Origin of the sequence: Massilia hydrophila, from assembly GCF_020208145.1 — a bacterium.
Lineage (GTDB): Bacteria > Pseudomonadota > Gammaproteobacteria > Burkholderiales > Burkholderiaceae_D > Telluria > Telluria hydrophila.
In genome coordinates, this window is record NZ_JAHYBX010000003.1 from 1 (window position 1) to 112,433 (window position 112,433).

Below are 112,433 nucleotides of genomic sequence, written 5' to 3' on the forward strand. Positions count from 1 at the left end.
AACCGGCTGAAGGACTTCCGCGCCGTTGCAACGCGTTACGACAAGCGCGGCCATAACTACCTCGCCGCAGTCATCGTGGCGACAATAATGTTATGGCTTCCCTGAACTCAGTCAGACAGACCCTAGCCACACCGACCTGAAAAGGCGGCCCTTACCCGCCCGGCGCGGAGGCGATCCGCGCATACCACCCGGCGTACGGGGTGTTCTGCACCATCCGGCGGTTGTAGTCGGGGGCGCCGTCGCTCCACCACACGGGACCGCGCTCGCCCAGCGCCCGCTTGGCCAGGTCGACCGCGGCACGCGCGGCGCGCTCCGCTTCAGGCTCGCCCGCGCGCCTGGCCGCGCCGACCCGCCGGCGCGCCTCCATCAGCGCATCGACCAGCTGCCGGCGCCGTTCTTCCGGCAGCGCGGGATCGCTGCTGCGCCAGAGCCGGCCGCGTACGACGAAGTAGCGGCCGTCCGGCGTGCTCGGGTAGCGGTCGGGTTCTGCCATGGCGCCAGTCTAGCGCAGCACGGCGGCGGGCAGCGTCCGCCAGCCGTCGGGCGCGCCGGGCGGCAGCCGCGGTGTCGCCTGCCCTTGGTAGAATCACGCGTTTGCAACTTGTCCAGCTCCATGCCAAGCCCCGCCCCCGCCCCCGCCAGCGCGCCCCTGTACGCGCGCATTGCCTTCGCCGTCCTGTGCGCCGCCTTCGCACTGGCCTGCCTGGCCAAGGCGCGCCTGATCGGCGACGGCATGGAATACCTGGCCATGGCGCAGGGCTTCGTCGCGCACGGTTCGCCCGAACTGCGGCGCTCCGACGTGGAAGCGTTCAAGGCCATGCCGCCGCAGGCACTGGCCCGCGCGCGGCTGCAGCCAGGCATGCTCGAACCGGCCCTCGAACGCATCGAGCGCGACGGCGACATCGTGCACGGATTCGCGCGCGCCCTCGACGGCAGCGTGCGCGCCATCCACTTCTGGATGTACTCGCTGCTGGCCGCGCCCTTCTACGCGCTGGTGGTGGCGCTCGGCCAGAACCCCTTCATGGCCCTGGCCGCGCTGAACCTCGCCATCCTGGCGCTTGCCGCCTGGCGCCTGGCACGCTGGTTCCCCACGGCCGGGCTGCCGGAACTGTCCCTGCTGCTGCTCATGGGACCCATGTACTACACGGTGTGGAGCGGCCCGGAACTGATGGCCGGCTGCTGCGTGTTGTTCGCCGTGCTGGCGGCGCTGCGGCGCGACCTGGCGCTGACGGTGGCGCTGGCCGGCCTGGGCGCAAGCCAGAATCCATCGATCGCCGGCCTGATCCCGGCCGCCGCTGGCTATGCGCTGCTGTACCGCTGGCGGCCCGCGCTGGCGCTGGCGGCGCCGCCGGCAAGCGCGCGCCGGCCGCTGCGCGCCGTCCTGCTGATCGCGGCAGGCCTCGCCCTGGCCGTGCTGCCCTACTGCTACAACCAGCGCTGGTTCGGGATGCCGAGCATCATTGGACACTATTACACCGACCCCGGGCTGGTGCGCCCGGAGCGCCTGTTTTCCTTCCTGTTCGACCTGAACCAGGGCCTGGTGTTCGGCCTGCCGGCCCTGTTCTCCTGCGCGGCGGCCTTGCTGCTGGCCTGCGCGCCCGAGCGGCGCCGCGCCTGGTTGCTGCACCTGGCGATCGCGCTGCTGCTTTGCCTGGGCCTGGCGCTGCCGACGCTGGCGGCGAGCAACTGGAGCAGCGGCGCGATCGTCGTCGCGCGTTACGCCTACTGGACGGCGATGCCGCTGCTGGCGGTCGCCCTCGCGGGGCTGGCCGGATGCGCTGCGCGGCGGCGCTGGAGCGCGCTGGCCGTGGCCGTGCTGCTGCAGGCGCTGGCGGCCTGGCTGGTGCTGCCGCCACGGCATGCGCCGACCGCGCATGGACGGCTGGCGGGATGGGTGCTCGACCATGCACCGCAGCGCTACCATCCGGATCCGGAAATCTTCCTGGAACGCGAGCGCGGCCGCGAAGATTTCACGACCCACGACCAGGTGGTGCTGCACTGCGGCCCGGAAGGTCCGAACAAGCTGCTGCGCTTCTGGGCCAACAGCGAGGACACGGCGGGGCTGTGCGCACCGGGCAGTCACCTCGTCGCCGGCGGGATCGTCACCCTGGCCTCGGGCTGGCGCTATCACGACGCGCCGCTGCGCTGCGTCCCGGGAGCGGCGCCGGCGCTGCGCATCGCCGTCGGGCCGGCGCCGTCCGCGCGGCTGTCGCTCGGCGCGGGCTGGTCGCCGGTAACGGGCCAGTCGGTCTGGAACGTGGGGCAAGAGGCGCGCCTGCGCGTCACGCCACCGCCGGGACGCCAGGTGATCTCGCTCGGGCTGGTCGGCTACTACCATGCGCACGGGGTACGCGCCTCGCGCGTCGTGGTCAACGGCATCGACCTCGGCACCCACGCCCTGGGCCAGGCCCCGCACGCGCTGCCGGAAGCGCTCGGCGCCGCACCCGTCCTTGACATCGTGCTGACCCACACCCGTGTGCCACGGCCCACCGGCGGCAACGATCCGCGCCCGCTCGGCTTCTTCCTGCACGGCGTCCACCTGGAATTCGCACGGTAAACGACCCGCGTGGAGGGCGGCGGCACGGATGCCGGTATTACAAGCTACAATAGCGGGCTGTCATCCAATTCCATCCCCATGCGCCAATATCTCGACTTCATGCGCCATGTGAAAGAGCATGGCGCGGTCAAGACCGACCGCACCGGTACCGGCACCCTCTCGGTGTTCGGCCACCAGATGCGCTTCGACCTGCAACAGGGCTTTCCGCTCCTGACCACCAAGAAGGTCCATCTCAAGTCCATCATCCATGAACTGATCTGGTTCCTGCAGGGATCGACCAACATCGCCTACCTGAAACAGAACGGCGTAAGCATCTGGGACGAATGGGCCGACGAACACGGCGAGCTCGGTCCGATCTATGGCTACCAGTGGCGCAGCTGGCCTACGCCTTCGGGCGGGCATATCGACCAGGTGGCCCAGGTGCTGGACCAGATCCGCCACTCGCCGGACTCGCGCCGGATGATCGTCTCGGCCTGGAACGTGGCCGACGTGCCGGCCATGAAGCTGCCGCCCTGCCATGCCTTGTTCCAGTTCTACGTGGCCGATGGCAGGCTGTCCTGCCAGCTGTACCAGCGCAGCGCCGACATCTTCCTGGGCGTGCCCTTCAACATCGCCTCGTATGCGCTGCTGACCCACATGATGGCCCAGCAGGCCGGGCTCGAGGTGGGCGAGTTCATCTGGACCGGCGGCGACTGCCACCTGTACAGCAACCACCTGGAGCAGGTGGCGCTGCAGCTGTCGCGCACCCCGAAGGCCCTGCCGCGCCTGGCCATCCTGCGCAAGCCCGACTCGCTGTTCGACTACCGCTACGAGGATTTCGCGCTCGAAGGCTACGATCCGGATCCGGCGATCCGCGCGCCGGTGGCTGTCTGAGCCCCCAGTCCCGCACGCGCGTCGAGCCGTGCATATCGCTTGACACGTCCGTTTTAATGCAACAACAATTCAGGTCTTGAACACGATGGAGATGCGCACACGATGATGCCCGAGGCACAAGCAACGACCGGCCCGCGCCTGAGCCTGGTGGTGGCGATCGATGCCAGGGGCGGCATCGGGATCGACAACCGCCTGCCCTGGCACCTGCCGCAAGACCTGGCGCACTTCAAGCGCGTCACCCTGGGCAAGCCGGTCATCATGGGACGCAAGACCTTCGACTCGATCGGCCGCCCGCTGCCGGGGCGGCGCAACATCGTCATCACGCGCAACCCCCGCTGGTCGCACCCGGGCGCCGAGTGCGCCGGCTCGCTGGCGGAGGCGCTGGACCTGCTGGACGGCGCGCCGGCCAGCATCATCGGCGGCGCCCAGGTCTTCAAGGAGGCGATCGCGCTGGCCGACGCCATGGTCGTCACCGAGATCGACCGCGTCTACGACTGCGACACCTTCTTCCCGCCGATCGAGCGCGCCGTGTGGCAGGAGACGGCGCGCGAACCGCATCCGCCCGAGGCAGACGGCCCGGCCTATGCCTTCGTCACCTATACCCGCAGGGAGGCATGAGATGGCGGAACCGGGAACGCGCCCTCCGGGCTCGCGCGGCGGCGACGGTTTCGCCGGCAAGGTAGCGGTCCTGATCGCGATCCTGGCGACCCTGGGCACCATGTTCGGCTTCATCGGCAGCGCCGCCCACAGCAACGCGGCCCTGTACAAGAGCAATGCCGCGATCGCCAAAACCAGCGCCGCCAACGCCTGGGGCCATTACCAGGCCAAGGCCAGCCGCCAGAACCTGGCCGAGCTGGCCTCCGAGCTGCCGGGCGTGGACCAGGCCCACTACCGCGGCGAGATCCAGCGCTACGGGCAGGAGAAGGATGCCATTCGCCAGGAAGCCGAACGCTTCGAAGCGACTTCGGACACCTGGAATACGCGCTCGGAGAAGGAGCTGCACCGCCACCGCCAGTGGTCGGCAGCTTCGGTGGCCCAGCAGATCGCGATCTCGCTGGCCGCGATTACCCTGCTGTCGCGCCGCACCTGGCTGCTGACCCTGACCAGCGCGGTGGCCGCCTTCGGCATCACGCTGGCCATCTTCGCGGCGATCCAGGCCGATCCGCTGCCCTTCTCGTCCGGACCGCTGGCGGCCGCCGTGGGGGCGGCGCTGCTGACCGAGGCCATGCGCCGGCTCGGGCGCCGCCTGGGCGGCTAGTGTGCGCCAGTGATTGCGCGCACTGGGTAGGCTTCATGGCCAGAATCGCAAAATAATTGCACCGGTGCGCCTGATTTCTGCGAAAATCCGTTTCCTCTTTTCCCCGGTGCCGCTGCCGGCGTCCACTCCCTTCCGGGCCGGGCGCTTGCGCGGCGCTTCGCTTTGGAGCTGTCCATGAAATTTCGTTTCCCCATCGTCATCATCGACGAGGACTTCCGTTCCGAGAACACCTCCGGTCTCGGTATTCGCGCGCTCGCGGCCGCGATGGAGCAGGAAGGCATGGAGGTGCTCGGCCTGACCAGCTACGGCGACCTGTCCCAGTTCGCCCAACAGCAGTCGCGCGCTTCCGCCTTCGTCCTGTCCATCGACGACGAGGAATTCGGCGGCGGCTCGGCCGAGGAAACCGATTTCGCCCTGACCGGCCTGCGCGCCTTCGTCAAGGAAATCCGCCACAAGAACGCCAACATCCCGATCTACATCTACGGCGAGACCCGCACCAGCCGCCACATCCCGAACGACATCCTGAAGGAGCTGCACGGCTTCATCCACATGTTCGAGGATACCCCGGAGTTCGTGGCGCGCCACATCATCCGCGAAGCCAAGGCCTACCTCGATTCGCTGGCGCCGCCCTTCTTCCGCGCGCTCGTCAACTACGCCTATGACGGCTCCTATTCGTGGCACTGCCCGGGCCACTCGGGCGGCGTTGCGTTCTTGAAGTCGCCCATCGGCCAGATGTTCCACCAGTTCTTCGGCGAGAACATGCTGCGCGCCGACGTCTGCAACGCGGTCGAGGAACTCGGCCAGCTGCTCGATCACACCGGCCCGGTGGCCAAGTCCGAGCGCAACGCGGCGCGCATCTACAACGCCGACCACTGCTACTTCGTGACCAACGGTACCTCGACCTCGAACAAGATGGTCTGGCACTCTACAGTCGCCCCGGGCGACATCGTGGTGGTCGACCGTAACTGCCACAAGTCGATCCTGCACTCGATCATCATGTGCGGCGCGATCCCCGTGTTCCTGATGCCGACCCGGAACAACCTCGGCATCATCGGCCCGATCCCGCTGGAAGAGTTCACGCCCGAGTCGATCGCCCGCAAGATCGAGGCGAATCCGTTCGCGCGCGAGGCCGTCAACAAGAAGCCGCGCATCCTCACCATCACCCAGTCGACCTACGACGGCGTGGTGTACAACGTCGAGACCCTGCGCGAAATGCTGGATGGGAAGATCGACACCCTGCACTTCGACGAAGCCTGGCTGCCGCACGCGGCCTTCCACAGCTTCTACCAGAACATGCATGCGATCGGCGAGAACCGCCCGCGCGCCAAGCAGTCGATGATCTTCTCGACCCAGTCGACGCACAAATTGCTGGCCGGCCTGTCGCAGGCCTCGCAGGTCCTGGTGCGCGAATCGGAAACCGTGAAGCTCGACCAGGACGCCTTCAACGAGGCCTACCTGATGCACACCTCGACTTCGCCCCAGTACTCGATCATCGCCTCCTGCGACGTCGCCGCGGCGATGATGGAAGCGCCGGGCGGCACCGCCCTGGTGGAGGAATCGATCCTGGAAGCGCTGGACTTCCGCCGCGCCATGAAGAAGGTCGACGCCGAATTCGGCGACGACTGGTGGTTCAAGGTGTGGGGCCCGGACGTGCAGTCGGAGGAAGGCATCGGCACCCAGGAAGACTGGATGATCCACGCCGAGGACGACTGGCACGGCTTCGGCAAGCTGGCCCCGGGCTTCAACATGCTCGACCCGATCAAGTCGACCATCGTGACGCCGGGCCTGTCGCTGGACGGCCAGTTCGGCGAAACGGGCATCCCGGCCTCGATCGTGACCAAGTACCTGGCCGAGCACGGCGTGATCATCGAGAAGTGCGGCCTGTACTCCTTCTTCATCATGTTCACGATCGGCATCACCAAGGGCCGCTGGAACACCCTGGTGACGGCGCTGCAGCAGTTCAAGGACGACTACGACCGCAACAAGCCGATGTGGCAGGTGATGCCGCAGTTCGCCTCGGCCAACCCGCGCTACGAGGACCGCGGCCTGCGCGAACTGTGCACCGAGATCCACCGCTTCTACAAGCAGTACGACGTGGCGCGCCTGACCACCGAGATGTATCTGTCGGACATGGTGCCGGCCATGAAGCCCTCGGACGCCTTCGCCAAGATGGCGCACCGCCAGATCGAGCGCGTGGCAATCGACGAGCTGGAAGGCCGCATCACCGCGATCCTTCTGACGCCTTATCCGCCGGGCATTCCGCTGCTGATCCCGGGCGAGCGCTTCAACAAGACCATCGTGGATTACCTGCGCTTCGCACGCGACTTCAACGAGCGCTTCCCAGGCTTCGAGACCGACGTGCACGGACTGGTCAAGCGCGAGGTCGATGGCAAGCGCGGCTACTTCGTGGATTGCGTGAAGCAGGACGCGTAAGCCGCCGCAAGGGCGTAAAAAAAGGGGCGCAAGCCCCTTTTTTTTATACCAGTGCAGTCGTGTTAGCGGCGCTTGAGTTCGACCGGACCGGCGGATGCAGGCGCGGGTGCCGCGGCCTCGCGCATCTCGCGCCGTGCGTGCGTGACGACCGAGTACGCGGCGGACAGGCCAAGCAGGCCCATGATGGTGGCCACCAGCAGGTCCGGCAAGCCGCTGCCGGTGCCGAACACGCCCAGGGCAGCCAGCATCACGGCCACGTTGGAGATCGCATCGTTGCGGGTGCACAGCCACACCGAGCGCATGTTGGCGTCGCCGTTGCGGTAGGCCCACAGGAGCGCTCCCACCGCGCAGTTTGCGAGCAAGGCAAGGAAACCGACCACACCCATGGTTTCCGCCTTCGGCACCACACCCAGCTGGAGATGCCAGAGCGCGGTGCCGAGCACGAAGATGCCATAGCCGCCCATGGTCGCGCCCTTGAGCAGCGCGGTGCGCGAGCGCCAGAGCGGCGCCAGCCCGAGGACGAACAGCGAGATGCCATAGTTGGCGGCGTCGCCGAGGAAGTCGACCGCATCGGCCAGCAGCGCCACCGAGCCGGCCGCCCAGCCGGCGAGGATCTCCACGCCGAACATCAGCGCGTTGACCCACAGCGCGATCCAGAGGACGCGCCGGTAGCGCGGATCGACCGGCGCCTTGCCGGGAGAGCAGCCACCGCTGCAGCAATCAGCCATTCGGGCAGCCCATCAATATGATTCGATTCTGACAGGATAGCGCAAAATCTGAATCAGGTTTTCGGCAGCGTCACGCCGTGCTGGCCCTGGTACTTGCCACCGCGGTCCTTGTACGAGGTCTCGCAGACTTCGTCCGATTCGAAGAACAGCACCTGGGCGCAGCCCTCGCCGGCGTAGATCTTGGCCGGCAGCGGCGTGGTGTTCGAGAACTCCAGGGTCACGTAGCCCTCCCACTCGGGTTCGAACGGCGTGACGTTGACGATGATGCCGCAACGCGCATAGGTCGACTTGCCGAGGCAGACAGTCAGCACGTTGCGCGGGATGCGGAAGTATTCGATGGTGCGCGCCAGCGCGAAGGAATTCGGCGGGATGATGCAGACATCGCTCTTCACGTCCACGAAGGAATTCGAATCGAAGTTCTTCGGGTCCACGATGGTGCTGTTGATGTTGGTGAACACCTTGAACTCGTCGGCGCAGCGGATATCGTAGCCGTAGGACGAGGTACCCCAGGAGATGACACGGCGGCCGTCCGACTCGCGCACCTGGCGCGGTTCGAAGGGTTCGATCATGCCAGCCGATTCCGCCATGCGGCGGATCCATTTATCGCTCTTGATAGCCATAGTCGGGATTCCAGAAAATCAATCCCGCGATTCTACGCTAAACGCTAGCCGCTGGCACCTTGCCGATGTCCGCCGGCGCACTGCGCAACAGGCGTTCGATCATCGCGTGGGTCAGGCGCGCCGTTTCTTCCGGTTTTTCGAGCGGATACAGATGCCCGCCCTCGATCGTGACGAGGTGCTGGCCGACCAGGCGCCGGGTCGCGTCCAGCCCGGCCTGGCGCAGCTCTTCGGAATGGCTGCCGGCGATGAAGCCGATCGGCAGCGGATAGGGTTCGCGCAGGATCGCGCCCATGTGGTGCGGCAGCGTGTTGTAGATGCGGGTCTCGACGCTGCGGTCGAAACGCAACTGGACACCTTCCGGATGCGGCTTCAGTCCGTGCTCGAGGTAGTCGTCGAGCGCACCCGGGGCCCAGGCCTGGAACATCGGCTTGGCGATGAAGTGCTGGTAGGCGCTGGCGCGGTCCGGCCATACGTTGCGGCGGCGCTCGGAAAAGCGCGCCGGCGAGAAGCGCGAACCCATGCCGCGCCGCTTGATGAACTTCCAGGCCAGGGCGCGCCAGCCGGCCACCACCGGCGAGTCGAGCATGACCACGGCGCGCGCCAGGTCGGGCCGCTGCTTGGCCGCCATCATGCTCAGCATGCCGCCCAGCGAATGGCCGACCAGCACCGGCGCTCGCTCGTACCCTTCCAGCTGGTGGATGAGCTCATCCACCAGGCCCTGCCAGCCATCGCCCACCGGGAAGCGCGGGTCGTGGCCGACCATGTCGTGGGCACGCAGCTCGTAGTGCGGTGCCAGGGCCTGGAACAGCCGGCTGTAGGTACCAGCCGGGTAGCTGTTCCCGTGGGAGAAGTGCAGCAGGGGTTTGCTCATGGGCGGAATGCCGTTATCAACACCGAAGCATTGTAATGAAAGACGGCTGCGGGCGGACGCCGTTTAGAGGGGTTCGCCTATACCCGGGCCGTACCGCTCGCGCCGGACTTTCCTGCGCCCCAGCATGGCGATGGCCGCCAGGCCCGCGGGGAACATCGCGTAGGGAGCCGGCTCGGGCACCGGCCGCGCCGTTTCCGCACCGCCGGGGTTCAGGATGTAGCTGACGCCGACCAGGGTCTGGGCCAGGATCTGGTGGTGGTCGTTGATGTCCATGCCCCAGGCATCCAGGTCGCTGATCGCCGGCAGGTCGTAGACCTCGCCGCCGCTGTACAGGAAACCCATGTAGCCGCCGAACACCCCGACCACCTCGCCATGGCTGTTGATGCCGTAGGCGACGCTCGACGTGTCCGGTCCCATTTGCTCGCCATACTTGTCGATCAGCATGCCGCCCAGGTCGATCAGCTTGCCCTCCGGTGTCCACAATGCAGCGCGCCCGCCCGCTTCGCCGGCGGCGTAGCCGGCGTTGTTGACGACGCGCGCATGGCCACCGTTCCTGCCGCCGGTATCGAGCAGCACGACGGCGTTGCCGACGAAGCGCGCGGGACGTTGCTTGTTACTCCCATACATGGAGGCGGTGCTGCCGACAACCACGCCCGAATCGTTGACGTCCCAGCCGAAGCTCAGGTATTCATCCCAGCCGAGCAGCGACACCGAGCCGTCCGGCCGCAGCAGCGTGGCATAGTCCGTCGGACGGCGGGCGCCCGGCTTGCGTACATCCTCGATCCGGCTTGCGACGTCGCCATGGATATTGATGCCATGCGTGCCCAGGTGCGGGCCGAGTCTGGCCACCGAACCGTCCGGATAGTGCAAGGCGCCGTTGTAGACCATGACGCCGGCATCGTTGATGTCGATCATTCCCCTGGCTGGCGCGAGGTAGCTCAGCTTGCCGCCACTGGCGATGAAGAACTGGTCGTCGCGTCCCTGTGGATAGGTGAAACCGACGACCTGGCCATGGTTGTTCATGCGGAGGCCATAGATTCCTTCCCCGACCACGGTGGGGGTATATTGCGGTATCGCATGGACAGGCTTGGTGGTCACGCACAGGAGCGCAAGCAGCGCGGTGCAAAGAAAGCGAGCAGTACCCATTCTGTTCCTCGTTAAAAATTACATAAAGTGCAATGAATACTATTGCACTTAGACACGCATCTATTGGGGTAGAACAATTTTTTGCTGCCAAGTCCTTGCTGGCCATGGTTGATGGCTGCGCTACCTGCCGTGCCAGTAGCGCTTGCGCGTCTGCCGGTAGGTGCTCAACGCCAATGCCGGGCCAAACTGCAGGGTGACGGCGCCAGCTTCATCGGTCCGCAGGCGCCGGATACCCATGCCGGCATAGCGCGCATCGACCTCCGCCTTCGGATGGCGGAAGCGGTTGCGGTAGCCGACCTGAAAGATGCCGACGCTCGGCCCGACCGCCTCCAGGAAGGCCACCGTGGACGAGGTGCCGCTGCCATGGTGCGGCGCCAGCAGCACGTCGGCCCGTAGCCGGCCGGCGGCGCTGCGCAGCAGCCCTGCCTCCTGGGCCGCCTCGATATCGGCGGCCAGCAGCATGGCGCGCCCGCCGGCGCTGATGCGCAGCACGCAGCTGCGCGCATTGGCCTTCAGTCCGTGCAGTGCATAGCTGGCGGGGTCCGGTCCCAGCATCTCGAAGCGCACGCCGTCCCAGTGCCAGTCCTGGCCCACCTCGCAGCGCAGGTGGCTGCGCGCCGCGCGCCGCGCCGGGTGGCCAGGGCCGAGGGACGAGCGCAGCTGCGCCACCTCGATTCCGCCCAGCAGCGTGAGTGCGCCGCCCGCGTGGTCGGTATCGCTGTGTGAAACGACCAGCGCATCGAGCGTCCCGATGCCGCGCCCGCGCAGGTAGGGCAGCAGGATGCGCCCGGCCGCGTCCACGCCGGGCGCGTAGCGCGGTCCGGTGTCGTACAGCAGCCGGTGGTGACGGGTTTCGACCAGCAGGGCCATGCCCTGCCCCACATCGAAGGCGGTGACGGTGAAGCGGCCTGGCTCGGGCGCTGCCGGCAGCCCGATGAACATCGGCAGCCAGGCCGCGGCACCGGCCCAGCGCCGCGGCCAGCCACGCGGCGCCAGCATCCAGGCTGTGCCAAGCAGGGCCAGCACGAAGCACCATGCTGGCGGCGCCGGCGCCTGCAGCACGGCCAGCGGGCTGGCCGCCAGCAGCCGCAACCCGTCGGCCAGCAGCGCAAAGACGAGGTGGGCCAGGCCCAGCACCGGCTGCGCCAGCGGCGCCGGCAGCAAGGCCCCGAGCAGGGCGAGCGGGGTCACCACCAGGCTGACCACGGGAATGGCGGCCGCATTCGCGAGCGGTCCCGCCAGCGACACCTGGGCGAACAGCAGCATGCCAAGGGGGACCAGTCCGAGCGTGACCGCGTACTGGGTGCGCGCGGCCGCGACCAGGGTGCGGCGCCAGCCGCCGCCGCCCTCCGGCAGCCGGCCAAGGCCGGCGTACAGGATCACCGCCACCGCGCCGAACGACAGCCAGAACCCGGCGCCCAGCACCGCCCACGGATCGACCAGCACCACCACCGCCAGCGCCAGGCACAGCACATGCGACAGGCTCACCGTGCGTCCCCACCAGAGCGCGGCCGCCACCACCGCCAGCATGTAGAAGGTGCGTTGGGCCGGCACCCCGAAGCCGGCCAGCAGCACGTACAGCAGCGCGACCAGGGCCCCGGCCAGGGCCGCCGCCTTCTGCGCAGGCAGCCATAGGGGCCAGGCCGCGCCTTGGATGAAGCAGGAGCGGCGCCACAGCATCGACACCGCCCATGCGCCCAGGCCGGCCAGCATGGTCACGTGCAAACCGGAAATCGAGACCAGGTGGCTGATCCCGGTGCGGTTGAACACATCCCAGTCCGGTTGCGGGATGGACCGCTGGTCGCCGATCACCAGGGCCACGATCACGCCGGCGTAGCGCTTGCCCGCGAGCTGGGCGACGATGTGGCGGCGCAGCGCGGCGCGGGCACGCTCGACCAGGTGGCCAGGGCGCGCCACGAGGGCGGCCAGGCGCACATTCCCTGCCGGCCGCACGTAGCCGGTGGCACGAATGCCCTGCTCGAGCAGCCAGGCTTCGTAGTCGAAGGTGTGGGGATTCGCATTGCCGTGCGGGCGCTGCAGGCGTACCTGCAGCTGCCAGCGTTCGCCCGGCCGTACTGCCTCAGGATCCGCGGCCTCGCCCCGGCGGCTGTACCAGGACAGCGCGATTCGTCGCGGCACCACGGCGCCTGGCGTCAGGACCCGTTCGACGCGGAAGTTGAAGCGCGTGCCGCCGTCCATCGCCTGCGGCAGGCTGTCGACGGTGCCGACGATGGACATGTCCCTGCCCTCCTGCGACCGGGGCAGCGCGTCGGCCAGCGCGAGGTGGGCCGCCATGGCGGCCCAGGCGGCGCCGCAGAGCGCCGCTGCCAGCAGGGTCGCGGGCAGCCGGCGCAGTGCGCCGAGGAGCAGCGCCGCGGCCACGGCCCAGGCCAGGGTGGCCACGGCCGGCAGCTCGGCACGGGTCTGCAGCCAGCAGGCGCCGAGGACGAAGGCCAGGATCGCACAGCGCATGGTCGCGTTTCACGCAGCCGGAGTGGTATGGAATCGACGATTCTGCGCGACGACGGAGCGGGACGGTAGAGGCAACACAAGATTGATCGCTCCGTGCCCGCAGCCGATAACGGCCGGCCGGCGATTCACCGACGCGTTGCGAAAACGCAGTGATTGATTTGCCGAAATTCAATTCGTGGCAGCCGGACCCGGTTAGAGTGGTTCGCGTCCATGTCCTGCGCGCAGGCGATGCGCTTCGCTGGCGCCCCACCACGCACACGAGTCGTATGCCACACCGATCCCTGAGTGGCCTTTTCGCCCTTACCCTGTCCTGCTGGCTCTGGCCCCTGTTGCACTCGCTTGGCATTGAGCTCATCGAGGCCTCGGGCTACGCGCTCAAGCTCGGCGCTTACCTGCTGAACCTGCTGGCGATGGCGGCGTCCATCGTCCTTGCCGTCCCGCTCAGCTGCTCGCTCTACCTGGCATCGAGGCGCCAGCACGCTCCCTTGGAACCAGCGCGGATCGTCCGGCTGGCGTGCGGGTCCAGCATCGGCATCAGCGGCCTCATCATTGGCCTGTTCGTCTGGATGAACATGTTCTGCCTCGTCGGCGCCTGCCCGCGGCCGAACTGAAGCGCCGGGTCTGCCCATGCCAGGCCGCTGCGCCAAGCCGGCTTCGCGCAAGCGGCTGGTCCTGGTCCACGTCGGTGTCGCGCTGGCCGTGTGTTTCTGGATTTCCTTCGGCTTCGCCGGACTCGCGCCAGCCCAGGAGATCACGGCAGCCGCCTGCCCGGTCCTGCTCCCCTTCCTGGGTGCGGCGCTGCTGGCACTGGCGCGCCGCAAGCGTGCGGCGGCCAGCTTCGCCATCTCCGGGCTCGCCAGCCTCGCGACCCTGATCTGCTTTCCCGTGCTGTATTCGGCGATCCTGATCTGCCTGTGGCTGTTCTAGGATGCCAGGCGTGCCGCCAGCCGCGGCAGCGCCGCGAGGGTATTCGCGTGCATCGCCGCGCACACCTCGTGCACCCCGATTCCGCGCAGTTCCGCCAGCACCGCGCCGATGCGTGGCAGCTCCTCGGGCGCATTGCGCCCCGGATGGATCCAGCACGGCGCGATGTCCGGCGCGTCCGTCTCCAGCACGATGGAGGCCAGCGGCAGCTGGCTTGCCAGGCGCCGGATCTGCAGCGCCCGCGTAAACGTCATGTTGCCGCCGAAGCCGAGGTGGAAACCCAGGTCGATGAAGTTCTGCGCCTGCTGGAAGCTGCCGTTGAAGGCATGCGCGATGCCCGACGGCGGGCGGATCTGGCGCAGGTGCTTGAGCACCTGGTCCTGCGACTTGCGCACGTGTAGCATCACCGGCAGCCCGAGCTCGCGCGCGATGCGCAACTGCTCGCGCAGGAAGCGCTCCTGCTTGGCGCGCATGGCCGGTTCGCACAGCTGGGGGAGGAAGAAGTCGAGCCCGATCTCGCCGATGCCGGCAAAGGCCGGGTCCTCCAGCGCGGCCGCGGCCGCCGCGTGCAGGGCATCCAGGTCCTCGTCGCGCGCCTGCGGCACGCAGATCGGATGAATGCCGAGCGCGTAGCTGACGTTCGGCGCGCGCGCGGCCAGTCCGGCGACGGTTGCGAAATTGGCGCGCTCCACCGCCATCGCCACGATCGCGCAGACCCCGGCGCGCCCCGCGCGCGCCGCGATCTCCAGCGCGCCGGTGCCGAATTCCGCGGCATCGAGGTGGCAGTGGGTATCGATCCACATGGCTAGCCTTCGACCGCCTGCAGGCCGTGTTCGGTGAGGCGCAGCACACGGTCGCAGCGGCGCGCCAGTTCCATGTCGTGGGTGACGATGACGAAGGCGGTGCCGAGGGTGCGCGACAATTCCAGCATCAGGTCGAAGATCGACTGGGCGGTGCTGTGGTCCAGGTTCCCGGTCGGTTCGTCGGCCAGCACGCAGGACGGCTCGGTGACCAGGGCGCGGGCCAGGGCCACCCGCTGGCGTTCACCGCCCGACAGTTCGCCCGGACGGTGCACGGTGCGCTTGCCCAGGCCGACCCGGCCGAGGATGGCTTCGGCCCTGGCCAGGGCCGCCGCGCGCGGCGCGCGCCGGATCATCAGCGGCATCATGACGTTGTCCAGCGCCGAGAATTCCGGCAGCAGGTGGTGGAACTGGTAGACGAAGCCGAGCGAGGTGTTGCGCAGTTCGCCGCGCCGGGTCTCGGACAGGGTGGCGAAATCCTCGCCCAGCAGGCTCACCTTGCCGCGCGAAGGCGTGTCCAGGCCGCCCAGCAGGTGCAGCAGGGTCGACTTGCCGGAGCCGGAAGCGCCGACGATGGCGACCCGCTCTCCGCGCCCGATCGAGAAATCGATGCCGTCCAGGACCTGCACCGTGTAGTCGCCCTGCTTGAAGGTCTTGCCCAGGCCACGGCAGGACAGCACCGCAGCGGTGGAAGGATTGACTGGATTATTCATAGCGCAGCGCCTCCGCAGGTTTCACGCGCGACGCCGACCAGCTCGGGTACAGGGTCGCAGCAAACGCCAGCAGCACCGATACGCCGCCGATCTTGAACACGTCCGGCCAGCGCAGGTCGGACGGCACCGCGCTGATCAGGTAGATATCTTTCGACAAGAACTGCACTCCCAACAGGTTTTCGATAAAGGGCACGATGACGTCGACGTTGAGCGCCACCAGCACGCCCCCGCCCACGCCGAGCACGGTGCCGAGGATGCCGACCAGCGCCCCCTGCACCATGAAGATCTTCTGGATCGAGCGCGGCGAGGCGCCCAGGGTACGCAGGATGGCGATGTCGGCCTGCTTGTCGGTCACCGTCATCACCAGGGTGGACACCAGGTTGAAGGCGGCCACCGCGATGATCAGGGTGAGGATAATGAACATCATCTTCTTCTCGGTCTGCACGGCGGCGAACCAGCTCGCGTTGAGCTTGGACCAGTCGCGCATCTCGAGCTCGCCCGGCATGCTTTTCGCCAGCTGCTGCGCCACCAGCGGCGCGTCGCGCATCTCGGCGATGCGCAGGCGCAGGCCCATCGGCGCGTCCAGGCGCTCCATGCGCTGGGCGTCCTCGATGTGGATGAAGGACAGCGCGCTGTCCAGGCGCGGGTCGCCCGCTTCGAAGATGCCGGCCACCGTGAAGCTGCGGCTGCGCGGCAGCAGGCCGGCCGGCGTCACCTGGCCCTTGGCCAGCATCATGGTGATGCGCTCGCCAATGCCCACGTTCAGGGCGCGCGCCAGTCCGTAGCCGAGCACGATGTTGAAGCCGCCCGGCTGCAGGGCCGCCAGGCTGCCGGCGCGTACCTGGCCGGCCACCTGCGACACCTTTTCCTCTTCGCCCGGGAGGATGCCGCGGATCGCGGACGGACGCATGGCGGCGCCGTTTACCAGCAGGCCCTGGGTCTCCACGAAAGGCGCCGCGCCGCGCACTTGCGGGTTGCGCGCGGCCTGGGCGGCGGCGGCGCGCCAGTCGGGCATGCTGCCGCTGCGGTCGAACACCTCGATGTGGGCCAGCACCGAGAGCATGCGGTCGGTGACGTCCTTCTGGAAGCCGTTCATCACCGACAGCACGATGATCAGGGCCGCCACGCCGAGCGCGATGCCGGACACGGAGATCAGCGAAATGAAGGAAATGAAGCTGTTGCGGCCGCTGCGCTTGCCGGCGCGCGTGTAGCGCAGGCCGACCAGCCACTCGTAGGGCAGGTTCTGGGTCAGTCTCATGGTGCGATGGCGGTAAGCGTTGTCATTCGTAGCGTAGGGCTTCGGCCGGCTTCACGCGCGCGGCCGACCAGCTCGGGTAGAGGGTGGCGAGGAAGGCCAGCAGCACCGCCACGCCGCCGATCCAGCCGACGTCGGCCCAGCGCAGGTCGGACGGAATCTCGCTGATCAGGTACACCTCCTGCGACAGGAACTGCACGCCGAGGCTGCGCTCGATGAAGGGCACGATGATGTCGACGTTGAGCGCCACCACCACGCCCAGCAGCACGCCGAGCGCGGCGCCCAGCAGCCCGACCAGGCTGCCCTGCACCATGAAGATCCCCATCACCGAGCGCGGCGAAGCGCCCAGGGTGCGCAGGATCGCGATGTCGGCCTGCTTGTCGCGCACTGTCATGACCAGGGTCGAGACCAGGTTGAAGGCCGCCACCGCCACGATCATGGTCAGGATGATGAACATCATGCGCTTTTGCGACTGCACGGCGGCGAACCAGACCGCGTTCACCTTCGACCAGTCGCGCACGTACAGCTCGCCCGGCAGGCTGGCCTGCAGCTCGGCCGCCACCTGCGGCGCGCGCGCCATGTCGGCCAGGCGCAGGCGGATGCCGGCCGGCGCGGCAACCCCCGCCAGCGCCTCGGCATCCGCGATGTTGGCGAAGGCCAGGGTGGAGTCGAACTCGTAGTGCCCGGCCTCGAAGATGCCGGCCACCGTCAGCGGGCGGGTGCGCGGCGGCGCGGCCGCGCGGGCTGCGGACTGCGCCGTGGCCTGCAGGTCGGATGGATTGGAGGCCAGCAGCAGTGTCACCCGGTCGCCCACGCCGACGTCGAGCGCCCTGGCCAGCGCGCGCCCGATCACGATGTTGTAGCCGTCCGGCCGCAGCGCGTCGAGCCGCCCTGCGCGCATGTGGCGCGCCACGTCCGACACCTTCGCCTCGCTGGCCGGGTCGATCCCGCGCAGCAGCACCGGCTTCATCACCCCGTCGCTGAGCAGCATGGCCTCGACCTCGGCGAAGGGCGCGGCGGCGCGCACCTCGGGATGGCGCAGCGCCAGCGCGCTGCTGGCGCGCCAGTCCGGCATCTGGCCGCGGGCGTCGAACACCTCGATGTGGGCCAGCACCGAGAGCATGCGCGCCGTGACTTCCTTCTGGAATCCGTTCATCACCGACAGCACGACGATGAGCGCCGCCACGCCGAGCGCGATGCCGGCCACCGAAGCCATCGAGATGAAGGAAATGAAGCTGTTGCGCCCGCTGCGCTTGCCGGCGCGCGTGTAGCGCAGGCCGACTTGCCACTCATAGGGCAGCTTGTGGGTGATGCTCATGAAATCCGTAAATGTGTGTGATGGGTTTGCCAACCCGGCAGTTTGCCAGACATCGCGCTTTCATGGCGCAAAAGAAAGCATGGCGCGTGTGGCGGACCTGCCCGCCGCCGCCCCGGCGGCATTCGCCGAAGCCGTATTTGCCCTAAAATAGCGGCATGCCGCACATTACGCTCGTCCTGCCCCACCTGCTCCCGCTTCCCGAATTCGCGCCCGACCTGGCGCGCGCCCTGCAGACCCCCGCGCTCGCCGCACTGCTCAGCCGCACCAGCGCGTATGACCGCAGGGGCGCCGCGGCGCCGGCCGACGGCGCCCAGGCCCTGCCGCACGAAGCCTGGCTGGCGCGCGCGCTCGGCCTGTCGCCCGAGGGCCGGCCGGCCTTCGCGGCCAGCGCCATGCGCGGCTTCGGGCTCGACCCGCAGGACGGCACCTGGTACATCGTCAACCCGGCCCACATCGAGATCGCGCGCAGCCATTCGATGATGGCCGACCCGCGCCAGCTGCAGCTGGACCAGCCGGACAGCCGTGCCCTGTACGAAGCGGCGCGCCCGCTGTGCGAAGAGATCGGCCACCCGCTGCTGTACGGCGACGCACAGACCTGGTTCCTGCGCGCCGACGACTGGGACGGCATCGACAGCGCCACCCCCGACACCGTGGCCGGCATGGACCTGAGCGACTTCGTCCCGCGCGGGCGCCACGCCCTGCCGCTGCGCCGGCTGCAGAACGAGGTGCAGATGCTGTGGCACGCGCATCCGGTGAATGCGGCGCGCGAAGGGCGCCGCCTGCCGGCGGTGAATTCGTTCTGGCTGTGGGGCGCGGCCACGGCGGTCTCGGGCGGTCCGCCCCCGGCCCTGCCCGTGATTGCCGTGGACGCGCCGGGCTGGGTGCGCGGCCTGGCCACGCGCAGCTTGGAGCGCCTCGACGGCGTCGAGGACCTGCTGGCCGGAGACGGCATCGTGGTGGCCGGCAGCCTGGCCGAAGCCGCGCTGGCCGCCGACTGGGGCAGCTGGGTGCAGGGTGTGCAGCAGCTGGAACACGCCCTGTTCGCGCCGCTGCACGCGGCGCTGCTGGGGGGCCGCATCCAGACCCTGCGCCTGGTGCTGAGCAGCCGCGACGCCCTTGCCGAATGCACCACCACCGCCATGGCGCAGCGCAAATTCTGGCGCCGCCCGACACTGGAACGACTGACGTGAGCACCACCAAGCATACCAAGACCCGCATCGCCACCCGTCCCTGCCCCTTCCGCACGTCGGAGCTGCTGCGCCAGGGCGGGGTGCACCCGGTGCTGGCCCGCATCTACGCCGCGCGCGGCCTGCAGGACCCGCGCGAGCTGTCCAGCGAGCTGGCGGCGCTGGTGCCGCCAGCGGCGCTGCGCCATATCGACACGGCGGCCGTGTTCCTGGCCGACGCGATCGGCGCCGGCAAGCGCATGACCATCGTCGCCGATTACGACTGCGACGGCGCCACCGCCTGCGCCGTGGCCCTGCGCGGCCTGCGCATGATGGGGGCGAACGTCGACTACATCGTGCCGAACCGCTTCGAGTACGGCTACGGGCTGACGCCCGAGATCGTCGAACTCACGGCGCGCGAGACATCGCCGGACATCATCATCACGGTCGACAACGGCATCGCCAGCATCGACGGCGTCATCGAGGCGAACCGGCGCGGCATCGAGGTCGTGGTCACCGACCACCACCTGCCGGGCGACGCCCTGCCGCCGGCACGCGTGATCGTCAATCCGAACCAGCCGGAATGCGGCTTTCCCAGCAAGCACCTGGCCGGCGTGGGCGTGGTGTTCTACGTGCTGCTGGCACTGCGCGCGGAACTGCGCCGGCGCGGCGTGGTCGATGCCCAGACCCAGCCGCGCCTGGACAGCCTGCTCGACCTGGTGGCGCTGGGCACCGTGGCCGACGTGGTGCGCCTGGACGCCAACAACCGCATCCTGGTGGCCCAGGGCATCCGCCGCATGCGCGCCGGCCGCATGCACGCCGGCGTGGCCGCGCTGTTCCGCGTGGCCGGGCGCGAGGCGCGCTGCGCGTCGCCCTTCGACCTCGGCTTCGCGCTGGGGCCGCGCCTGAACGCCGCCGGCCGGCTGGAAGACATGTCGCTCGGGATCGAATGCCTGGTGACCGACGACCCCGGCCGCGCGTGGGCGATCGCCCAGCAGCTCAACGAGATCAACCTGAAGCGGCGCGAGATCGAGGCCGAGATGCAGGACACCGCGCTGCTGCACCTGGACAGCTTCGAGCCCTCGGGGGCAAGCACCATCAGCGTGTTCGACGACGGCTGGCACCAGGGCGTGATCGGCATCGTCGCCTCGCGCCTGAAGGAGAAGTTCTACCGGCCGACGATCACCTTCGCGCCGGCGGGCGACGGCTGGATCAAGGGCTCGGGCCGCTCGATCCCGGGCTTTCACCTGCGCGACGCGCTCGACCTGGTCTCCAAGCGGGTGCCCGGCCTGATCGACAAGTTCGGCGGCCACGCGATGGCGGCCGGCCTGTCGATCCGGGGCGAGCATTTCGACAGCTTCCAGCAGGCCTTCGAGGCGGTCGGCAAGGCCTGGCTGACCGAAGCGCAGCTCGAGCGCATCATCGAAACCGACGGGCCGCTGGAGGACGAGTTCTACTCGACTGCTTTCATCGAAGAGATGGACAGCCAGGTCTGGGGCCAGGGCTTCGCCCCGCCCGTATTCTGCGACGAGTTCCGCGTGGTGAGCCAGCGCATCCTGAAGGAGCGCCACCTGAAGCTGCTGCTGGAAAAGAACGGCCGGCGCTACGACGCCATCTGGTTCGGCCACACCGACAGCCTGCCCGAGCGCGCGCGGGTCGCGTTCCGGCTCGACGCCAACGAATACAACGGCGTCACCAAGGTCCAGCTGCTGGTCGAACACGCCGAGCCCGCGTAAGGAGGGCGGCTCGAGCGGCCTGGCTGCACGGCCGCACCGGCCACGCCGTCCGCGCGGTGACCGCCGGCGGCAGGATCATCCGGCACGCAAGCGCGGCCGCCAGCGCTTATTTCGCAGGCGCGACGAAATCCGACCCGCGGTCGAACACCACTTCCCACTGCCCGGGCGCCTTCAGGCGCCAGATCGAATTGAAGCGCCCGATGCGCTGGCCGGCGGCGTTGAACACCGGGCCGCCGCTATACGCCAGCGTGCCGGAATCCACGACTTCCACCTCTTCCGGCTGCCAGGAGAACGGCGCCTGCGGCTTGTCGTAGAACTGGCGCCAGCCCCTGGCGATGGCGGCCTTGCCGCGCAGCGGGCCCTCGTTCCCGAAGAAAATCGCCTCGTCCGCGACATAGCGCTTGAAGCCCTCGAAATCGCGGGCCTTCATGGTGGCCGCGAAACCGCGCTCGGCCTCCATCACCTGCCGCTTCAGTTCGTGGTTCGCATCGCGGGCCTGGGTGCCTGGACTGGTGGCGGCCGCGGACAGCATCACGCATGCCGCAAGAAGAGAAAGCGAACGCGGGCGCATCGGTGTTGGTCTCCTGTGTGTGGTAGGTACTTTGCTTAAGCTTTTCTATACAGCAAGACGCCCAATTCTGGCACGGGCATACCAGGCTGACAACCAATCCTTGCAAACATTCCGGAATCGGAGTATAAGAAATCCAATTACGGAGAATCACGATGAACCTGGCCTACTCCTACCCCTACTCCTACCCGCGCAGCCGCTATGAGCCGGCGGTGCTGATCGAGCTGAATTCGCGTGCCGAGCGCGAGCGCCTGTCGCGCTCGGCCCTGCTGGGATTCTTCAAGCTGGCCGCGGCCTGGAAGCTGCGCGACGACGACGCCCGCGAACTGCTCGGCGGCTTGTCCTCGTCCACCTGGTACGACTGGAAGAAGAACCCGGACCGGGTACTGGAAGTGGACCGCATCACCCGCATTTCCTACTTGCTCGGCATCTACAAGGCCCTGCACATCCTGTACGGCGACGCGCTGGCCGACGAATGGGTGCACCTGCCCAATACCAACGCCGTGTTTGCCGGCCGTACGCCGTTGGCGGCGATGCTGGGCGGCGGCCTGCTGGCGATGCAGACGGTGCGCAAGCTGCTCGACGCGCGCCGGGGAGGCCTGTGATCTTGGCGCCGCTACCCCGCCTGACCCCGCTACGCCAGTTCGACACCTGCCGCCTGATTCCCTCGCGCTTCGCCGATGCGGAGGACTCGGTACTGGCCCCGCTGGCGGACAACGACGCCGTGCTGCGCGACCTGTTCGAGCTCGACAACGCCACCAACGAACGCCTGCGTGGCGAATCCGGCCTGCTGCCCGGCATCGGCGTGGACGAGCTGGTGTTCGGCCTGCCCAACTTCCGCATCGTGAACGCCGCCTTCACCTATGCGCGTCCGGAAGGCAGCCGCTTCAACGACGGCGAGCGCGGCGCCTGGTACTGCGCCTTCGCGGCCGAAACGGCACTGGCCGAAGTGGTGTTCCACAAGACCGTCGAATACGCCGAGATCGGGCGCTTCGACGACAGCGTCAGCTACCAGATGCTGCTGGCCGACTTCAACGCCAGCTTCCACGACCTGCGCGGCCTGGCCGCCTTCGAAGCCTGCCTGGACCCAAGCAGCTACATCGCCTCGCAGGCGCTCGCGCTCGAACTGCTGGAATGCGGCTCGATGGGCATCATCTACCCGAGCGTGCGCCATCCGGGCGGCACCAACCTGGCCTGCTTCCGTCCCGCACTGGTGGGCAATGTGCGCAAGGCGCAGACCTATCGGTTAACATGGCAGGGTTCGCCGCAACCGGCGGTCGAGATCACCTGAACCAGCAACAAGCAACAAGCGTAGAAGCCGATGAAGACCAATCCTGACAAAGACACCGAACTGCACGACAAGATCAACCGCGAGACCGCGCGCGTGAAGTGGAGCGAACTGGAACGCCACTTCGCCAGCGGCGCGGTGATCTGGGTCAGCGAGGAACTCGACCTGATCGATGTCGCCCTGCGCATCGCGCACGACGACAAGGACAGCGTCGGCACATGGATGGCGGCGGGGTCGGTGGCCAAGGTGAGCGACGCGCAGGCCCAGGCCTGGACCGCGGCCGACGCGACGCTGTGGGCCTCGGTGGTGAGCCCCTTCGTGCTGGTGCAGCCGGAACGGCGCCAGCTGCACTGAAGGCGGCGGCGCGCCTAGCGCTTCATCCCGGCGCGGTGCGAGAGCGCGTGCGCCGCGCGCCGCATGTATTGGTTCGCCTTTTCCGGGTCCTGTTCGAGCATGCCCAGCTGCTGCCAGGCTTCCGGGTAATCCAGCTCGGCCGCCGCGTGCAGCCAGCGCCGCGCAGCCGCTTCGTCCTTCGCCACGCCTGCCCCTTCGAGCAGCATGCCGGCCAGCAGGAACATCGCTTCCGGCATGCCGCGCCCGGCCGCCACCTGCAGCCAGTGCGCGGCCAGCGCCGCGTCGCCGCCGGCGCGGTAGGCCAGCGCGCGCCGGAACGCAAGGTCGCCTTCGTCGCCATGCTGGGCCCAGGCCGTTCCCGCCAGCGGCGCCTGGACCAAGGTGGCCAATACCAGCGCCGCCAGCGCCCCTCCCAGCTTGCGCTTCAGCTTGCGCTTCATTGCGACAGGTCGATCGCGTACAGCGCGACGCCCTTGCCGCGGCCATCGTCGGCCGCCACCTGCCGCACGCCGCGCAGGCCCGCTTCCGCGGCCAGCGCCGCCATGCCGGGCGCCGACGGGAACACCACCGGCCCGGCCGTCTTCACCGGCGTGAAGCGCCAGCTGCGGCTGGAGGCGTTGGCCGCGCGGGTCAGCTGCCCGGCCTTGCGCACATAGGCGATCAAGACATCGCGGCTGTTGTCGGGCGAGGCGATCACGGTCTTGCTGCCATCCAGGCCCGGGAAGTGGCCACCGCCGCTGGCGCGGTAGTTGTTGGTCGCGACCAGGAATTCCTGGTCCGCCGCCACCGGCCGGCCGCGCCAGCTCAGCTGGCGGATGCGTTCGCCCGGCGCGCGGGTGACGTCGATCTCGTAGCGCAGCTCGCTCGCGGTGGGGGTGTCGAAGTTGTAGCTGGCCACATCCAGGTTCACCAGCTGCTGCGGCGCGGTCTCGGCCGGATCGATGGTGCGGAAGCGCTGCGCTGCCTTTTCCAGCCAGGCCTTGAGGCCGGCACCGTCGACCTTCACCGCATACAGGGCGTTCGGATACAGGTAGAGGTCGGCCGCATTGTTCAGCGCCAGCGGACCGGGCTGCACATCGGTGTAGTCGGCCGCGCCGGCCACGCCGCTCTTGAACGGCGCCGTCATCGACAGCACCGGCAAATCCTTGTACTGCGGCAGGTTGGCGGCCACGTAATCCTGCACGTACGCGGTCTGGGCCTGGTTGACCACCTGCAGCGCCGAGACGTCGCCGACGTCCGCGAAATAGCTCGACATGCGGAACTCGGTTGCGCCCACCGGGGTCTTCACGTAGCGGATGGTGGCCTCGTGCTCCGCCTGCACCAGCCGCATGACGGCCGGATCGGCGTCGACGAAGCTGTTCGCGCCGGTCTGGGCGGCGCGCGCCTGCACCACCGTGCGCTCGCGTTCGACCAGCCAGCGCTTGCCGTCGTGGCGCAGCTGAAGCTGGATCACGCCCAGGTGCTTGCCCCACAGGTTGGGCATCACGGTGGGCACGCCGTGCACCAGGCCCTTCACCTTGTCCACCCCCGGCAGGTTGAACTGGGGGACCGTGCTGTCAGCGTTCGGGAACAGCTGGTGCGAATGCCCCAGCAGCATGGCGTCGATGCCGTCCACCTTCGCCAGGTGCCAGTTGGCGTTTTCCATGGCCGGACTGTAGGGACTGGCGTCCAGGCCGCCGTGCGAAATGGCGACCACCAGGTCGGCGCCCTGGCGGCGCATCTCCGGCACGTAGCGCCGGGCCGCCTCGACCACGCCCTGGGTAGTCACCCGCCCTTCCAGCCAGCGCCTGTCCCATTCCATGATGGTGGGCGGCGCAAAGCCGATGATTCCCACCCGCAGCAGGGCGCGCACCGGCTTGCCGGCGGCGTCCAGCGCCTGCACCTGCTTGTCGATGATCGCGTAGGGTGGGAACAGCGGCTTGTTCGTCTTTGCGCTGACCACGTTGGCCAGCACCATCGGGAACGCCGGGCCGGCGCAGCGCCGCGGCTGCTCCACGCCGGCCACCTGGAAGCGCTTGCCGGTCACTTGGCCAAGGAAGCCCAGTCCGTAGTTGAACTCGTGGTTGCCGATCCCCGCGCCGTCGTATTTCAGGCCGTTCATCACTTTGTAGATGCCGAGCGTCTCGCCGCAGCCCACCGGCTTGACCTGGGCCTGGTAGTCGGCCAGCGCGGTGCCCTGGATGGTGTCGCCATTGTCGAGCAGCACGGTGTTCGGGAATTCCGCGCGCGCCTGCCGGATCAGGGTGGCGGTGCGGTCAAGGCCATGCGAGGGTTCGGGCGCCAGCTTGTAGTAGTCGTAGCCCACGACGTTGGCATGCAGGTCGGTCGTTTCCAGCAGCGCCAGGCTGGCGGTGGTGCCGGCCGCCGCCCCCGCTGGCTTGGCCGGCTTGGCCGGCTTGGCCGCGAGCGCGGGTACGCTGAGGAGCGCCGGAAGCAGCGCGATGCAAATTTGGTAACGCAAATGGGTGGCCATGGGGAAAGAACGGAACAGAACCGGGGGATGATATGCCAGCACGGCGCTTCCGGGCAAGGGAGGCCTGCGGCAGCGGCCCTGCATGCGCCATCCCCGGCGCCATCCCGGACGCCGTCCTCGGGTATAATCGACGGTTCGATTCAATGCACGTTTAAACCTCTTAGAAGACTGCCAAAGACCATGGAAGCTGAACGCATCAATGCCATTTCCTCCCTGCTGAACGACCTGACCAGCCGTGAAGCCGAACTTCGGAGGTATCTTTGACTTCGATCGCAAGTCGGAGAAACTAGAACAGGTCAACCAGGAACTGGAAGACCCCACCGTCTGGAACGACCAGAAGCGGGCCCAGGACCTCGGCAAGGAAAAAAAGGCCCTGGAAGCCGTCGTGCTGACGCTCGAGAAGGCCAAGGCCGACCTGGCGGATGCGACCGACCTGTTCGAGATGGCCAAGGAAGAAGGCGACCACGACACCCTTGAATCGATCGGCGGCGATGCCGAGGCGATCCAGAAGATCATCGAGTCGATGGAATTCCGCCGCATGTTCAGCAACCCGATGGACCATGCGAACTGCTTCATCGACATCCAGGCCGGCGCCGGCGGCACCGAAGCCCAGGACTGGGCGTCGATGCTGCTGCGCCAGTACCTGCGCTATTGCGAACGCAAGGGCTTCAAGGCCGAGATCCTGGAACAGTCCGAGGGTGAGGTCGCGGGCATCAAGACCGCCACCATCAAGGTCGACGGCGAGTACGCCTACGGCCACCTGCGCACCGAGACCGGCGTGCACCGCCTGGTGCGCAAGTCGCCATTCGATTCGGCCAACGGCCGGCACACCTCGTTTACCTCGCTGTTCGTGTATCCGGAAGTGGACGACTCGATCGAGATCGAGATCAACCCGGCCGACGTGCGCATCGATACCTACCGCGCATCCGGCGCGGGCGGCCAGCACATCAACAAGACCGACTCCGCGGTGCGCCTGACGCACGGCCCGTCGGGCATCGTGGTGCAGTGCCAGAACGACCGCTCGCAGCACCGCAACAAGGCCGAGGCCTGGGACATGCTGCGCGCCAAGCTGTACGAACTCGAACTGCGCAACCGCATGAGCGAGCAGCAGAAGCTGGAAGACTCCAAGACCGACGTCGGCTGGGGCCACCAGATCCGCTCCTACGTGCTGGACCAGTCGCGCATCAAGGACCTGCGCACCGGTTTCGAGACCGGCAACACCAAGAACGTGCTGGACGGCGACCTGGACGACTTCATCTCCGCTTCGCTCAAGCAGGGCGTCTGAGCGATGCACAGCGCTCCTGCGACGCCTGCGCGTGCCTTCCTGTTCGACATGGAAGGCACCATCGTCGACAACATGGGCTTCCACACGGACTCGTGGATCACCTTCTTCGCACGCCGTGGCCGCGCGATCGAGGCGGAGGAATTCTTCCGCGCGACGGCCGGCCGCCAGGGCGGCGAGATCATCCGCAGCTACCTTGGCGAGCACCTGCCCGATGACGAAGTCGCCCGGCTGAACCACGAGAAGGAATCGGTGTACCGCGAGCTGTACGCGCCGCACCTGGAGGCCGTCACCGGCTTCGACGCCCTGATCGCACGGGCGAAAGAGCAAGGCGTGAAGCTGGCGGTCGGCACCGCCGCGCCGCCGGCCAACGTCGCCTTCACCCTCGACGGCCTGGACCTGCGCCGTCACTTCGACGCCATCGTCGGCGCGCAGGATGTCGCGCGCGGCAAGCCGCATCCGGACGTGTTCCTGAAGGCGGCCGAACTGTGCGGCGTGGCGCCGGAACACTGCATCGTGTTCGAGGACGCGCCGCTGGGCGTGGAAGCGGCGCGCCGTGCCGGCATGTCCTGCGTCGTCCTGACAACCACCCTGCCACCTGAAGCGTTCACCGGTTTCGACAACGTCATCGCCATTGTGCGCGACTTCGGCGAACTGAAGGCCGAACTGCTGTTCGCCTAAACAACCTACAAAAACAGTCCATCCCATCATGACTACGGAAAACCAAGACCAGACGCCGCTGCCGGCGCTCGACGAGAACAAGATCATGGCCGAGCGCCGCGCCAAGCTGGCCGCGCTGCGCCAGCAGGGCAACCCCTTCCCGAACGACTTCGTCCCGCAGGACAAGGCCGCCGACCTGGTCGAGACCTACAACGGCAAGACCCGCGAAGAGCTGGAAGCCGAACCGGTTGCCGTCAAGCTGGCCGGCCGCATGATGCTGCGCCGCGAAGCCGGCAAGAAGGCTGCCTTCGCCACCCTGCAGGACAGCTCGGGCCCGATGGCCTCGGGCCGCATCCAGATCTACATCACGGTGGACTCCGCCGGCGAAGACGCGATGGAAGCGCTGCGCTCCTACGACCTGGGCGACATCCTGGGCATCGAAGGCGTGCTGTTCAAGACGAAAGTCGAGGAACTGACCATCAAGGTCACGAAGCTGCGCCTGATCGCCAAGGCCCTGCGCCCGCTGCCGGACAAGTTCCACGGCCTGGCCGACCAGGAGACCAAGTACCGCCAGCGCTACGTCGACCTGATCATGAACGAAGAGACGCGCCGCACCTTCAAGGCGCGCACCGCCGCCATGTCCTCGATGCGGCGCTTCATGGAAAAGCACGGCTTCATGGAAGTCGAGACCCCGATGCTGCACCCGATCCCGGGCGGCGCCGCGGCCAAGCCCTTCATCACCCACCACAATGCGCTGGACATGGAAATGTACCTGCGCATCGCGCCCGAGCTCTACCTGAAGCGACTGGTGGTGGGCGGCTTCGACCGCGTGTTCGAGATCAATCGCAACTTCCGCAACGAAGGCGTGTCGGTCCGTCACAACCCGGAATTCACGATGATGGAATTCTATGCGGCCTACACCGACTACAAGTGGATCATGGACTTCACCGAGCAGGTGATCCGCCAGGCCGCGATCGATTCGAACGGTAGCGCCGTACTCACCTATGGTGGCCGCGAACTCGACCTGTCCAAGCCGTTCCAGCGCCTGACCATCGTCGAAGCGATCGACAAGTACGCGCCGGGCTACACGACCGAGCAGCTGAACGACATGAGCTTCCTGAAGCAGGAACTGCTGAAGTTCGGCGTCAAGCCCTTCGCGACGTCCGGCCTGGGCGCGCTGCAGCTGGCCCTGTTCGAAGAGACCGCCGAATCCCTGCTGTGGGAACCGACCTTCATCATCGACTATCCGGTGGAAGTGTCGCCGCTGGCGCGCGCTTCGGACACCCGTGAGGGCATCACCGAGCGCTTCGAGCTGTTCATGGTGGGCCGCGAGATCGCCAACGGCTTCTCGGAACTGAACGATCCGGAAGACCAGGCTGCGCGTTTCCTGTCGCAGGTGGCGGCCAAGGACGCAGGCGACGACGAAGCGATGTTCTACGACGCTGATTACATCCGCGCGCTCGAATACGGCATGCCGCCGGCCGGCGGCTGCGGCATCGGCATCGACCGCCTGATGATGCTGATCACGGATTCGCCGAACATTCGCGACGTGCTGCTGTTCCCGCACCTGCGCAAGGAAGACTGAGCGATACCATGCTCATGAAAAAAGCGGCCTCGGCCGCTTTTTTTGTAGGGTGGGCAAGTTCCTTGCCCACGCGGCGATCGTTTTCCGCCAGATCATCCGGGACGAGAGCGGAGCCGCTAACGATCACCGCGTGGGCGGGAAACCCGCCCACCCTACTGAACGATCGTATAGCAGGGCGTGTAGGCCTTGCCCGGCAGTTTCATCCGGCTCTGCTCCACGAACGAGGCCAGCAGCGCATCCATCGGTTCCATGATCGCGCTCTCGCCCTGGATCTCGTACTTGCCGTACTGCTCGATCGCGCGGATTCCTTCTTCCTTCACGTTACCCGCCACGATGCCCGAGAAGGCGCGCCGCAGGTCGGCCGCCAGCAGGTGCGGCGCCTGGTTGCGGTGCAGGTTCAGGTTGCGCATGTTCTCGTGGGTCGGACGGAAGGGTTTCTGGAATTCCGGGTCGATGCGCAGGCGCCAGTTGAAGTAATAGGCGTCGCTGTGGGCCTTGCGGAACTCGCGCACCGCCTTGATGCCGCCGTCCATCTCGCGCGCCACCGCTTCCGGATCGTCGACGATGATCTTGTAGCGTCGCCGCGCAGCCTCGCCCAGGGTGAGCCCGATGAAGTGGTCGATCTGGTCGAAGTAGGCGCGCGCCGAGGCGGGTCCCGTAAAGACCAGCGGGAAGGGCATCTCGGCGTTCTCCGGATGCAGCAGGATGCCGAGGATGTACAGGATCTCTTCGGCGGTGCCGGCCCCGCCCGGGAACACGACGATGCCGTGCCCGGTGCGGACAAACGCTTCCAGGCGCTTCTCGATGTCGGGCATGATGACCAAGTCGTTGACGATCGGGTTCGGCGATTCGGCCGCGATGATGCCCGGCTCCGAGATGCCGAGATAGCGTCCGCCGCGGATGCGCTGCTTCGAGTGGCCGATGGCGGCGCCCTTCATCGGGCCCTTCATCGCGCCCGGGCCGCAACCGGTGCAGATATCGAGCTCGCGCAGGCCGAGCGCGTAGCCGACTTCCTTGGTATAGGTGTACTCGACCCGGTTGATCGAGTGGCCGCCCCAGCACACCACCATGTTCGGATTGCGCTGCGGCTGCAGCACGTTGGCGTTGCGCAGGATGTGGAATACCGCGTCGGTAATGCCTTCCGGGCGGTTCAGGTCAAACTTCGGATTGTCGGTGACTTCGAAATGCACATACACGATATCGCGCAGCACCGAGAACAGGTGCTCGTGGATACCGCGGATCATCCTGCCGTCGACGAAGGCGTGCACCGGCGCGCTGCGGATGTCGAGCTTGATGCCGCGCTCGCGCTGCAGGATGTTGATGTCGAAATCGCGGTAGCGCTCCAGCAGCTCCTTGCCATCGTCGATCGAGCTGCCTGAATTGAGCACGGCGAGCGCGCACTTGCGGAACACGTCATACAGGCCGCGCTTGCTGGTGTCGAGCAGCTTGGCGACTTCGGCTTTCGACAGGACTTCGAGCCGGCCTTCCGGAGAAATCAGGGCGTCGATTACTTCATGGGTCATGGTTTTGTTTTCCCTTTCGAACGGTAACACGTCTGGCCTGATTGCCAATATACGCCAAAGCGCCGCGTTTTGTCCCTACGCTTGGCGCACCTGTTCGCCGCCCTCCACAGGCACGCCACGCGTCAATACCACATCCAGAAAAAGTTCGCTGGCGATGAGCGATTTACACTAAAATGCGTGCCAACTGGAATTTTCCGGATTCGGCAATTCCAATAAAAACGATCGTTTAAAAAACACTATTTCGGGAGGAACCGCATGAGCGGTGCAGCTACTTCAGCCAAGGGACCGATCCCAGAATTCAAGCAGATCATGGGCCATCCAGCGCCATTGTGGATGCTGTTCATGACTGAATTCTGGGAACGCTTCGCGTTCTACGGCATTCGTTGGGCCCTGGTGCTCTACATCGTCGCCCAGTTCTACGGTGGCGACGCCGTCGGCCAGGCCGACGCCAACCTGACCTACGGTTCCTATCTCGCACTGGTGTATGCCGGCGCGGTCCTGGGCGGCTACGTGGCCGACCGGGTCATCGGCTACCAGCGTTCGATCCTGGTCGGCGCGGTGTTCATGGCGGCCGGCCTGTTCATGATCACCCTGCCCGACCAGGAGATCTTCAAGCTCGGCCTGGCCACCATCATCGTCGGCAACGGCATGTTCAAGCCGAACATCTCGGCCATGGTCGGCCAGCTGTACTCGATCGAAGATACCCGCCGCGACTCCGGCTTCACCATCTTCTACATGGGCATCAACGCGGGCGCCTTCTTCGCCCCGATCGTCACCGGCGAACTGGCCGAGCGCCTGAGCGACGGCGCCGTGCCGGCCTACAAGGCGGTGTTCTTCGCCGCCGGCATCGGCATGCTGATCGCACTGGTGTGGTTCTACATCGGCCGCAAGCAGCTCAAGGGCATCGGTGCGCCGGTCGGCGAACTGGCCAGCCCGAAGCGCCTGCTCGGCGTGATCGTCGGCTCGCTGGTCGTGATCCCGGTCGTCTACCTGCTGCTGCGCGCCGGCGCCGCCAACCTGCAGATCGTCCTGTCGATCATGTTCGTGATCCTGGCGCTGATGCTGATCGTCGAAGGCGTCCGCGAAGGCAAGGTGTCGCGCGACAAGACGATCGCCATGATGATCATCTTCTTCTTCAACATCCTGTTCTGGTGCTTCTTCGAGCAGGCCGGCAGCTCGTTTACCTTCCTGGCCGACCAGATCGTCAACCGCAACTTCCTCGGCTGGGAAATCCCGGTCGCCTACTTCCAGTCGGTGAACTCGGTGGCCATCATCGCGCTGGCACCGATCATCGCCGCGATCTGGGTCGCGATGGGCAAGCGCAACGTCAACCCGTCGATCCCGCGCAAGTTCGGCCTGGGCATCATCATCAACGGCCTGGCCTTCGGCCTGCTGATGTACGCGCTGTCGCAGCTGCTCGACCCGGTCGGTCAAATCCCGGCCTGGACCCTGCTGGCCGTGTACACGATCCAGTCGATCGGTGAGCTGTGCCTGTCGCCGATCGGCCTGTCGATGGTCACCAAGCTGGCACCGACCCGCCTGGTGGGCCTGGGCATGGGCGGCTGGTTCCTGTCGACCGGTATCGGCAACAACCTGTCGGGCATCTTCGCCTCGCACGTCTCGGGCGAGTCGGGCATGTCGGTGGCCTCCGCACTGAGCGGCTACACCTCGGGCTTCTACATCCTGCTGGGCGGCGGCATCCTGCTGTTCCTGCTGGCTCCGCTCATCCAGAAGCTGATGCACGGCGTGAAGTAAGCGTCTTCGCACTTCCAACAAGAACGGCGGCCCGCGGGCCGCCGTTTTTTGTTCCCGGCGCGTTTCAGCGCCGGTCCAGGGTCGCTTCCATCGCCCGCATCTCGGCCACCATCCAGTCACGGAAGCGCTGCACCTTCAGCATGCCTTCCTTGTGCGGATTGGCCAGGAAGCGGTAGCCGCTCTCGAAGCGCGCGCTGCGGCAGGGAATCTGGCGCAGCGCGCCCGACTGGATATCGCCGAACGCAATTCCGTAGGGCACCAGGGCCACCCCCTGCCCCGCCACCGCCGCCTGCACCAGCACGCCCCAGTGCGTATACATGCGTGAGAAATCGTACCTGCCCTTCAGCGCCCGGTTCTCGTTGAGCAGCTGCAGCCAGGCCTCGGGCGACTGCACCACCAGCAGGTGGTGCTGGGCCAGGTCGGCCAGGCCCAGGGCCTCCTGGCCAGGGGCCAGCAGCTCGGGACTGTACACTGGCACCAGGCGCTCGCGGAACAGCACCGCCGGATCGCCTTCGCCCACCGGCCCATAGCGGATCGCGACATCGGTGCTGTCGGCCTGCAGGTCCACCGGCGCGTCGTTCGAATCGATGCGGATGTCCAGCTCCGGATACAGCTTGGTGAAGCGGTGCATGCGCGGCACCAGCCACTTGATGGCGAACGAATGCGTGGTCGAGATGCGCAGCACCGCTTCCTCGTCGCCACGCTGCAGCGCGGCGACCTTGGCCCGCAGGTCGGCCAGCATGCGTCCGGTGGCCACTGCCAGTTCCTGGCCCTTCTCGGTCAGGGCGATGTGGCGCGGATGGCGCACGAACAGCGCGAAGCCGATGTTTTCCTCGAGCTGCTTGACCTGCAGGCTGACCGCGGCCGGCGTCTTGTGCAGCTCGCGCGCGGCCAGCTTGAAGCTGCCCCAGCGCGCCGCGCAATCGAAGTCGAGCAGGCCGGAGAGGCTGCGCAAGGGTTTCATGAAAGCTCCATGAATAAATATTTCTTATTCATTGTACGTACTTTTTCTCGGTTGCCGGTTTTTGCTGCTTTGCAGAAAATATACCTTATCCTACAAGGGAAACATCATGGCCAAGCATATACTGGTGATCGGCGGTACCCGCTACTTCGGCAAACTCCTGGTGCAGCGCCTGCTGCGAGCGGGCCACCAGGTCAGCATCGCCACACGCGGCTATGCGCCCGACCCCTTCGGCGGGCGCATCACCCGGATCCGGGTCGACCGTCGCAACGAGCACGCGATGCGCAACGCCTTTCGCGACTGCCGCTACGACATCGTGTACGACCAGATGTGCTATTCGCCGCTCGACGCCGCGATCTCGACCCGGGTCTTCGCCGGCAAGGTGGGGCGCTACGTGATGAGCTCGACCATCGACGCCTACCGCGAGGCGGTGCCCACCGCCGACGGGATCTACCGTGAAGCCGACCTGCCGGTGCTGGCGCGCCGCATCGACACGGGCTACCCGTGGCACGACCCGGCCCGCGCGGTGGAAAGCTACGTGGCAGGCAAGGTGCAGGCCGAAGCCTACCTGGTGCGCGACGGCAGCCTGCCGCTGGCCACGGTGCGCCTGGCCCACGTGCTGGGCGGGCCGGAGGACTTCACCGGACGCCTGGCCCACTACGTCGACCTGGTGCGCGCCGGCGCGCCCCTGCATTACACCAACGCTGCTGCGCGCGTGTCCTTCATGGAAGCCGCGGGCGCCGCCGACTTCCTGCTGTGGGCGGGCATGCAGGACTTCCGCGGTGCGGTGAATGCCGCCGATGACGGCGCCCTGTCCGCCTTCGAGCTGCATGCGCGCGTCGCGCGGGTGCTGGACGCGCCGGCCGCGGCGACGCGGGTAGCGGCGCAGGCACCGGGGCAGCTGTCGCCCTTCGATTTCGCCACGCCGCTGGCGCTGGACACGACACGCGCCCGGGCGCTGGGCTACCGCTTCGGCCACACGGACGACTGGCTGGACGACGCGATCCGGCATCACGACCTGGCTTTCGTATAAACCTACCAGCGCAAGGCTGGCTGCGCCGCCCGTAGGGTGGGCCGCTCTTCCTCCTCCTTGGGTATCGCCGGCTGCGTGCACGCCGCCCACGCGATCAAGGTGTCAGGTCACGCGGCGCGGCGCTGCATGGGCTGCCCGACCGCGTGGGCGGCGGCCAGGCCGCGGGCAAAGCGGCTCCGCGCTAGAGCCGCCCACCCTACGCCTTGGCTTGCGGTTTCTCGCGCGCCACCCAGTACAGCAGTGCGATGATCAGCGCGTACGGAATCAGGGTCAGCAGGTGCGAATCCGGTCCCGCGAAGAACGGGTTGGAGGCCTCGGCCCACTTGGCCATGCTGGTGTCGAAGTCGGTCAGCACGCCCGCCGTGATGGCGATGATGATGCCGGCCAGGGCGCCGCCCGCGATGTAGCCCGAGGCCAGCAGCGTGCCCGAGCTGCGGTCGCCCGCGGCCTGGCGCTCTTCCTCGTTCATGCTGGCGTACTGCGGCAGGCGCCCGTTGCGGCGGTCCGTTACCCAGCGCACCAGGCCGCCCACCGCGATCGGCAGGGTCGAGATCAGCGGCAGGTAGACACCCACCGAGAAGGCCAGCGCATGCACGCCCGCCATCTCCAGCACCACCGAGATCATCACCCCGAACAGCACCAGGGTCCAGGGCAGTTCCTGGTCGAGGATGCCCTTGATGATGTAGGACATCAGCACCGCCTTCGGCGCGTCGTACTTCTTCACCTCGGTGCCGTCCGGACGCGTCTTGTGGGTGCCGTTGATGCCCGGGTCGACCAGGTAGGCCAGGCGGCCGTCGTCCGCCACCAGGTACTTGCCAGCCGGGCCGCCCGCGGTATCGGTCTTCTGCCACACTTTATAGGTGCGGGTGTCGCCGGCGGCCTGCGGACCCTGCAGCTGCGCCGTCTCGGTCAGCTTCGAAGCGTCCACCCGCAGGTTCGGCGCCACCTGGGCCGCCGGCACGTAGACCGTGCCGGCCTCGTTCAGCTTGAGCAGGATCGGGCCCAGGATCAGGGCCGAGGCGAAGGCGCCGCACAGGATCGCATACTGCTGCATGCGCGGGGTCGAACCGACCAGGTAGCCGGTCTTCAGGTCCTGCGAGGTGGTGCCGGCATTGCTGGCGGCGATGCAGACGATGGCGCCGACCGACAGCGCGGTCACGTAGTACTGGCCGCCGGTCCAGCCCATCACCAGGAAGATCAGGCAGGTGAACAGCAGCGTGGCCACCGCCATGCCGGAGATCGGGTTCGACGAGGAGCCCACTTCGCCGGTGAGGCGCGAGGACACGGTGGCGAACAGGAAACCGAAAACCAGGATCAGCAGCGCGCCCAGCAGGTTCATGTGCAGCGGGGTGGCCACCGTGATCACGGCGATGATGGCCAGGCAGCCGATCACGACCCACTTGAGCGGGATGTCGCGCTCGGTGCGCAGGGTCTCGTCGCCGGCCTTGTCCCTGGCCGCCGCCGCGCCCTTGCCCATGCCGGCCAGGCCGCCCGTCAGGCCCTTCCAGATGGCCGGCATCGAGCGCACCAGGGCGATCAGGCCGCCCGCCGCCACTGCGCCCGCGCCGATGTATAGCACATAGGCGTTGCGGATGTCGTCCGGACCCATGTCCTTGATCAGGATGGTGGCCGGGGCCAGCGGCACCGTGAGGAGCTCGCCAAAGAACGCGATCATCGGAATCAGGAGCAGATAGGACAGCACGCCGCCGGCCGCCATGGTCAGCGCGATGCGCGGGCCGATGATGTAGCCCACGCCGAGCAGCTCGGGCGAGACTTCGGCGCCGGCCGAACCGCCCTTGAGCGGGCTGGCGAACTCGAAGTTGACGTAGTCGCGCCAGCCCTTGAAGGACACGCTCAGGGTCTTGTACAGCAGGCCGATGCCGAAGCCGCCGAAGATCAACATCGCGCGGCGGCGCGCGTCGCGCGCCGCGTCGGAACCATCCTCGCGCGCCTCGCCGGCGGCCGCGCGCGAGGTCTCGGTGGCGGCGGCCTTGAGCACCTCGGCGCAGGCCGTGCCTTCGGGGTACTTCAGTTCGCGGTGGGCATCGACGATCATGGTGCGGCGCATCGGGATCATCATCAGGATGCCCAGCAGGCCGCCCAGCACGCCCACCAGCATCACGCGCGAGATCTCCAGGTCGAAACCGAGGATCATGATGGCCGGCATGGTCACGCCCAGGCCGAAGGCGAGCGACTCGCCGGCCGAGCCGGCGGTCTGGGTGATGCTGTTCTCGAGGATGGTCGATTCGCGCGCGCCGAATTTCTTCGCCGTGTGGAACAGGGTGATCGCGATTACCGCCACCGGGATCGAGGCGCTCACCGTCAGGCCCACCTTCAGCACCAGGTAGAGCGAGGACGCGCCGAAGATCATGCCCAGCACGGTGCCCATGACGAGCGCGCGCAGCGTCATCTCGGGCAGCTGGGCATTGGCCGGTATATAGGGCTTGAAGGCGGTCGCGCCCGGGCTGGAAGGCGAATCGTAAGGCATGGAAGTTCCCCTGGAATGCATACTTTGGCAGAGCCGAAGGCGTGACTATCGCATAGGACGTTATGGAAGGAAAGCGCTTTGACGGAGTAGAATGCGGCGGACACCATGCCCCGGCCGCGCCGGCGCAGCCTTGCAACCCAGCCCGCGACCGCCCGTGAACAAGCCCGCTTCGACACCCGCCACCACTTCCCCGCGCTCCGGCGCGCGCCGCCTGCGCATGCTGGTCTTTTTCAGCCTGGCCGCGCTGGTGCTGCTGGCGGCCGGCGCCGCGCTGTACGTGGTGACCGCAGTACTGCCCAAGGTGCCGAAGATCGACGCGGTGCTCGACTACCAGCCGAAGATTCCGCTACGCGTCTATACCGCCGACGGCCACCTGATCGGCGAATTCGGCGTCGAGCGGCGCGACTTCGTGCCGATCGCGCGCATCCCGGCGCCCATGAAGGAGGCGCTGCTGGCGATCGAGGACGCGCAGTTCTACCAGCACCAGGGCATCGACTGGCGCGGCGCGGCGCGCGCCGTGCTGTCCAACCTGCGCGAAGGCTTCGGCGCCGGCGGCGCCTCGACCATCACGATGCAGGTGGCGCGCAACTTCTTCCTGACCAATGAAAAGGTCCTGTCGCGCAAGCTGATCGAGGTTGCCCTCGCCTACCGCATCGAGGACGCGCTCACCAAGGACCAGATCCTGGAGCTGTACATGAACCAGGTCTTTCTCGGCAACCGCGCCTACGGCTTTTCGAGTGCGGCGCGCGCCTACTTCGGCAAGCCGCTCGAGGAGCTGAGCCTGGCCGAGACCGCGATGCTGGCCGGCCTGCCGCAGAACCCTTCGCGCCACAACCCGATCGCCAATCCGAAGCGCGCGAAGCAGCGCCAGCACGCGGTGCTCAAGCGCCTGTACGAGCTGGGAAGGATCGACGAGGCGGCCTACCGCCAGGCCCTGGCCGAGCCGCTGCGCATCCGCCGCGGTGGCCAGGTGTTCGACACCCACGCCGACTACGTGGCCGAACTGGCGCGCCAGGCCGTCTACGCGCAGTTCGGCGACGCCGCCTACGAGCGCGGCATCGTGGTCACCACCACCATCCTCAAGGCCGAGCAGGACGCCGCCTACGAATCCGTGCGCCGCAATGTGCTGGACTACGACCAGCGCCACGGCTACCGCGGCCCGGAGGCGCGCATCGAACTCCCGCAGGACCCGGCCGAACGCGAGGAAGCGATCATCGAGGCCTTGCAGAAGCGTCCGCAGAGCGACGGCCTGCTGCCGGCCATGGTGCTGGCAGCCTCGAGCCAGCGGGTAGAGGTCGAACTGCTCAGCGGCGAGCAGCTGACGATCGAAGGCGGCGGCCTGAAGTTCGCGGCGCGCGGCCTGGCCGCCGGGGCCAAGGAAAACCTGCGGATCGCGCCCGGCGCTGTGGTGCGGGTCAGCCAGCGCCCCGGAAAGGGCCAGGGCTGGGCGCTGGTCCAGGTGCCGCAGGTGGCGGCCGCCTTTGTCGCGCTCGACGCCGATACCGGCGCCTACCACGCGCTGGTGGGCGGCTTCGACTACAACCTGCAGAAGTTCAACCACGTGACCCAGGCCTGGCGCCAGCCCGGTTCCGCGATCAAGCCGCTGGTGTACGCGGCGGCACTCGACAAGGGCTACGGCCCGGGCACCCTGATCCTCGACGCGCCGCTCGAGATGCCGGGCGAGAACGCGGGCGCGACCTGGTCGCCGCAGAACGACGACGGCGTGTTCGACGGGCCGATCACGATGCGTTACTCGCTGGCGCATTCGAAGAACGTGACCACCGTGCGCCTGCTGCGCGCGGTCGGCGTCGACCAGGCCCACGACTACCTGGGGCGCTTCGGCCTGGACCTGGCGCGCCATCCGAAGAACCTGACCCTGGCTTTGGGCACCGGCGCCATGACGCCGCTGCAGATGGCGGGCGCCTACGCCGTGTTCGCCAATGGCGGCTACCGGGTCAAGCCCTACCTGATCGCCCAGATTCGCGACGGCGACGGCAGCATCCTGCAGGACAACCGCCCGCCGGCCCGCCAGGAAGGCGAGCGCGTGCTCGATGCGCGCACGGCCTTTGTTGCCGATTCCATGCTGCGCGACGTCACCCGCTACGGTACCGGCGCCGCCGCCGTGCGCCAGCTCGGGCGCGCCGACCTCGCCGGCAAGACCGGCACCACCAGCGACGCCATCGATGGCTGGTTCGCCGGCTATGGCGGCAAGGTGGTGGCGGTGGCCTGGATGGGCTACGACGAACCGCGCTCGCTCGGCGGGCGCGAGTTCGGCGCCACGCTGGCGCTGCCGATCTGGATCGACTACATGCGGGTGGCGCTGGCCGCCCGGCCCGAGCCGGCTGGCGCTGCCGAGCCAGTCCCGCCGGAAGGGCTGGTGCGCGACAACGACGATTGGGTATTCGAGGAATTCGCCGGCGACCCGGGATTGCGCGCCATCGATATCGCGCCGGAAGAGCTGGCGCCGCAGGAAGACGACGAGGGCGCGGAGGAAGAGGAAGAACCGTCAGGGGCGCCCGCCGGCGAAGCTTGAGACCCTGCCGGTCCTGCGCCGGGGCCGGGGTTGCCGGCCGCGCCTGCCCAGGCCGCATGAGCGCGTGTGCATAAACGTCACTCGGACGCTGCGCACAATTGACAAACCCGCTGGCGGCGTGTCAACATCAATTTCCTCAAATCAACTGTCGCGAAAACTCGCGCCCGCCTGTCATGAATGTATCTACGCTGAGCTTCTCGCGCCCGGACCTGGCCGAGGAGCTGGACCGCTGTTCGCCGGAACAGCTCGACGGGCTGGACTTCGGCGTGATCGCCTTCGACGCCGATACCCTGGTGCAGCGCTACAACGCCTTCGAATCGCAGGCCGCCGGCCTGTCGCCGCAGCGGGTGCTGGGCCAGCCCCTGTTTACCAATGTGGCGCCATGCATGAACAACTTCATGGTGGCCCAGCGTTTCGAGGATGCCCAGGAAGACGGCAGCATGCTGGATGCCACCATCGACTATGTGCTGACCCTGCGCATGCGCCCTGTGAAGGTGGCCCTGCGCCTGCTGGCCGCGCCGGGCGGCGTGTTCCGCTACGTGCTGGTCCAGCGCCAGCCGCGCTGAACCGCGGCACCGATCCACTGCCCGGGACCCGCATGCGTCACCCGCCCGAGGACTTCGCCGAACTGCGCGCCGAACACGAAGCGCTGATCCAGTTCCTGTACCTGGCGCCGGTCGGCCTGGTGCAGGCCGACGCCGACGGCGCCATCGGCATGATCAACCCGATCGCGGCCCAGCTCCTGATGCCGCTCTCGCGCGACGGCGGCCTCGACAACCTGCTGACGCTGCTGCAGGACGTGGCGCCCGAGCTGCGCCACCTGTGCGCGCGCTACGAGCGCCCGGCCGGCAAGATCTGCGACGGCCTGCACCTGCACCTGCATGCCGGCGGCAACGCCCGGAAGCAGCCGCAGATCCTGTCCCTCACCCTGCTCAAGCTCGACGCCGGGCGCCTGATGGCGGTGCTGGAGGACGTCACGCTGCAGGTGCGGCGCGAGCGCCAGCTGCGCCAGAACGAGGCCTGGCTGAACGCGATCCTGACCGGCATCGCCGACTATGCCCTGGTCGGCCTCGACGCCCAGGGCGCGATCGCCGCGTGGAACCCCAGCATCGCGCGCGTCACGGGCCACGGCGAGGACGCCGTGGGGCGCCCCTATTCGATCTTCTATCCCCCCGATGGCATGACGCCCGAACACCTGCTCGACCGCCTGCGCGAGGCCGGACGCGACGGCTGGAGCCTGGACGAAGGGCGGCGCGTGCGCGCCGACGGCAGCGCCTTCTGGGGCAGCGCCCTGATCGCGCCGCTGCCGGAACGCGAACCGCCCGGCGGCGCGGCGCCGGAAGGCCCGGCCTATTGCCTGATCCTGCGCGACATCAGCGAGCAGCGCGGCGCGAGCGAACAGCGGCGCCAGGAGGCCTTCGCCGACCACCTCACGGGGCTGGCCAACCGGCGCGCCTTCTTCGAGGCGGCCGGGCGCGAACTGGAACGCAGCGGCGCGCTGGCGCGCCCGACCGCGGTGATCGCCTTCGACGCCGACCATTTCAAGGCCATCAACGACAGCCACGGCCATCCGGCCGGCGACGCCGTGCTGCGCCACCTGGCCGGGATGCTGCTGAACACCTTCCGCGAAGTGGACGTGGTGGCCCGCGTCGGCGGCGAGGAATTCGCGGTGTTGCTGCCGTCCACCGGGCTGGCGCAGGCGGCGCTGGTGGCGGAACGCCTGCGCGGCGCGGTGGCGGCCCAGGCGGCCGAGGTCGACGGCGTGCGCATCGCCTGCACGGTCAGCGCCGGCGTGGCCTGCCTGGACGATGGCGACGGCGGCATCGACCTGCTGCTCAAGCGCGCCGACCAGGCCCTGTATGCGGCCAAGCGGGGCGGGCGCAACCGCGTAGAATGCTGGCGCCCGGCCCTTGCCGGCGCCCCCGTCCACCAGTCCGAAGGAAACGAAGGTGCCGAGCATGTTGCCTGACCCGAGCGATGCCTACGAAACGCTGGTGCAATTCCTGTACCGCGCACCGATCGGCCTGGCGCAGATCGCGCCCGACGGCACGGTCGAGATGCTCAACCCGATGGCCTCCAGCCTCCTGATGCCGCTCGCCTGCGACACCGGCCTCGAGAACCTGTACGCCGTACTGGCCCCGGTCGCGCCCCAGTTGCCACAGCTGGCGGCCAGTTTCGCCGACAGTTCCGGCGTGATCTGCGAAGGCCTGCGCGCACCGCTGCCGCCGGCGCTGACGGCGCCCGGCAGTCCGCAGGTACTCGGTATCAGCCTGATGAAGCTGGACGCCGAACGCCTGATGGCGGTGGTCGGCGACGCCACGCTCGAGGTGCAGCGCGAGCAGGAAACCCTGCTGCGGCGCCTGCGCAATGCCGCGCGCACCGACGCCCTGACCCGGATGCCGAATCGCGAGGCAGTACGCGAGCAGCTCCAGCACCTGGTGGCGGGTCCGCATGCGACCTCCGACTTCGCGGTACTGTTCATGAACTGCGACCGCTTCCGCCAGGTCAACGACAATCTCGGCCAGGCGGTGGGCGACGCCCTGCTGGTGCAGGTGGCCGACCGCATCCGCGGCGCGCTGCGTCCGCCGAGCGACCGCATCGGTCCCGCCGCCGGCGCCGCCAGCAGCCAGCTGGCCGCGCGCGTCGGCGGCGACGAATTCGTGGTGGTGCTCGACGGCCTGCGTGCGCGCGAAGACGCCGAGCGGGTCGCGGCCCGCCTCCTCGACGCGCTGGGACGGCCCTACCGGGTGCAGGGCCACGACGTCGTGTGCAACATCAGCCTGGGCCTGACCTGGGGCGCCGACGCGCTGCATGGCGGCCTGCGCGACGCCGACGAGATCCTGCGCGACGCCGGCATCGCCATGGTCGAGGCCAAGCGTGCCGGCGGCGCGCGCCAGGTGGTGTTTGACAGCAGCATGCGCGAACGCGCCGCGCGCCGCGCCGACATCGAGGCCGAACTGCGCCAGGCGCTGGTCGAGGAACAGCTGTTCGTGGTGTACCAGCCCGTGGTCGGTCTGCTGCCCGACGGCGGCACCGACCATGCCGCCGGGGTCGAGGCCCTGGTGCGCTGGCGCCATCCGCAGCGCGGCATCGTGCCCCCGATCGAATTCATCGGCGTCGCCGAGGAGTGCGGCCTGATCGGCGCGGTGGGCGACTTCGTGCTGGAACGCTCGTGCCGCGATTTCATGGACTGGCAGGCGCGCCTGGGCAGCGCCGCGCCGCGCGTGATCGCGGTCAACCTGTCGCGCGCCCAGCTCGGCCGGCCAGGATGGATCGACGGCGTGCGGCGCGTGCTGCAGGCCACCGGCATGCCGCCCGGCCAGCTGCAGATGGAAGTCACCGAGAGCCTGGCGGCCCAGGACCAGGACATCCAGCTGCGCCTGCACGAGCTGAAGGCGCTCGGCATCCAGCTCGCGCTGGACGATTTCGGCACCGGCTATTCCTCGCTTTCCAGCCTGCACCTGCTGCCGGTGGACACGGTCAAGATCGACCGCTCCTTCGTGAGCCAGGCCGATACCAGCCACCACCACCGGGTGCTGATCGAAGCCACGGTCAAGGTGGCGCAGAGCCTGGGCATGAAGACGGTGGCCGAAGGTATCGAGACCGCGTCCCAGGCGGAGGTGGTGCGGGCCCAGTGCTGCGCCAAGGGACAGGGCTATTTCTATAGCCGGCCACTGCCGGCGCCAGAACTGCTGGCCTGGCTGGCTGGACAGCAGCCCATGGCGGCCTGAACGGGGGCGCGAGGCCAGCGCCACCTCATCCTCCCCTGCCGAATCTTGTGCGTGCGCTCCTACACGCACTGGCGACCTGTTCCTATTTCACGCGCCGGCGCCTGCTCGCATGATTGGCAAACCCAAATAAACGAGGAGATAGCGCATGAACAAGTCCTTCCAAGGCGTCTTGCTGGGCGGCATCCTGGCCATGTCGCTGGCCGCCTGCAGCTCGACCGGCAGCGATGCGACCAATACCACCTCCGGCTCGACCACGCCGGGCGCCACCACGGCGACCGGCATCGGCGGCACCAACAACGGCGTGGTACGCGACAGCACTACCGGCAACGGCGTACCGTCCTCGGCGGGCCAGGCCGGCACCAATGTGTCGAACACCGCCACCAACCCGACGACCAACACCGCAACCAGCACCACGCGCTGACCGCCGTGGCGCCCGCCAGCGGGCCTGTCCGCCACGCCGGACGGGCCCGCTGCGCCTTCCTGTACGTACGCTGCTTCCTACATCGACTGGAGCGCTGCGCCTATTTCACGCATGCCGCGCGCCTCGCATGATGGCCTGACCCATCCACGACGAGGAGAACCGCATGAACAAATTGAACACTGCATTGCTGAGCGTCCTGGCCAGCATGGCGCTGGCCGGCTGCACCACGACCGGCAGCGGCACCACATCCGGCAGCAGCGCCAGCCCGTCCGGCCAGAGCGGCACTGCGACGCCGACCACCAACGAATCGGTCACCACCCCGCCGACCACGCCGCCTCCGGGCACGACGCCGGGCGGCGGCAGTTGAGCCAGGGGCAGCGTGGGCGGCTCCCGCCCACGCGCTGACTATCCCTTCCACCGCAATACGGCGCAGCACATGGGGTAGAATCGGCCTGCCCTGGCTCGACTTCTGCCCACCATGAAAAATTGGCTTGCCCGCCTGTTCGGCGCAAATGCGCACCCCGACGAGGCGCCCGGCGCCCAACCGTCCTCCGCCTCAGCGGGCGACGCGCCCGCCGTGGCCGTGCCCGAAGCCACTCCCTTCGACCTCGACCTGGCCTTCTACCGCTGGCTGACCGCAGGCGTGGCCCACGCCGGCAGCATGCCGGAGGAGCTGGTTCTCGACGAACTGGCGCGGCTGGCGCGCCAGCCCGAGGCCGCCGCCGACCTGGTGCCGCGCGTGCCCGCCGTCGTCCCGCAACTGCTGCGCAGCCTGCGCGACGAGGCGATGTCGGCCGGCGAGCTGGCGCGCCAGGTGGGCCAGGACGTGACCCTGGTGGCCGAAGTCATCCGCGAAGTCAACAGCCCGTACTACCGCGCCACGACCCGCGTCACCAATATCGAGGGCGCGCTCATGCTGCTGGGCCAGAACGGCCTGCGCATGCTGCTGGCGCGGGTCGCTTTCCGGCCAGTGATCAGCGCCCAGAGCGGACGCCTGGCGCGCCAGGCCGCGCCCCAGCTGTGGAGCCAGTCCGAGAAGTGCGCGCAGGCGGCGGCACTGGCCGCGCCCGCCCTCAAGGCGAATCCTTTCGAGGCCTACCTGGCGGGGCTGATGCAGAACGTGGGGCTGGTGGTGGCGCTGCGCCTGGTGGACCAGCTGGCCGGCAGCGCGGCGCTGCCGCAGTCCGAACGCTTCGCCGGCGCGCTGCTCGAGCACGCGCGCACCCTGTCGGCGCGCATCGCGGCCTCCTGGGAATTTCCGCCGCCAGTGGCCGCGGCGATCCTGCACGCCGGCCGTGCCGAAGCCGGGCCGCTGGCCCAGGCCCTGGACGCGGGCGAGCGCCTGGCCAAGCTGCGGGTGCTGGCCGAGGCGGGCGTCGAGGAAGCGGCGGCGCTGGCCGCCGCCCTGCCCGCCCCCGAGGGCCGCATCTACGAGCGCCTGCGCAGCGAAGCGGAATGAAGCGGCGTGAAGCAGCGCGGCCCTAGGCATAAGCGACCCAGCCGCGAAACACGCCGGCCGCGTAGAACATGCCGACGTCCCTGAACCCTTCCTCGCGCAGCAAGGCTTCGTCCTGTTCCGGCGCCAGCACCGGCAGCACGCGCGCGATCAGCGCGCGCCGCCGGCGCGCTTCGTCCGGCGGCGCGCCGGCGGCCAGCGCATAGGCTTCGTCGCGCGCCAGACAGCGTTCCCGTTCCAGCCCATCCTGGGCAAAGCTCATGTGCGCCGCCACGAAGGGCGCGCCGCGCCGCAGGCGCCGCCGGATCGCGCGCACCGCGTGGCGCCGTTCGCACAAGGGCATGAAGTGCATGGTCAGCAGGCAGGCCGCGGCATCGAAGGGGCCGGGCGGAGCCACGTCGACGTAGCCGGCGTGCAGGCTCACCCGGTGCGCGTGCTCGCCCACCGTGTCCTGCGCCAGCGCCAGCATGTCGGGTGAGGGATCGACGCCGTCGAAGCGCCACCCGGGCTGGGCATCGGCGAAAGCCTTCAGTTCCAGGCCGCCGCCCGCGCCCAGCACCAGCACCCGGGCGTCGGGTGGCGCGCGTTCGGCCAGCAGCACCTGGGCCATGCGCTGCAGGTCGTGGAAGCCCGGCACCAGCCGCGGCGGGCCCTGGTGGTAATGGGCCACCGCCCCGGGATCTGAAAAATGTTTCATTGCACCGCGCATGGCCACCTCGCTCATCCGGAAAAGCGCGCGCGCGACGCGTCTCGCCAGGGTCTCGCGCCCGGCGTCGGACCGGCCATTCGTCTATAATGGACAGCCCCTGTTGCGAACGTCACTGCGCGCTCAATGCCTTTCGATCTCAAGAAAAACCTGCCCAAGCCAGCCACCCGATTTGCCCTGCCTGCCCTGCACGGTTCAAGCGATGCCTATGCGCTCGCCAGCGCCGCGCTGGCGCTCAAGGCCAGGGGGCAGATCCTCACCGTCATCGTGGCGAACGCCAGCGACGGCCAGCGCCTGCTCGAGGAGATTCCCTGGTTCGCGGACGGCGCATTGTCCTGCCACCTGCTGCCGGACTGGGAAACCCTGCCCTACGACGCCTTCTCGCCGCACCAGGACCTGGTGTCGGAGCGTCTCGCCACGCTGCACGAGATCCGCAACGGCCAGTGCGACGTACTGGTGGTGCCTGCCACCACCGCGCTGGTGCGGCTGGCCCCGCCGTCCTTCCTGGCAGCCTACACCTTCTTCTTCCGCCAGGGCGAACGCCTGGACGAAGCCAAGCTCAAGGCCCAGCTGACCCTTGCGGGTTATACCCACGTGTCGCAGGTGATGTCGCCCGGCGAATATTCGGTGCGCGGTGGCCTGATCGACCTGTTCCCGATGGGTTCGGCCCTGCCCTACCGGCTCGATCTGTTCGGCGACGAGGTCGAGTCGATCCGTACTTTCGATGCCGACACCCAGCGCTCGCTGTATCCGGTAAAGGAAGTGCGCTTGCTGCCTGGCCGCGAGTTCCCGATGGACGAGGCGGCGCGCAGCGCCTTCCGCGGCCGCTGGCGCGAGCGCTTCGAGGGCGATCCATCGCGCTCGCCGATCTACCGCGACATCGGCAACGGCATCGCCTCGGCCGGCATCGAATACTACCTGCCGCTGTTTTTCGACGAGACCGCGACCCTGTTCGACTACCTGCCCGAGGACGCCACCCTGGCCCTGGTGGGCGACATCGAGGCCGCGATCGGGCGCTTCTGGCTCGATACCGAGTCGCGCTACAAGTTCCTGAAAAGCGACCGTGAGCGGCCGATCCTGGAGCCGCGCGAGCTGTTCCTGGGCGCCGAGCAGTTCTTCACTTGCGCCAAGCCGCACGGCCGCTGGACCATCGGCCGCGACCCGTCCGCGCCGGCGTCCGAGCTGTCCGCGCCGATCCCCGATGTGGCGGTCAACCGCCGCCTCGACGATCCGCTGTCGAGCCTGCGCGCCTACCTGGGGCGCCAGGATGCGCGCGTGATGATCGTGGCCGATTCGGCCGGCCGCCGCGAGACCCTGCAGCAGTATTTCCACGAATACGGACTGGATCCGGTGCCGGTGGAAGGCTTCGCGGGCTTGCGCGCCGCCAGCGGCCCGCTGGCGCTCGGGGTCGCTCCGCTGCAGGCCGGCTTCGAACTGAACGAAGACGCGGCCGGTCGCCTGGTGTTCATCACCGAGACCGAGCTGTACGCGGGCTCGGGACGGCGCGCCGGCAAGAAGAAGCAGGAGGCTACCAGCCAGGTCGAGTCGATGGTGCGCGACCTGTCCGAGCTGAAGATCGGCGACCCGGTGGTGCACATCAACCACGGCATCGGGCGCTACATGGGCTTGATGAGCATGGATCTCGGCGAAGGCGAGACCGAGTTCCTGCACCTGGAATACGCCAAGGAAACCAAGCTGTATGTGCCGGTCTCGCAGCTGCACGTGATCTCGCGCTACTCCGGCACCTCGCCCGAGGACGCGCCGCTGCACAGCCTCGGTTCGGGCCAGTGGGACAAGGCGAAGAGAAAGGCTGCCGAGCAGGTGCGCGACACGGCCGCCGAGCTGCTCAACCTGTACGCGCGGCGCGCGGCGCGCCAGGGCCACGCCTTCGAGTATTCGAGCACCGACTACGAGAACTTCGCGGCCAGCTTCGGCTTCGACGAAACGCCCGACCAGGCCGAAGCCATCCACAACGTGATCAAGGACATGACATCGGGACGCCCGATGGACCGCCTGGTGTGCGGCGACGTCGGCTTCGGCAAGACCGAGGTCGCGCTGCGCGCGGCCTTCATTGCCGTCATGGGCGGCAAGCAGGTCGCGATCCTGGCGCCCACCACCCTGCTGGCCGAGCAGCATGCGCAGACCTTCGCCGACCGCTTCGCCGACTGGCCGGTCAGGATTGCCGAGTTGTCGCGCTTCCGTACCGGCAAGGAAATCAACAATGCGATCAAGGGCATGGCCGACGGCACCCTCGACATCGTGATCGGCACCCACAAGCTGCTCTCGCCCGACGTGAAGTTCACCCGCCTGGGCCTGGTGATCATCGACGAGGAGCACCGCTTCGGCGTGCGCCAGAAGGAAGCGCTGAAGGCGCTGCGCGCCGAGGTCGACGTGCTGACCCTGACCGCGACCCCGATCCCGCGCACGCTCGGCATGGCTTTGGAGGGCCTGCGCGACTTCTCGATCATCGCTACCGCGCCGCAGAAGCGCCTGGCGATCAAGACCTTTGTCCGCAGCGAGGACGGTTCGATCATCCGCGAAGCCTGCCTGCGCGAACTGAAGCGTGGCGGCCAGATCTACTTCCTGCACAACGAGGTCGAGACCATTGAAAACCGCCGGTCGATGCTCCAGGAACTGTTGCCGGAGGCGCGCATCGGCGTGGCGCACGGCCAGATGCACGAGCGCGACCTGGAAAAGGTGATGCGCGACTTCGTCGCCCAGCGCTTCAACATCCTGCTGTGCACGACCATCATCGAAACCGGCATCGACGTGCCGACCGCGAACACCATCATCATGCACCGCGCCGACCGCTTCGGCCTGGCCCAGCTGCACCAGCTGCGCGGACGGGTCGGCCGTTCCCACCACCAGGCCTATGCCTACCTGCTGGTGAGCGACGTGGGTGGCCTGACCAAGCAGGCGCAGCGCCGCCTCGATGCGATCCAGGCGATGGAAGAACTGGGCAGCGGCTTCTATCTCGCCATGCACGACCTGGAGATCCGCGGCGCCGGCGAGGTGCTGGGCGAGAACCAGTCGGGCGAAATGCTGGAAGTCGGGTTCCAGTTATATTCCGACATGCTCAACGAGGCGGTGCGCTCGCTGAAAGCCGGCAAGGAGCCGGACCTGGCCGCGCCGCTGTCTTCGACCACCGAGATCAACCTGCATGTGCCGGCCCTGCTGCCATCGAGCTACTGCGGCGACGTGCATGAGCGCCTGTCGATCTACAAGCGCCTGGCCAACTGCGAGAGCCAGGACCGGATCGACGCCATGCAGGAAGAGCTGATCGACCGCTTCGGCAAGCTGCCCGAGCCGGTCAAGGCGCTGATCGAGACGCACCGCCTGCGCATCGCCGCCAAAACGGTGGGCATCGTCAAGATCGACGTCCACGGGGAAGCCGCCAACCTGCAGTTCATGGAACAGCCGCCGATCGATCCGGTCAGGATCATCACCCTGATCCAGAAGAACCGCCACATCAAGCTGGCCGGCCAGGACAAGCTGCGCATCACGGCCAGCATGCCCGACCTGGCGGCCCGCGTGACGCAGGTGAAACAGACCATCAAACAACTGCTCGCTTGAGAACCGGATAGAGAATCACGATGACCATGAACCTGGTGCTGCAGGGGCCGCAGGCCTCTTCCGACACGCTCGAACGCCTGGCCGCGCTGGCCCGGCCGGCGCGTATCGCACGTCTCGGCGAGCATGCCCTGCGCTGCGAAGACCTTCCCTTTGCGGCACCGCTGCGGGAACAGGTCGAGGCCGCCGCCTTCGAGGCCGGGGTCGATGCCTGTTTCATCGAGGCGGGGCGCAGGCTGACCGACTTCGGCCTGGTCGCGATGGACATGGACTCGACCCTGATCACCATCGAGTGCATCGACGAGATCGCCGACATGCAGGGACTGAAGCCCCAGGTGGCCGCGATCACCGAGGCCGCCATGCGCGGCGAGCTCGATTTCGCCGCCAGCCTGGCGCGCCGCGTGGCCCTGCTGGAAGGACTGGAAGCCTCGGCCCTGCAGCGCGTCTACGACGAACGCCTGCGCATCTCGCCGGGCGGCGAAGCGATGCTGGCGGCGGTGCGCGCGGCCGGCCTGAAGACCCTGCTGGTGTCGGGCGGCTTCACCTTCTTCACCGACCGCCTGAAGGACAGGCTGGGGCTCGACCATACCCATGCCAACCTGCTCGAGGTCGAGGACGGCAGGCTGACCGGGCGGGTGCTGGGTGGCATCGTCGATGCGCAGGAAAAGATGCGCACCGTCGAGCGCGTCTGCGCCGGACTGGGCATCGCGCCGCAGCAGGCCATCGTGGTGGGCGACGGCGCCAACGACCTGCAGATGATGGGCATCGCCGGCCTCTCCGTGGCCTTCCGCGCCAAGCCGGTGGTGCGGGCCCAGGCCAGCGTCGCGCTGAACTTTTCCGGTCTCGACGGCCTGCTGAACATCCTGGCCTAGGACGCCAGGCGACATCCGGGCGGGGCGCCAGTCCACGCGTGCGCAGCGGCGGCAGGTGCGGCCGCCCCTGCCATCGCTTGGCCGCTCGGCCGCTTGGCCGAACCATCTGCATTCGGCTTAGTTTCATCTCCACCCCTGTTTCGCACCCTGATCCGAGCCGCCGCAACACGCGTGCCGCACAGGCTTGGATCGGCCGCCCGGCTGGACTATGTTGGTGTTGCGGCCGCGCCGTGGCCGCGCCCTTGAACAGGAGCCTGCCATGCCCGATCCGGCCTTCCACGCGCCGTCCAGCGCGACTTTCCCCCATCCACCTTCCACGCCGCAGCCGCAACCCGACCTCGTCCGATCCGGCGCGCGCCCCGACCGCAAGCGGCGGCGCCTGCTGCTGGGCGCCTCCACGCTGGCCGGCGCGCTGGCGATCGGGCCGCGCGACGCCCGCGCCCAGTCCTGGCGCAGCGAAGGCTGGTCCGCCACCTGGGGCTGCGCGCCGGCCGGACCGCCGCCCGCCGCCTCCACCACCAGCTTCAGCGGCCAGACGCTGCGCCTGATCGTGCGCGCCAGCACCGGCGGCAGCCGGCTGCGGGTGCGGCTCTCGAACGAGATGGGCAGCAGCCCGCTGGTGATCGGCGCGGCCCAGATCGCCCTGTCCGCCGGCGGGCAGGCGGTGGTGGCCGGCTCTAGCCTTCCCTTGCGGGTCGGCGGGCGCAGCGCGTTCACCATCCAGCCCGGCGCGCCGGCACTGTCCGACCCGGTGTTCTTCCAGCTGCCACCCTTTGCCGACCTCGCCATCAGCCTGTATTTCCCGGCCGGCGCGAGCGCCACCACGGTGCACCGCGACGCCTGGCAGACCGGCTATGTTTCCACGCCAGGCAATTTCGCCGCCAATAGCACGTTCAGCGTCGCGCGTACCCTGACTGCCTGGCCTTTCGTCACCGAGGTGGATGTCGATGGCGGCGCGCCCTGCGTGGTCGCGATCGGCGACTCGCTCACGGACGGCCAGGGCAGCACCGCGAACCAGAACCGGCGCTGGCCCGACTACCTGGCGCGCCGCCTGCAGGCCGAGCTGGGCGCGGCCGGACGGGTCGGCGTGGTCAATCGCGGGATCGCCGGCAACCGCCTCCTGCTGGACGACGCCGGCGCGCTGCTGGCCGGTCGCGACGTGCTGGAGCGCTTCGACCGCGACGTGCTGGCTACGCCCGGCGTACGTGCGCTGATCGTCGCGATCGGGATCAACGACATCGTCTACGCCTCGGGCACGGCGCTGGCCGGCATGCCGGCCGAGCTGGTCGCGGGCTACCGCCAGCTGCTGGCGCGCGCGCACGCACGCGGGCTGGCGGCGCTGGGCGCGACCCTGCCGCCAATGCTGGGCTTCGTCTACTACACGGCGGCGCGCGAGGCGGCGCGCCAGCAGGTCAATGCCTGGCTGCGCTCGTCGGGCGAATTCGATGCCTTGGTGGACTGGGACGCGGTGCTGCGCGATCCGGCCGCGCCGACCCGGCTGCGCAGCGCCTACAACAGCCGCGACTGGCTGCATCCGAACGATGCGGGCTACCAGGCGCTGGCCGCGGCGGTACCGCTCGCGACGCTGAGCACGCTGCTTGCCTGAAGTGCAACGAGACCAGGCAGCGGGAACGCCATGAGTGTAACAAGCTGTAATTGGTGGCGGCAGCCCCGTCCGAATTTCCTATCATGGAAGGATCAGGAGAACCGCCATGAAAAACCTCATCATTCTCAGTGCTTCGCTCGCCTTGCTGGCCGGTTGCGCCGCGCCCGGCCCGGAGGGCTATGGCCAGGCCTATCCGCGTGCCGCCAGTCCGGACGGCTGGCAGGTCGTCTCGGTCACGCCAGTGCCGCTCGGCACCGGCGCGCGCGCCGCCGCCAAAGGCGAAACCGGCGTCACCACCTACAGTAGCGCACCAGTGATCGTGCAGCAGCCGGTGTATGTGCCACAACCGGTCTATGTACCGGAGCCGGTGTACCAGCCGCGTTACTACTACCCGCCCGTCTCGATCGGTCTGGGCTTCAATTTCGGACGCGGCTGGGGCCATCACCGCGGCTGGGGCGGGCATATCGGGACGCGCTTCCCCTACCGCCGCTGAATCCGGGCGACGGAAACGCCAAGCCGGCAGCGATGCCGGCTTTTTTCTTGCCTGCCGCGCGCAGCGCGGATCAGTGGCCGTGGTGCTGGCGTTCGTACTCGTCCGCTTCCGCCTTGGTGGCGTGGACGATGCCGTCCGGGTGCTCCGGCGGGGTATACAGCGTGTACAGGCGCATCGCTTCGGACGGCGAGGTATTGATGACGTTGTGCTCGGTGCCGGCCGGGATCACGACAGCCACCCCGTCTTCCAGGCGGTGCTCCTCGCCATCCAGGACCGCCACCCCCTCGCCCGCTTCCACGCGGATGAACTGGTCGTGGCCTTCATGCCGCTCGAGGCCGATTTCTTCGCCCGGCTGCAGGGTCATGATCACCAGTTGGCTGCGCGCGGTGGTGTACAGCACTTCGCGGAAATTATTCCCGGCGAGGGTTTTTTCTTCGATGTTGATGCTATAGCCAGACATTTGCTGTTCTCCTGAAGTGACGGCCAACCATTGCCGCAAGGTCACTATTGTATAAGAGCCAAGCGCCAGGCGTGCGCAGCCGCTCAGGCTGGCGGAAGCGTGCCGGGAAGCGTGCCGAACAGGTCGTGCGCATCGAGCAGCGCGTAGGCAATCTCGGGCCGTTCGGCCAGGCGCCGCCGCACGGCCGCCGGCACCGACTGGCGCGCCTTCTTGCACAGGCCAGGCTTTTCCTCGAGCACGACGATGATGCCGCGCACGGTGCGCACCTCGTTCGGTCCGGGCGCGATGCGCAGTTCGGCACCGAGGTTCTGGCGCACCAGGGCCTGCACGTGCTGCAGGTCGGCGTAGCTGTCGATGCGCGCGATGCGCTCGAGCAGCCGCTGTTCCTGCTGGCGGGTCAGTGCCAGCGGGCGCTGGTCGGCCGCGGGATCGGCCAGCACGCGCTCGCGCTCGCACACGCAGGCGCCGGGCGGGCACTCGGTGCGGATCGGGAAGGAAGACGGGGTCGGGTGTTCGCTCACGCTGCGCGCATCATCAGTGCCGGGACATCATCGCTGGGAAGACTGCTGCGGATCGGACGCGGACGGTGCGCGTGCCGGCGCCCATTCTACCGCAGCCGGCGCCAGCGCCACGTCCGCCAGTTCCGCCAGCAGGACGCACATGCGGGCGTGATGCGAGCCCGCCCAATACACGCGGCGGCAGGCATCGCAGGTCGTGAACGCGTCGTGCGCCTCGGCCACGCGCGGCGGCAGGCGCGCCAGCACGGCATCCTTCGGCACCGGACGCAGCGGCGCATTGCAGTGCAGGCAGAGCGAGAACGGGCGCATGCGCGGCGCCAGGTTCAGGCGCGCGAACAGTTCGCGCAGCTGGCGTTCCGGCACGGTCGCGCGCAGGTAGCAGCCGCAGTCCACGCTGCGGCGCTTGAGCAGCTCGCGGTCGCGCGTGAGCAGCACCCGTTCCTCCTCGTGCGCGATGCGTGCGATATCCTCGTCGCGGTAGCCGTTGTCGTAGAGTGTGTCGTAGCCCGCCATCCGCAGCAGCCGCGCCAGCCCGCCCAGGTGGGCGTCGGCGACGAAGCGCGGGCGCCCGCCAGGCGCGCATGCGGCCCCCGCGGCAAGGCTGGAGGCGGGATGGACGTCCACCCGGTCGCCGTCGCGCAGCAGCGCGCCGAGGCTGCCCGGCGCGCCGTTGAGCAGGAGCTGTCCGACCTCGGTGTGCGGCACGCCGAGCGCCTCGACCATGTGCTTGACGGTGGCGTCGCGCGCGCATGCCGCGCCGAACTCCGTGCCACGCCGCGCGCGCGGCAGGAAGTCCGCCAGCGCGCCGTGGAAGCGAAAGCGCACAGTCACGGGCGCGTTCACCATGGCGCCGCCGGGATCGCCGCCTCGTCGAGCGCCAGCCCTTGCGCGCCGTGCAGCAGCTGCAGGGCATTCGGCACCGCCTCGAAGGCGGCCGTGTTATCGAAGACGCACCAGCAGTCGCGCCCCGCCGCCTGCTCTTGCAGCAGCACCCGCCGCACTCCTTCCACGAACTCCGCCGGATAGCGCGAGTAATAGATACGCGGGCTGCCGTGCAGGCGCACGTACATGGCCTCGTCGCTGGTCGGCACATGCGGGCCGGGCTGGCCCGCGGCCGGGTCGGCGATCACACGCACCACGCGGCTTTCCCGCAGCAGCGCGGTGGCCGCCTCCGAGAACCAGCCCGGATGGCGCGCTTCGAAGGCCAGCGTGCAGCCGAACAGTTCGTGCAGCCGCCGAAACAGCGCGCGCGCCGGGGCATCGACGAGACCGAACTTCGGCGGCAGCTGCACCAGCACGCAGCCGAGCTTGTCGCCCAGCGCGCCCGCCTCGGCCGCGAACTGCGCCAGCAGCGGCTCGACATCGCGCATGCGCGCATCGTGGGTGATGGCGCGCGGCAGCTTCACCGAGAAGCGGAAGTCCGCAGGTACGCAGGCGGCCCACTTCGCGTAGGTCGCGGGACGGTGCGGCCGGTAGAACGAGGAGTTGATCTCCACCGCGGGGAACACGGCCGCATAGCGTTCCAGGTGGCTGCCGCCGACCGGAAAGAAGGCGCCTTCCGACTTGGGCAGGCTCCAGCCGGCGCAGCCCAGCAGCAGCCGGCCAGGGGCGCGCGCATGGCCGGCGTGGCCGGCCTGGCCGGCAGGTTCGGCGGAGGCGGAGGCGGTAGGGGCGGTGTGATCGGTCATCGGCTCGGCATCGGGTGCAATGCCAGGATTCTACGAAATGCGCCTGCCGCGCGGCGCATGGCTGCGCGCCGGGCACGGGCAAGGACCTACAATGAAGGCCTGCATCCGAACGCAAGCGAACCGAGGAGAATCCAATGAACGAAGCGATCCACGTCGTGTGCCCCGCCTGCGCCGCCGTCAACCGGCTGGCGCCGGCGCGCCTGCGCGACGGCCCCGACTGCGGCAAATGCGCACATCCCCTGTTCACCGGCCAGCCGCTGGAGGTCGACAGTGCCGGCTTCGAGCGCCACATCGCGCGCAACGAGATCCCGGTGCTGGTCGACTTCTGGGCCGCCTGGTGCGGCCCCTGCAAGATGATGGCGCCCCATTTCGCGCAGGCCGCGCGGCAACTCGAGCCGGGGTTGCGCCTGCTGAAGCTGGACACCGAGCGCAGCCAGGACGTGGCGGCGCGCTTCGCGATCCGCAGCATTCCCACGCTGGCCCTGTTCCGCGGCGGGCGCGAAGTAGCGCGCCAGGCCGGCGCGATGGATGCCGGGCGGCTGGTAGCCTGGGTGCAAGCCCAGCTGGGACGGTCTTGAAGAAGGCCGCCATGGCCCTCATGTTGGCAAAGAGGCAGCACGCACTGCTACAATGCCTCGCGTGCCGGGCGTTTCCGGTGTCCCACTGAGGAGAAAGCTGATGTCGCAAGACCTGGTAATGGATCGCGGAACCGAGGACGCCAAGCAGTTCGCCCGCATCCTGTACGTCGCACACGCCCTGACCTTCCTGTTCTCCGCCGGCCTGCTGTCGATCCTGGTGCTGATCGTGAACTATGTGAAGCGCCCGGAAACCCAGGGCACCATCGTCTACTCGCACCACAGCTGGATGATCCGCTCCTTCTGGTGGTACCTGGTGTGGTCGATCGTGGCCTGGGTGCTGGCCGCCACCATCATCGGCATCCCGATCGCCGTCGTGGTCTGGGGCGCGGCGTGGCTGTGGGCGGCCTACCGCATCATCCGCGGTTTCCTCGACCTGAACAGCAACCGCGCGATGCCGGGCTGAGCGCCTGCCCTGCCCGCTCGGCTACCGGTGAAACGCCGCACCGCCGGCGGGCGTCAGAGCCGGGCCAGCGCCTGCTCGATGTCGGCGATGAGGTCGGCCGGGTCTTCCAGGCCGACATTGAAGCGCACCAGCACGCCCGCCTCGTCCCAGCGGCTGCGCAGCGCGCGGATCCGGTAAGGCATCACCAGGCTGTTCGGACCGCCCCAGCTATAGCCGAGGCCGAACAGCGTCATGGCGTCGACGAAGCGGTCGGTCTGCTGTTCCGTATAACGCGGGTCGAACAGCACCGAGAACAGCCCGCCCGCGCCCTGGAAGTCGCGCTGCCAGTGCGCGTGCCCCGGACTATCCGGGAAGGCCGGGTGCAGCACCTTGGCGATTTCGGGGCGCGCCCCGAGCCAGGCCGCGACCTGGCGCGCCGCCGCGTCGTGCGCCTCGAAGCGCAGCTTCATGCTCGGCAGGCCGCGCAGCACCAGGTAGGCGTCGTCCGCCCCCACGCCCAGGCCGAGCCGCATGTGAGCCTGGGCCAGGCGCTCGTTGAGCGCGCCCTCGCGCGTGATGACGGCGCCCATCAGGAGGTCGGCGCCACCCGACTGGTATTTGGTGAGCGCGTGCATGACGATGTCGGCGCCGACGTCGAAGCCGCGCAGGGCCAAGCCGGCCGACCAGGTATTGTCGAGCGCGACCGGCACGCCGCGCGCATGCGCGGCCGCGCAGATGGCCGGCAGGTCCGGAACCTCCATCGACACCGAGCCGGGCGCCTCGGCCCAGACCAGGCGGGTGTTCGGCTGGATCAGGGCGGCGATGCCGGCGCCGATCATCGGATCGTAGAAGCGCGCGCTGACGCCGAAGTCCTCGGACAGCCAGCGGCCCAGTTCGCGGTTCGGGTTGTAGACGTTCTCGGGCAGCAGCACGTCGTCGCCGCTTTTCAGGAAGGCGAAGTTGACCATCGCAATCGCGGCCAGGCCCGACGGCGCCAGCAGGCAGTGGCTGCCGCCCTCGATCTCGGCCAGGCGCGCTTCCAGCGTGAAGGTGGTCGGGGTGCCGTGCAAGCCGTAGGTGTAGGCGCTCTTGTCCTTCCACTGGCCTGAGCGCATCGCCGCCACGTTCTCGAACAGCACGGTCGAGGCGCGGTGCACGCCCGGCGGAAAAGCATCGAAGCCGGCCGGCGGCCGGTAGTCGCTGTGGACCAGGGCGGTCCGGATGGTCTTCTTCATGCGTCTTCGCGGCCGGTTGCGTTGGTCAGGCGACGGTGGCCCACAGGTCGTGGGCGTCGGCCCTGGTGACCACCACGTCGATGAACTGGCCCACCTGGGGCTTGGCCTTGCCAGGCTGCAGGGCGCGCTTGATGTGCACCACGCCGTCGATTTCCGGCGCATCGGCGGCGCTGCGCCCCAAAGCTTCGCGCGCGCCGACTTCGTCGACCAGCACGCGCAGGGTCTTGCCGACCTTGGCCTGCATGCGCTTGAGCGAGATCTCTTCCTGCAGCAGCATCACGCGCGCGCGGCGTTCCTCGCGCAGCGCCGAGGGCACCGGATTGTCGAGCAGGTTGGCGGTGGCGCCTTCCACCGGCGAATAGGCGAAGCAGCCCAGGCGGTCGATCTGCGCTTCACGCAGGAAATCCAGCAGGTATTCGAATTCCGCTTCCGTCTCGCCCGGGAAGCCGGCGATGAAGGTGGAACGGATGGTGAGGTCCGGATTCATCTTGCGCCATGCCAGGATGCGGTCGAGGTTCTTTTCGCCGCTGGCCGGGCGTTTCATGCGCTTGAGCACGTCCGGGTGCGCGTGCTGCATCGGGATGTCGAGGTAAGGCAGGATATGGCCGTCGCCCATCAGCGGGATCACCCCGTCGACGTGCGGATAGGGATAGACGTAGTGCATGCGCACCCAAGCGCCGTGCTGGCGCGCCAGCTTGCCCAGTTCCTCGGTGAGCTGGGTCATGTGGGTCCTGACCGGGCGGCCGTTCCAGAACCCCAGGCGGAACTTGACGTCCACGCCGTAGGCGCTGGTGTCCTGCGAGATCACCAGGAGTTCCTTGACGCCGGCCTTGAACAGGTTCTCGGCTTCCTGCAGCACCTCGTGGATCGGGCGCGAGACCAGGTCGCCGCGCATCGAGGGAATGATGCAGAAGCTGCAGCGGTGGTTGCAGCCTTCCGAGATCTTCAGGTAGGCGTAGTGCTTCGGGGTCAGCTTGACGCCGTGGTCCGGCACCAGGTCGATGAAGGGGTCGTGCGGCTTGGGCAGGTGCAGGTGCACCGATTCCATCACCTCGGTCACGGCGTGCGGGCCGGTCACGGCCAGCACCTTCGGGTGCACCTTGGTGATGATGTCCGCACCGTCCGCGTCCTTCTTGGCGCCCAGGCAGCCGGTGACGATCACCTTGCCGTTCTCGGCCAGGGCCTCGCCGATCGCGTCCAGCGACTCCTGCACCGCGGCGTCGATGAAGCCGCAGGTGTTGACGATCACCAGGTCGGCGCCGTCGTAGGACTTGGCGGTCTGGTAGCCTTCCGCGCGCAGCTGGGTCAGGATCTGCTCGGAATCGACCAGGGCCTTCGGGCAGCCGAGCGACACGAAGCCGACCTTGGGCGCGGCGCTGCCTACGGCCGGGCTCGGGATGACGAGCGCAGCCGCGGCCGGCTCGGCGATGGCGGCGCTGTTGGCGGAGGCGGAGGGAATACGACGGAGTTCGGTCATGGGCGGACGACAGGGAATCTGGGCAATCCGCGATTGTACCGTAAGCGGGTAGATGGGTGCTACCGGCAGGATGCTTTGCCGGCCCCGGGCAGGACGCCTTGGGCCGGCAGCTGTCGCCAATCGGCGACGGCTTGTTGACTTGCCTACTTCTTGTCGTTCGGCGGGGTCATGCCCGGGAAGGGAAAGGCGCCGAACATGGCCTTGCTCTGGCTTTGCATCTGTTCCTGCATCTGCAGGAACAGGTTCTTCGACTGGTCGATGTAGTTGTTCATCATGCCCTGCATCATCGGCCCCTGGACATTCATGAATTGGGTCCACATTTCCGGGCTAAAGGGCTTGCCTTCCAGGGCACCGGCGGCGTTGCTGGTGAACTTGTTCTGGATGTCAGTGAAGGCCTGGACGTTCTTCTCCAGGTAAGAACCCATCATGCCCTGCATCGCATGGCCGTAGTAGCGGATGATCTGGGCGAGCACCGAGCTGGAGAACATGGGCACGCCGTTGGCCTCCTCTTCCAGGATAATCTGGAGCAAGATGCTGCGGGTCAAGTCATCGTTGGACTTGGCGTCGACCACGGTGAACTCGTCCGCGTCGAGTACCAGCTGCTTCACGTCCGCAAGGGTGATGTAGGAACTGGTCTGCGTGTCGTACAGGCGGCGGTTCGGATACTTCTTGATCAGGCGCTCGGCATTCTTCTTTGCACTGCTCATCTCATGTCTCGTCGTTGCGCGCTGCGGCAACGTTCGCCGCAGGCTATATGTTATGGATTGCTTATCGCGTCACGGGCTGGTCGGCCGCTGACGCGCCGCGGCTCTGTTGTCTTGCGGATGGACAAGGCCACACCATACCATGAGCCGCGCGCAGGTGCAGCAATTATTAGACTACAAACTTCCGTGGTGTTTTTGATATGGCCGCGCCTGCTTCGGCGGGCAGGCAGTCCGGCGCTGGACGCACGCACGGCGACTCCGTGCGCCCTACGCCCACGGAGGCGCCGTGCCCCAGGCTCAGTCAGCTCTTGCCTTGACGTAACGGCCTGGCGCCGGCTCGGTCGGCTGGTAGCGGGCGTTGCCGAAGGCCGCCGGGGCCGCCACCTCGGCGCCGCCGTGCTGCGCCAGGAACTGCGCCCATTCGGGCCACCAGCTGCCTTTGTGCTCGGCCGCACCGGCGAACCAGTCCGCAGCCGTCCTGGGGCGCGCCTTGCCGGCCTTGTCGTTGGTCCAGTAGCTGCGCTTGTTCTTCGAGGCCGGATTGATCACCCCGGCAATGTGTCCCGAGGCGCCCAGCACGAAGCGGTTGGCCTTCGGATTCTTCGGGTTCAGCAGGTCCATCGAGGCGAAGGCCGCTTCCCAGGGAACGATATGGTCTTCCTTCGAACCATACACGAATACCGGGCAGTCGATCCTGCCCAGATCCACCGGCACCCCGCACACGGTGAGCGCGCCCGGCTGCTTCAGGCGGTTCTCGAGGTAGGTATTGCGCAGGTACCAGCAGAACATCGGGCCCGGCAGGTTGGTGCTGTCGGCGTTCCAGTACAGCAGGTCGAAGGCCGGCGGTTCCTTGCCCTTCAGGTAGTTCTGCTGCACGTAGTTCCACACCAGGTCGTTCGGGCGCAGGGCCGAGAAGGTGGTGGCCAGGTCGCGTCCCGGCATCAGGCCGCCCTTGCCCAGGCTCTGCTCGCGCAGCGCGACCTGGGTTTCGTCCACGAAGACCTCGAGTACGCCGGTGTCGCTGAAATCGAGCAGCGTGGTCAGGAGCGACAGGCTGGCCGCCGGCTGCTGGCCGCGCGCAGCCAGGACGGCCAGCGCGGTGGCGGCGATGGTGCCGCCGACACAGAAGCCGAATACATGGACCTTGTCCTGGGCGCCGATGTCGCGTGCAAGTTCGCGCGCCACCTCGATCGCCTGGATGGCGCCGGTCTCGACATAGTCGTCCCAGGTGGTCGTGCCCATGCCGCGGTCCGGGTTGCGCCAGGACACCATGAATACGGTATTGCCCTGCTCCACCACATAGCGCACCAGGGAATTTTCCGGCTGCAAGTCGAGGATATAGAACTTGTTGATGCAAGGCGGAATCATCAAGAGGGGTACCGCCTTCACGTTCGGCGTGGCCGGCGCATACTGGATCAGCTGGAACAGTTCATTCTCGAATACGACCTTGCCCGGCGCGGTGCCGACGTTGCGGCCGACCTCGAACGCCGATTCGTCGGACTGCGAGATGCGGCCCTTCTGCAAGTCGCCCAGCATGTTCGCCAGGCCCTTGCCCAGGCTCTCGCCCTTGGTCTCGATCAGCTTTTTTTGCGCTTCCGGATTCGTGGCAAAGAAATTCGCCGGAGACATGGCGTCGACCATCTGCTGGACCGCGAAGCGGATCTTCTGCTTCTCGCGCGGAGGCGCCTCGACCGCGTCGGCCAGGGCCAGCATGAATTCCGCATTCAGCAGGTAGGAGGCGGCCGAGAAAGCCGACAGCGGATGTTCGCGCCATTCGGCTGCGGCGAAACGGCGGTCGTGCAGTTCGGGCGACTTGCCGCTCATGAAATCCTGCCACAGCCGGCCTGCCTTCGCCAGGTAGTCGCCGCGCAGGCTTTCCAGCCTCGCCGGCGCGATGCCGGCGCCGAAGTCCTTCAGCAGGCCGGCCAGCGGGTTGGCGCCGGCGGGCGGCGTCATCGCGGGCATGTTCATCCAGCCCTGCCACAGGCTGGGATCGGTGAAGGAGTTCATCCAGGAGGCGGCAATGGCTTGAGGGTCGGGCATGTTCATGTCGGCGTCCAATGGTTAGAATCGGGTATTACCTTAGGAGAAATGCATGTGGATCGTCGCCGTTGCCTGGATTTATGTGGTCGCCCTGATGGCGGCGACCGAAGCGTCCATCGTGCATGGCGTGATGACGTTCCTGTTCTATTGCGCCCTGCCATTATCCCTTGTTTTCTATCTCACAGGGGCAAAACGGCGCCGGGCCCGTCGCAGCCGCCAGGCGGCCGAGGCAGTCCGGACAGCACAGGACGCAACACGCGGCGACGGCTGAGCATGCCGACGCGCGCATCGCTTACTTGATCGCTTACTTGATCGCTTATTTGATCGCTTACTTGATCGCTTACTTGATCCAGATAAGGCTGCCCTGGCGGCCGGTGACCCGGTCGCGCCGGTAGGAATAGAAGCGCTGCGGCGCGGAAACCGTGCACAGGCCGCCGCCATGCACGCGGGTGATGCCCTCGTGCGCCAGCATCCGCCGCGCCAGTGCATAGATATCGGCCAGGAATTTTACCGGTTGGTCAAGAACCGGCTGGAAAGCCGCCTCCGTCTCCGCCCCGGGCAAGGCCGCCAGGAAGGCGGCGCGCACTTCAGGGCCGACCTCGAAGGCCTGTGGTCCGATCGCCGGCCCCAGCCAGGCCGTGATCTCGCCCGCGCCCGCCGTGCGCATCGCGCGCACCGTGGCACCCAGCACCCCGCCGGCCAGCCCGCGCCAGCCGGCATGGGCCGCACCCACCACCTTGCCGTCCAGGCTGGCGAACAGCACGGGCAGGCAGTCGGCGGTGAGGATCGCGCACACGAGGCCGGGCGCGGCCGCGATGCTGGCGTCGCCGGTCCGTACCGGCTGGCCAGGGCCGACCGTGGCGGCGTCGACCACTTCGGCGCCATGCACCTGGGCGATCCAGGCCGGATGCCCCGGCAAGTGCGCCCGGAGGCGCGCGCGGTTGGCCTGCACGGCCGCCGGATCGTCGCCGCAATGCAGGCCCAGGTTCAGGCCCCCGCCACCCTTGCCGTCGTCGTAGGGTCCCGTGCTGACGCCGCCGTCGCGGCCGGTTGCCAGCGCACCCACGGTGGCGGGCAGGTCGGGCCAGTCCGGGCGGACCAGTGCGTCGTCCAGCATCATGCCGCGCCGTCGTCGCCCGGCTCGGCGATGCCGGCCCTGGCGATGAGCTCGGCGAAGTCCGGCGCCAGCGGCACCGTCCATTCGCAGGCCTCGCCCGTGCCCGGATGCACCAGGCCGAGGCGGCGCGCCTGCAGCGCCTGGCGGTGGAACACCGGGACCAGGTGCTGCTTGCCGTACACCGCGTCGCCCACCAGCGCGAAGCCGAGGTGCTGCATGTGCACGCGGATCTGGTGGGTGCGGCCGGTCTCCAGGCTGCAGCGCACCAGCGACACCGGGCGGCGGTCCAGGCTGCCTTCGGCCACGCGCTGGTAGTGGGTGATCGCCGGCTTGCCGAACATGCCGGTGGACACCGCCATCTTGACGCGGTCGCGTGGATGGCGGCCCATCGAGGCATTGACCGTGCCCGACAGCTGGGGCGTGCCCCACACCAGGGCAAAGTATTCCCGCTTGACGCTGCGCGCCTGCAGCTGGCGCACCAGGTCGGTCTGCGCGGCCAGGGTCTTGCCGACCACCATCAGGCCGCTCGTGTCCTTGTCGAGGCGGTGCACGATGCCGGCGCGCGGCACACCCACCAGTTGCGGGCAATGGTGCAGCAGGCCGTTGAGCAGGGTGCCCGACCAGTTGCCGGCGCCCGGGTGCACCACCAGCCCGGCCGGCTTGTTGATGACGATGATGTCCTCGTCCTCGTGCACGATGTCGAGCGCGAGCGGCTCCGGTGCGAAGGCCGTGTCCTCGGGCGCGGCCTGCGGCGCGATGCACACGCTTTCGTCGCCATAGGCGGTGTCCTTGCCGCGCGCCGGCTTGCCGTCGACGGTGATGAAGCCGCCCTCGAACCACAGCTGCAGGCGGCTGCGCGAGAATTGCGGCACCAGGCCGGCGACCACTTTGTCGAGGCGCAGGCCGCAGACCTCGGGGGTGAGCTGCAGGGTAATCGGAGACAGGTCCGGACCGGTGGGGAGTTCGAAGCCGGCCTCGTCGTCCAGGTCAGCATCCAAAGGCATTTCCGCCGAATTCGGCGCAGGAGTTAATATCACGTGAGTCCCATCGGCTATAATCAGCCGTTCGTTGAATCTAGGTAAAACTTTCTTGCAAAGAGCTATGCAAAAAAAATTGTCTGTGTTGGTCGCCGCTTGCGCCCTTGTCGGTCTGTCCGCTTGCAGCATGCTGCCGGAACGCAGCGACGATACCAAAAATTGGTCAGCGGAGAAATTATACGCTGAGGCACGCGAAGAAATGAACGGCGGCCACTACGAGTCGGCCATCAAGCTGTTCGAGCGGCTGGAGTCGAACTACCCGTTCGGCACCTATGCCAACCAGGCGCAGATGGAAATTGCGTACGCCCACTACAAGGCCCAGGACCAGGCCGAGGCGCTGGCCGCGGTCGAGCGTTTCATCAAGCTGCACCCGAACCATCCGCAGGTGGACTACATGTACTACCTGCGCGGCCTGATCAACTTCAACGACCAGCTGGGCTTCCTGAGCTTCATCTATTCGCAGGACCCGACCGAACGCGATCCGAAAGCCACGCGCGAAGCCTTCGCCGCCTTCAAGGTCCTGGTCGACAAGTTCCCCAACAGTAAATATGCGCCGGATTCGATCGCCCGCATGAGCTACCTGGTGAACGCGATGGCGCAGTACGAGGTGCACGTCGCCAACTATTACTACCGCCGCGGCGCCTATCTGGCCGCGGCCAACCGCGCCCAGCTGGCGGTGCAGGAATACACGGACGCCCCGGCGCGCGAGGAAGCGCTGTTCATCATGACGCGTTCCTACGACAAACTGGGCATGCCGGTGCTGCGCGACGACGCCCAGCGCGTGCTGACCCTGAACTACCCGAACAGCCGCTTCCTGAACCCGAACGCGCGCGCCGAGGCGCCGTGGTGGCAGTTCTGGTCGAAGGCGGCGCCGCGTCCGTCGCCGTCGGACGCCGCGAAGTAAGACAGTACCGGCGCCTCAGTCCTGCAGGCGGCGCCGGAACACCCAGTGCTGCGCGCTGGAGGCCGCCGGCTCGTAGGCATAGCCGTCGACATCGAAGGCCTTCAAGGCTTCCGGATCGGTGATGCCGTGCTGCGCCGCGTAGCGTGCCATCAGGCCACGCGCGCGCTTGGCGAAGAACGAGATGATCTTGTATCTGCCGTTCTTCCAGTCCTCGAACACGGGCGTGATCACCGGCACGTCCAGCAGCTTCGGCTTGACCGCCTTGAAGTATTCTTCCGAAGCCAGGTTGATGAGGGCCGGCGCCCCGGCGGTGTTGGCAAACTCGCCCAGCTCTGCCTTGATCGCTTCCGTGATCGCCTCGCCCCAGAAGGCATACAGGTTGGCGCCGCGCGGATTGGGCAGGCGCGTGCCCATCTCGAGGCGGTAGGGATGCATGCGGTCGAGCGGGCGCAGCAGGCCGTAGAGCCCGGACAGGATGCGCAGGTGGCGCTGCAGGTACGCGATCTCGTCCGCCGCCAGCGTGCGCGCGTCGAGGCCGGCATAGACGTCGCCATTGAAGGACATCAGCGCCTGGCGCGCCTCGGCGTGGTCCTCGCTCCAGTGCGCATAGCGCGCCACATTGAGCATGGCCAGCGGATCGGACAGGTCCATCAGCTCGGCGATCGCGGCCGGTGAATAGCTGCGCAGCAGCGCCACCAGCCCGGCGGCCTGCTCGATGAACTGCGGGGTACTATGGTGGGGCGTGGTGGCGGGTGTTTCGAGATCGAGGGACTTGGCGGGCGACAGGACAATCAGCATCGGTTTGGACAGCTTTTGCAAGAAGACATAAAAATTTCCATCATGATACCCGCCTTTCCCTCCCACCATTGCCCATGCCCATGAAACCGATCGTCATCGATACCAACGTCTGCCTCGACCTGTTCGTATTCCGCGATCCACGCTGGGCGTCTCTGGTGGATGCGCTGGAGTCGGGCCAGGCCGTGGCGGTGACCCGTGCCGACTGCCGCGACGAATACCTGGCAGTGCTCAAGTACCCGCACCTGCCGCTCGACGAGGACAGCCGCGCCCACGCCGTGCGGCGCTTCGACGCCCTGCTACGGGTGGTCGCGCCCGACGCCGTGCACCTGCGCCTTCCGGTCTGCACCGACCGCGACGACCAGAAATTCCTCGAACTGGCGCGTGACGCCGGCGCCGCGGTCCTGATCACCAAGGACAAGGCCCTGCTCAAGCTGGGCCGCCGCACCGCCCGCGAAGGCCTGTTCAAGATCATGCTGCCGGAAGCCTGGGTAAAGGCCCAGGCCGAGGCAGCCGCTTCGCCCACGGAGGCGTGACGACACCATGAGCACCCCTGCCCTGCACAGCCGCCTGCCCGCCGTCGGCACCACCGTGTTCACCCGGATGTCCCAGCTCGCCGCCGCGCATGGCGCTATCAACCTCGGCCAGGGCTTTCCCGATTTCGACCCAGATCCGCGCCTGGTGGAACTGGTCACCGACGCCATGCGCGCCGGCCACAACCAGTATCCGCCGATGGCCGGCGTACCCGCCCTGCGCGCCGCCATCGGGGCCAAGCTGGGGCGCCTGTACGGCCGCGCCTACGACGTGGATGGCGAGATCACCGTGACCGCCGGCGCCTCGCAGGCGATCCAGTCGGCGATCCTGTGCAGCGTGCATCCGGGCGACGAAGTGATCATCATCGAGCCCGCCTACGACTGCTATGCGCCGGCGGTGGCGCTGGCGGGCGGCGTGACGGTGCCGGTGACGATGCGCCTCGGCGCCGATGGCTACAGCGTGCCCTGGGACCGGGTCGCGGCCGCGGTCACGCCGCGCACCCGGATGATCGTGGTGAACTCGCCGCACAACCCGACCGGGGCGATCCTGCGCGCGGCCGATCTCGATGCGCTGGCCGCGATCGTGGCGGAAACGGAGATCCTCGTGCTGTCGGACGAGGTCTACGAGCACATGGTGTTCGATGGCGCCGAACACGCCTCGGTAGCGCGCCACCCGGTACTGGCCGAACGTGCCTTCCTGGTATCGAGCTTCGGCAAGACCTTCCACGTCACCGGCTGGAAGCTCGGCTACGTGGCCGCGCCGGCTGCCCTGATGGCGGAATTCCGCAAGGTCCACCAGTACAACGTGTTCTGCGTGAACGCGCCGATGCAGCACGCGCTTGCGGCCTACATGGCGGATCCGGCGCCCTATCTCGGCCTGCCCGCCTTTTACCAGCGCAAGCGCGACCTGTTCCGCGCCGGCCTGGGCGGCACGCGCTTCGAACTCCTGCCGGCCGACGGCACCTACTTCCAGTGCGTGCGCTACGGGGCCATCTCCGGCTTGCCGGAGGCCGCGTTCGCGCAGTGGCTGACGGTCGAGGCCGGGGTGGCGGCGATTCCGGTCTCGGCTTTCCACAGCGCGCCGACCGAATCGGGCATCGTGCGCTTCTGCTTCGCCAAGACCGACACCACGCTGGAAGCGGCACTCGAACGCCTGCGCCGCCTTTGACACGGCGCAGTCAACCGAGTATATGGATGAGGTCTGAACTGCCGAGCAGTTCGGCGGTCGAACCCCTGTCTCCCTCGACAGGAACCGATCATGCGCGCTCCCCGCTTCAGGAAGTGGTTCGCCCAGCTGCCCGCACTGAACGTGCCGCAGCGCCTGCAGACGCTCTCGGCCCTGCATCCGGCTGCCGGACTCGACCGCATCATCGCCCTCATTGCCCAGGTCAAGGAAGGCAGGCGCCGCTGTCCCGCCTGCGCTTGCGAGCGCTACTACCGGCATGGCCAGGCCAACGGCCTGCAGCGCTACCGCTGCCGTGAGTGCGGCCGCACCTATAACGACCTGAGCGGCACACCGATGGCGCACCTGCGGCTACGGGAGAAGTGGCTCGACTACCTGAACACGATGCTCGATTCGAAATCGGTGCGAAAGGCGGCCAGGGAGGTCGGCGTACACCGCAACACGGCCTTCCGGTGGCGCCACCGCTTTCTCGACCAGGCAGGCACGATCGTCCCAAGACCTTGAGCGGCATCGCCGAAGCGGACGAGATGTTCATCCTCGAATCGCAAAAGGGCTCGCGCAAGCTGGACAGGCCGGCGCGCAAGCGCGGTGGTCGGGCACACAAGCGCGGAATTTCAAGCGAGCTCGACTGCATCCTGGTGGCGCGCGACCGTAGCGGACAGACGATCGATGCGGTCGTAGGCCGGGGTCCCTTGAAAGCCGGGCAGCTGCAGCGCCATCTGCTGCCCAAGCTCGACCGCCAGGTGCTGCTGGTGAGCGATTCCCACGCGGCCTACCGCGCGTTCGCCCGCAAGCATCGCATTGCGCATGAGGCGGTCAACCTGCAGGCCGGCATACGGGTCCGTCGCCGAGCTGCCGGCGCCATCCACGTCCAGACGTCAACGCCTATCACGCGCGCTTGCGGCAGTGGCTCAGCCACTTCCGCGGCGTGGCCTCACGCTACCTGCCCAACTACCTGGGCTGGCGCTGGGCGCTCGACGGAAAACGCATCACGACTGCAGAACAATTGCTGCGTATCGCGATCGGAGCCATCAACAGATAAGGCTGACAGCGCCTTTGACAATGGCGGCGGCGCCGCCAGTCCTAGCGCACCTGCTTGAGCTTGCCCGCCACGAAGTCCTGCAGCTGGGCCGTCAGGCTGCCGCTGTCGAGCGCTTTCTGGAACGCGGCGGCGGCTTCCGGCTCGCGCCGGTCGGCCTGCAGCGCCAGCCCCAGGCCCATCCACCACACCCCGTTCTGCGGCGCGGTGCGCAGCGCCGCCTCGTAGTGCGTCGCCGCTTCGCGCTGGCGGCCCGCGCGCGCCAGGGCGCCGGCTAGGAAGGCCCGGTATTCGCCATTGCCCATCGCATGCGGCAGGCTGCGCTGCAAGGTTTCGATGCCGCTCGCGCCGCTGTCGATCTGCATGCGCGCCAGCAGCATCGCCATGGCCGGCTGGCGCGGCTCGAGCGCCAGGGATTGCTCCAGCTCGCGCATCGCCTCGTCCTTGCGGCCGGCCTCGACCAGCAGGCCGACCAGGGTCTGGCGCGCGCCTTCGTGGCGCGGATCGGCCTGCAGCGCGGCGCGCAGTTCGGCCGTGGCCTCGACGATGCGGCCCTCGCCCAGGTGGGCCAGCGCGCGCCGGTAGGCGCCCTCGGCCCGCTGCGGGCCGGCGCTCGTGCGTTCCGGTGCCGGCAGCGCTGCGCGCGCCGGCGCGGCTGGGGTTGCGCTGGCGACACGCCGTTGCGCCGGGGCCGGCGGGCTCACGGCCGGCGCCGCGCGCACGGTGCCAGCCGGCGGCGCTGCGTCGGCCGAAGCGGCGCGGGTGCGCCTGGCGGGCGACGCAGAGGGTTCGGCCGCACGCGCCAGCGGCGTGTCGCCGTTCTCCTTCGTTTTCGCCAGCGCCGGCCCCTGCTCTTGCTCCGGTTTCTGCTCCGGTTTCTGCTCCTGTTTCTGCTCCTGCACGGCGCGCTGTTCGGCGGCCATCTCGGCCAGGCGGTCGATGGCTTCCTGCGGAATCGGCAGCGACGGCTGGGCCGGCGGCGGTGCCGGCGCGGCCAGTGCCTTGCGCGCGCTAGCCTCGACCGCGGCCGGCGCCTCGGCGCGCTGGGCCAGGTAGACGGCGGTAGCCGTCACGATGACCAGCACGGCGCCGGCCACGGCGCCGGCCAGCAGCGGCAGGCGCGGGCGACGCGCGCGCTGCGCGTCGATCCCGGCCGGCACCTCGGCCGCCGCACCCGCGCTGCGCGCTTCCAGGTCTTGCAGCATCTTGTTAATCAGGCTCATCGCGCGTATGCCCAGGCCAGTCCGGCGGCCGCCGCCGCGAATGTACCGCCCGCCACGGCCAGCCAGGGCCAGACGCGGCGCTTGCGCACGGCGAGGGTGTCGCCCGCCGCCGCCGCGACATGGGCCGCGCCGACCTGCTGCCTGCCTTCGCCGTAGCAGGACATCAGCGCCTTGTGCGCCAGGATGTTGATCAGGCGCGGGATGCCGCGGCTGGCCGCGTACAGCCTGCGCACCGCGCGCGGCGTGAACAGGCGCGCGCCGCCGAAGCCGGCCACGCGCAGCCGGTGCGCCAGGTAGAAATCGAGCTCGTCGCGGCTCAAGGGGCCGAGCGTGTAGTGGAAGGTGATGCGCTGGGCCAGCTGGCGGATCGCCTCCAGCCCCAGCTTGCGGTCCAGTTCCGGCTGGCCGAACAGGACGATCTGCAGCAGCTTGCGCTTTTCCGTTTCCAGGTTGGTCAGGAGGCGCAGCACCTCGAGCGTCTCGACCGGCATCGCCTGCGCTTCGTCGATGCACAGCAGGACGCGCTTGCGCGCGCGCGCCAGGTCGAGCAGGCGGGCCGTGATGCCCTTCAGCAGGCGGTGCTGGTCCAGCTCGGGCTCGTAGGCCACTTCCAGCTCGTCGGCCAAGGCCAGCAGCAGGGTGCGCGGTTCCAGGTAGGGATTCGGCAGGTAGGCGGTGACGAAGTCATCGCCCAGCGCGGCCATGAACTTGCGGCACAGCAGGGTCTTGCCGGTCCCGACCTCGCCGGTGATCTTGATGAAGCCTTCGCCATTGCGCGCCGCCACCAGCAGCGTGTTCAGGGCTTCGCGCGCGTGCGGGCTGCTGAAGAAGAAGCTGGTGTCCGGCGTGATGCTGAAGGGCAGCTCGCGCAGGCCGAAGTGGGCGGCGTACATTACGGGCGCTCCTGCCCGGCCGGCCGGCGGGCGCGCGGATCGAGCCCCTCGACCCGGTCGCGGGCGTCGAGCAGGTCGCGGCTCCAGCTGCTGGCGCCTTCGACGATGGTGGGCTTGATCAGCACCACCAGCTCGCGCTTCTGGTTGACCTTGTTCTTGTTGCTGAACAGCGCGCCCAGCACCTTCACCCGGCCCAGTCCCGGCACGCGGTTGACGTCGTCGGTGCTGGCCTGGCGCATCAGGCCGCCGATCGCGACCACCTGGCCGTCCTGGCCCCGCACGATGCTGTCCAGCTCCGAGGTCGACGACGCGGCCAGCGGCAGGGTCAGGTTGCCCGCCGAGCCGAGGTCGACGTTCTTGGTGATCGTGCTGACCTCGCTGACCGACGGATGCACGTGCAGCAGGATATTGCCCTTGTCGTCGATCTGCGGGGTCACGTCCAGCACGACGCCGGAGAAGAAGGGCTGCAGGGTCACGCTCGGGGTGGTCGTGTTGCCGGCCGTGTTGGCGGTGGTGGTGGTGGTGACGCCGGTGACGAAGAACTCGTCGGTGCCGATCTTCAGCACCGCCTTCTGGTTGTTCATCGCCGCCACGCGCGGGCTGGACAGCACGTGCACGGTGCCCTGCGACTCCAGGAAGGAAATCAGGGCGGCGAAATTATTCGTCTGGAAGGCCAGGCCGAACAGGGAGCCGGCAGCGTTCGCCGCGTTCGACAGCGAGAAACCGGGGATACCCGCCAGTCCGCTGCCATTCGAGATCGGCGTCGGCAGGCCGCCCTGCAGTGGCGACAGGCTGCTGCCCGGCTGCAGGATGCCGGCCGATATCCGGTCGCGCCCTGCGCTGTACAGCGAGGTGAACGAGGCCCAGTTGATGCCGCTCTGGTAGCTGTCGTTCAGTTCCACTTCGAGGATCTTGGCTTCCAGGATCACCTGGCGGTCGACCGACATCTGGGTCGCCTTCAGGTAGGCGTCGACGTTGCGCAGTTCGTCCGGCATGGCGCGCACCACCAGCACGCCCGAATGCGGGCTCACCACCACGCTGCGGCCACCCTCCTTCGGGCCGACCAGGGCTTCGATGGCGCTCTTCAGGTCGCCCCAGAAGTCGTTGTTGGTGGTGGTATTGACGTCGGTGCTCTCGAGCAGCACGCCGCCGTTGCCGTACTGGTTGCTGCCGTTGCCGGGGTTGCCCGGGTTGCCCTGATTCGGCCCGTTCGGCGCCGTGCCGCGCTGGCCCTGCGGATTGTTCGGGTTGTTGTAGTTGTTGCCCGCATCGGATACCGAGGTCGAGGTCACGCGCAGGTTCGAAGTGCCGCGCCGGCTGCCGACCAGGTAGTTAATGTGGAACATGCGGGTCTGCATGGTGAGCGGACGGATGCTGATCCGGGTGCCCTCGATCTGGTAATCGTAGCCGTACATCTCGCGCACCGCGTCCAGTGCCTCGACCAGGGTGACGTCCTTCAGGTTGGCGCTGATGGTGCCGCTGACCTGCGGGTGGACCAGGATGTTGTAGCGGGTGCCGACCACGATCGAATTGAAGAACTGCTGCGCCGGCACGTTGGTGAAGGCGACGTTGAAGCGTTCCTCGAGTACCTGGCGCGCCTTGGGCAGCTGGCTGGCCAGCGCGGGTGCGGGCGGCAGCAGGGCATCGGCCACGGCGCCTTCGATCGGCGCTGCCGGCAGCGGCTGGGCGGCGGCCTGGCGCAGCTCGGCCGCGATCTTGTCATAGGTGTTCGAAGGCGGGGCGCTCTGGCAACCGGCCAGTCCGGCCGTGGCCAGGGCGGCGGCGAGGACGGCGGCAAGGCGTAAGGGTCGTGTTCGCATATTAGTTCCGGTCATTCTGGGAGGGGGTGCGGCGGACGTCTTCCTGCCGCGTAGAAGGATGCAGGCGCAGCACCTGCCGCTCCCTGCCGCGCACGAGTTCGACCTCGCCGGCATCGATGCGGGTGACGCGCGCACCCTGGACACTGTCGCCCACGCGCACGCTCTGGCCGTCGATCACGGCCACCTGGCGGCCGTCGCGCCCGCGGCCGACCAGCACCGACTGCAGTTGCGGCGCGCGCGTGGCGGCGGCGCCGGCCGCGTCGGGTCCGCCGGCGGCTTGACCGGCCTGCGGCGGTGGACGGGTCGGGTCGCGCAGCGGCTGGCTGGCAGCCTGGGCGGTGACTGGCAGTGCCGCCAGCAGCAGCGCCAGCGTGAGTGCGGGAATGCGGACGAAGGAATTCACAAGGTCATCCATTTCGGATCGAGGCTCAGCGTATGCAGGGTCAGGGTCAGGCGCGCCGTCGGCCAGGTCTCGACCGCCAGTTCGGCATTGCCCCAGAACAGGCCAGTCGGCATCGCTTCCAGCGCTTCCATGTAGGCGATCATGTCCAGGTAGTTACCGCGCACCACGACTTCGGTACCGTGGCGGTACAGCAGTTCCGGCAGCGGCGCGGGCGGTACGCCCGGGGCGGCCGCGGGCGCTGGCGCGGCGGCGTCGGCACCCACCGCCATTGGCGGCAGCGTGCGCATCGAGACCAGCTGCAGGCGGCCATGGGCGCGCAGGATCGATTCCACCAGTGGCGCCATGCGCTCCGGCGGCACCAGGCCGCGCTGCATGGCGCGCAGGCTGTCGCCCAGTGCCGCTGCCTCGGTGCGTACCGCGCTCAGGCGTTCCTGCACGGCCGCGTCCGGATCGCGCTGGTAGGCCTGCAGCGCCTGCGCGATCTCGGTGTCGATGCCGGTGATGTTGTTCTGCTGGCGCGCGATCTGCGCCGCCATCTCGTCCTGGCGCGCGAACATCGGGCCCAGCACGAAGAAGTGCGCGAGGAACAGCAGCGCGGCCGCGGCCGCGGCGAAGGCCAGTACCCGCTCGCGCAGGCTCAGGGCGTCCACGCGCGCCGCCAGTTTCAACCAGGCCTGCTTCATGGCTTGCCCTCGCCCGCCCGTGCCTGCAGGCTGAATTCCACGTAGGGCGCGGGCACCGCCGCATCCTTGCCGTCGGTCCCGGGCCGCTGCAGCGGCGCGGCCTCGCTGATCTGCATGCCGGCGAAGGCCTTGCCGCGCAGCGCCGCTTCGCTCGTCAGGCGGCCGATATAGGTGGGCACCAGGGCCGGGTCGAGGGCGCGGCCGCGGATGCTGATCTCGCGCCCGCCGGTGGAAATGCCCAGGCCCGTCAGCCACAGCCCGTCCAGGCTCTGGCGCGCCAGCGCACGCAGGTATTCGGAATAGCCGCTGGTGTCGCCCAGCTCGCCGCGCTCGAGCACGCCCGAAATGCGCTGCAGGGCGGCCAGCTGGGTCTCGGCCTGGGCCAGTTCGGCCGCCAGCTCGGCACTCTTCTTGCGCGGCGCGAATTCGTTGGCGACCGAGCCGAGGCTGGCCTGCTTGCGCGCCAGGCGCTCGGCGCCGAGCGCCGCTTCGCGCTCGAGCTGGGCCAGCTGCAGCTGGCCGTAGAAGGCAAGTCCGGCCACCCCCAGCACCAGCACGCCCATGGCCTGGGCCATGGTGGCAAGCGCGAATATTTTCTTCTGGCGCCGGAAGACCGGATTGAACAGGTTGATCTGCTGGCTCATGGCAGCAGCTCCTCGTGGCGCAGGGCCGCGCCCAGGGCCAGGAAATAGCGGTGTTGCAGGCCCTTGTCGGCCAGGGCCGGGACGGCGTCGAGGTCGAACACGCTGGCCAGGTCGAGCTGGTCGACCGCGATGTACAGGTTGCTCGACAGGTACTCTTCGAGGCCATCGGCCGGCGATGGAGCCAGCAGCAGGCGTGCCACGCTGACGAAGGAGAACTGGCGCTCGAAGTGGTCGAGCGAGCGCTGCAGCTCCAGCGCGATGCGGTCGAAGCCTCCGTGGCGGCGTTCGATGTCGGCATGGGTCAGTAGCTCGAGCGGGACGTCGATCCGCCGCGCCAGGTAGAGCTCGCCGCCATGGGAGACCGTCAGCAGCGCGCCGTCCTCGGCGACCGACAGCATCGCCAGGCCGCGCCCTTCGGTTTCCAGCCGGGCCGAGATATTCCGCTGCGCCATTTCGGGAATATCGATGACTTCCAGCGCTAGCTTGGCTTCCTCGAACAGGCGCTGGCGTGCGCCGATCACGCTGTTGCGCGCCGCGACCGCGAACATGGTCTGCTGGGGGCGCACCGCGGCCCCCTTGTCCACCGGGATGTCGAACACGTCGATGGTGGCGTCGTCGACATGGAAGTCGAGCATGTCCTTCAGGCGCCAGCGCACCGCGGTGCGCAGCTCGTCCGGCGCGACATTGGGCGAATCGACCGTGAGCAGCTGGTAGTGCCCGTTGCCGAGCAGGTGGCTGAGCTGGAAGCCCGACGCACCGAGTTCCGCGCCCAGGCGCGCCAGTGCCTCGGGGTCGGCCTCGCCCTGCAGGAAACCGACGCCCGCCACCGCGGGCAGGCCGCTGCCCCCGCCGGCGCGGCGCACGGCAGCGCCCACCAGGCCATCGCGGTGGACGGCGATCGCCAGCCAGCCCTGTTTCTTGTTTGCTTTCCTAAAAAGACGCATGCAATCCTGCTCGAGCGACGGAAATTCTGAATCGTTGATTATATGCAGCGCTTGCATCCAAGCGCAGTTTTTTTTGCTTAAATGTAAATGCAATGCGGGACGACTGTGGCTGCGCGGCGCCATGCCAACGGGCCCGCATCTCAGTACATCTCCCGCAGGAAGATCAGGCGGCTGTTGTGGTAGCCGCCGAAGGCCAGCAGGGTCTGGGTACTGGGCAGCCAGGCCGGGTTGTTGGCGACCAGCAACGCACTGCCGATATTGCCCGCGCCCGGCGCGCGGATCGCGAAGGCGCCGCGCCCGGCGCTCAGCCGGTAGGCCGGCCCGGCCACCGGCCCCAGCACGCTCTTGCAGCCGCTGCCGTCGGCCAGGGCGCGCTTGCAGCCGAGGAAGGACAGGTTGCCGGCCTGGGCGAAGCTCACCTCGCTGCTGTCGTCGACCGTGTTGTTGGCCCAGGCGCTGCCGGTCCAGTACTGGGCCTCGGTGGTCACGGGCAGCTTGAGCAGTTCCGAGCCGGCGCCGTTCGACAGGCGCAGCCGGCCATTGAGCACCGTGACACCGCCCTCCTGGGTAGCGGCCGCGCTGGCGCGCAGCGAGGTGATGACGTCTTCGGTGCCCTCCTGCTTCGACACGGCGCGCAGGAACACCGGGGTCGGCGCGGTCCAGTCGAGTGCGTTCGGCCTGGTGTAGCTGAAGCGCTTGGGCAAGGTGTAGGCCGGCTTGACGCCGATCGGCGCGCCGGCCACGATGCCGGCTTTCGGCACCACCACGCCCGCCCCGGCGCTTGTGGCCAGGCTGCCGCCGTTCGGGTTCAGGGTAGTTCCGGCCGGCGCGTCATAGGCGCTGACCGTGATGTCGCGCGCGAACGGCCCGCTGAAATTGTCCAGTTCCTCGCCGTCCTGGGCCATCGGCACCACCGTCACCGTGAACGGCTGGCCGGAGTACACCGCGCCGTCGCCGCGCGCGGCGCAGGCCATCTTCGCCAGGCAAGCGAACTGGCCGCTGGCCACTGTCTTGAAATAGGCCGGCACGAAACGCCCGACGTTGCGCACGTCGACGCTGTCGACCGGGCCGGTGCCGAGGTAGTTGCCGAACTCGCCCTCGCCTTCCAGGCGCGGCCACAGGCGCAGGATGCCAACCTCGCCCCAGGACAGGCTGGCGGCGGTGAACACGCCGTTCTGCAGGGTCCAGGCCTCGCCGCCCAGGTCCGGCATGGTGCGCATCGCGTTCGCCTCCGCAGTGCCCAGCGGCTTGCCGACGCCCAGGGTGACGGTCGCGCCTTCGGCGCCGAAGCTCGGCGTGGCCGCGCCCTGCAGCGTGGCGCCGATCACGCTCACGGTGAAGGGCTCGCCGGCCACCGCGAACATCGGATCGGCGCCGGTGGCGGCGCCCGGGTTGGCGAACCTGCCGCGGTTGCGTTCGATCAGCGTGAAGGCCAGGCGCGCCGGGCGCGACACGAAGGGCAGGCTGGCCGCCGTCTTCGAGGTGGCGGTGGACTGCAGGTACAGCTGCACCTTGCCGACGTCGTGGTACACGAAGTTCAGGGCCACCGAGGGTGCGGCGCTGAAGTCCAGGGTCTGGGCCGCGCCCCAGGTGCCGACACCGGTGCCGGCAGCGGGCACCGCGCCGCTCGCCGCGCACTGGGGCAGCGCCACGCCATAGCTCGAACCCAGCTTGCCGGCCGCCGGATTCAGGCAGCTCAGGCCGAAGCGCAGGCTGGGCTTGGCCAGGGTGGAAGCCGGCTTGACCGGCACGCCATTGGCGATCGCCGTGACGAAGACCTGGGTGCTGGCGCCCGCCACGACGGGGCCGGCGAAGGGCTTGCAGGGCTGGCTGGCGTTGCCGATCGCGATATTCGCGGTGCAGGCGCGGTCGGTGAACACGAAGCTCAGGTCGGCGCTCGGCTGCTCGGCCACGCCAGTGTCGCTGTCGGTATTGTTGGCCGTGTTCGGGTCGGTATCGGGTGCCAGCACGCTGGCGGTGTTGGTCAGGGTGCCGGTCTTCTCGACCCGCGCCACGACGGTGAGCGGCGGCGCGGCCTGGCCCTTGGCCAGGGTGCCGGCATACTCGCAGTACAGGATGATGTAGTACACGCAGCTCCAGCCGGTGCCGGCCGCGGACTGGTAGCGCAGGCCCGAAGGCAGGTAGTCGACGATGCTCGCGCCGCTGTACGAACCAGGGCCGAGGTTGGTGACGCTCAAGGTATAGCTGGCGTCGAGTCCGACCACCAGTTCGCTGGTGCGGGTCTTTTCGAGCTTCAGGTCGACCGTCGGCGGCACGTTGGGCACGGCGATGATTTCCGCGCTCAGCAACACCAGGTCCTGGCCGGAGCGGTACACCGTGGTGGCGCTGGTCTGGCCGGTCTTGATGACGGGTTCGTCCAGCGTATAGATGTCGAAGTCGATCCCGCGCGACGCCACCCCTGGCGTCATGCTGCTCACAGAGTTGAACTGGTTGCCGCTCGGGTTGCTGGCGTCGCTCATCTCGTAGTTGTTGAACTTCAGGATCTCGCCGCCTTCGGACAGGTTCGGGTCGCCTTCCCAGGTGATGTGGCCGAGGCGGCCGGTGGCCCTGGTGCGGCTCAGGTCGGGGATCTTGAAGTCCTTCAGGTTCAGGGTCACCGACACATTCGTGCTGCCGGCGGGGTTGTGGATGTACTGGAAGCCCTCGTACAGGTTCAGGTTGCGATAGGGTTCGCTGTCGTTCGCATACACCACCAGCAGCGCGAAGCCGCCCAGCACGCCTTCGGGCGCGCAGTAGGGGCTGCCCGCATTGATGGTGAGGTTCTTGAAGCGGTAGGTGCCATTGCCCTTCACCAGCGGCGTCACGTCGGCGGCGCCGGAAAAATAGTGATTGCCGGTCGTGTTCGAGCGGTACTGGCGATCGTCGGCAGCGCGCACCGTGGTGTTCTCGAACGTCACCTCGTAGTCGGGCGTGGCGGCCGAGCCGGCCCAGTACAGCTGGGCGCTGAGGATCCTCGAATTGGCCGGCACGCCCTGCAGACTGGCCGTGATCTCGGTCGATGCGCTCACCACCGCGCAGGCATCGTTGGTGCCGCTGCGGTTGGCCTTGGTGCGCATGCTGGCCTGGGTGCCGACGAAGTTGACGTTGCCGCTGAATTTTTCCGTCACGCGCAGCGGCACGTCGTACCTGGCCTGGGCCAGCACGGCGCCGCTGGCGGCCGCCAGCGCCAGCGCCGCACAGGCCCTGCCGAACTTGAGTAGGGCTTGCTTCATCAAATCCTCACTTCGATCACGCGCTGGACATACTCGACGCTGGTGGCGGCCGCGTTCGGGCAGGCGCCGCTGCCGGCGGCCGGCATGTTGCAGGCGGTGGCCGTGATCACCCAGCGGTCCAGGGCGGTGGGGTCCTCGCCGTCGGCCGGTTCCAGGTCGTGCACCAGGCGGCACTGCACCGTCACGGTAAAGCCGGCCAGCGTGCTGCCTTCGGGCAGCGCGAACGACTGGGTGGGACATTGGGACAGGCGCAGCACCTGGAAGGCGCCCCACTCCACGCCGGCACGCGCGGCTTGGTAGGCGCGCGCGCCCTGCTCGTCCATGGTGGCGGTGGCGCGCTGCGAGGTCGACACCGACACCGCCACCACGCCGAGCGCCGCCAGCACCACCAGCAGGAAGATCGCGGTGATCAGGCCGATGCCGGCCGCATGCGCCATCCGGCGCGGCAGCGCGGGGGAGCGGCGCGTCATGGCGTGTTCTCCACGTGGATCTGGTGCACCAGCGTGACGCCCGCGTGGTTGGCGGTGCGCGGCAGCAGTTCGAGCGTCATGGACACCAGCGCGGTGCGCTGGTTGGCGGTGCTGCCGTAGTCGAAGCGGCAGGCGCCCACGCGTGCGGCCAGCAGGCGGCTGACGGCGCTGCCGTTCTCGCCCGGTCCCGCCGCCACCGGCGGCGCAACCTGGGCCGCGCTGATCGCATAGCCGGATTGCCGCGTCAGCTGGCCGTTGCCGCAAAAATAGGTAACCGGTCCGGTGACGACCTGGAAGCGGCGCGCCGGCGAGGCCAGCGGCGGATCCTGCTGGGCGAAGGGATTGCTGGCCAGCTGGACCAGTTTCTGGGCCGCGTCCACGCCCGTCACGCGGGCGATGTTGCGCGCGCCCGTGGCCGCATTCGCCAGGTAGGCGTTGGCATGCTCGATACCGAGGTTGTAGACGACGATCCAGTCGCCCGCCACGATCTGCTGGCTGCCGCCGGGCAGTTCGCCCACCACCGTGAAACCCGTATTGGCCGGGTTGGTGAAATCGAGCACCGAGCGGTCTGCCACCCCGTCCTCCTGCGCCAGGTAGCGCCCGCCGGTCTTGGTCAGCAGGAATTCGATGGCGCGCCCGTCCGCGCTGACCCGTACGCTGTTGGGCAGCGCCAGGCGGATGTCGCGCGCCATGCGGCGCAGGGCCAGGTCGGCCTCGTCGGTGAGTTCGGCCCGGGTGGCGGTATCGATGTAGTTCTGCACCGGCGTGCGGATGAACGCGGCGACGATGGCGGCGATGATGCCGATCACGGCGATCACGACGATCGCCTCGACCAGGGTGAAGCCGCGCGGCCGGCGGAACAAACGCGGCGCGGTCATAGCATGTTCGGCGCGTGGCGCGTGCGGTAGCCGTCCAGCGCCAGGCTGTCCCCGTCGAACTCGACGGTGACGCGGATGCGCAGCACCTCGGCATCGGCGCTGTTGCCGCCAGAGGCGATGCCGCCCAGGGCCTCGGGCGTGATCGTCAGGCGCACCGTGTAGCCGGCCAGTTCGAGCGGCGTGCCGTTGACGTCGGCCAGGCGGCCGGCGGCGTTGTTGAAGGCCAGCGTGGGCGTGCCCGCGGCCGCCACGTAGTCGTTGATGTTGTCGTAGGGACGGCTGCCGGCCGGCTTCGGTGCGTTGCGCCCGAAGGCTTCGGGTATCGTGCAGTCGGCGCTGCTTTCCGCCGTATCCGCATTGTCGGAGGTCGGATCGCAATAGGTGAAGCGGGCCAGCTGCACTTCTTCGAGCATGGCCTCGGCCAGCATCAGGGCCTGCTTGCGGCGCAGCGGATCGGCGCTGTGGCGGCTGGTCAGCCCCAGCACGTGCAGCAGGGCCACCAGGGCGATGCTGATGACGACGATGAAGACGATCAGTTCGATCATCGTAAGGCCGCGTTGGCGGCCCGGCGCACCCCTAGTGGACATAACCGGTCTCCGGCGCCACGTTGACCGCGACCGGGGCGCCGCTGCCGCCCACGGTCAGGGCCAGGCCGGCGCTGGGACGGCCGAGCGCATCGAAGGACAGGCTGGCCGGCAGCGTACCGGCCGATGCCAGCGTCACGCCTGCGGGGCGGCCTTCGCAGAACCAAGTGGTGGAGGCGCAGGCCGCGCGGGTGGCGCTGCTGCCGCTGTTGCCGCCGGCCGGGGCCGGGACGCGGCTGGCCGCCGGGCAGGCGCCGGCGTTGAAGCACAGGCTGATGCGGCTGGCTTCGATGAGGACGTGGACGCTGCGGTTCTGGGCGATCGCCAGTTTCTGCGCATGGCGCAGCATGCTGCGGGTCTGTTCGGCGAAACCGGCCGCGTCGAAATCCTTGCGGTCGGCGAAGCGGCCGGCGCCGAGGGCGGCGAGGACGCCGATCAGGACCAGCACGATGATCAGCTCGACCATCGTGAAGCCCGTCTGGCGTCGGCGCTGCGGTGAGACGGCCGCGCCTTGCGCGGAGCAGCGGAAGCGGCCGGTCACGGTGGGGAGGATCAGCCGCAGACGAGGGTATCGGGCACGGTGGCGACGCCGGTCGCGATGGTGTAGGTCACGGTGCAGCTGCCGGCGGTCTGGATCGCGCTGGTCAGGCCCTTCGGCGAGACGGTCACGGTGGTGGCGGTGGTGGTGATCGTGTAGTCGGCGGCCGACAGGCTGGCGGCGGCCACGATGCCGGCGCCGTCAGGGAAACCGGCCGCGTTGACCGAGATGCTGCCACCGTCGACCACGACCGGATTTTCGGCCTTGACCAGCCACTTGCCGTGCACCAGCGCCGAGGCGGAATTCATCGCGCCACGCACGCCCTTGGCGCTCGCTTCGCGCGCATCCTTGCCCAGGTCGATGAACTTCGGCAGCGCGGTCGCGGCCAGGATGCCAAGGATGACGATCACGACGATCAGTTCGATCAGGGTGAAACCGCCTTGGGCGCTGCGTTTGAAGTTGCTGTTCATTATTTTACTTCTCCGAAAAAGAATGGTCCGAAAGGGAACCGCATTGCAAAAATGAGTAGGAATGGCTCAATCGATTTCTTCCAGCGCCAATCCCATGGTCTCCACGCTTCGTCCACTCTTTGCGGCCGAGCTTGGCAAGCTGAGAAATTTTACCTTGATCCTCAGCAACTTTGATGATTCTGACGAAAAACTTTTATATCTGTTGGGGAAATACACTAGGGTTCTATCGGCCCGGTCAAAATACCAATGGCCGGCCGATAGCAAAGCCGCGTCGGGCCGGTAGTATTCGCCGAGATAATTCTCCGGAGGCCGCTGCAGCCATTCCACGGGGTTTTGCATGGCCAGCGCCCGCAGGCCCGCTTCGCCCTGCATCGCGGCCACCTGGGCCGCGCGCGCGGACAGCGCGCTGCGCAGGGCGGCCACCACTTGCCTGGCCTGCACCCCTTCCGCCTCGGCCCGGTAGCGCGGCACGTAGGTGAGGAAGATCCCGACCAGGGCGGCGAACAGGCAGGCGACGACGCCGAGCTCGAACAGGGTATGGCCGCGCGGGCGCAGCCGGTCGGTCAGCGCGATCACTTCTGGAACGCCGCCCGGCCCAGGTCCCAGATCGGCAGGAAGATACCGAGCGCCAGCACCAGCACCATCGCGCCCAGGAACACGATCAGGATCGGCTCGATCTGGCTCGACAGTGTCTTCAGCTCGTAGTCGACTTCGCGCTCGTACATGGAGGCGATCTCGTCCATCAGGTCGTCGAGCGAGCCCGATTCCTCGCCGACGGCGATCATCTGCAGCACGATCGGGGTGAAGACATTCGCGGCGCTTGCGGTGCGCAGGATGCTTTCGCCGCGCTCGACGCCGTCGCGCATCTGCTCGATGCGCGCCGCCAGGTAGGCGTTGTCGGCGGTCTGCGACACCACGGTCAGCACCTGCACCACCGGCACCCCGCTGCGCTGCGACAGCGCGAAGCTGCGCGCAAAGCGCGCCATGGTCGCCTTGTGGATGATCTTGCCGGCGATCGGGATGCGCAGCTTGTGCCTGTCCCAGGCGTAGCGGCCCTTGGGCGTGGCGATCCAGGCGCGAAACGCCATGAAGGCGCCGGCCGCCAGCGCCGCCAGCAGCGGCCAGTAGCGCACCATGAAGGCCGAGCTGCCAATCAGGATCCGCGTCATCAGCGGCAGCTCCGAATCGAAGGACTCGAACACCTTGACGAACTGCGGGATCACGAACACGTTGACGACCACCATCGCCATCGCCATGGCGATGACCACGAAGCTCGGGTAGCGCAGCGCCGTCTTGACCCGTTCGCGCATGTCGCGGTCGAATTCCAGGTGCTCGAACAGGCGCAGGAAGACTTCCTCCAGGCGCCCGGTCATCTCGCCCACCCGCACCATCGACAGGTAGAAGGAGCCGAACACCTCGGGGTGGCGGCGCATCGCGGAAGACAGCTCGCGCCCCGAGTCGAGCGACTCGCGCAAGTCCTTCAGCACGCGCCCGAAGGCGCGGTTGATCGCCGATTCCTGCAGGCCGGCCAGGCCGCGCATGATCGGCACGCCCGACTTGAGCAGGGTGTACATCTGGCGGCTGAACAGCTGCACGTCGAAGGAAGTGATCTTCGGCTCGATGAAGCGCGCCCACCAGCCGCCCTCGGCGCCGCCGCTGGCCACCTTGCGGCTGGTGGCGCTGATCTCGACCGGGGTCACGCCAGTGGCGAACAGCTGGTCGGCCACGGCGCCGCTGTCGGCGCCCTCGAGCACGCCCTGCATCAGTTCGCCGCGCGCATTGCGGCCTTTATAGGCGAAGAAGGGCATTATTCGTCGTGCTGGTTACTGACCCGCATCGCTTCCGACACGGTGGTGCGGCCCTGCACGGCCAGCGCCACGCCGTGGCGGCGCAGCGTGTTGCCGCCCATCTCGGCGTAGGCGGCCTTCAGGAAATGGGCCGGATCGGGGTGGTTGGCGGCGTCGATCACCCTGCGCGTCATCTCCAGCAGTTCGTACACGCCGGTGCGGCCGCGGTAGCCGGTGCCGTTGCAGTGCGAGCAGCCGCGCCCGCGGAAGAAGCGCTGCGCGTCGACCGTCTCGCCCAGTTCCGCCTTGAGCCACGTGTGCTCGGTGGGCGTCGGCCCGTAGGGCGTGGTGCAGCTCTCGCACACCAGGCGCACCAGGCGCTGCGCCAGCACCGCCTGCAGCGAGCCGCTCACCATGTAGCGCGGCACTCCCATGTCCATCAGGCGCAGCGGCGTGCTGGCGGCGTCGTTGGTGTGCAGGGTGGACAGCACCAGGTGGCCGGTCATCGCGGCGCGCAGGCCGATCTGGGCGGTTTCCTGGTCGCGCATCTCGCCCACCAGCACGATGTCCGGATCCTGGCGCAGGGCCGAGCGCAGCACGCGCGCGAAGTCGAGGTCGATCTTGTCGTTCACCTGCACCTGGTTGATGCCGGGCAGGCGGTATTCGATCGGGTCTTCCACCGTGATCAGCTTCTTCTCCACCGAGTTCAGTTCCGACAGCGCGCTGTACAGGGTGGTGGTCTTGCCGCTGCCGGTGGGACCCGTCACCAGCACCAGGCCGTTCGGGCGCTGCACGATCTGCCGAAAGCGCGCCACCAGCTCCGGCGGCATGCCGATCGCATCCAGGCGCAGCTGGTTGCCGGACTGGCCCAGCAGACGCATGACCACCGATTCGCCGTACTGGGTCGGCATGGTCGACAGGCGCACGTCGATGCGCTGGTTGCGCACCTTGACCGCGAAGCGGCCGTCCTGCGGCAGGCGCTTTTCCGAGATGTCGAGGTCGGCCATCAGCTTCAGGCGCAGGGCCAGCGGCATCGCCACCTTGATGTCGGCCTCGGTCTGCAGGTGCAGCACGCCGTCGATCCGGAAGCGGATCTGCAGGCGCCCGTCCTGGGGCTCGATGTGGATGTCGGAAGCGCGCACCTGGGCCGCGTCGTCGAATACCGACTGCAGCAGCTTGACCACCGGCGCTTCTTCCAGGCCCGGATTGGCCGCCAGGGCGCCGAAGTCGACCGAGGCGTCGCCCACGTCCTGCTCGACCTCGCGCGCGAAGTCGGTGATCTGGTCGGTGCGGCGGTAGATGCGGTCGATCGCGGCCAGCACCTCGGTCTCGTTGACCACGGCCAGTTCGACGCCGCGCTTGAGCAGGCGCGCGATCTCGTCGTAGGCGAACAGGTCGGTCGGATCGGACACGCCCACCAGCAGGCTTTCGCGCCGGTCTTCCAGCACCAGGGCACGGAAGCGCCGCGCGGCCGTCTCCGGCAGCAGCCGCACCAGGTCCGGGTGGATGTTGTAGAACTTGAGGTTGATATAAGGAATGTTCAGCTGGCGCGCCAGGGCGCTCGAGATCTGGTCCTCGGTGACGAAGCCGCTCTCGACGAACACCCGCCCCAGCTTGCGCCCGGTGCGCTTCTGGTCCGCCAGCGCCTGTTCGAGCTGTTCTTCCGACAGCAGCTTTTGCTGGATCAGCACTTCGCCGAGTCGAATTTTTTCCGGCCTTGCCATGAACATTCCTTGATTTATGCCTTGCAGTAAATATTTTATGCCAGAACCCCGGCCCGAAACCGCCGAAAAACGCTGCTGCCCGGAAAATGTCGCGCTTTCGCCTCGATGGAATGGCATCGCGTGTAAGATGGCCCCGCACAAGCAAGCGACAAGCGACATTCCAAGGAAGCCGATGAACGACACCCTCCCCGCACCCGGCCAGCGGCGCCGCATCTACCTGATGCGCCACGGCAGCGTCAGCTACTTCGACGAGGGCGGCAATCCCTATTTGCCCGAAAGCGTGCCCCTGAACGCGGACGGCCGCGGCCAGGCCGACGCGGCCGGGCAGGCCTTCCGCGCCGCCGGCGTGCGCTTCGACCGGGTCATCGTGTCGGGCCTGCCGCGCACGGTGGAGACGGCGCAGCGGGTGCTGGCCGCCAGCGGCCAGGCGATCACGCCCGAGGCCTGGCCGGCGCTGCACGAGATCCGCGGCGGCCGCCTGTCGCAGATTCCCGATGGCGAACTGCGGCGCGCCTTCACCGGCGCCTTCGAAGGGGTGGTCGACGAAGGGCAGCGCTTCCTGGGCGGGGAATCGGTGGGCGAACTGATGGACCGCGTGCACCCCGCCCTCGCCCGCCTGCGCGCGCTGGAGGACTGGGACACGGTCCTGCTGGTGCTGCACGGCGGCGTGAACTGCGCCATCCTGTCGTTCGCGCTGACCGGCCAGCGCCTGTTCCTGGGCGGCCTGGCCCAGTCGGCGGGCTGCATCAATGCGCTCGACGTAGGGACCGAGGAGCGCGACTGGGTTGTACGCCTGGTCAACTACCTGCCTCCGGCTCCGCTGCAGCCGGACGCCCGCGCGACGACGATGGAACTGCTGTACCGCCAGTACCGCAGGAGCCGCCGTCCTGCGCCGGCCGAGAAATAGCACGCCCGTACATTTTTTCGCCGGAACGGGCTAGAATGCAGGACAAACACAAGAATGGAGACCCCATGTACGAGGAAATGATGGGCACCAAGCCGGTGTCCGAGCGCCAGCGCTTCGACGCGGCCGCACTGGGCGCCTGGATGGCGCAGCATGTCGAGGGCTACCCAGGCGGCGCCCCGGACGTGGAGCAGTTCCGCGGCGGCCAGTCCAATCCTACCTTCAGGCTGAGCGCCGGCGGCATGCGCTACGTGCTGCGCACCAAGCCGGGCCCGGCTGCGAAGCTGCTGCCGTCGGCCCATGCGATCGACCGCGAGTTCCGCGTGATGGGGGCGCTGCACGGCGCCGGCTTCCCGGTGCCGCGCCAGTACGCGCTGTGCCTGGACGAAGCCGTGATCGGGCGCGCCTTCTACGTGATGGAATGCGTCGAGGGACGGGTGCTGTGGGACCAGTCGCTGCCAGGCATATCGCAGGCCGAGCGCGCCGCCATCTACGACGAGCAGAACCGCGTCATTGCCCTGCTGCACACGGCCGACTACGCGGCCCTCGGCCTGGGCGACTACGGCAAGCCGGGGAATTATTTCGCGCGCCAGATCGAGCGCTGGACGCGCCAATACCAGGCTTCCAGCACCGAACCGATCGAGGCGATGGACCGCCTGATCGAATGGCTGCCGCAGCACATCCCGGCGGGCGAGGACACCAGCATCGTGCATGGCGACTATCGCCTCGACAACATGATCTTCCACCCGACCGAGCCGCGCATCCTGGCGGTGCTGGACTGGGAACTGTCGACGCTCGGCCACCCGGCCGCCGATTTTTCCTACCACTGCATGAGCTGGCACATCCCGCCGGGGCGCTTGCGCGGCATCGCGGGCCTGGACCTGGCCGCCCTCGGCATCCCTTCGCTGGACGCCTACGTGGCGCGCTACTGCGAGCGCACCGGCAAGACCATCCGCAGCGAAGACTTCGACTTCTACCTGGCCTACAACATGTTCCGCCTGGCCGCGATCATGCAGGGCATCATGAAGCGCTACGTGGACGGTACCGCCGCCAGCGCCCAGGCCCTGGAGAACGGCAAGGCCGCGCGCCCGATGGCCGAGATGGCGTGGGGCTTCGCGGCCCGCAGCCAATAAAACCGACAAGGACACCCATGGACTTCGCCTATTCGCCGCGCTGCCAGGAACTGCAGGCACGCCTGCTCGCCTTCATGGACGAGCACATCTACCCCAACGAACGCGCCTTCGGCGAGGAGATCGCAGCCAACGCGCGCGAGCGCGGCACGCGCTGGCTGCCGCTGGAGCTCATCGAGCGCCTGAAACCGCTGGCGCGCGCCGCCGGCCTGTGGAACCTGTTCCTGCCCAGTTCCAGCCGGGCGCCGGAAGGCCTGTCCAACCTCGACTACGCTCCACTGTGCGAGATCATGGGCCGCGTGCCGTGGGCGCCCGAGGTCTTCAACTGCTCGGCCCCGGATACCGGCAACATGGAGACGCTGGAACGCTATGCCAGTGACGCGATCAAGGCGCAGTGGCTGGAGCCCCTGCTGCGCGGCGAGATCCGCTCCGCCTTTGCGATGACCGAGCCGGAGGTCGCCTCTTCCGACGCCACCAACATCGCCACCCGTATCGAGCGCGATGGCGACGACTACGTCATCAATGGCCATAAATGGTGGATCTCGGGCGCGGGCGATCCGCGCTGCAAGGTCTTCATCGTGATGGGCAAGACCGACCCGCAGGCGGCGCGCCACCGCCAGCAATCGATGATCGTGGTGCCGGCCGATACCCCGGGCATCCGCATCCTGCGCCCGCTGCCGGTATTCGGCTATGACGACGCGCCGCACGGGCACTGCGAGATCCTGTTCGAGAACGTGCGGGTGCCGGCCGCCAACATGCTGCTGGGCGAAGGGCGCGGCTTCGAGATCGCCCAGGGACGCCTGGGCCCGGGCCGCATCCACCACTGCATGCGCGCCATCGGCGTGGCCGAGCGCGCGCTGGAACTGATGTGCCGGCGCCTGGAGACCCGGGTCGCCTTCGGGCGCAAGCTGTCGGAACAGGGCGTCTGGCGCGAACGCATCGCCGAGAGCCGCATCCGCATCGACACCGCGCGCCTGCTGACGCTGAAGACCGCCTACATGATGGACACGGTGGGCAACAAGGGGGCGCAGGCCGAAATCGCCATGATCAAGGTGCTGGCGCCGAACGTGGCGCAGGAAGTGCTGGACTGGGCGATCCAGGCGCATGGCGCGGCCGGCGTGTCCGAGGAATTCCCGCTGGCCTACCAGTGGGCCGGCAACCGCGCGCTGCGGCTGGCGGACGGACCGGACGAAGTGCACCGCAACGCCATCGCCAAGCTGGAGCTGGCCAGGTACGGGCAGCCGTAGGGTGGGCGGCTGCACCGGGCACGGTGACCAGCCTGCGCCCCGGGATGCCGCCCACGCGTTCAATGCGGGCATGATGCACCATACCGGCTGCGCTACCGCTGCCTGAGCGCGTGGGCGGCGCACCCGCAGCCTTCTCTCCCCCTTCCCGGTAGAGCCGCCCACCCTACGCGAAGGCGCGTACCAGGAAGCTGGCGGCGCAGACCGGCTTGCCGCCGCCCTCCGCTTCCACCGTCACGCTCCAGGTCAGCTGCACGCCACCGTCGACCGGATCGCACGCCGCCAGCGTCCAGCGGCTGCGCACCCGGCTGCCGGCCGGCAGGGGCGCCGGAAAGCGTACCCGGTCCAGGCCGTAGTTCAGGCCCATGCGCATGCCGTCGATGGCGAGCGCGCTTTCCAGCATCGCCGGCAGCAGCGACAGGGTCAGGAAGCCATGCGCCACCGGGCCGCCGAAAGGCGATTCGCGCGCGCAGCGCTGCGGATCCACATGGATCCACTGCCGGTCCCCGGTAGCCTCGGCAAAGGTATCGATGCGCTGCTGGCCGACCTCGAACCAGGACGACACGCCAAGCTCGGTCCCGACCAGGGCAGGCAAGCCGTCAAACGGGATCGTGACCGGCATCGCCGCCTCCCACGGGCCGGCGCCCGAACATGCCCATGCCTTCGATGGTGCATACTTCTTCCCCGTGCTGGTTGGTCGCGGTCCACTTCGACCACACCACGCCGCGGTCGGGCTTCGAAGCCGAGGCCTTGACGGCGGTGGTGAGGTAGCGCACCCGCAGCGTGTCGCCGGCGCGCACCGGTCGCAGCCAGCGCACGCCGTCCAGGCCGGGCGAACCCATGCTCGAGGCGGCGCACATCAGGCCATCGACCACCATCCGCATCATCATGCTGCAGGTATGCCAGCCGCTGGCGATCACGCCGCCGTAGATCGAGGCGCCAGCGGCCTCGCGGTCGACATGGAAGGGCTGGGGGTCGTAGGCACGGGCGAAGGCGACGATCTCTTCCTCGCTCACGAAACGCTCGCCCAGGTCGATCTCCTGCCCCGCAAAGAAGTCCTCGAAATACCAGGTCTGCTTCATGCCGTCCTCCTTCATGCGGCGAGCTGGAAACCCGGCTGCGCCATGAAGCGCGCCAGGTGGTGGTCGCGGTCGCCCAGGGTCAGCTCGATCATCGACAGGCGCTTGAAATAGTGGGCGGCGGCCAATTCGTCGGTCACGCCCATGCCGCCATGCAGCTGTACCGCCTGCTGGCCGACGAAGCGCGCCGCCTGCCCCACGCGGTACTTGGCGGCGGACACCACGCGCCGGCGCTCGGCACTGTCCGCGCTGCCCAGGGTGTCGAGCTTGACGGCGGCCAGCATCGCCATCGAGCGCGCCTGTTCCAGGTGCAGGTACATGTCGGCCATGCGGTGCTGCAGCACCTGGAACTTGCCGATCGGGACGCCGAACTGCTGGCGCGTCTTGAGGTAGTCGAGGGTGGCGTCGAACAGCGCTTCCATCGCACCCAGCGCTTCGGCGCACAACAGGCTGGCGCCATGGTCGGCGCCGGCGTCGAGCAGATCCCAGCCCGCATCGGGTGCGCCCAGCAGGGCCTCGGCAGGCAGCCGCACGCCGTCCAGCACCACCTCGGCGGCGCGCAGGCCATCGAGCGTGCGGTAGCCGCGCAGCTGCAGCCCCGGCGCATCGGCCGGCACCGCGAACAGGCTGATGCCGGTTTCGTCGCGCTGCGCGCCGCCGCTACGCGCCGAGACCACCAGCACGCCCGCCTCGGCGCCATGCACGACGGCGCTCTTGCGGCCCGACAGGCGCCAGCCTGCGCCGTCGCGCTCGGCGCGGGTGGCGATGTCGCGCAGATCGTGGCGCGACTGGCGCTCGCCGAGCGCGCAGGCGAGTTTCAGGTCGCCGGCGGCGACGCGTTCCAGCAGCGCCGCGGCGTGGGCCGTGTCCGCCCCGGCCAGTACCAGGAAGCGCGCGCCCAGCACGGTTGCGAGGTAGGGCTCCACCACCAGGCCGCGGCCCAGTTCGCGCATCACCACGAACAGGTCGAGCGCGCCGCCGTCGAAGCCGCCCTGGGCTTGCGGCACCGGCAGCGCCGTCATCCCCAGCTCCACCAGGGTGGCCCAGGCGGCGGCCGAGGTCCCGGCCTCGGAGCCGATGATCGCGCGGCGCTGCTCGAAACCGTAGTCGCGTCCGATCCAGCGCTTGAGCGCATCGGCGAACTGGCGCTGTTCTTCGTTGAAGTCGAAGTGCATGGGATTCTCCTTACAGCCCCAGGACCATCTGGGTGATGATGTTGCGCTGGATCTCGTTCGAGCCCCCGTAGATGGAGGTCTTGCGGTAGTTGAAGTAGTAGGAGGCGAGCGGCGCGGCATCGTCGTCGCCGCCGACGCTGTGTTCATGCTCGCCTTCCAGGTAGGCCGGGTCGAAAGGCAGCGCCATCGGGCCGGCCGCTTCCAGCATCAGTTCGGTGAGGCTTTGCTGGATGTCGGTGCCACGCACCTTCAGCAGCGAGGCTTCGGGGCCGGGCGCCTGGCGCCTGCTGCCCAGCACCCGCAGCACCGTCATCTCGAGCGCCATCAGCTCGATCTCGAGTTCGGCCACCTTGGCGCCGAACAGCGGATCTTCCAGCAGCGGACGGCCGTTCTTCTGCTCGCGCCGCGCGAGGCGCTTCAGGAAGGCCAGCTCGCGCTTGCTGCGCCCGACCGCCGCGATGCCGGTGCGCTCGTGGCCCAGCAGGTACTTGGCATAGGTCCAGCCGCGGTTCTCCTCGCCGACCAGGTTGGCCGCCGGTACCCGCACGTTGTCGAAGAAGACTTCGTTCACTTCATGGTCTTCGTCGAGCATGATGATCGGCCGCACCGTGACACCGGGCGAATGCATGTCGATCAGCAGGAAGGAGATGCCTTCCTGCTTGCGCACGGACGGGTCGGTACGCACCAGGCAGAAGATCATGTCGGCATGCTGGGCCAGCGTGGTCCAGGTCTTCTGGCCATTGACGAGGTAATAGTCGCCCCCGGCGTCGGCATGGCGCACGGCCGTGGTCTTGAGCGAGGCGAGGTCCGAGCCCGCGCCCGGCTCCGAGTAGCCCTGGCACCACCAGTCCTCGCAGGACAGGATGCGCGGCAGGAAGTAGTCCTTCTGCTGCTGGCTGCCAAAGGCCATGATGACGGGCGCGACCATGTCGATCCCGAAAGGCATGATGCGCGGGGTGCCGGCGCGGGCGCACTCGTCCTCGAAGATATGGCGCTGCACCGGCGTCCATCCCGGGCCGCCGAATTCCACGGGCCAGCCCGGCGCCACCCAGCCTTGCCGGGCGAGGATTCGGTGCCAGCGGACATAGTCGTCCTTGCCCAGCCTGAGGTGCTTGCGCACCTTGGCCTGTATCTCGCTCGGCAAATGGGTATCGAGGAAGGCGCGGACCTGGTCGCGAAAGGCCAGGTCCTCGTCCGTGTAGTGCAGGTCCATGTCGTCTCCTTGTGGTTGCCGCCTTAAAAAGCACGGTCGTTCACGAGAATTGTAACCGACAGGATTGGCGCTGCGTCGGGAAGTTTGCAAAGGTGCGGGATGGCCGCTGCCATCCCGCTGGAAGCACGGTCAGCCCTTGCGGCGACGGGCGAAGACGCCGGCACCGGCCATGCCAAGCAGCATCAGCACGATGCTGGAAGGTTCGGGCACCTCGGCCGGTTCGGCTCCTGGCGCTGGCGGGAGGGGGTCGACCTGGCCCGGCAGGCCGCCGCCCGTGCCCGGAACACCGCCGGTCGGATCGTCTTCGGTGCCGCCCGTGGCCCCATCGCCGCCACCGGCTCCTCCGCCGTTGCCGTTGCCGTTGCCGTTGCCGTTGCCGTTGCCGTCACCGCCGGCGTTGCCACCACCGGAGCCGCCACCTCCGTTACCGTTGTTGCCGTTGTTGCCGTTGTTGCCGTTGTTGCCGCCGCCACCGGAGCCATTGCCGCTGCCGGCACCGTCGCTGCCGCCATTGCCATTGCCGTTGCCGTTGTTGCCGTTGCCGTTGCCACCGCTGGCGGTGCCGTTGTTGATACCGTTGGCGTTGCCGTGGTTACCGTTGGCATTGGTATCGCCCGCGCCATTGCCGCCGCCACCGGCGCCGGTGCCCCCCTGGCCATTCCCGTTACCTCCCTGGCCGCCACCGTTGGCCGGCTTGCCGCCGCCCGCGCCGCCATTCGACCCGCCGGCTCCCGGCTTGCCGCCCGAGCCACCGCCCTGTCCGGCTTCGGCGGGCATGCCGGCCGGTGGCGGAATCAGGCCGCTCGAGATGATGGCGCCGTCGGCCGAGCCGATCACCGAGGTACCCGGTCCGAGCGTCGCGGCGAGGATCCCATGGCCCGAGGCCAACAGGTAGTTGGCCTCGATGCCGCGCTGGAAGAACAGCCTGGTCTGGCCATCGACCTGGCCTACCGTACCGGCCACTTTGCCCATCAGGAGGTCCATCAGGCTCGCGTTGGCGCTGTGGGTCACGCCGCCAACCAGGTTCAGGTTGCCGTGCAGGACACCGGAAGCAAGCACATTGGTACCGTTACCGGTGGTCCATCCGGTCACGAAGCTCGATGACGAGCCCTGGGTGGGCAAGGTATCTGCGTGGGCGGTACCGGCACTGGCAAGCAGTACGGCAATGACGAGGCTGCGGATTCTCATGGCGTTCACTCCTAAGCTTGATCAATTATGAATATTGCAATGGTAGATTCATGCTATCACAGCTGTAAAAAGGACAGCGTTTGATCGACCTCAAGCGTGCGCAAGGCATAAAAAGCAGAAAAAACCGTGTTTTAAAGAAATTTCTTTCCTTTTGTAACGTGCGATGGCGAACATAAGCGGCACAAAAGAACATGGCCGGGTCTCGCATCAGCAAGACCCGGCCATGAGCCGGCGATCCGGTAGAGAATTGGCGCCGGTGGCGCCGAACCTTAATTTCCGGCGCGTGGCGACGCCATGTAGGGCATGGCGCGAGAGGCCATGCGGCTATCGGTACGCAGCATGCCGACCTCGTCGGCCAGGACGTGAGCGGCTTCCTGCAACAGGATGTCCTTGGCGTCCTTGGCCGCCTTCTCGGCCGCCAGCTCCGACTGCAGATCGCGCTCGTCGAACTGCAGGCCGTCGTCCTGGCGCGGAGCGCCGCGCACGGCGGTCACGGCCTTGGCCGGCTTGGTCGGCTCCGGCACCTTGCCGCGCGCTTCCTTGCTGGCCGGACCGGCAACCGGTTCGTCGCTGCTGGTGCCGCTGGCGCCGGCCAGTCGGGCTTCGCGCATCCTGGCGCGCGCATCCTGCGCATCGAATTCCTTGCGGCGCACCGCCTCGTTCAGGGAGACCGAATTCTCCTTGCGGATGCGCAGCACTTCGGCGATGTCTTCCTGCAGGAACTGGAACTCCTTGTCCTTGGCAATGCGCGCCTCATGGCGCTGCTGCAGCGGGCCGATCAGCTCCTTCAAGTTGCCCGCAGGCACGTAGTTGGCCGGCTTGATCGCCACCCAGGGCAAGGCATTGTGGTACGAGGACTCACCGAAGCTGTCCGCATCCGACAGCACGGGCAGCTTGATGTCCGGCGTCACGCCGCGCAGCTGGGTGGTACCGCCATTGATACGGAAGAACTGGGCGATGGTCATCTTCAGTTCGCCGTAACGCACTTTCTCCGCCGGCGAGAAGCGGTCGAGGTCGACCAGGGTCTGTACCGTGCCCTTGCCGAAGCTCGGCTCGCCGATCACGAGGCCACGCCCATAGTCCTGGATCGCGGCGGCGAAGATCTCGGAAGCCGAAGCAGAGCCGCGGTTGATCAGGACACCCATCGGGCCGTCCCACGCCAGGCCGGGCTGCAGGTCGGCTTCGACCTCGATGCGGCCCTGGGCATCGCGTTGCTGCACCACCGGACCCTTGTCGATGAACAGGCCGGTCAGTTCGATCGCTTCGGTAAGCGAACCGCCGCCGTTGTTGCGCAGGTCGATCAGGACATTGTCGACTTTCTCTTTCTTGAGTTCGCCGAGAATGCGGGCCACGTCGCGGGTCGCGCTGCGGAAGTCCTTGTCGCCGCGGCGGCGCGCCTCGAAGTCGAGGTAGAAGGTCGGCAGCGAGATCACGCCGACACGGCGCTTGGCGGCGCCATCCTGGATCTCGATGACCGATTTCTTGGCGGCCTGCTCTTCCATGCTGATTTTCTTGCGCACCATGGTGACGGTGACATGCTTGGCGTCGGGGCCGGCATCGCCCGGCACCACGTCCAGGCGCACGGTCGAGTCTTTCTTGCCGCGTACCAGTTGCACCACGTCGTCGATGCGCCAGCCCAGCACGTCCGTGAACGGACCGTTGCCCTGGGCCACGCCGACGATGCGGTCACCCACCTTCAGCTTGCCCGACAGTGCCGCCGGGCTGCCCGGCACGATCTCGCGAATGATGGTGTACTCGTCGCGCGTCTGCAGCACGGCGCCGATGCCTTCCAGCGACAGGCGCATCGCGATGTCGAAGTTGTCGGCCGAGCGCGGACCGAGGTAGTTGGTGTGCGGCTCGATCGCGGTGGCATAGGCGTCCATGAACATCTGGAACACGTCTTCGTTGTTCAGCTTGCGAATACGCGTGATGTTGTTCTCGTAGCGCTTGTCGAGGGTCTCGCGGATCGCTTTTTCTTCCTTGCCCGCCAGCTTCAGGCGCAGCCAGTCGTTCTTGACACGCTTGCGCCACAGGTCGCGCACTTCATCCTCGCTTTTTGCCCAGGGCGACTTTTCGCGGTCGAGCTCGAACGATTCGTCGAGGCTGAAATCGGGCCGGGTCTTGAGCAGCTGGCGCGCGTAGTTCATGCGCTCGGTGAAGCGCTGCTGGTACAGGTTATAGATGGCGAACGGCACCGTCAGGTTCTCGTTGTTGATCGCGTCGTCCATCTTGGTGCGCATGGGCGCGAAGCCATCCATGTCGGCCTGGGTGAAGTACAGCTTCTGGCCGTCGAGGGTCTCGAAGAAATTGTCGAAGATCTTCTGCGACATGGCGTCGTCGAGCGGCATCGCCTTGTAATGGTAGCGGCCCAGCACGCGCGAAGCCCACAGGGCTGCCTGGGTCTGTTCGGCGAGGGGTTTCAGCTGCAGCGAGGCGGCAACCGATCCGGCGCCGGCCGCGGCCGTGACGCCCGGGGCGCCGGCAGGCGCCTTGGCTGGAGCGAGCGCGGCCACTGCTGCGGCCTTCTCGGGCTGGGCAGTCACCACATGGGCGGACATCGCGAAGGCCATGGCGGCCATGAACAGGTGGTGCTTCTTCATTCGTCGTCTCTCCGAAACGAAATTACGGTGCTCGGCGCATCCGGGACACCGGGCATGGAGCTGGCCGGTCAATACGCCTTTTGCGGCCCATTCTACAGGAAGCCAGCCCGAGGCAGAGCCGCCATTTGTTCATTTGCGCCGGGTAATTAAGGATCCCATAAGCCTGGCGTTCACGCTTTGACAAGCCGGAGCAGGTCCGCGCCATAGAGCGTGGCCAGGCCGGCAAGGGCGAGCACGGGAATCCAGGGCCAGGACCGCGCCGCGAGGCGCCAGTCGACCGGCGAAGGCCAGAACGACAGGAACTGCGGCGCCAGCAGCAGGGTCAGGGCGAGGTCGAGCGCCTCGAAGGTCCAGCCATGGCGGGTACGCCACCAGGCCACCAGGAAAGGCAGGGCCAGCACCAGGAGCGGCGCCAGCGCGCTCGGGGCCGCGTTGTACCAGCGCAGGTTGGCGAAGGTGACCGAACCGAGCTCCCAGTTGTGTCCCTTCCCCCCTGCCCCGCGCGCGGCCTTGATGCGGCGCGGCAGTACGCTCAGGCCGACCGGCTCGGCATTGGTCAGCAGTCCCACCGAGAAGTGCGCCAGCTCGTGGCACAGGGTACCGGCCACGGTGAACACGAAGAACACCGGATGCGCGCCCGAGCCGATCCAGAGCAGCAGGGCCAGCGCGGCCGAAGGCAGCAGGTAGAGCAGGATGTCGGTCATCGCGTGTGCGCCGTGCGGCCGGGGCCCGGCCAGGAATCCTAGCGCGCGTAGAAGCAGCGGCCGCAGGCCTGGCGGTAGCTCTCGTTGCCGCCGATGCTGACCTGTTCGCCTTCGCGGATGCGGCGCCCTTGCGCGTCGACGCGGATGTTCATGGTCGCCTTCTTGCCGCAGGTGCAGATGTTCTTGATTTCCTCGATGTCGTCGGCCAGCGCCAGCAGATAGGCCGAGCCGGGGAAGGGCTCGCCGCGGAAGTCGCTGCGCAGGCCATAGCAGATGACGGGGATGCCACGCACCTGCGCCACCTGGTGCAGCTGCTGCACCTGCCCGGTGCTGAGGAACTGGGCTTCGTCGACCAGGATGCAGGCCACCGGCGGGGCGCTGGCCAGGAAATCGGTCTCGCCGTCGAACAGGTCGACCTGGCGCTGGGGACCCAGGCGTGACGTGATCAGGCCGACGCCGTAGCGGTCGTCGATCGCCGCCGTGTACAGCTTGACCTGCTGGCCCTGCTCTTCGTAGTTGTGCGCGACCTGCAACAGGGCGGTCGATTTGCCGGCGTTCATCGCCGAATACCTGAAATAGAGTTTTGCCACGGGGCTGCCCTGGACTGCGGATGGATGTTGCGAATTGCTGGATTATAACAAGCGGCCCGGGCCCGGCACCAGCGCTTCCAGGGGCCCTGGAGGAACTCAGCCGGTGAGAAAACGGGCCGGGTTGCCGGCCACGCGCGCGCCCGCCGGCACGTCGCGGGTGACGACGCTGCCGGCCCCGATCACGGCATCGTCGCCAATGCGCAGGCCGGGCAGGATGATGGCGCCACCGCCGATCCAGACGTTGCTGCCGATCGTCACCGGACGGCCCGATTCGCGCCCGTCACGGCGCATGCGCGCATCGAGCGGATGCTCGGCGGTGTAGATCTGCACCGCCGGGCCGATGCGCGTGTCGTCGCCGATGGTGACCGGGAGCACGTCGAGGATGACGCAATTGAAGTTGAGGAAGACGCGGCTGCCGAGCCGGATGTTCCAGCCATAGTCGCAATGGAAGGGCGGGCGCACGATACTGCCCTCCCCGACGCCGGCCAGGCGCTCGGCCAGCAGCGTGCGCCAGACCGCGACCGGCTGGCCAAGCGCGGCGTTGTAGCGCGCCAGCCAGGCGGCGGTCAAGGCCTGCTCGGCCACCAGCTCGGGGTCGCCGGCATCGTAAGGCTCCCCGGCCAGCATCCGGTGCCGCTCGCTCATGCGCATGCCGGTTTCTCCTGGCGGATGCCGCAGTGTCGCGCCCCCACCCTATTCGCCCGGGTGGTAGCGGCGCTCGAGGTGCTTCTCGATGTCTTCCTTGTAGAACAGCACCTCCTTGAACTCGCCACGGCTGTACATCCCGGCCTGGTCGGCGAAGTGCTTCGAGGCCGGGTTGTTGCTGTTGCCGCCCGCCAGGATACTCCGGGCGCGCACGCGCGGTCCGAACTCCACCACGGCCACGAAGCTGTTGCCACGGTCGCCGTAGATGCGCTTGGTTTTTTGCTTGGCGACCATGCCAAACGAGGCCAGCGAGCCCCAGTTGGCCGAGGTGAAGCCGACCGGCCAGCTCGGCTTGCTGTCGTCGTACTGCTGCTCGATGTCGCCGCTCAGGCGCTGGAAGCGGTTGATCTCGCCCCAGGGCGTGCGCCAGGTACCGAAGTCGGCCGTGAGCCGGTCCGACGCGCGCAAGAGCGAGGCCAGGCGCTCCTCCGCGTTCAGGCCGCTGGCGATGTAGTCGACCACCGGCGTCCCGGCGGCGCGGGCGCGCGGCGCGTGCTGGGCGACCATGTCCTGGCCCCAGTACACCGCCAGCGAGGTCGGCACCGAGGCGACGCCGAAGCGCAGGTCCCAGCCGCGCAGCGCCGCCACCTGCTGGCCCAGCCGCGCCCTGCGCGGGTCGCCGGCCGCGAGCGCGTCATAGTCCTTCAGCAGCTGCGGCACCAGGGGTTCGAAGGCGGTCAGGTAGCTGTCATAGGCGGCCGCCACCAGGCTGTCGAGGGTGAAGCCGGTGGCATTGCGCAGCACGCGCTCGGCATGGCGGCCGCGGGCGTTCTCGGGCAGCGACCACATGTAGTCGGGATAGTCCTGGCGCTTCGGGCTGCTGGCGCCGGAGGCGCTGAACGGCCAGTTGTTCGTGTTCGAGATATAGCCACTGGCCGGATTGAACAGGGTGATGGTGTCCTTGATCTCGTGCAGTCCCTGCCATTCGGTGGCCGGGCTGCTGCCGTCGACCGGCTTGCTCCAGTCGAAGCGGGGGTTGCGCTTCGGGATGAAATTGCCGTGGAAGTAGGCAATATTGCCCTGGGCGTCCGCGTACACCGTGTTGTTCGAGGAATTGGTGCGCAGCTGCATCGCCTTGTAGAAGCTGCCGTAGTCGCGTGCCTTGGTCCGGGTATACGACTGGGTAAGCGCCTTGAGCGGCTCGTCCATCATCTTGACGGCCACCCAGCGGCCGCCCTCTTCCCGCACCACCGGGCCATGGTGGCTGAAGTAGGCCGTGAGCGTGCGGCTGGCCAGCGCGCCGGACGCGGTCTTGTAGGGCAGCGTCACCGGCACCGCGCGCAGCGCCCGCTCGCCGTCGCCGTACTTGTAGAAGAAGCGGCCGTTCTTCTCGACCACGGTTTCCAGGTACTCGTCGATGACGTCGCCGCCACCCGAGGTATGCATCCAGCCGGTCTTGTCGTTGAAGCCCTGGTAGATGAAGAACTGGCCCCAGGTGACGGCGCCATAGGCGTTCAGGCCCTCTTCGCTGACCATGTGCACTTCCGGGCGGAAGTAGAAGGAGGTGTGCGGGTTGATCAGGAGCAGCGCATGGCCGGAGCGGGACAGCGCGGGCGCGATCGCGAAGCCGTTCGAGCCGCGCGGTTCGCTGTCGAAGCCCTTGTCCAGTGCCGCCACCCTGGCTGGCTGCGCGGCGATGGTCGGCCGCGGCTCCTTGCCGTAGAAGCGTTCCAGTTCCTTCAGGTCGATCGACTCGATGTCGCCACCGATGCTGCCCTCGCTGAAGCTCAGGGCCATCCAGGGCTCGAAGCGGGTGATCAGCTTCGGCCGCACTTCCGGGTGGGTATGCAGGTAGTAGTTCAGGCCGTCGGCGAAGGCATTCATCAGCTCCTTCAGCCAGGCCGGACTGGCGGCATACTGGGCCTGCAGCGCGGCGGGCTGGATGTAGAGCTTCATGCGCAGGTCGCGCCAGATTTCCTTTTCTCCCTCGACCTCGGCCAGGCGGCCCATCGCATTGATGTAGTTGAGCTCGATACGATTGAAATCGTCCTCGGCCTGGGCGTACAGCAGGCCGAACACGGCGTCCGCGTCGCGCTTGCCGAACACGTGCGGGATGCCCCACTTGTCGCGCAGGATGCTGACCCGCGCCGCCATCTGCTTCCAGCGTGCCAGGTCGGCCGCGCTGGCCTGCCGGCCGGAAGCGGCGGCCGCCGGGCCCGCAGGCGCCGCCAGGGCAGTGGATGCGGCGGCGCCGAACGCGCAGGCGAGGACGGCCGGCAGCAGGGCCGGCAGCAGGGACGGGAAGAAGCGTGGCGGGATCCGGCGGGTGTGCATGCATGTCTCCTTGTGATTGTTGTCGTGCTGCTGCGGTTCGGCCCGCCTGCCGTACTACTGCGCGGCGCCGGCGTGCACCAGGCGCTGCTTGAGGACCTCGTTCTCGGTCAGCAAGGTCGCGACGCGGTCCTTCAGGTTCGCGATCTCGGCGCGCGCGGCGGCCAGCTCGTCGGCCGGGTCGCCGGCCGGCACTTCCTTCCTGGGACGGGTGGCCATCTTCTGCTCGCGCACCTGGCGCGCGGCCTGCTGCAACTCCTTGCGTCCGCCGGCCACGGCCGCCTTCTGCACGTCTTCCGGCAACTGGGCCACATTCGCGGCGGCATTGATCGAGATGGTGCCGGCGCGCACCGCCTCGCGCAACTCGGGCGTGGCCGCCTTCTGGATGCGCTCGATCTGGCTGATCGTATTGGCCGACACGCGCGCGGCCTTCGCCACTTCTTCCCGGGTGTTCCAGGGTGGGGGCGGACGCGAATCGAGGTCGTCCGCTTCCGGCTTGGGCGGTTCCTTGGCCAGCTGCTCGGCCATGCGCGCGGTAACGATTTCCTTCTTCTTGAGCGCCAGCACGCCGCGCTGGAAGTCCGACACGCTGCGCCGCGCCAGGTGGTTGTCGATCATCCACAACATCACTTCGTCGATCGAGGCGAAGTTGTTGTTGTGGACAGTGCGGAAGGGAATGCCGTGCTTCTGGCAGATCTCGTAGCGGTTATGGCCGTCGATCAGGGTGTCGCGCCACAGGACCAGCGCATCGCGGCAGCCTTCGGCCAGCAGGCTGCGTTCGAGCGCGGCGTATTCGATGTCGGTGAGCGGATCGACGAAGGCCCGCAGTTCGTCATTGATGGTGATGTTCAATTGGTGTCCTCTTGCTGCGGCGGCAATGGGGTGGGCCGCCGTCCGGCATGCTACACCATCCTGCCGGGAGGACCAAAGCAGGAGCAGGAGCAGGCCGCCTGGACGAGGAAATCGATGCGGAAAGATGGTGCGGGCAGCCGGAATCGAACCGGCACGCCTTGCGGCGGCAGATTTTAAGTCTGATGCGTCTACCAATTTCGCCATGCCCGCGCCGGCGGGGATTGTACTACGTGCGGCAGCGGCGGTGTTAGTGCTTGAGCTACACGGATACGCACTAAAAAAGCCGCCGCCGGTGACCCGGCAGCGGCAAGTACTCAGTCAACACTGAGTTGGAGACACGCGGAGAGGTGGAACTATCCACCAGAGAACATCTCCAAGATAGATCCGCCGCGCGCTCCCGCAAGCGTCGGATTTTCCCGCGTGTTTGTCAGCCTGGTCGGACAGCCTTTCGGCAACGCGGCAGGCGCCGGACCTAAGGGAGTGACTGCCAGGCCACGGCCAGGCACACCACCGCCACGAAAAACAGCAGGCCGTAGACGAAGATGCGCATCGACGTGGCCAGCTCGGCCACCGCCCGGTTCGCCTTACTGTCGAGCTTGCCGCGGCGGCGGGCGCCGTTCAGCAGCATCGAGACGAACACGAACAGGGTCGCGAGGATCAGGACGAGTTTCATGCGGACCGGGCTAGGTGCGCGCCATGACAAGCGCCAGCGCCACCAGGGCCAGGATCGACGACACCGCCGTCGCCACGCCCATCCACAGCATGCGGGTGCGGGCCAGCTCCATCTTGGCGATCATCTGCGCATTCTGGTCGGCCAGGTTGGCAATGATTTCCGAGGCCTGGAGCATCTGCTTGTGCAGGTCGTTCAGCGTCGCCTCGTTCCTGTCGACGCGCAGCACCAGGCTGCCGAACACGTCTTCTTCCGCCACGTCGTCCACCATCGGCTCCGCCACCATGCCGGCGCCCGCACCGGGCTTGCGCGCCACGCTATCCCACAGGCGGCGCGCACCGCTGGCCACTTGCGGCGCTGCATTGATCACTTCGCTCCAGGGCACCGTTTTCAGGACGCTCCACCAGCCAGTTGCCATACCCGTTCTCCCAATTCGTCGTTTGCCTGCGAGCATACCACTGCCACACCCCGGCACGCGCCGGGCGGCGCGCCAGCCTGCGCCGCCCTGGCGTGCCGCGCCCCCGCCGCAGCTGCGCTACCATGGCGCCATGTGCGGACGATTCGACCAGAGCCAGACGGCTCGCTACTACGCCAGCGTATTCGGCTGGACCGACGCGGTCTACGACAGCGCGTCCACGCCTGCGTGGAATGTGTCTCCCGGCAGCTACCGCCCGGTCATGCACCTGGAGGATGGCGAGCGCCGCATCGACGACGTGTTCTGGAGCTACCGCGCGCGCTGGGCCGAGGGCAAGCTTCCAGTCATGGTCAACGCCCGCCTCGACAAGCTCACCAACCGCTACTGGAAGCCGCTGCTCAAAAAGGGTCGCGCCATCGTGCCGGCCCAGGGCTGGTACGAATGGACCGGTGAAAAAGGCAAGAAGCAGCCGTGGCACATCCACCGCAAGGACGGCGCGCCGCTGTTCCTGCTGGCGCTGGCGAACTTCGGCGGCTTTACCGAGAACCGCGCCGAGGCCGGGTTCGTCCTGGTCACCGATGCCGCCGACGAAGGCATGCTCGACATCCACGACAGGCGCCCGGTCGTGCTGGAAGCGGCCGATGCCGAACTGTGGCTCGATCCCGCACTGTCGCCCGAGCAGGCGCTGGACCTGGCACGCCGCGCCGCCCTGCCCTGCGATGCCTTCGAATGGTACAAGGTGACGACCGCGGTGAACCGGGCCGGGGCCCAGGATCCGCAAATGGCCCTGCCGCTGGCGGAATGATTTTTTACCGAACGTAAAAAAACCCGCACGCTCTCGCGCGCGGGTCGTCCCCGGGGGCGGACGCGGACGGCTTGTGTCGCCGCGCCCGGTACTGCGCTTATTGCTGGTAGGCGCCCAGGTCGATGCTGGCCCCGCGTGCGCGGCCATCGATATCGGTCGACGGCGCATAGGTCGCGATGCCGCGGCCGAGCGCCGGCGAACTCGTGCTCAGCTTGTAGTTCGGCAGCGCCGCCGTACGCGAGTAGCCGGCGAACATCGGGTTCGAGCTGATGGTGTTGGTATGGCTCAGCCCATTCAACAGACGGAAGTTGTATTTCGGATTCTGGAACACCAGGTTGTTCTTGTAGGTGTTGCCCGTGCCGGTCTTGCCCTGTTCCGAGATGCCATACTGGTTGTCGTACACGATGTTGTTGTGGACGTGAACATTGTTGGCGCCGGCCGAGGTGAAGTAGAAATTGCCGCCGCCGACGATGATGCCGAACACCGACGAGCTCACCGTGTTGTTGATGATCTTGATGTCGGTCGCATCGTGCCACAGGTGGATCGCGGCGGAACCGACCCGGTAGACGACGTTGTTCACGATCGAGCCCGAAGTCGAGTGGTAGATGCCCTGCACATAGGTGCAGCCCGCCGGGCCGATGTCGTGCACGACGTTGCCGACCACGTCGCCCTTGACGCCCTTGTAGTAGCTGTCCACGCCGATCGCCGAGCCGCCCGCGCTGTTGCATGGAATGGTGGTGGCCAGGTGGTGCACGCGGTTGCCCTGGATCATGCTGTACGAACCGCCGGTGTAGAGGCCGGTAGTCCACTTGGTGCCCGAACCGATCTTGCTGCCATCGACGTCGAAGCCGATGATGCTCACGTAGTGGCCGCGGTTGTCCCAGGCACTGTTATTGGTGGAGCTGGCCGGCGGCACGATCTTCGCCCCCCACTTGATGGTCGAGACCCAGTAGATGCGGCTGGAGGCGGTGCCGCTGGCGGTGGTCTTGATGCCGCCGGCATAGGTGCCCGGCGCCACCCAGACGGTGGTGCTGGCGCGCGTAGCGGCCTTGGCGGCGCGCGCCAGGGTCTTGAACGGCGCGGCCTTGGTGCCGGCGGCCGTATCCGAGCCGGTCGGCGAGACGTAGTAATTGTAGGTGGTCGCCGGGATCGCCGGCAGGCCGCCGCTGGCGGTCGGGCCGCTGCCGCCGCCGTTCTTGCGCGCGTACTCCTCGCTGGCCTTCAGCTGGGCGGCGATGTAGTCCATGCTGGTACCGTTATCGAGCGCCTGCGCCCACCAGGCCCAGCCCGCGGCATCCGGCTCGCGGCCCAGTACTTGCAGGTAGAGCTGGCGGATCTGTTCTTTCTGTGCGGTCGTCGCATTGGCCACGACCGGCGCGAGCGTGGCGGCAGCGGCCTGGCTGGCGCCGAAGGCCGTGAACAGCGCGGCGGCGGCGGTGCAGAGAACGGCGTGGCGGCGGACCTGCGATGCGATAGCGAAAGTCTTCTTCATGTGGTGTTTTCCTGTTTGCCCGAAGTGAATGGGCGCGGAGCGACGGCAACAGCTATCCCGCGCACCGGATCGACCGGTACGGCGGCCACCAGAAAAGGCGGTGGGCTCCTGGTTGCTTGATCAGGCGCGCACGTGGCACGCCCTCGGGGTGCGCGGACGGTGCGAGCCGCCCGCGCGGGAACCGATGGACACGGCCTAGTGCTGGTAGGCGCCCAGGTCGTAGCCGGTGGAGGTGTTGCGTGGACGGCCGTCGATGTCGGTCGCCGGCGCATAGGTCGCGATGCCGCGGCCGATGGCCGGCGAGCTGCTGCCCGGCCTGTAATCCGGGAGCGCAGCGGTGCGCGAATACCCGGCAAACAGCGGATTCGAGGACACGGTATTGCTGGCCTTCAATCCGTTGCGCAGCGAGATGTTGTAGGTGCTGTTCTGGAACACCAGGTTGTTCGCGTACTTGTTGGCGGTGCCGGTCTTGCCCTGCTCCGAGATACCGTACTTGTTGTCGTACACAATGTTGTTGTACACAAATACGTTATTCGCGCCGGCCGAGGTGAAATAGAAGTCGCCGCCACCGACGATGATGCCGAATACCGACGAGGTCACCGTGTTGTTGATGATCTTGACATTGGTCGCGTCATGCCACAGGTGGATCGCGGCCGAACCGACCCGGTAGACGAGGTTGTTCACGATCGAGCCCGAGGTCGAGTGGTAAATGCCCTGCACATAGGTGCAGCCGGCCGGGCCGATGTCGTGCACGACGTTGCCGATCACATCTCCCATCACGCCCTTGTAATAGCTGTCCACGCCGATCGCCGAGCCGCCGGCGCTGTTGCACGGGATGGTAGTGGCCAGGTGGTGCACGCGGTTGCCCTGGATTACGTTGTACGAACCACCCGTATAGATGCCGTGCACCCACTTGGTGCCGGTACCCAGCTTGCTGCCATCGACGTCGAAGCCGATGATGCTCACGTAGTGGCCGCGGTTGTCCCAGGCGCTGTTGTTGGCCGACTGGGCCGGCGGCACGATCTTCGCGCCCCACTTGGTAGCCGAGACCCAGTAGATGCGGCCGGTGGCGCTGCCGTTGGCCGTGGTCTTGATGCCGCCGGCATAGGTGCCCGGCGCCACCCAGACGGTGGTGCTTGCCTTGGTCGCAGCCTTGGCGGCGCGCGCCAGGGTCTTGAAAGGCGCCGCCTTGGTGCCGGCGGCCGTGTCCGAACCGGTCGGCGACACGTAATAGTTGTAGGTGGTGGCAGGCGTCGCGACGCTGGCGGCCAGCAGGCGGGTTGCGCCATCGGTCGTGGAAGCGGGGGGAGTGGCGCCCTCTTCCTCCTGTCCGGCGCGCGATTCGAGCGGGTTGCTGTCGTAGCCGTTCAGTTCGAATGCCTGTGGCGTCACGTCTGCCGCCGCGCCGGTGGCGGCGGTGCTGGCGGTGCCGGGGGCGTTACCGGTGCCGGCAGCGGTATCGGGCAAGCCGGCGCTATTGCCGGGGGCCGGCGCCGGAACGGCGGGGCCGCTATCGCTGCTCACCTGGGCGGCCGTGCTGGATTGCTGGGACTCGGTGGTGGCGCCACCGCATGCGCTCAGCAGGACTGCAGCACTGCAGCACAACATGGCGTTCAGCCGGAGATGCGAAGCAAAAGCACTAACTTGTTTCATGAAGTTTCCTGATCTCGATCAAGTAAAGGTGAAAGCTTTGAGCGAGGGAAACTGCCTAAGTTCAACGTTTTCCGAAAAAAATTTTCTGCAAGTATTAATCCTTCAAGAGAATTTTCCTCATGGAAATCAGATACTTGCACGATGTCGAGCATGAGCTAGATCGAACAATGTCACGCAACCAAAGCCGACCTAGCATGGTCTTAACTGACAGCTACCAAACTGAGGAACGCTTAAATGGGCGAGTACATGCAAGTGCGCGGCATGCTGCAAGAGGGCGAGGCATATGCCGGCCTCATTCTCGGCAAGGACCAGGAGCCGGATTACCACCTGGTGCTGTTGCCGGACGAGGCGATCGATGTCAGCTGGCCTGCCGCGCTCGACTGGGCAAAGGGCCAGGGGGGTGAACTGCCAACGCGGCGCGAGCTGGCGCTGTTGTTCGCCAACCTGCGCGAGGGCTTCGAACGCGACTGGTACTGGTCGAGCGAGGCGCATGCGACGCGTTCCCAGCTGGTCTGGGGGCAAAATTTTGCCAGCGGTATCCAGACCATCTATGGCCGGCCCTACCGCGGCCACGCGCGCGCCGTGCGGCGCATCACCGTGCCCTGAATCCGCTGCCGCTGCCATGCGCCGTCCGCCGCCCGCGGCGGCGCGGGCAGGCGGCGCGGCCAGGGCAGCACCGGAAGGATCAACCGCCGGTTCAGCGCTCTGGCACGCTTGCGCGGCCGATCGCTCCCTCGATATTGGCCAGGTACCAGGCGGTGGTGGCCATGAGCGCCACGTTGCGGCGCAGGTGGTCCGGGTCGACCTTGTCGAGCGTGTCCGCGGCCGTATGGTGATAGCTGAAATAGCTCGAAGTGTCGACCAGCGGCGCGAAACTCGGCACGCCGGCGCGCTCCAGGCCCGACAGGTCGCCGGTCGAGAGCGCATCAAGGCGCTGGAATACCCCGGCCCCGATCGGCTGCAGCACCGCCTGCAGCGGCGCGAACAGCTTGCTCGAGGTGGCCGGCACGCTGGCGCGCAGACCGAAGGGACGCCCGACGCCGTTGTCGCTTTCGATCGCGCCGATGTGCTTGTCGGCATTGGCCTGCTCGGCTGCAAGGTAGCCGCGCGCCCCGCGGGTGCCGTTCTCCTCGTTCATCCAGGCAATCATGCGGATGGTGCGGCGTGGGCGGAAGTCGAGCTTCTTGAGCGTGTCCAGCACCGCCATGGCGCTGGCGACGCCGGCGGCGTCGTCGTGCGCGCCGGTGGCCAGGTCCCATGAGTCCAGGTGGCCCGAGACAATGACGATCTCGTCGGGTTTGTCGGTGCCCGGCAGGTCGGCGATCACGTTGTAGCTGTCGGCGTCCGGCAGCGTCTGCGGCGTCAGCACCAGTTTCATGGCGAGCGGGCCGCGCTGCGCCAGGCGGCGCATCAGCATGGCATCCTCGGCGCTGACCGCGGCAGCCGGGAAGCGCGGGTAATCCTGCAGCGCGGTATTGCCGGTGTGGGGAATACGGAAATTGGCGCCGCCAGCCGAGCGCACCAGTGCCGCCACCGCACCCAGGGCCGCCGCCTGGCGCGGGCCGTCGCGGCGGAAGGCCGAAGCCTGTCCATAGGCGGCCCCGGCCAGGCCGCGCTCGGCCATCGGCTGGTCGAAAGCGGCATCGAACAGGACGATCTTGCCCTTGGCTTCGGAGGCGCGCGCCTTCAGTTCGTCGAAACTGCCCACCACCATCACGGGCGCCGTCAGGCCCGCGGCCGGGGTCGCCCCGGAACCGCCGAGCGCGCTCAAGACAACGCGCTGGGTGATGCCGGCCGGGCGACCGCTGTACTCGACCAGCTCGCCGCTCTCGGCGCCGCGCACCCAGTGCGGGACCTTGACGGGCTGCAGCGCTACGCGCGCGCCGAGCTTGCGCATCGCCTCCGCCACCTGGGCCACGGCCGCCGCCGCGCCGGGTGAACCGGACAGGCGCGGGCCGATCAGGTCGGTCATGTCCGCCGTACGTTCCCACGCGTAATCGCTGGCCATGGCGGCATCGCGGATCCGGGCCAGTGCCGTCGGATCGTTGCCCGGGCTGGCTGCCAGGGCTGGTACTGCCAGCAGCGCGGCCATCAGGCCGGCAGAGGCAGAAGGAAGGGCAAGGCGGGAAAGACGGCGGCGGGCCGGACTGGCGTTCATGCGGGAATCCTCTTGGCTGTTGCAGGGGATTCGTACGATAGCTTATCCACCAACTTTTCGCAGTGAAATGTTGGCGTATTGACAGGCGATGCCCGTACCCACACCCGTATTCAGGCCGGCACCAGGCGCACCAGCGTGATTTCGGACGGCGCGCCGAAGCGCTTGGGCGGCCCCCAGTAGCCTGTACCGCGGCTGATGTAGACCCACATGTCGCGCACGCGGTGCAGTCCTGCCACGAAGGGTTGCTGCAGCGGCACGAACAGGTTCCACGGGAAGAACTGGCCGCCGTGGGTATGGCCGGACAGCTGCAGGTGGAAGCCGGCGGCGGCCGCCTCAGGCGCGCTGCGTGGCTGGTGCGCCAGCAGCACCTTCACGTCGGCCGCGGCGCGCCCGGCAGCAGCCTGTGGATCGCTCTTGTGCGCAGGATGGAAATGGTGGGCGCCGTAGTCGGCCACCCCGGCGATCATCACGGTGGCACTGGCGCGGCGCCGGATCACATGCTGGTTCAGCAGCACCGTCACACCCAGGCGCCTGACTTCGGCGATCCATTCTTCCGCCCCCGAGTAGTATTCATGGTTGCCGGTGACGAAAAACACCCCGTCCGGGGCGGCCAGGCGCGCCAGCGGCTCGGTGTGCAGGCTCAGGCGGTGCACGCTGCCGTCCACCAGGTCGCCGGTGATCGCGATCGCATCGGCTTCGAGCCGGTTGACCCGGTTGACGATGGCGTTCAGGTAGGACCGCTTGATGGTCGGGCCGACGTGGATGTCCGACACCTGGGCGATCGCATAGCCATGCAGGGGCGCCGGCAGGTTCGCGATCGGCACCTCCACCCGCTTCACGCGCGCCAGCCGGCGCGCATTGACGAAGCCGAGCATGCTGACGCCCAACGCCACCAGGGGGACGGCGACCGCGCTGCCACGGACCAGCCCGGGCGCCAGGGCGCCCGCCAGGCGCAGGGCCAGCAAGACCAGGTCGCGCGCCAGCGTACAGACGAGCAGCGAGGAAAAGAAGCCCATCGCCAGCAGTCCCAACCAGGAAACCAGGACCGACCAGCGCTGCCGGCGCAGGGCGGCCGAGAGCAGCCCCACCGGCACCAGCACGGTAAGCAGGACCAGCAGGAGTACGGCCACGATGCTGACGCCCAGGCCAAGGGCCAGGTCGGGCAGCAGGCGCATGCCGATATAAACTTGCAGCAAAACCAGCAAGGACAGGACGGTGGCAAACGAACGATTCACTCAGTGCCTTGGAAGGAAAACGTAACAATTGTTAGATGGGGCGGGCTCCTCCCTCTGCAAGTGCGCACATCGATGTTACGGCTGGTATGCCGATTGTAAGAATCTGTATTAACGGATGGCAGCGTCGATGCGGGGGGCTATAGTGCATTCCATGCCTGGCGCCGTTCTGATCAACCCGATCTCCGCTAGGGCAAAAAGGAAAAGCCATGTGGAAATCTAAAATTGTTGGTGCGGTGGTCCTGGCCGCGGTTGCCGTCTCCCCGGCGGCAATGGCAGACGACCGTGGCGTGAATACCGCCCTCGGCGCCGTGGTCGGCGCAGCGATCGGCCATAGCGCCGGTGGCTCGAGCGGGGCCCTGGTGGGTGGCGTGCTGGGCGCGGCCCTGGGCAATTCGATCTCGACCCGCGACGACCGCCGCCACTACGACAACCGATACTACAACAGCGGTTACTACAACAGCGGCTACGGCCATGGCTATGCCCAGCCCCGTCCGGTCTATGTGCAGCCGCGCCCCGTGTATGTGGAGCCGCGTCCGGTGTATGTCCAGCCCCGCCCGGTCTACGTCGGCCGCGACTGGGACCGTCACGACCGCTACGACCGTCATGACCGCCGCGACCGCCGTGACTGGGACCGCGGGGACCGCTGGGATCGCCACGGCCGCTGATCGCTTCCTCCTCCCACAAGCCGCGCCCTGCGCGGCTTTTTTTCGTCCCTGCTCAGTTCACCGACGTTTCTGCCGCCCTCCGCTTGGCATCGACGTAGGCGCCACGCGCCGTCTGGGGAGAAGCAGGCATGGTCCAGCAAGGTACGATCGTTTCGTTGGCACGCGGCCAATACCGGCTGCGTGCGCCGCTCGGCGGTTCCGCCTATGGCACGGTGTGGCGCGCCGATGGGCCGCTCGCGGGCGGCGCGGTCGCGATCAAGCTGGTCAATACCACCCAGATGGCGCGCGCGCCGGCCGGGCTGCGCCATCACTGGACCGACAGCGCGCGCGCCGAGCAGGCATTCCTGGCCCGGCTGGCGCCCTGGGATGGGCGCCATATCGTGCGCCTGCTCGACAGCGGCAGCCATGCCGGCATGCCGGCCATGGCGCTGGAGCTGCTCGACGGCGACCTCGGGGCCCACCTGGCCACGGAACGCGCCGCCGGCCGCGCGCCATCCGCGCTGCAGGCGCTGGAGTGGACAGGCCAGGTCAACCAGGCCTTGGCCAAGATCCATGCGGCCGGCTTGCGCTACCTCGACCTGAAGCCCGGCAACCTGCTGATCGAGCGCCGTAGCGGGACGCTCAGGCTGGCCGACTTCGGTAGCAGCCGTCCACTGCGCGATGGCGCGCCCCACGCCTTTGGCGGCACCCCCGGCTGGCAGGCGCCGGAGCAGTTCTTCCCGCACGCCGACGGCCTGTACCGCACCGATCCGCGCAGCGACTATTTCGCGCTCGGCGCCCTGCTGTACTGGATGGCGTGCGGACGCAAGCTGCGCTACGGCAGCGCCTGCGCCGAGGCCTATGCCAGCCATGGCCGCGCCGGCGCCGGCATCCTGCTGCGCACCGATGGCGCTCCGCCGCCCACGCTGGACACCGACGAGGAGGCGGCGTTTGGGCAAGCCTTCGGCGCGGCCGGCGCGCGGGCCGAGTCCCTGCTGCGCACCCTGCTCGCTCCGCTGCCTGCAGGCCGCCCACGCCATGCGCTGGAGATCAGCCGCATGCTGGACGCGCTGCGTGCCGGCTGTGACGGGCCGATGTTGCGGAGGGCTGCATGAAGCCGCGCCTGGCCGCTGCCGCGCTGGCGCTGTCGGTGCTGTGCGCCCTCCAGCTGCTGGCGCTGCTCCTGGTGCCGGCGCGCTACCTGCCGGCCGAGATCACGCTGCGGCTGGCGCCGGGAGAATCCATCGCGCTCGGCAGCGCCGAACTGGCGGCGCCGCGTGCATCCGCGCGCCAGCTCGCCATCCGGCGCGATGGCGCCGGCCACTGGTGGCTGCGCCAGCTCGATCCGCTCCAGCCCGTGGTGCTGGTGCGCGGCGGAGAAGGGCAGCGCGCCGCCAGCACGGCACTCGCCGCCGGACAGCGGCTGCAGCTGGGCGCCAGCCTGCTGGCGGTGACCGCGACAGGCCCCGGCAAGGTGCTGCTGCATGATGGACAGCATGCCTGGGCCTATGACGGCGCCATCCTGCGCCGCGACGGCGCCGTCCTGGACGCCTGTCCCGATGCCGGTAGCGGCGCGCGCCTGACCGGCGCCTGGAACCGCATCGTCCCCGGCGCCCTGGCGCTGCGCCGCCCGCTGCTGCTGGGCGGACACCTGGTATGCGGCAACCGGCTGGCGGCGCCGGGCGTGGAGCGCGGCGAGGCGCTGCTGGAACGCGGTCCGTCCGGCGCCATCATGCTCATGGTGCGCGGGCTGCAGCCGGTGCTGGTGCAGGAAGGCACCCGGTGGGAAGACGCGGTCCGGCGCGAACACCCGCTGGCCGGCGTGGAGGCGATCGCGATTGGCCGCACCCGCTTCGCCGTGGCGCAGGACGATGGCGTGCTGCGGCTGCGTCCCGCGCGCCAGGTGGCGCTGTATCCGGAACCGAAGGCCACGCTGCCGGCCGGCGTGCACTGGACCTGGACCGGACACGCGCCATGGGGCTTCCCGCCGCCGTCGCCAGGCGCCTGCGCGGCCGGCCTGGTCGTCTTTCTGCTGGTCGCCGGCGCCGGCCTGCGCCTTGGTATCCCGGTGCGCGGCGCCGCCGCCAGCGCGCGCTTGCTGTTCGGCGCCGCGCTGCCGGCCGCCGCCACCGTGTTGCTCGCCATGCAGCGTGGCGGCCTGCCCCCCGGACCCGGCTGGCCGCTGCTGCTGGCCTGGGCCGCGCTCTGGCATGCGCTGCTATGGCCGCGCCGGGTCAGCCTGCTCGGCCTCGCTGCCGTGCTGCTGCTGGGCGCCGGCCTGCTGCTGCAGCTGGAACTCGGACTGGGTGCGCGCGACACCTCCTGGCTGCGTCACGTGACCACCACCGCCATCCTGCTGGGCCTTGGCCTGCCGGGCTGCCTGCTGCTGTGCGGCGAAGTAGCACGCGGCACGCTGGCACGGGCGCGCGCGGAATGGCTGCTGGTGGCGCTGGCGCTGGCCGCGCTGGCCGGGCTGCTGCTGCAGGTCGCCCTCGGCGACGAAACCGGGGTGTTCGAGGTGCAGCCGGTGGAATTCGCCAAGCTGGCCCTGGCCGCGCTCGGCGCGCACTGCTTGGCGCTGGCCGGTGGCGGCGCGCAGGGGGCGGTGGCTGCGCCGCGCGGCTGGCGCGACTGGCTGCGCCTGCTGGCCCCGGTCCTGTTGTTCGTGCTGCTGCTGGCAGTGGCCCTGGTGCAGGTGGATGACTACTCGCCGCTGGTCCTGCTGCTGGCATGGGCCGGCGCCAGCCTGCTGGCCTGGTGCCTGGCCCGCGGCCAGCACCGGCAGGCGGCCCTGGCCGGCGGCCTGTGCGCGGCGCTGCTGCTGGGGGCGGGCGCGCTGCAATCGGCCGGACCGAGCCTGGGCGCGGCCGGCTTCTATACGGAGCGCTTCCAGGTCTGGGCCGACCCCGCTGCCCATCCGCACACCGGCCAGCAGATGCTGCTGGGCGCGCGCGCTGTACGCGCCGGCGGCTGGTTCGGCAGCGAAGGCTGGCTGGGCGCGGGCGCGCTGGGCGGTCCGGCCGGCGAGGCGCTCGCCATCCCGGCGGTACAGGACGACTTCGCCCCTTCCTTCCTGATCCACCGGCACGGCCTGGCCGCGGCGCTGCTGTTGTGGTGCCTGCAGGCGGCGCTACTGGCGGCCCTGCTGCATGCGGCGGCCACCGCCTGGCGCGCCGGCGCCGCGGCCGGCGACTTCCGGCGCGCCTGGCTCGGGCGCTTCCAGTGCTTCCTGCTGTGCGGCGGCGCGGCCTTCCTGGGCGGGCACTTCCTGCTGTCCTGGGGCACCAACCTGGCGCTGCTCCCGATCATGGGCCAGCCCATGAGCTTCCTGTCGAGCGGCGGCTCGCACCTGCTGTTTTTCATCTGCCCCCTGCTAGCGTTCGGCATGGCGAGCATCCAATCTTTCGAGGAGAATCCATCATGCCGGTCTA

General features: G+C 68.2%; 105 protein-coding genes, 1 tRNA gene and 2 pseudogenes (2 of these 108 only partly in view). 46 read left to right on the plus strand and 62 right to left on the minus strand.

Translation table 11 applies throughout. The features are described from left to right. A pseudogene (locus LE190_RS09550) lies at positions 1-105 on the plus strand (IS5-like element ISDge16 family transposase); the annotation flags it as partial. A 46-nt stretch (positions 106-151) separates the two neighbouring features. Here the strand turns inward: LE190_RS09550 and LE190_RS09555 are convergent. Beyond that, positions 152-493, minus strand: coding sequence for a hypothetical protein (locus LE190_RS09555; protein WP_225238479.1), 342 nt, complete (start codon positions 491-493; stop codon positions 152-154). Between the two features lie 120 nt (positions 494-613). Here LE190_RS09555 and LE190_RS09560 point away from each other — a divergent pair, with 120 nt between their 5' ends. The 5 genes from LE190_RS09560 (at position 614) to LE190_RS09580 (ending at position 7,121) form a co-directional block, all read left to right on the plus strand. After that, positions 614-2,557 carry a hypothetical protein gene (locus tag LE190_RS09560; RefSeq protein WP_225238480.1) on the plus strand — a complete coding sequence of 648 codons (1,944 nt, stop codon included), beginning with the start codon at positions 614-616 and terminating at the stop codon, positions 2,555-2,557. Between the two features lie 78 nt (positions 2,558-2,635). Next, positions 2,636-3,430 carry a thymidylate synthase gene (locus tag LE190_RS09565; RefSeq protein WP_225238481.1) on the plus strand — a complete coding sequence of 265 codons (795 nt, stop codon included), beginning with the start codon at positions 2,636-2,638 and terminating at the stop codon, positions 3,428-3,430. A gap of 102 nt (positions 3,431-3,532) precedes the next feature. Further along, positions 3,533-4,048 (plus strand): dihydrofolate reductase, encoded by a 516-nt coding sequence (locus tag LE190_RS09570; protein WP_225238482.1) that lies wholly within the window; start codon positions 3,533-3,535, stop codon positions 4,046-4,048. A 1-nt stretch (position 4,049) separates the two neighbouring features. Further along, entirely contained in the window at positions 4,050-4,688 is a 639-nt protein-coding gene (locus LE190_RS09575) for a DUF4337 domain-containing protein (protein ID WP_225238483.1), read from the plus strand. Between the two features lie 174 nt (positions 4,689-4,862). Next, positions 4,863-7,121, plus strand: coding sequence for an arginine/lysine/ornithine decarboxylase (locus LE190_RS09580; RefSeq protein ID WP_225238484.1), 2,259 nt, complete (start codon positions 4,863-4,865; stop codon positions 7,119-7,121). Positions 7,122-7,183: 62 nt separating this feature from the next. On the opposite strand, the gene LE190_RS09585 is transcribed toward LE190_RS09580, so the two are convergent. The 5 genes from LE190_RS09585 to LE190_RS09605 all read right to left on the minus strand — a co-directional run bounded on the left by LE190_RS09585 (position 7,184) and on the right by LE190_RS09605 (position 12,958). Then, complete coding sequence (locus LE190_RS09585; RefSeq protein WP_225238485.1) at positions 7,184-7,849, minus strand: cation efflux transmembrane domain-containing protein; 666 nt, start codon at positions 7,847-7,849, stop codon at positions 7,184-7,186. A 53-nt stretch (positions 7,850-7,902) separates the two neighbouring features. After that, positions 7,903-8,469: a dCTP deaminase gene (gene dcd / locus LE190_RS09590; RefSeq protein ID WP_225238486.1), complete on the minus strand. Its 567-nt coding sequence runs from the start codon at positions 8,467-8,469 to the stop codon at positions 7,903-7,905. Between the two features lie 37 nt (positions 8,470-8,506). Further along, the gene (locus LE190_RS09595; protein ID WP_225238487.1) at positions 8,507-9,340 is read right to left on the minus strand and encodes an alpha/beta fold hydrolase; all 834 of its coding nucleotides are present in this window, start codon (positions 9,338-9,340) and stop codon (positions 8,507-8,509) included. 63 nt (positions 9,341-9,403) lie between these two features. Beyond that, on the minus strand, positions 9,404-10,363 hold the full coding sequence (locus LE190_RS09600; RefSeq protein ID WP_225238488.1) for a hypothetical protein: 960 nt from the start codon (positions 10,361-10,363) through the stop codon (positions 9,404-9,406). A 243-nt stretch (positions 10,364-10,606) separates the two neighbouring features. Continuing rightward, complete coding sequence (locus tag LE190_RS09605) at positions 10,607-12,958, minus strand: DNA internalization-related competence protein ComEC/Rec2 (RefSeq protein ID WP_225238489.1); 2,352 nt, start codon at positions 12,956-12,958, stop codon at positions 10,607-10,609. A 266-nt stretch (positions 12,959-13,224) separates the two neighbouring features. Here LE190_RS09605 and LE190_RS09610 point away from each other — a divergent pair, with 266 nt between their 5' ends. Further along, positions 13,225-13,569, plus strand: coding sequence for a hypothetical protein (locus LE190_RS09610; protein ID WP_225238490.1), 345 nt, complete (start codon positions 13,225-13,227; stop codon positions 13,567-13,569). A gap of 16 nt (positions 13,570-13,585) precedes the next feature. Then, positions 13,586-13,885, plus strand: a complete 300-nt coding sequence (locus tag LE190_RS09615; protein ID WP_225238491.1) for a hypothetical protein — start codon at positions 13,586-13,588, stop codon at positions 13,883-13,885. On the opposite strand, the gene LE190_RS09620 is transcribed toward LE190_RS09615, so the two are convergent. From LE190_RS09620 to LE190_RS09635, 4 genes are read right to left on the minus strand one after another with little or no spacing between them, the layout of a single operon-like run. Then, the gene (locus LE190_RS09620) at positions 13,882-14,685 is read right to left on the minus strand and encodes a TatD family hydrolase (RefSeq protein ID WP_225238492.1); all 804 of its coding nucleotides are present in this window, start codon (positions 14,683-14,685) and stop codon (positions 13,882-13,884) included. The genes LE190_RS09615 and LE190_RS09620 overlap by 4 nt on opposite strands. 2 nt (positions 14,686-14,687) lie before the next feature. Further along, positions 14,688-15,395 (minus strand): lipoprotein-releasing ABC transporter ATP-binding protein LolD, encoded by a 708-nt coding sequence (gene lolD / locus LE190_RS09625; RefSeq protein WP_225238493.1) that lies wholly within the window; start codon positions 15,393-15,395, stop codon positions 14,688-14,690. Next, positions 15,388-16,653, minus strand: coding sequence for a lipoprotein-releasing ABC transporter permease subunit (locus LE190_RS09630; protein WP_225238494.1), 1,266 nt, complete (start codon positions 16,651-16,653; stop codon positions 15,388-15,390). Before LE190_RS09630 ends, lolD begins: the two co-directional genes overlap by 8 nt. A gap of 22 nt (positions 16,654-16,675) precedes the next feature. Further along, positions 16,676-17,968 carry a lipoprotein-releasing ABC transporter permease subunit gene (locus LE190_RS09635; RefSeq protein ID WP_225238495.1) on the minus strand — a complete coding sequence of 431 codons (1,293 nt, stop codon included), beginning with the start codon at positions 17,966-17,968 and terminating at the stop codon, positions 16,676-16,678. Here LE190_RS09635 and LE190_RS09640 point away from each other — a divergent pair. From LE190_RS09640 to recJ, 3 genes are read left to right on the plus strand one after another with little or no spacing between them, the layout of a single operon-like run. Beyond that, positions 17,967-18,119, plus strand: a complete 153-nt coding sequence (locus LE190_RS09640; protein WP_225238496.1) for a hypothetical protein — start codon at positions 17,967-17,969, stop codon at positions 18,117-18,119. The genes LE190_RS09635 and LE190_RS09640 overlap by 2 nt on opposite strands. A 4-nt stretch (positions 18,120-18,123) precedes the next feature. Continuing rightward, on the plus strand, positions 18,124-19,158 hold the full coding sequence (locus LE190_RS09645) for a hypothetical protein (protein WP_225238497.1): 1,035 nt from the start codon (positions 18,124-18,126) through the stop codon (positions 19,156-19,158). Further along, positions 19,155-20,870 carry a single-stranded-DNA-specific exonuclease RecJ gene (gene recJ, locus LE190_RS09650; RefSeq protein WP_225238498.1) on the plus strand — a complete coding sequence of 572 codons (1,716 nt, stop codon included), beginning with the start codon at positions 19,155-19,157 and terminating at the stop codon, positions 20,868-20,870. Before LE190_RS09645 ends, recJ begins: the two co-directional genes overlap by 4 nt. A 106-nt stretch (positions 20,871-20,976) precedes the next feature. Here the strand turns inward: recJ and LE190_RS09655 are convergent, their stop codons facing one another. Then, positions 20,977-21,402: a YybH family protein gene (locus LE190_RS09655; RefSeq protein WP_225238499.1), complete on the minus strand. Its 426-nt coding sequence runs from the start codon at positions 21,400-21,402 to the stop codon at positions 20,977-20,979. A 191-nt stretch (positions 21,403-21,593) separates the two neighbouring features. Between LE190_RS09655 and LE190_RS09660 the strand changes: the two genes are divergently transcribed. Genes LE190_RS09660 through LE190_RS09670 form a run of 3 tightly spaced genes read left to right on the plus strand, consistent with a single transcriptional unit; the run spans position 21,594 to position 23,080 of the window. Next, the gene (locus LE190_RS09660) at positions 21,594-22,043 is read left to right on the plus strand and encodes an antitoxin Xre-like helix-turn-helix domain-containing protein (protein WP_225238500.1); all 450 of its coding nucleotides are present in this window, start codon (positions 21,594-21,596) and stop codon (positions 22,041-22,043) included. A gap of 2 nt (positions 22,044-22,045) precedes the next feature. After that, positions 22,046-22,729, plus strand: a complete 684-nt coding sequence (locus LE190_RS09665) for an RES family NAD+ phosphorylase (protein WP_225238501.1) — start codon at positions 22,046-22,048, stop codon at positions 22,727-22,729. 30 nt (positions 22,730-22,759) lie between these two features. Continuing rightward, positions 22,760-23,080: a DUF2288 domain-containing protein gene (locus tag LE190_RS09670; protein ID WP_225238502.1), complete on the plus strand. Its 321-nt coding sequence runs from the start codon at positions 22,760-22,762 to the stop codon at positions 23,078-23,080. A 14-nt stretch (positions 23,081-23,094) separates the two neighbouring features. On the opposite strand, the gene LE190_RS09675 is transcribed toward LE190_RS09670, so the two are convergent. Together LE190_RS09675 and LE190_RS09680 are read right to left on the minus strand one after the other, a co-directional pair. Next, positions 23,095-23,520, minus strand: coding sequence for an SEL1-like repeat protein (locus LE190_RS09675; RefSeq protein ID WP_225238503.1), 426 nt, complete (start codon positions 23,518-23,520; stop codon positions 23,095-23,097). Continuing rightward, on the minus strand, positions 23,517-25,553 hold the full coding sequence (locus LE190_RS09680; protein WP_225238504.1) for a bifunctional 2',3'-cyclic-nucleotide 2'-phosphodiesterase/3'-nucleotidase: 2,037 nt from the start codon (positions 25,551-25,553) through the stop codon (positions 23,517-23,519). Before LE190_RS09680 ends, LE190_RS09675 begins: the two co-directional genes overlap by 4 nt. Positions 25,554-25,733: 180 nt before the next feature. Between LE190_RS09680 and prfB the strand changes: the two genes are divergently transcribed. The 3 genes from prfB (at position 25,734) to lysS (ending at position 29,080) form a co-directional block, all read left to right on the plus strand. Next, positions 25,734-26,838 (plus strand): peptide chain release factor 2 gene (gene prfB / locus LE190_RS09685; protein WP_225238505.1). Its coding sequence is split into 2 segments (ribosomal slippage): positions 25,734-25,814 and positions 25,816-26,838, totalling 1,104 coding nucleotides; the frame shifts between segments, so codons are not numbered across the junction. 3 nt (positions 26,839-26,841) lie between these two features. Further along, a complete protein-coding gene (locus LE190_RS09690; protein WP_225238506.1) occupies positions 26,842-27,516 on the plus strand; it encodes an HAD family hydrolase in 675 nt (224 codons plus the stop codon). A gap of 28 nt (positions 27,517-27,544) precedes the next feature. Next, positions 27,545-29,080, plus strand: a complete 1,536-nt coding sequence (gene lysS / locus LE190_RS09695; RefSeq protein WP_225238507.1) for a lysine--tRNA ligase — start codon at positions 27,545-27,547, stop codon at positions 29,078-29,080. Between the two features lie 152 nt (positions 29,081-29,232). On the opposite strand, the gene ppnN is transcribed toward lysS, so the two are convergent. Next, on the minus strand, positions 29,233-30,603 hold the full coding sequence (gene ppnN / locus LE190_RS09700; RefSeq protein WP_224944824.1) for a nucleotide 5'-monophosphate nucleosidase PpnN: 1,371 nt from the start codon (positions 30,601-30,603) through the stop codon (positions 29,233-29,235). Between the two features lie 309 nt (positions 30,604-30,912). Between ppnN and LE190_RS09705 the strand changes: the two genes are divergently transcribed. Continuing rightward, positions 30,913-32,358, plus strand: coding sequence for a peptide MFS transporter (locus LE190_RS09705; protein WP_439847485.1), 1,446 nt, complete (start codon positions 30,913-30,915; stop codon positions 32,356-32,358). A gap of 64 nt (positions 32,359-32,422) precedes the next feature. On the opposite strand, the gene LE190_RS09710 is transcribed toward LE190_RS09705, so the two are convergent. Next, the gene (locus LE190_RS09710) at positions 32,423-33,322 is read right to left on the minus strand and encodes a LysR substrate-binding domain-containing protein (RefSeq protein WP_225238508.1); all 900 of its coding nucleotides are present in this window, start codon (positions 33,320-33,322) and stop codon (positions 32,423-32,425) included. A 106-nt stretch (positions 33,323-33,428) separates the two neighbouring features. Between LE190_RS09710 and LE190_RS09715 the strand changes: the two genes are divergently transcribed. Next, positions 33,429-34,352, plus strand: a complete 924-nt coding sequence (locus tag LE190_RS09715; protein ID WP_225238509.1) for an NAD-dependent epimerase/dehydratase family protein — start codon at positions 33,429-33,431, stop codon at positions 34,350-34,352. A gap of 196 nt (positions 34,353-34,548) precedes the next feature. On the opposite strand, the gene LE190_RS09720 is transcribed toward LE190_RS09715, so the two are convergent. Beyond that, positions 34,549-36,840 (minus strand): OPT family oligopeptide transporter, encoded by a 2,292-nt coding sequence (locus LE190_RS09720; protein ID WP_225238510.1) that lies wholly within the window; start codon positions 36,838-36,840, stop codon positions 34,549-34,551. A gap of 154 nt (positions 36,841-36,994) precedes the next feature. Here LE190_RS09720 and LE190_RS09725 point away from each other — a divergent pair, with 154 nt between their 5' ends. The 7 genes from LE190_RS09725 (at position 36,995) to LE190_RS09755 (ending at position 44,984) form a co-directional block, all read left to right on the plus strand. Next, positions 36,995-39,373 (plus strand): penicillin-binding protein 1A, encoded by a 2,379-nt coding sequence (locus tag LE190_RS09725; protein ID WP_439847477.1) that lies wholly within the window; start codon positions 36,995-36,997, stop codon positions 39,371-39,373. A gap of 173 nt (positions 39,374-39,546) precedes the next feature. After that, positions 39,547-39,939, plus strand: coding sequence for a PAS domain-containing protein (locus tag LE190_RS09730; protein WP_225238511.1), 393 nt, complete (start codon positions 39,547-39,549; stop codon positions 39,937-39,939). Between the two features lie 32 nt (positions 39,940-39,971). Then, on the plus strand, positions 39,972-41,342 hold the full coding sequence (locus LE190_RS09735; protein WP_225238512.1) for a sensor domain-containing diguanylate cyclase: 1,371 nt from the start codon (positions 39,972-39,974) through the stop codon (positions 41,340-41,342). Further along, positions 41,332-43,104 (plus strand): putative bifunctional diguanylate cyclase/phosphodiesterase, encoded by a 1,773-nt coding sequence (locus LE190_RS09740; protein ID WP_225238895.1) that lies wholly within the window; start codon positions 41,332-41,334, stop codon positions 43,102-43,104. The genes LE190_RS09735 and LE190_RS09740 overlap by 11 nt, the downstream gene beginning before the upstream one ends. A gap of 145 nt (positions 43,105-43,249) precedes the next feature. After that, positions 43,250-43,525 carry a hypothetical protein gene (locus tag LE190_RS09745; RefSeq protein WP_225238513.1) on the plus strand — a complete coding sequence of 92 codons (276 nt, stop codon included), beginning with the start codon at positions 43,250-43,252 and terminating at the stop codon, positions 43,523-43,525. Positions 43,526-43,688: 163 nt separating this feature from the next. Further along, positions 43,689-43,892, plus strand: a complete 204-nt coding sequence (locus LE190_RS09750) for a hypothetical protein (RefSeq protein WP_225238514.1) — start codon at positions 43,689-43,691, stop codon at positions 43,890-43,892. Between the two features lie 111 nt (positions 43,893-44,003). Beyond that, the gene (locus LE190_RS09755; protein WP_225238515.1) at positions 44,004-44,984 is read left to right on the plus strand and encodes an HDOD domain-containing protein; all 981 of its coding nucleotides are present in this window, start codon (positions 44,004-44,006) and stop codon (positions 44,982-44,984) included. A gap of 22 nt (positions 44,985-45,006) precedes the next feature. On the opposite strand, the gene LE190_RS09760 is transcribed toward LE190_RS09755, so the two are convergent. After that, positions 45,007-45,678, minus strand: coding sequence for a class I SAM-dependent methyltransferase (locus LE190_RS09760; RefSeq protein ID WP_225238516.1), 672 nt, complete (start codon positions 45,676-45,678; stop codon positions 45,007-45,009). A gap of 135 nt (positions 45,679-45,813) precedes the next feature. On the opposite strand from LE190_RS09760, the gene mfd reads away from it, so the two are divergent. The 4 genes from mfd (at position 45,814) to LE190_RS09780 (ending at position 52,228) form a co-directional block, all read left to right on the plus strand. After that, positions 45,814-49,260, plus strand: coding sequence for a transcription-repair coupling factor (gene mfd / locus LE190_RS09765; protein WP_225238517.1), 3,447 nt, complete (start codon positions 45,814-45,816; stop codon positions 49,258-49,260). 20 nt (positions 49,261-49,280) lie between these two features. Beyond that, entirely contained in the window at positions 49,281-50,129 is an 849-nt protein-coding gene (gene serB / locus LE190_RS09770; protein ID WP_225238518.1) for a phosphoserine phosphatase SerB, read from the plus strand. A 259-nt stretch (positions 50,130-50,388) separates the two neighbouring features. After that, positions 50,389-51,735: an SGNH/GDSL hydrolase family protein gene (locus LE190_RS09775; protein WP_225238519.1), complete on the plus strand. Its 1,347-nt coding sequence runs from the start codon at positions 50,389-50,391 to the stop codon at positions 51,733-51,735. Positions 51,736-51,841: 106 nt separating this feature from the next. Next, positions 51,842-52,228 (plus strand): hypothetical protein, encoded by a 387-nt coding sequence (locus LE190_RS09780; RefSeq protein ID WP_225238520.1) that lies wholly within the window; start codon positions 51,842-51,844, stop codon positions 52,226-52,228. Positions 52,229-52,298: 70 nt separating this feature from the next. On the opposite strand, the gene LE190_RS09785 is transcribed toward LE190_RS09780, so the two are convergent. The 4 genes from LE190_RS09785 to LE190_RS09800 all read right to left on the minus strand — a co-directional run bounded on the left by LE190_RS09785 (position 52,299) and on the right by LE190_RS09800 (position 54,894). Next, positions 52,299-52,688, minus strand: coding sequence for a cupin domain-containing protein (locus LE190_RS09785; RefSeq protein ID WP_225238521.1), 390 nt, complete (start codon positions 52,686-52,688; stop codon positions 52,299-52,301). An 83-nt stretch (positions 52,689-52,771) separates the two neighbouring features. Beyond that, a complete protein-coding gene (locus tag LE190_RS09790; protein ID WP_225238522.1) occupies positions 52,772-53,209 on the minus strand; it encodes a hypothetical protein in 438 nt (145 codons plus the stop codon). Positions 53,210-53,236: 27 nt separating this feature from the next. Beyond that, positions 53,237-54,052, minus strand: coding sequence for a Mut7-C RNAse domain-containing protein (locus LE190_RS09795; RefSeq protein ID WP_225238523.1), 816 nt, complete (start codon positions 54,050-54,052; stop codon positions 53,237-53,239). Next, complete coding sequence (locus tag LE190_RS09800) at positions 54,046-54,894, minus strand: DUF72 domain-containing protein (protein ID WP_225238524.1); 849 nt, start codon at positions 54,892-54,894, stop codon at positions 54,046-54,048. The genes LE190_RS09795 and LE190_RS09800 overlap by 7 nt, the downstream gene beginning before the upstream one ends. A gap of 134 nt (positions 54,895-55,028) precedes the next feature. On the opposite strand from LE190_RS09800, the gene trxC reads away from it, so the two are divergent. Next, positions 55,029-55,472: a thioredoxin TrxC gene (trxC, locus tag LE190_RS09805; RefSeq protein ID WP_225238525.1), complete on the plus strand. Its 444-nt coding sequence runs from the start codon at positions 55,029-55,031 to the stop codon at positions 55,470-55,472. 100 nt (positions 55,473-55,572) lie between these two features. Further along, complete coding sequence (locus tag LE190_RS09810; RefSeq protein WP_224944781.1) at positions 55,573-55,935, plus strand: DUF4870 family protein; 363 nt, start codon at positions 55,573-55,575, stop codon at positions 55,933-55,935. 53 nt (positions 55,936-55,988) lie between these two features. Here the strand turns inward: LE190_RS09810 and LE190_RS09815 are convergent, their stop codons facing one another. From LE190_RS09815 to phaC, 4 genes are all read right to left on the minus strand, one after another. Further along, the gene (locus tag LE190_RS09815) at positions 55,989-57,149 is read right to left on the minus strand and encodes a cystathionine beta-lyase (RefSeq protein ID WP_225238526.1); all 1,161 of its coding nucleotides are present in this window, start codon (positions 57,147-57,149) and stop codon (positions 55,989-55,991) included. A gap of 25 nt (positions 57,150-57,174) precedes the next feature. After that, positions 57,175-58,626 carry a 30S ribosomal protein S12 methylthiotransferase RimO gene (rimO, locus tag LE190_RS09820; protein WP_225238527.1) on the minus strand — a complete coding sequence of 484 codons (1,452 nt, stop codon included), beginning with the start codon at positions 58,624-58,626 and terminating at the stop codon, positions 57,175-57,177. Positions 58,627-58,769: 143 nt separating this feature from the next. Then, on the minus strand, positions 58,770-59,333 hold the full coding sequence (phaR, locus tag LE190_RS09825; protein WP_225238528.1) for a polyhydroxyalkanoate synthesis repressor PhaR: 564 nt from the start codon (positions 59,331-59,333) through the stop codon (positions 58,770-58,772). Between the two features lie 294 nt (positions 59,334-59,627). Further along, on the minus strand, positions 59,628-61,379 hold the full coding sequence (gene phaC / locus LE190_RS09830; RefSeq protein WP_225238529.1) for a class I poly(R)-hydroxyalkanoic acid synthase: 1,752 nt from the start codon (positions 61,377-61,379) through the stop codon (positions 59,628-59,630). 46 nt (positions 61,380-61,425) lie between these two features. Between phaC and LE190_RS09835 the strand changes: the two genes are divergently transcribed. Continuing rightward, positions 61,426-61,644, plus strand: a complete 219-nt coding sequence (locus tag LE190_RS09835) for a hypothetical protein (RefSeq protein ID WP_225238530.1) — start codon at positions 61,426-61,428, stop codon at positions 61,642-61,644. A 69-nt stretch (positions 61,645-61,713) separates the two neighbouring features. Here the strand turns inward: LE190_RS09835 and pgeF are convergent, their stop codons facing one another. Next, positions 61,714-62,490 carry a peptidoglycan editing factor PgeF gene (gene pgeF / locus LE190_RS09840; RefSeq protein WP_225238896.1) on the minus strand — a complete coding sequence of 259 codons (777 nt, stop codon included), beginning with the start codon at positions 62,488-62,490 and terminating at the stop codon, positions 61,714-61,716. Beyond that, positions 62,490-63,494, minus strand: a complete 1,005-nt coding sequence (locus LE190_RS09845; RefSeq protein ID WP_225238531.1) for an RluA family pseudouridine synthase — start codon at positions 63,492-63,494, stop codon at positions 62,490-62,492. Before LE190_RS09845 ends, pgeF begins: the two co-directional genes overlap by 1 nt. A 97-nt stretch (positions 63,495-63,591) precedes the next feature. Between LE190_RS09845 and LE190_RS09850 the strand changes: the two genes are divergently transcribed. Continuing rightward, positions 63,592-64,431, plus strand: coding sequence for an outer membrane protein assembly factor BamD (locus LE190_RS09850; protein ID WP_225238532.1), 840 nt, complete (start codon positions 63,592-63,594; stop codon positions 64,429-64,431). Between the two features lie 15 nt (positions 64,432-64,446). Here the strand turns inward: LE190_RS09850 and yaaA are convergent, their stop codons facing one another. Then, positions 64,447-65,229: a peroxide stress protein YaaA gene (gene yaaA, locus LE190_RS09855; protein ID WP_225238897.1), complete on the minus strand. Its 783-nt coding sequence runs from the start codon at positions 65,227-65,229 to the stop codon at positions 64,447-64,449. A gap of 80 nt (positions 65,230-65,309) precedes the next feature. Here yaaA and LE190_RS09860 point away from each other — a divergent pair, with 80 nt between their 5' ends. The 3 genes and pseudogenes from LE190_RS09860 (at position 65,310) to LE190_RS09870 (ending at position 67,984) form a co-directional block, all read left to right on the plus strand. Then, the gene (locus LE190_RS09860) at positions 65,310-65,762 is read left to right on the plus strand and encodes a putative toxin-antitoxin system toxin component, PIN family (protein WP_439847478.1); all 453 of its coding nucleotides are present in this window, start codon (positions 65,310-65,312) and stop codon (positions 65,760-65,762) included. Between the two features lie 7 nt (positions 65,763-65,769). Next, the gene (locus LE190_RS09865) at positions 65,770-66,927 is read left to right on the plus strand and encodes a pyridoxal phosphate-dependent aminotransferase (protein WP_225238534.1); all 1,158 of its coding nucleotides are present in this window, start codon (positions 65,770-65,772) and stop codon (positions 66,925-66,927) included. Between the two features lie 90 nt (positions 66,928-67,017). Beyond that, positions 67,018-67,984, plus strand: a pseudogene (locus LE190_RS09870) (IS1595 family transposase). A gap of 41 nt (positions 67,985-68,025) precedes the next feature. On the opposite strand, the gene LE190_RS09875 reads toward LE190_RS09870, so the two are convergent. The 16 genes from LE190_RS09875 to LE190_RS09950 all read right to left on the minus strand — a co-directional run bounded on the left by LE190_RS09875 (position 68,026) and on the right by LE190_RS09950 (position 84,275). After that, on the minus strand, positions 68,026-69,204 hold the full coding sequence (locus LE190_RS09875) for a tetratricopeptide repeat protein (protein WP_225238535.1): 1,179 nt from the start codon (positions 69,202-69,204) through the stop codon (positions 68,026-68,028). After that, positions 69,201-70,097, minus strand: a complete 897-nt coding sequence (locus tag LE190_RS09880; RefSeq protein WP_225238536.1) for an ExeA family protein — start codon at positions 70,095-70,097, stop codon at positions 69,201-69,203. The genes LE190_RS09875 and LE190_RS09880 overlap by 4 nt, the downstream gene beginning before the upstream one ends. Beyond that, the gene (gene mshL / locus LE190_RS09885; protein ID WP_225238537.1) at positions 70,097-71,917 is read right to left on the minus strand and encodes a pilus (MSHA type) biogenesis protein MshL; all 1,821 of its coding nucleotides are present in this window, start codon (positions 71,915-71,917) and stop codon (positions 70,097-70,099) included. Before mshL ends, LE190_RS09880 begins: the two co-directional genes overlap by 1 nt. 1 nt (position 71,918) lies before the next feature. Beyond that, positions 71,919-72,320 carry a hypothetical protein gene (locus tag LE190_RS09890; protein ID WP_225238538.1) on the minus strand — a complete coding sequence of 134 codons (402 nt, stop codon included), beginning with the start codon at positions 72,318-72,320 and terminating at the stop codon, positions 71,919-71,921. Further along, positions 72,317-73,003 (minus strand): hypothetical protein, encoded by a 687-nt coding sequence (locus LE190_RS09895; RefSeq protein WP_225238539.1) that lies wholly within the window; start codon positions 73,001-73,003, stop codon positions 72,317-72,319. The genes LE190_RS09890 and LE190_RS09895 overlap by 4 nt, the downstream gene beginning before the upstream one ends. Further along, positions 73,000-73,647 (minus strand): PilN domain-containing protein, encoded by a 648-nt coding sequence (locus LE190_RS09900; RefSeq protein ID WP_225238540.1) that lies wholly within the window; start codon positions 73,645-73,647, stop codon positions 73,000-73,002. The genes LE190_RS09895 and LE190_RS09900 overlap by 4 nt, the downstream gene beginning before the upstream one ends. Then, complete coding sequence (locus tag LE190_RS09905) at positions 73,644-74,591, minus strand: type IV pilus biogenesis protein PilM (protein WP_225238541.1); 948 nt, start codon at positions 74,589-74,591, stop codon at positions 73,644-73,646. The genes LE190_RS09900 and LE190_RS09905 overlap by 4 nt, the downstream gene beginning before the upstream one ends. Before the next feature lie 140 nt (positions 74,592-74,731). Further along, a complete protein-coding gene (locus tag LE190_RS09910) occupies positions 74,732-77,824 on the minus strand; it encodes a DUF6701 domain-containing protein (RefSeq protein ID WP_225238542.1) in 3,093 nt (1,030 codons plus the stop codon). Next, positions 77,824-78,294: an agglutinin biogenesis protein MshP gene (locus LE190_RS09915; protein ID WP_225238543.1), complete on the minus strand. Its 471-nt coding sequence runs from the start codon at positions 78,292-78,294 to the stop codon at positions 77,824-77,826. Before LE190_RS09915 ends, LE190_RS09910 begins: the two co-directional genes overlap by 1 nt. Next, on the minus strand, positions 78,291-79,172 hold the full coding sequence (locus LE190_RS09920) for a prepilin-type N-terminal cleavage/methylation domain-containing protein (protein ID WP_225238544.1): 882 nt from the start codon (positions 79,170-79,172) through the stop codon (positions 78,291-78,293). Before LE190_RS09920 ends, LE190_RS09915 begins: the two co-directional genes overlap by 4 nt. Then, positions 79,169-79,759, minus strand: a complete 591-nt coding sequence (locus LE190_RS09925) for a prepilin-type N-terminal cleavage/methylation domain-containing protein (protein WP_225238545.1) — start codon at positions 79,757-79,759, stop codon at positions 79,169-79,171. The genes LE190_RS09920 and LE190_RS09925 overlap by 4 nt, the downstream gene beginning before the upstream one ends. Continuing rightward, positions 79,749-80,297: a pilus assembly FimT family protein gene (locus tag LE190_RS09930; protein WP_225238546.1), complete on the minus strand. Its 549-nt coding sequence runs from the start codon at positions 80,295-80,297 to the stop codon at positions 79,749-79,751. The genes LE190_RS09925 and LE190_RS09930 overlap by 11 nt, the downstream gene beginning before the upstream one ends. Before the next feature lie 11 nt (positions 80,298-80,308). Continuing rightward, positions 80,309-80,764 (minus strand): type II secretion system protein, encoded by a 456-nt coding sequence (locus tag LE190_RS21905; protein WP_307734695.1) that lies wholly within the window; start codon positions 80,762-80,764, stop codon positions 80,309-80,311. A 66-nt stretch (positions 80,765-80,830) separates the two neighbouring features. Next, entirely contained in the window at positions 80,831-81,340 is a 510-nt protein-coding gene (locus LE190_RS09940; protein WP_225238547.1) for a pilus assembly FimT family protein, read from the minus strand. Next, complete coding sequence (locus LE190_RS09945; protein WP_225238548.1) at positions 81,337-82,572, minus strand: type II secretion system F family protein; 1,236 nt, start codon at positions 82,570-82,572, stop codon at positions 81,337-81,339. Before LE190_RS09945 ends, LE190_RS09940 begins: the two co-directional genes overlap by 4 nt. Continuing rightward, positions 82,572-84,275, minus strand: a complete 1,704-nt coding sequence (locus LE190_RS09950; protein ID WP_225238549.1) for a GspE/PulE family protein — start codon at positions 84,273-84,275, stop codon at positions 82,572-82,574. The genes LE190_RS09945 and LE190_RS09950 overlap by 1 nt, the downstream gene beginning before the upstream one ends. A 172-nt stretch (positions 84,276-84,447) precedes the next feature. Between LE190_RS09950 and LE190_RS09955 the strand changes: the two genes are divergently transcribed. The 3 genes from LE190_RS09955 (at position 84,448) to LE190_RS09965 (ending at position 87,556) form a co-directional block, all read left to right on the plus strand. Next, complete coding sequence (locus LE190_RS09955; RefSeq protein ID WP_225238550.1) at positions 84,448-85,182, plus strand: histidine phosphatase family protein; 735 nt, start codon at positions 84,448-84,450, stop codon at positions 85,180-85,182. A 65-nt stretch (positions 85,183-85,247) separates the two neighbouring features. Further along, entirely contained in the window at positions 85,248-86,312 is a 1,065-nt protein-coding gene (locus LE190_RS09960) for a phosphotransferase (protein WP_225238551.1), read from the plus strand. A 17-nt stretch (positions 86,313-86,329) separates the two neighbouring features. Beyond that, positions 86,330-87,556, plus strand: coding sequence for an acyl-CoA dehydrogenase family protein (locus tag LE190_RS09965; protein WP_225238552.1), 1,227 nt, complete (start codon positions 86,330-86,332; stop codon positions 87,554-87,556). 163 nt (positions 87,557-87,719) lie between these two features. Here the strand turns inward: LE190_RS09965 and LE190_RS09970 are convergent, their stop codons facing one another. The 14 genes from LE190_RS09970 to LE190_RS10035 form a co-directional block, all read right to left on the minus strand. Further along, the gene (locus tag LE190_RS09970; RefSeq protein WP_225238553.1) at positions 87,720-88,175 is read right to left on the minus strand and encodes a MaoC family dehydratase; all 456 of its coding nucleotides are present in this window, start codon (positions 88,173-88,175) and stop codon (positions 87,720-87,722) included. Continuing rightward, positions 88,153-88,635: a MaoC family dehydratase gene (locus tag LE190_RS09975; protein WP_225238554.1), complete on the minus strand. Its 483-nt coding sequence runs from the start codon at positions 88,633-88,635 to the stop codon at positions 88,153-88,155. Before LE190_RS09975 ends, LE190_RS09970 begins: the two co-directional genes overlap by 23 nt. An 11-nt stretch (positions 88,636-88,646) precedes the next feature. Continuing rightward, complete coding sequence (locus tag LE190_RS09980) at positions 88,647-89,807, minus strand: acyl-CoA dehydrogenase family protein (protein WP_225238555.1); 1,161 nt, start codon at positions 89,805-89,807, stop codon at positions 88,647-88,649. Between the two features lie 10 nt (positions 89,808-89,817). After that, positions 89,818-91,020 carry an acyl-CoA dehydrogenase family protein gene (locus tag LE190_RS09985; protein WP_225238556.1) on the minus strand — a complete coding sequence of 401 codons (1,203 nt, stop codon included), beginning with the start codon at positions 91,018-91,020 and terminating at the stop codon, positions 89,818-89,820. A gap of 129 nt (positions 91,021-91,149) precedes the next feature. After that, positions 91,150-92,208 (minus strand): PEP-CTERM sorting domain-containing protein, encoded by a 1,059-nt coding sequence (locus tag LE190_RS09990; protein WP_225238557.1) that lies wholly within the window; start codon positions 92,206-92,208, stop codon positions 91,150-91,152. A 269-nt stretch (positions 92,209-92,477) separates the two neighbouring features. Further along, complete coding sequence (locus LE190_RS09995) at positions 92,478-94,808, minus strand: carboxy terminal-processing peptidase (RefSeq protein WP_225238558.1); 2,331 nt, start codon at positions 94,806-94,808, stop codon at positions 92,478-92,480. Positions 94,809-94,978: 170 nt separating this feature from the next. Continuing rightward, positions 94,979-95,512 carry a hypothetical protein gene (locus tag LE190_RS10000; protein WP_225238559.1) on the minus strand — a complete coding sequence of 178 codons (534 nt, stop codon included), beginning with the start codon at positions 95,510-95,512 and terminating at the stop codon, positions 94,979-94,981. A 38-nt stretch (positions 95,513-95,550) separates the two neighbouring features. Continuing rightward, positions 95,551-96,102 (minus strand): thymidine kinase, encoded by a 552-nt coding sequence (locus LE190_RS10005; protein ID WP_225238560.1) that lies wholly within the window; start codon positions 96,100-96,102, stop codon positions 95,551-95,553. Between the two features lie 96 nt (positions 96,103-96,198). Then, positions 96,199-96,747: a sugar O-acetyltransferase gene (locus LE190_RS10010; protein WP_439847479.1), complete on the minus strand. Its 549-nt coding sequence runs from the start codon at positions 96,745-96,747 to the stop codon at positions 96,199-96,201. 48 nt (positions 96,748-96,795) lie between these two features. Next, positions 96,796-99,081, minus strand: a complete 2,286-nt coding sequence (locus LE190_RS10015) for a penicillin acylase family protein (protein ID WP_225238562.1) — start codon at positions 99,079-99,081, stop codon at positions 96,796-96,798. A 54-nt stretch (positions 99,082-99,135) separates the two neighbouring features. After that, positions 99,136-99,930, minus strand: coding sequence for a ParB N-terminal domain-containing protein (locus LE190_RS10020; RefSeq protein WP_225238563.1), 795 nt, complete (start codon positions 99,928-99,930; stop codon positions 99,136-99,138). A gap of 125 nt (positions 99,931-100,055) precedes the next feature. Next, positions 100,056-100,140: transfer RNA gene (locus LE190_RS10025), tRNA-Leu, on the minus strand. 262 nt (positions 100,141-100,402) lie between these two features. Then, positions 100,403-100,603, minus strand: a complete 201-nt coding sequence (locus LE190_RS10030) for a hypothetical protein (RefSeq protein ID WP_225238564.1) — start codon at positions 100,601-100,603, stop codon at positions 100,403-100,405. A 10-nt stretch (positions 100,604-100,613) separates the two neighbouring features. Next, on the minus strand, positions 100,614-101,018 hold the full coding sequence (locus LE190_RS10035; RefSeq protein ID WP_225238565.1) for a hypothetical protein: 405 nt from the start codon (positions 101,016-101,018) through the stop codon (positions 100,614-100,616). Between the two features lie 130 nt (positions 101,019-101,148). Here LE190_RS10035 and LE190_RS10040 point away from each other — a divergent pair, with 130 nt between their 5' ends. Continuing rightward, the gene (locus LE190_RS10040) at positions 101,149-101,820 is read left to right on the plus strand and encodes an SOS response-associated peptidase (protein ID WP_225238566.1); all 672 of its coding nucleotides are present in this window, start codon (positions 101,149-101,151) and stop codon (positions 101,818-101,820) included. 97 nt (positions 101,821-101,917) lie between these two features. Here LE190_RS10040 and LE190_RS10045 read toward each other — a convergent pair whose 3' ends face one another. Both LE190_RS10045 and LE190_RS10050 read right to left on the minus strand, forming a co-directional pair. Then, the gene (locus tag LE190_RS10045) at positions 101,918-103,312 is read right to left on the minus strand and encodes a DUF4214 domain-containing protein (protein WP_225238567.1); all 1,395 of its coding nucleotides are present in this window, start codon (positions 103,310-103,312) and stop codon (positions 101,918-101,920) included. Between the two features lie 195 nt (positions 103,313-103,507). Continuing rightward, positions 103,508-104,965, minus strand: a complete 1,458-nt coding sequence (locus tag LE190_RS10050) for a right-handed parallel beta-helix repeat-containing protein (RefSeq protein ID WP_225238568.1) — start codon at positions 104,963-104,965, stop codon at positions 103,508-103,510. Positions 104,966-105,199: 234 nt separating this feature from the next. On the opposite strand from LE190_RS10050, the gene LE190_RS10055 reads away from it, so the two are divergent. Continuing rightward, complete coding sequence (locus tag LE190_RS10055) at positions 105,200-105,571, plus strand: Lcl C-terminal domain-containing protein (RefSeq protein WP_225238569.1); 372 nt, start codon at positions 105,200-105,202, stop codon at positions 105,569-105,571. A 91-nt stretch (positions 105,572-105,662) separates the two neighbouring features. Here the strand turns inward: LE190_RS10055 and LE190_RS10060 are convergent, their stop codons facing one another. Both LE190_RS10060 and LE190_RS10065 read right to left on the minus strand, forming a co-directional pair. Then, positions 105,663-107,123 (minus strand): M20/M25/M40 family metallo-hydrolase, encoded by a 1,461-nt coding sequence (locus tag LE190_RS10060; RefSeq protein WP_439847480.1) that lies wholly within the window; start codon positions 107,121-107,123, stop codon positions 105,663-105,665. 110 nt (positions 107,124-107,233) lie between these two features. Beyond that, positions 107,234-108,298, minus strand: a complete 1,065-nt coding sequence (locus LE190_RS10065; protein ID WP_225238899.1) for a metallophosphoesterase — start codon at positions 108,296-108,298, stop codon at positions 107,234-107,236. A gap of 266 nt (positions 108,299-108,564) precedes the next feature. On the opposite strand from LE190_RS10065, the gene LE190_RS10070 reads away from it, so the two are divergent. Further along, the gene (locus tag LE190_RS10070; protein WP_225238570.1) at positions 108,565-109,023 is read left to right on the plus strand and encodes a glycine zipper domain-containing protein; all 459 of its coding nucleotides are present in this window, start codon (positions 108,565-108,567) and stop codon (positions 109,021-109,023) included. Between the two features lie 128 nt (positions 109,024-109,151). Continuing rightward, positions 109,152-110,117 carry a protein kinase domain-containing protein gene (locus LE190_RS10075; protein WP_225238571.1) on the plus strand — a complete coding sequence of 322 codons (966 nt, stop codon included), beginning with the start codon at positions 109,152-109,154 and terminating at the stop codon, positions 110,115-110,117. Further along, positions 110,114-112,433, plus strand: partial view of an FtsW/RodA/SpoVE family cell cycle protein gene (locus LE190_RS10080; RefSeq protein ID WP_225238572.1) — the 5' portion only. It continues 29 nt past the right edge of the window; the window shows 2,320 of its 2,349 coding nt (coding positions 1-2,320); its start codon is at positions 110,114-110,116; the stop codon falls past the right edge of the window. The genes LE190_RS10075 and LE190_RS10080 overlap by 4 nt, the downstream gene beginning before the upstream one ends. Then, on the plus strand, positions 112,423-112,433 hold the beginning of the coding sequence (locus LE190_RS10085) for a hypothetical protein (protein ID WP_225238573.1). 1,564 nt of this gene lie beyond the right edge of the window; only the first 11 of its 1,575 coding nucleotides appear in the window; its start codon is at positions 112,423-112,425; the stop codon falls past the right edge of the window. Before LE190_RS10080 ends, LE190_RS10085 begins: the two co-directional genes overlap by 40 nt.

Bases quoted from the DNA above. Each gene is read 5' to 3' on its own strand.
- LE190_RS09555 (WP_225238479.1), bottom strand. From the start codon at position 493: ATGGCAGAACCCGACCGCTACCCGAGCACGCCGGACGGCCGCTACTTC.
- LE190_RS09560 (WP_225238480.1), top strand. From the start codon at position 614: ATGCCAAGCCCCGCCCCCGCCCCCGCCAGCGCGCCCCTGTACGCGCGC.
- LE190_RS09565 (WP_225238481.1), top strand. From the start codon at position 2,636: ATGCGCCAATATCTCGACTTCATGCGCCATGTGAAAGAGCATGGCGCG.
- LE190_RS09570 (WP_225238482.1), top strand. From the start codon at position 3,533: ATGATGCCCGAGGCACAAGCAACGACCGGCCCGCGCCTGAGCCTGGTG.
- LE190_RS09575 (WP_225238483.1), top strand. From the start codon at position 4,050: ATGGCGGAACCGGGAACGCGCCCTCCGGGCTCGCGCGGCGGCGACGGT.
- LE190_RS09580 (WP_225238484.1), top strand. From the start codon at position 4,863: ATGAAATTTCGTTTCCCCATCGTCATCATCGACGAGGACTTCCGTTCC.
- LE190_RS09585 (WP_225238485.1), bottom strand. From the start codon at position 7,849: ATGGCTGATTGCTGCAGCGGTGGCTGCTCTCCCGGCAAGGCGCCGGTC.
- dcd (WP_225238486.1), bottom strand. From the start codon at position 8,469: ATGGCTATCAAGAGCGATAAATGGATCCGCCGCATGGCGGAATCGGCT.
- LE190_RS09595 (WP_225238487.1), bottom strand. From the start codon at position 9,340: ATGAGCAAACCCCTGCTGCACTTCTCCCACGGGAACAGCTACCCGGCT.
- LE190_RS09600 (WP_225238488.1), bottom strand. From the start codon at position 10,363: ATGAACAACCATGGCCAGGTCGTCGGTTTCACCTATCCACAGGGACGC.
- LE190_RS09605 (WP_225238489.1), bottom strand. From the start codon at position 12,958: ATGCGCTGTGCGATCCTGGCCTTCGTCCTCGGCGCCTGCTGGCTGCAG.
- LE190_RS09610 (WP_225238490.1), top strand. From the start codon at position 13,225: ATGCCACACCGATCCCTGAGTGGCCTTTTCGCCCTTACCCTGTCCTGC.
- LE190_RS09615 (WP_225238491.1), top strand. From the start codon at position 13,586: ATGCCAGGCCGCTGCGCCAAGCCGGCTTCGCGCAAGCGGCTGGTCCTG.
- LE190_RS09620 (WP_225238492.1), bottom strand. From the start codon at position 14,685: ATGTGGATCGATACCCACTGCCACCTCGATGCCGCGGAATTCGGCACC.
- lolD (WP_225238493.1), bottom strand. From the start codon at position 15,395: ATGAATAATCCAGTCAATCCTTCCACCGCTGCGGTGCTGTCCTGCCGT.
- LE190_RS09630 (WP_225238494.1), bottom strand. From the start codon at position 16,653: ATGAGACTGACCCAGAACCTGCCCTACGAGTGGCTGGTCGGCCTGCGC.
- LE190_RS09640 (WP_225238496.1), top strand. From the start codon at position 17,967: ATGAAATCCGTAAATGTGTGTGATGGGTTTGCCAACCCGGCAGTTTGC.
- LE190_RS09635 (WP_225238495.1), bottom strand. From the start codon at position 17,968: ATGAGCATCACCCACAAGCTGCCCTATGAGTGGCAAGTCGGCCTGCGC.
- LE190_RS09645 (WP_225238497.1), top strand. From the start codon at position 18,124: ATGCCGCACATTACGCTCGTCCTGCCCCACCTGCTCCCGCTTCCCGAA.
- LE190_RS09655 (WP_225238499.1), bottom strand. From the start codon at position 21,402: ATGCTGTCCGCGGCCGCCACCAGTCCAGGCACCCAGGCCCGCGATGCG.
- LE190_RS09660 (WP_225238500.1), top strand. From the start codon at position 21,594: ATGAACCTGGCCTACTCCTACCCCTACTCCTACCCGCGCAGCCGCTAT.
- LE190_RS09670 (WP_225238502.1), top strand. From the start codon at position 22,760: ATGAAGACCAATCCTGACAAAGACACCGAACTGCACGACAAGATCAAC.
- LE190_RS09675 (WP_225238503.1), bottom strand. From the start codon at position 23,520: ATGAAGCGCAAGCTGAAGCGCAAGCTGGGAGGGGCGCTGGCGGCGCTG.
- LE190_RS09680 (WP_225238504.1), bottom strand. From the start codon at position 25,553: ATGGCCACCCATTTGCGTTACCAAATTTGCATCGCGCTGCTTCCGGCG.
- LE190_RS09690 (WP_225238506.1), top strand. From the start codon at position 26,842: ATGCACAGCGCTCCTGCGACGCCTGCGCGTGCCTTCCTGTTCGACATG.
- lysS (WP_225238507.1), top strand. From the start codon at position 27,545: ATGACTACGGAAAACCAAGACCAGACGCCGCTGCCGGCGCTCGACGAG.
- ppnN (WP_224944824.1), bottom strand. From the start codon at position 30,603: ATGACCCATGAAGTAATCGACGCCCTGATTTCTCCGGAAGGCCGGCTC.
- LE190_RS09705 (WP_439847485.1), top strand. From the start codon at position 30,913: ATGGGCCATCCAGCGCCATTGTGGATGCTGTTCATGACTGAATTCTGG.
- LE190_RS09710 (WP_225238508.1), bottom strand. From the start codon at position 33,322: ATGAAACCCTTGCGCAGCCTCTCCGGCCTGCTCGACTTCGATTGCGCG.
- LE190_RS09715 (WP_225238509.1), top strand. From the start codon at position 33,429: ATGGCCAAGCATATACTGGTGATCGGCGGTACCCGCTACTTCGGCAAA.
- LE190_RS09720 (WP_225238510.1), bottom strand. From the start codon at position 36,840: ATGCCTTACGATTCGCCTTCCAGCCCGGGCGCGACCGCCTTCAAGCCC.
- LE190_RS09730 (WP_225238511.1), top strand. From the start codon at position 39,547: ATGAATGTATCTACGCTGAGCTTCTCGCGCCCGGACCTGGCCGAGGAG.
- LE190_RS09735 (WP_225238512.1), top strand. From the start codon at position 39,972: ATGCGTCACCCGCCCGAGGACTTCGCCGAACTGCGCGCCGAACACGAA.
- LE190_RS09740 (WP_225238895.1), top strand. From the start codon at position 41,332: ATGTTGCCTGACCCGAGCGATGCCTACGAAACGCTGGTGCAATTCCTG.
- LE190_RS09745 (WP_225238513.1), top strand. From the start codon at position 43,250: ATGAACAAGTCCTTCCAAGGCGTCTTGCTGGGCGGCATCCTGGCCATG.
- LE190_RS09750 (WP_225238514.1), top strand. From the start codon at position 43,689: ATGAACAAATTGAACACTGCATTGCTGAGCGTCCTGGCCAGCATGGCG.
- LE190_RS09755 (WP_225238515.1), top strand. From the start codon at position 44,004: ATGAAAAATTGGCTTGCCCGCCTGTTCGGCGCAAATGCGCACCCCGAC.
- LE190_RS09760 (WP_225238516.1), bottom strand. From the start codon at position 45,678: ATGAAACATTTTTCAGATCCCGGGGCGGTGGCCCATTACCACCAGGGC.
- mfd (WP_225238517.1), top strand. From the start codon at position 45,814: ATGCCTTTCGATCTCAAGAAAAACCTGCCCAAGCCAGCCACCCGATTT.
- serB (WP_225238518.1), top strand. From the start codon at position 49,281: ATGACCATGAACCTGGTGCTGCAGGGGCCGCAGGCCTCTTCCGACACG.
- LE190_RS09775 (WP_225238519.1), top strand. From the start codon at position 50,389: ATGCCCGATCCGGCCTTCCACGCGCCGTCCAGCGCGACTTTCCCCCAT.
- LE190_RS09780 (WP_225238520.1), top strand. From the start codon at position 51,842: ATGAAAAACCTCATCATTCTCAGTGCTTCGCTCGCCTTGCTGGCCGGT.
- LE190_RS09785 (WP_225238521.1), bottom strand. From the start codon at position 52,688: ATGTCTGGCTATAGCATCAACATCGAAGAAAAAACCCTCGCCGGGAAT.
- LE190_RS09795 (WP_225238523.1), bottom strand. From the start codon at position 54,052: ATGGTGAACGCGCCCGTGACTGTGCGCTTTCGCTTCCACGGCGCGCTG.
- LE190_RS09800 (WP_225238524.1), bottom strand. From the start codon at position 54,894: ATGACCGATCACACCGCCCCTACCGCCTCCGCCTCCGCCGAACCTGCC.
- trxC (WP_225238525.1), top strand. From the start codon at position 55,029: ATGAACGAAGCGATCCACGTCGTGTGCCCCGCCTGCGCCGCCGTCAAC.
- LE190_RS09810 (WP_224944781.1), top strand. From the start codon at position 55,573: ATGTCGCAAGACCTGGTAATGGATCGCGGAACCGAGGACGCCAAGCAG.
- LE190_RS09815 (WP_225238526.1), bottom strand. From the start codon at position 57,149: ATGAAGAAGACCATCCGGACCGCCCTGGTCCACAGCGACTACCGGCCG.
- rimO (WP_225238527.1), bottom strand. From the start codon at position 58,626: ATGACCGAACTCCGTCGTATTCCCTCCGCCTCCGCCAACAGCGCCGCC.
- phaR (WP_225238528.1), bottom strand. From the start codon at position 59,333: ATGAGCAGTGCAAAGAAGAATGCCGAGCGCCTGATCAAGAAGTATCCG.
- phaC (WP_225238529.1), bottom strand. From the start codon at position 61,379: ATGAACATGCCCGACCCTCAAGCCATTGCCGCCTCCTGGATGAACTCC.
- LE190_RS09835 (WP_225238530.1), top strand. From the start codon at position 61,426: ATGTGGATCGTCGCCGTTGCCTGGATTTATGTGGTCGCCCTGATGGCG.
- pgeF (WP_225238896.1), bottom strand. From the start codon at position 62,490: ATGCTGGACGACGCACTGGTCCGCCCGGACTGGCCCGACCTGCCCGCC.
- LE190_RS09845 (WP_225238531.1), bottom strand. From the start codon at position 63,494: ATGCCTTTGGATGCTGACCTGGACGACGAGGCCGGCTTCGAACTCCCC.
- LE190_RS09850 (WP_225238532.1), top strand. From the start codon at position 63,592: ATGCAAAAAAAATTGTCTGTGTTGGTCGCCGCTTGCGCCCTTGTCGGT.
- yaaA (WP_225238897.1), bottom strand. From the start codon at position 65,229: ATGCTGATTGTCCTGTCGCCCGCCAAGTCCCTCGATCTCGAAACACCC.
- LE190_RS09860 (WP_439847478.1), top strand. From the start codon at position 65,310: ATGAAACCGATCGTCATCGATACCAACGTCTGCCTCGACCTGTTCGTA.
- LE190_RS09865 (WP_225238534.1), top strand. From the start codon at position 65,770: ATGAGCACCCCTGCCCTGCACAGCCGCCTGCCCGCCGTCGGCACCACC.
- LE190_RS09875 (WP_225238535.1), bottom strand. From the start codon at position 69,204: ATGAGCCTGATTAACAAGATGCTGCAAGACCTGGAAGCGCGCAGCGCG.
- LE190_RS09880 (WP_225238536.1), bottom strand. From the start codon at position 70,097: ATGTACGCCGCCCACTTCGGCCTGCGCGAGCTGCCCTTCAGCATCACG.
- mshL (WP_225238537.1), bottom strand. From the start codon at position 71,917: ATGCGAACACGACCCTTACGCCTTGCCGCCGTCCTCGCCGCCGCCCTG.
- LE190_RS09895 (WP_225238539.1), bottom strand. From the start codon at position 73,003: ATGAAGCAGGCCTGGTTGAAACTGGCGGCGCGCGTGGACGCCCTGAGC.
- LE190_RS09900 (WP_225238540.1), bottom strand. From the start codon at position 73,647: ATGAGCCAGCAGATCAACCTGTTCAATCCGGTCTTCCGGCGCCAGAAG.
- LE190_RS09905 (WP_225238541.1), bottom strand. From the start codon at position 74,591: ATGCGTCTTTTTAGGAAAGCAAACAAGAAACAGGGCTGGCTGGCGATC.
- LE190_RS09910 (WP_225238542.1), bottom strand. From the start codon at position 77,824: ATGAAGCAAGCCCTACTCAAGTTCGGCAGGGCCTGTGCGGCGCTGGCG.
- LE190_RS09915 (WP_225238543.1), bottom strand. From the start codon at position 78,294: ATGACGCGCCGCTCCCCCGCGCTGCCGCGCCGGATGGCGCATGCGGCC.
- LE190_RS09920 (WP_225238544.1), bottom strand. From the start codon at position 79,172: ATGACCGCGCCGCGTTTGTTCCGCCGGCCGCGCGGCTTCACCCTGGTC.
- LE190_RS09925 (WP_225238545.1), bottom strand. From the start codon at position 79,759: ATGTCCACTAGGGGTGCGCCGGGCCGCCAACGCGGCCTTACGATGATC.
- LE190_RS21905 (WP_307734695.1), bottom strand. From the start codon at position 80,764: ATGAACAGCAACTTCAAACGCAGCGCCCAAGGCGGTTTCACCCTGATC.
- LE190_RS09945 (WP_225238548.1), bottom strand. From the start codon at position 82,572: ATGCCCTTCTTCGCCTATAAAGGCCGCAATGCGCGCGGCGAACTGATG.
- LE190_RS09950 (WP_225238549.1), bottom strand. From the start codon at position 84,275: ATGGCAAGGCCGGAAAAAATTCGACTCGGCGAAGTGCTGATCCAGCAA.
- LE190_RS09955 (WP_225238550.1), top strand. From the start codon at position 84,448: ATGAACGACACCCTCCCCGCACCCGGCCAGCGGCGCCGCATCTACCTG.
- LE190_RS09960 (WP_225238551.1), top strand. From the start codon at position 85,248: ATGTACGAGGAAATGATGGGCACCAAGCCGGTGTCCGAGCGCCAGCGC.
- LE190_RS09965 (WP_225238552.1), top strand. From the start codon at position 86,330: ATGGACTTCGCCTATTCGCCGCGCTGCCAGGAACTGCAGGCACGCCTG.
- LE190_RS09970 (WP_225238553.1), bottom strand. From the start codon at position 88,175: ATGCCGGTCACGATCCCGTTTGACGGCTTGCCTGCCCTGGTCGGGACC.
- LE190_RS09975 (WP_225238554.1), bottom strand. From the start codon at position 88,635: ATGAAGCAGACCTGGTATTTCGAGGACTTCTTTGCGGGGCAGGAGATC.
- LE190_RS09980 (WP_225238555.1), bottom strand. From the start codon at position 89,807: ATGCACTTCGACTTCAACGAAGAACAGCGCCAGTTCGCCGATGCGCTC.
- LE190_RS09985 (WP_225238556.1), bottom strand. From the start codon at position 91,020: ATGGACCTGCACTACACGGACGAGGACCTGGCCTTTCGCGACCAGGTC.
- LE190_RS09990 (WP_225238557.1), bottom strand. From the start codon at position 92,208: ATGAGAATCCGCAGCCTCGTCATTGCCGTACTGCTTGCCAGTGCCGGT.
- LE190_RS09995 (WP_225238558.1), bottom strand. From the start codon at position 94,808: ATGAAGAAGCACCACCTGTTCATGGCCGCCATGGCCTTCGCGATGTCC.
- LE190_RS10000 (WP_225238559.1), bottom strand. From the start codon at position 95,512: ATGACCGACATCCTGCTCTACCTGCTGCCTTCGGCCGCGCTGGCCCTG.
- LE190_RS10010 (WP_439847479.1), bottom strand. From the start codon at position 96,747: ATGAGCGAGCGGCACCGGATGCTGGCCGGGGAGCCTTACGATGCCGGC.
- LE190_RS10015 (WP_225238562.1), bottom strand. From the start codon at position 99,081: ATGCACACCCGCCGGATCCCGCCACGCTTCTTCCCGTCCCTGCTGCCG.
- LE190_RS10030 (WP_225238564.1), bottom strand. From the start codon at position 100,603: ATGAAACTCGTCCTGATCCTCGCGACCCTGTTCGTGTTCGTCTCGATG.
- LE190_RS10035 (WP_225238565.1), bottom strand. From the start codon at position 101,018: ATGGCAACTGGCTGGTGGAGCGTCCTGAAAACGGTGCCCTGGAGCGAA.
- LE190_RS10040 (WP_225238566.1), top strand. From the start codon at position 101,149: ATGTGCGGACGATTCGACCAGAGCCAGACGGCTCGCTACTACGCCAGC.
- LE190_RS10045 (WP_225238567.1), bottom strand. From the start codon at position 103,312: ATGAAGAAGACTTTCGCTATCGCATCGCAGGTCCGCCGCCACGCCGTT.
- LE190_RS10050 (WP_225238568.1), bottom strand. From the start codon at position 104,965: ATGAAACAAGTTAGTGCTTTTGCTTCGCATCTCCGGCTGAACGCCATG.
- LE190_RS10055 (WP_225238569.1), top strand. From the start codon at position 105,200: ATGGGCGAGTACATGCAAGTGCGCGGCATGCTGCAAGAGGGCGAGGCA.
- LE190_RS10060 (WP_439847480.1), bottom strand. From the start codon at position 107,123: ATGAACGCCAGTCCGGCCCGCCGCCGTCTTTCCCGCCTTGCCCTTCCT.
- LE190_RS10065 (WP_225238899.1), bottom strand. From the start codon at position 108,298: ATGCGCCTGCTGCCCGACCTGGCCCTTGGCCTGGGCGTCAGCATCGTG.
- LE190_RS10070 (WP_225238570.1), top strand. From the start codon at position 108,565: ATGTGGAAATCTAAAATTGTTGGTGCGGTGGTCCTGGCCGCGGTTGCC.
- LE190_RS10075 (WP_225238571.1), top strand. From the start codon at position 109,152: ATGGTCCAGCAAGGTACGATCGTTTCGTTGGCACGCGGCCAATACCGG.